At 68.5% G+C, this 111883-nt stretch carries 107 protein-coding genes, 1 tRNA gene and 5 pseudogenes (1 of these 113 only partly in view); 60 read left to right on the top strand and 53 right to left on the bottom strand.

Features of this window, described 5'->3' with window-relative positions; all coding sequences use genetic code 11:
* Positions 1 to 1275 carry the 3' portion of a replicative DNA helicase gene (dnaB, locus tag NVV57_05830; GenBank protein MCR6712229.1) on the top strand. Its footprint begins 93 nt before the window's first position, so the window shows 1275 of its 1368 coding nt (coding positions 94-1368); the start codon falls outside the window, past its left edge; it ends in the stop codon at positions 1273 to 1275.
* Between the two features lie 39 nt (positions 1276 to 1314).
* On the opposite strand, the gene NVV57_05835 is transcribed toward dnaB, so the two are convergent.
* Both NVV57_05835 and NVV57_05840 read right to left on the bottom strand, forming a co-directional pair.
* Positions 1315 to 3816, bottom strand: a complete 2502-nt coding sequence (locus NVV57_05835) for a flippase-like domain-containing protein (GenBank protein ID MCR6712230.1) — start codon at positions 3814 to 3816, stop codon at positions 1315 to 1317.
* A gap of 23 nt (positions 3817 to 3839) precedes the next feature.
* On the bottom strand, positions 3840 to 4607 hold the full coding sequence (locus tag NVV57_05840; GenBank protein MCR6712231.1) for a CPBP family intramembrane metalloprotease: 768 nt from the start codon (positions 4605 to 4607) through the stop codon (positions 3840 to 3842).
* Between the two features lie 152 nt (positions 4608 to 4759).
* On the opposite strand from NVV57_05840, the gene NVV57_05845 reads away from it, so the two are divergent.
* The 4 genes from NVV57_05845 to NVV57_05860 all read left to right on the top strand — a co-directional run bounded on the left by NVV57_05845 (position 4760) and on the right by NVV57_05860 (position 9003).
* Positions 4760 to 5314 (top strand): SigE family RNA polymerase sigma factor, encoded by a 555-nt coding sequence (locus NVV57_05845; protein ID MCR6712232.1) that lies wholly within the window; start codon positions 4760 to 4762, stop codon positions 5312 to 5314.
* The gene (locus NVV57_05850; protein MCR6712233.1) at positions 5311 to 6903 is read left to right on the top strand and encodes a hypothetical protein; all 1593 of its coding nucleotides are present in this window, start codon (positions 5311 to 5313) and stop codon (positions 6901 to 6903) included. Before NVV57_05845 ends, NVV57_05850 begins: the two co-directional genes overlap by 4 nt.
* Positions 6904 to 6977: 74 nt before the next feature.
* Entirely contained in the window at positions 6978 to 7520 is a 543-nt protein-coding gene (locus NVV57_05855; protein MCR6712234.1) for a sigma-70 family RNA polymerase sigma factor, read from the top strand.
* 1 nt (position 7521) lies between these two features.
* The gene (locus tag NVV57_05860) at positions 7522 to 9003 is read left to right on the top strand and encodes a hypothetical protein (protein ID MCR6712235.1); all 1482 of its coding nucleotides are present in this window, start codon (positions 7522 to 7524) and stop codon (positions 9001 to 9003) included.
* Here NVV57_05860 and purB read toward each other — a convergent pair whose 3' ends face one another.
* Positions 9004 to 10413, bottom strand: coding sequence for an adenylosuccinate lyase (gene purB, locus NVV57_05865; GenBank protein ID MCR6712236.1), 1410 nt, complete (start codon positions 10411 to 10413; stop codon positions 9004 to 9006). It lies immediately after the preceding gene.
* 89 nt (positions 10414 to 10502) lie between these two features.
* On the opposite strand from purB, the gene NVV57_05870 reads away from it, so the two are divergent.
* Positions 10503 to 10706 (top strand): hypothetical protein, encoded by a 204-nt coding sequence (locus NVV57_05870; protein ID MCR6712237.1) that lies wholly within the window; start codon positions 10503 to 10505, stop codon positions 10704 to 10706.
* Complete coding sequence (locus NVV57_05875) at positions 10703 to 12037, top strand: lipase family protein (GenBank protein ID MCR6712238.1); 1335 nt, start codon at positions 10703 to 10705, stop codon at positions 12035 to 12037. The genes NVV57_05870 and NVV57_05875 overlap by 4 nt, the downstream gene beginning before the upstream one ends.
* On the opposite strand, the gene NVV57_05880 is transcribed toward NVV57_05875, so the two are convergent.
* Positions 12034 to 12441, bottom strand: a complete 408-nt coding sequence (locus tag NVV57_05880; GenBank protein ID MCR6712239.1) for a phage holin family protein — start codon at positions 12439 to 12441, stop codon at positions 12034 to 12036. The genes NVV57_05875 and NVV57_05880 overlap by 4 nt on opposite strands.
* Before the next feature lie 43 nt (positions 12442 to 12484).
* Between NVV57_05880 and hisC the strand changes: the two are divergent.
* The 4 genes and pseudogenes from hisC to NVV57_05900 all read left to right on the top strand — a co-directional run bounded on the left by hisC (position 12485) and on the right by NVV57_05900 (position 17431).
* Positions 12485 to 13557: pseudogene (gene hisC, locus NVV57_05885) on the top strand (histidinol-phosphate transaminase).
* 236 nt (positions 13558 to 13793) lie between these two features.
* Positions 13794 to 14915 (top strand): thiamine pyrophosphate-dependent dehydrogenase E1 component subunit alpha, encoded by a 1122-nt coding sequence (locus NVV57_05890; protein MCR6712240.1) that lies wholly within the window; start codon positions 13794 to 13796, stop codon positions 14913 to 14915.
* Positions 14915 to 15950 (top strand): annotated as a pseudogene (locus NVV57_05895) (alpha-ketoacid dehydrogenase subunit beta). The gene NVV57_05890 and the pseudogene NVV57_05895 overlap by 1 nt, the downstream one beginning before the upstream one ends.
* 11 nt (positions 15951 to 15961) lie before the next feature.
* The gene (locus tag NVV57_05900; GenBank protein MCR6712241.1) at positions 15962 to 17431 is read left to right on the top strand and encodes a 2-oxo acid dehydrogenase subunit E2; all 1470 of its coding nucleotides are present in this window, start codon (positions 15962 to 15964) and stop codon (positions 17429 to 17431) included.
* 30 nt (positions 17432 to 17461) lie between these two features.
* Here NVV57_05900 and NVV57_05905 read toward each other — a convergent pair whose 3' ends face one another.
* The 4 genes from NVV57_05905 to NVV57_05920 all read right to left on the bottom strand — a co-directional run bounded on the left by NVV57_05905 (position 17462) and on the right by NVV57_05920 (position 21704).
* Positions 17462 to 18832 carry a hypothetical protein gene (locus NVV57_05905; protein MCR6712242.1) on the bottom strand — a complete coding sequence of 457 codons (1371 nt, stop codon included), beginning with the start codon at positions 18830 to 18832 and terminating at the stop codon, positions 17462 to 17464.
* Positions 18781 to 19887, bottom strand: a complete 1107-nt coding sequence (locus NVV57_05910) for a hypothetical protein (protein ID MCR6712243.1) — start codon at positions 19885 to 19887, stop codon at positions 18781 to 18783. Before NVV57_05910 ends, NVV57_05905 begins: the two co-directional genes overlap by 52 nt.
* A 335-nt stretch (positions 19888 to 20222) precedes the next feature.
* Positions 20223 to 20504, bottom strand: a complete 282-nt coding sequence (locus NVV57_05915) for a hypothetical protein (protein MCR6712244.1) — start codon at positions 20502 to 20504, stop codon at positions 20223 to 20225.
* 96 nt (positions 20505 to 20600) lie between these two features.
* Positions 20601 to 21704 (bottom strand): winged helix DNA-binding domain-containing protein, encoded by a 1104-nt coding sequence (locus NVV57_05920; GenBank protein MCR6712245.1) that lies wholly within the window; start codon positions 21702 to 21704, stop codon positions 20601 to 20603.
* A gap of 46 nt (positions 21705 to 21750) precedes the next feature.
* Here NVV57_05920 and NVV57_05925 point away from each other — a divergent pair, with 46 nt between their 5' ends.
* Positions 21751 to 22755 carry a DUF2332 domain-containing protein gene (locus NVV57_05925; protein MCR6712246.1) on the top strand — a complete coding sequence of 335 codons (1005 nt, stop codon included), beginning with the start codon at positions 21751 to 21753 and terminating at the stop codon, positions 22753 to 22755.
* Positions 22756 to 23078: 323 nt separating this feature from the next.
* Here NVV57_05925 and NVV57_05930 read toward each other — a convergent pair whose 3' ends face one another.
* Positions 23079 to 24788: an MFS transporter gene (locus tag NVV57_05930; protein ID MCR6712247.1), complete on the bottom strand. Its 1710-nt coding sequence runs from the start codon at positions 24786 to 24788 to the stop codon at positions 23079 to 23081.
* A gap of 89 nt (positions 24789 to 24877) precedes the next feature.
* On the opposite strand from NVV57_05930, the gene NVV57_05935 reads away from it, so the two are divergent.
* Positions 24878 to 26728 carry a bifunctional copper resistance protein CopD/cytochrome c oxidase assembly protein gene (locus NVV57_05935; protein MCR6712248.1) on the top strand — a complete coding sequence of 617 codons (1851 nt, stop codon included), beginning with the start codon at positions 24878 to 24880 and terminating at the stop codon, positions 26726 to 26728.
* 1339 nt (positions 26729 to 28067) lie between these two features.
* Here NVV57_05935 and NVV57_05940 read toward each other — a convergent pair.
* A complete protein-coding gene (locus NVV57_05940; GenBank protein ID MCR6712249.1) occupies positions 28068 to 29450 on the bottom strand; it encodes a UTP--glucose-1-phosphate uridylyltransferase in 1383 nt (460 codons plus the stop codon).
* Positions 29451 to 31111: 1661 nt separating this feature from the next.
* On the opposite strand from NVV57_05940, the gene NVV57_05945 reads away from it, so the two are divergent.
* Both NVV57_05945 and NVV57_05950 read left to right on the top strand, forming a co-directional pair.
* Entirely contained in the window at positions 31112 to 33133 is a 2022-nt protein-coding gene (locus tag NVV57_05945; GenBank protein MCR6712250.1) for an EAL domain-containing protein, read from the top strand.
* A gap of 3 nt (positions 33134 to 33136) precedes the next feature.
* Positions 33137 to 33685 (top strand): DUF5317 domain-containing protein, encoded by a 549-nt coding sequence (locus NVV57_05950; GenBank protein ID MCR6712251.1) that lies wholly within the window; start codon positions 33137 to 33139, stop codon positions 33683 to 33685.
* A gap of 1 nt (position 33686) precedes the next feature.
* On the opposite strand, the gene NVV57_05955 is transcribed toward NVV57_05950, so the two are convergent.
* The 4 genes from NVV57_05955 to NVV57_05970 all read right to left on the bottom strand — a co-directional run bounded on the left by NVV57_05955 (position 33687) and on the right by NVV57_05970 (position 36680).
* A tRNA-Gly gene (locus tag NVV57_05955) sits at positions 33687 to 33757 on the bottom strand.
* The gene (locus NVV57_05960; GenBank protein ID MCR6712252.1) at positions 33748 to 35118 is read right to left on the bottom strand and encodes an alkaline phosphatase family protein; all 1371 of its coding nucleotides are present in this window, start codon (positions 35116 to 35118) and stop codon (positions 33748 to 33750) included. Before NVV57_05960 ends, NVV57_05955 begins: the two co-directional genes overlap by 10 nt.
* The gene (locus NVV57_05965; protein MCR6712253.1) at positions 35082 to 35762 is read right to left on the bottom strand and encodes a phage holin family protein; all 681 of its coding nucleotides are present in this window, start codon (positions 35760 to 35762) and stop codon (positions 35082 to 35084) included. The genes NVV57_05960 and NVV57_05965 overlap by 37 nt, the downstream gene beginning before the upstream one ends.
* A 3-nt stretch (positions 35763 to 35765) precedes the next feature.
* The gene (locus NVV57_05970) at positions 35766 to 36680 is read right to left on the bottom strand and encodes a hypothetical protein (GenBank protein MCR6712254.1); all 915 of its coding nucleotides are present in this window, start codon (positions 36678 to 36680) and stop codon (positions 35766 to 35768) included.
* A 58-nt stretch (positions 36681 to 36738) separates the two neighbouring features.
* Between NVV57_05970 and NVV57_05975 the strand changes: the two genes are divergently transcribed.
* Complete coding sequence (locus tag NVV57_05975) at positions 36739 to 37605, top strand: hypothetical protein (GenBank protein MCR6712255.1); 867 nt, start codon at positions 36739 to 36741, stop codon at positions 37603 to 37605.
* Between the two features lie 12 nt (positions 37606 to 37617).
* Here the strand turns inward: NVV57_05975 and NVV57_05980 are convergent, their stop codons facing one another.
* Both NVV57_05980 and NVV57_05985 read right to left on the bottom strand, forming a co-directional pair.
* Positions 37618 to 38073 carry an SRPBCC domain-containing protein gene (locus tag NVV57_05980; protein MCR6712256.1) on the bottom strand — a complete coding sequence of 152 codons (456 nt, stop codon included), beginning with the start codon at positions 38071 to 38073 and terminating at the stop codon, positions 37618 to 37620.
* A gap of 1 nt (position 38074) precedes the next feature.
* A complete protein-coding gene (locus NVV57_05985) occupies positions 38075 to 38407 on the bottom strand; it encodes a metalloregulator ArsR/SmtB family transcription factor (protein ID MCR6712257.1) in 333 nt (110 codons plus the stop codon).
* A gap of 96 nt (positions 38408 to 38503) precedes the next feature.
* Here NVV57_05985 and NVV57_05990 point away from each other — a divergent pair, with 96 nt between their 5' ends.
* Positions 38504 to 39349, top strand: coding sequence for a MerR family transcriptional regulator (locus NVV57_05990; GenBank protein ID MCR6712258.1), 846 nt, complete (start codon positions 38504 to 38506; stop codon positions 39347 to 39349).
* 176 nt (positions 39350 to 39525) lie between these two features.
* The gene (locus tag NVV57_05995) at positions 39526 to 39756 is read left to right on the top strand and encodes a DUF6458 family protein (GenBank protein MCR6712259.1); all 231 of its coding nucleotides are present in this window, start codon (positions 39526 to 39528) and stop codon (positions 39754 to 39756) included.
* A gap of 6 nt (positions 39757 to 39762) precedes the next feature.
* Here NVV57_05995 and NVV57_06000 read toward each other — a convergent pair whose 3' ends face one another.
* Together NVV57_06000 and NVV57_06005 are read right to left on the bottom strand one after the other, a co-directional pair.
* Positions 39763 to 41103 carry an MFS transporter gene (locus NVV57_06000; protein MCR6712260.1) on the bottom strand — a complete coding sequence of 447 codons (1341 nt, stop codon included), beginning with the start codon at positions 41101 to 41103 and terminating at the stop codon, positions 39763 to 39765.
* A 166-nt stretch (positions 41104 to 41269) separates the two neighbouring features.
* The gene (locus NVV57_06005; GenBank protein MCR6712261.1) at positions 41270 to 42127 is read right to left on the bottom strand and encodes a TetR/AcrR family transcriptional regulator; all 858 of its coding nucleotides are present in this window, start codon (positions 42125 to 42127) and stop codon (positions 41270 to 41272) included.
* 134 nt (positions 42128 to 42261) lie between these two features.
* Between NVV57_06005 and NVV57_06010 the strand changes: the two genes are divergently transcribed.
* The 4 genes from NVV57_06010 to NVV57_06025 all read left to right on the top strand — a co-directional run bounded on the left by NVV57_06010 (position 42262) and on the right by NVV57_06025 (position 46299).
* Complete coding sequence (locus NVV57_06010) at positions 42262 to 43239, top strand: ATP-binding cassette domain-containing protein (GenBank protein ID MCR6712262.1); 978 nt, start codon at positions 42262 to 42264, stop codon at positions 43237 to 43239.
* On the top strand, positions 43236 to 44045 hold the full coding sequence (locus tag NVV57_06015; protein MCR6712263.1) for an ABC transporter permease: 810 nt from the start codon (positions 43236 to 43238) through the stop codon (positions 44043 to 44045). Before NVV57_06010 ends, NVV57_06015 begins: the two co-directional genes overlap by 4 nt.
* A gap of 187 nt (positions 44046 to 44232) precedes the next feature.
* On the top strand, positions 44233 to 45858 hold the full coding sequence (locus NVV57_06020) for an ATP-binding cassette domain-containing protein (protein MCR6712264.1): 1626 nt from the start codon (positions 44233 to 44235) through the stop codon (positions 45856 to 45858).
* A gap of 54 nt (positions 45859 to 45912) precedes the next feature.
* Entirely contained in the window at positions 45913 to 46299 is a 387-nt protein-coding gene (locus NVV57_06025; GenBank protein MCR6712265.1) for a hypothetical protein, read from the top strand.
* Here the strand turns inward: NVV57_06025 and NVV57_06030 are convergent.
* The 6 genes from NVV57_06030 to NVV57_06055 all read right to left on the bottom strand — a co-directional run bounded on the left by NVV57_06030 (position 46296) and on the right by NVV57_06055 (position 50891).
* Positions 46296 to 46958, bottom strand: coding sequence for a DUF6518 family protein (locus tag NVV57_06030; protein MCR6712266.1), 663 nt, complete (start codon positions 46956 to 46958; stop codon positions 46296 to 46298). The genes NVV57_06025 and NVV57_06030 overlap by 4 nt on opposite strands.
* The gene (locus tag NVV57_06035) at positions 46885 to 47202 is read right to left on the bottom strand and encodes an antibiotic biosynthesis monooxygenase (GenBank protein ID MCR6712267.1); all 318 of its coding nucleotides are present in this window, start codon (positions 47200 to 47202) and stop codon (positions 46885 to 46887) included. Before NVV57_06035 ends, NVV57_06030 begins: the two co-directional genes overlap by 74 nt.
* Before the next feature lie 9 nt (positions 47203 to 47211).
* Complete coding sequence (locus tag NVV57_06040) at positions 47212 to 48138, bottom strand: NAD-dependent epimerase/dehydratase family protein (protein ID MCR6712268.1); 927 nt, start codon at positions 48136 to 48138, stop codon at positions 47212 to 47214.
* A gap of 75 nt (positions 48139 to 48213) precedes the next feature.
* Positions 48214 to 48810: a TetR/AcrR family transcriptional regulator gene (locus tag NVV57_06045; GenBank protein ID MCR6712269.1), complete on the bottom strand. Its 597-nt coding sequence runs from the start codon at positions 48808 to 48810 to the stop codon at positions 48214 to 48216.
* Between the two features lie 96 nt (positions 48811 to 48906).
* Positions 48907 to 49851: an aldo/keto reductase gene (locus tag NVV57_06050; protein ID MCR6712270.1), complete on the bottom strand. Its 945-nt coding sequence runs from the start codon at positions 49849 to 49851 to the stop codon at positions 48907 to 48909.
* On the bottom strand, positions 49851 to 50891 hold the full coding sequence (locus tag NVV57_06055) for an aldo/keto reductase (protein MCR6712271.1): 1041 nt from the start codon (positions 50889 to 50891) through the stop codon (positions 49851 to 49853). The genes NVV57_06050 and NVV57_06055 overlap by 1 nt, the downstream gene beginning before the upstream one ends.
* Before the next feature lie 55 nt (positions 50892 to 50946).
* Between NVV57_06055 and NVV57_06060 the strand changes: the two genes are divergently transcribed.
* On the top strand, positions 50947 to 51357 hold the full coding sequence (locus tag NVV57_06060) for a MerR family transcriptional regulator (GenBank protein MCR6712272.1): 411 nt from the start codon (positions 50947 to 50949) through the stop codon (positions 51355 to 51357).
* Here the strand turns inward: NVV57_06060 and NVV57_06065 are convergent.
* Genes NVV57_06065 through NVV57_06075 form a run of 3 tightly spaced genes read right to left on the bottom strand, consistent with a single transcriptional unit; the run spans position 51347 to position 53298 of the window.
* Positions 51347 to 52105, bottom strand: coding sequence for a hypothetical protein (locus NVV57_06065; GenBank protein ID MCR6712273.1), 759 nt, complete (start codon positions 52103 to 52105; stop codon positions 51347 to 51349). The two genes, NVV57_06060 and NVV57_06065, sit on opposite strands and share 11 nt — an antisense overlap.
* Before the next feature lie 53 nt (positions 52106 to 52158).
* Positions 52159 to 52899: a hypothetical protein gene (locus NVV57_06070; protein ID MCR6712274.1), complete on the bottom strand. Its 741-nt coding sequence runs from the start codon at positions 52897 to 52899 to the stop codon at positions 52159 to 52161.
* A 45-nt stretch (positions 52900 to 52944) separates the two neighbouring features.
* Positions 52945 to 53298: a YciI family protein gene (locus NVV57_06075; protein MCR6712275.1), complete on the bottom strand. Its 354-nt coding sequence runs from the start codon at positions 53296 to 53298 to the stop codon at positions 52945 to 52947.
* A gap of 85 nt (positions 53299 to 53383) precedes the next feature.
* On the opposite strand from NVV57_06075, the gene NVV57_06080 reads away from it, so the two are divergent.
* The 5 genes from NVV57_06080 (at position 53384) to NVV57_06100 (ending at position 56185) form a co-directional block, all read left to right on the top strand.
* Positions 53384 to 54028 carry a DsbA family oxidoreductase gene (locus tag NVV57_06080; protein ID MCR6712276.1) on the top strand — a complete coding sequence of 215 codons (645 nt, stop codon included), beginning with the start codon at positions 53384 to 53386 and terminating at the stop codon, positions 54026 to 54028.
* Between the two features lie 86 nt (positions 54029 to 54114).
* Positions 54115 to 54453 (top strand): YciI family protein, encoded by a 339-nt coding sequence (locus NVV57_06085; protein ID MCR6712277.1) that lies wholly within the window; start codon positions 54115 to 54117, stop codon positions 54451 to 54453.
* Positions 54447 to 54698: a DUF4287 domain-containing protein gene (locus NVV57_06090; protein ID MCR6712278.1), complete on the top strand. Its 252-nt coding sequence runs from the start codon at positions 54447 to 54449 to the stop codon at positions 54696 to 54698. Before NVV57_06085 ends, NVV57_06090 begins: the two co-directional genes overlap by 7 nt.
* Positions 54699 to 54860: 162 nt before the next feature.
* The gene (locus NVV57_06095; GenBank protein MCR6712279.1) at positions 54861 to 55202 is read left to right on the top strand and encodes a metalloregulator ArsR/SmtB family transcription factor; all 342 of its coding nucleotides are present in this window, start codon (positions 54861 to 54863) and stop codon (positions 55200 to 55202) included.
* 11 nt (positions 55203 to 55213) lie between these two features.
* Positions 55214 to 56185 carry an SRPBCC family protein gene (locus NVV57_06100; GenBank protein ID MCR6712280.1) on the top strand — a complete coding sequence of 324 codons (972 nt, stop codon included), beginning with the start codon at positions 55214 to 55216 and terminating at the stop codon, positions 56183 to 56185.
* Here the strand turns inward: NVV57_06100 and NVV57_06105 are convergent.
* Positions 56182 to 56505 carry a TfoX/Sxy family protein gene (locus NVV57_06105; GenBank protein MCR6712281.1) on the bottom strand — a complete coding sequence of 108 codons (324 nt, stop codon included), beginning with the start codon at positions 56503 to 56505 and terminating at the stop codon, positions 56182 to 56184. The two genes, NVV57_06100 and NVV57_06105, sit on opposite strands and share 4 nt — an antisense overlap.
* A gap of 10 nt (positions 56506 to 56515) precedes the next feature.
* Positions 56516 to 57262 (bottom strand): methyltransferase, encoded by a 747-nt coding sequence (locus NVV57_06110; GenBank protein MCR6712282.1) that lies wholly within the window; start codon positions 57260 to 57262, stop codon positions 56516 to 56518.
* 22 nt (positions 57263 to 57284) lie between these two features.
* Between NVV57_06110 and NVV57_06115 the strand changes: the two genes are divergently transcribed.
* Together NVV57_06115 and NVV57_06120 are read left to right on the top strand one after the other, a co-directional pair.
* A complete protein-coding gene (locus NVV57_06115) occupies positions 57285 to 57713 on the top strand; it encodes a cupin domain-containing protein (protein MCR6712283.1) in 429 nt (142 codons plus the stop codon).
* Between the two features lie 3 nt (positions 57714 to 57716).
* The gene (locus tag NVV57_06120; protein ID MCR6712284.1) at positions 57717 to 57929 is read left to right on the top strand and encodes a hypothetical protein; all 213 of its coding nucleotides are present in this window, start codon (positions 57717 to 57719) and stop codon (positions 57927 to 57929) included.
* Between the two features lie 268 nt (positions 57930 to 58197).
* Here the strand turns inward: NVV57_06120 and NVV57_06125 are convergent, their stop codons facing one another.
* Positions 58198 to 59625 (bottom strand): DHA2 family efflux MFS transporter permease subunit, encoded by a 1428-nt coding sequence (locus tag NVV57_06125; protein MCR6712285.1) that lies wholly within the window; start codon positions 59623 to 59625, stop codon positions 58198 to 58200.
* 80 nt (positions 59626 to 59705) lie between these two features.
* Here NVV57_06125 and NVV57_06130 point away from each other — a divergent pair, with 80 nt between their 5' ends.
* The 7 genes and pseudogenes from NVV57_06130 to NVV57_06160 all read left to right on the top strand — a co-directional run bounded on the left by NVV57_06130 (position 59706) and on the right by NVV57_06160 (position 63797).
* Entirely contained in the window at positions 59706 to 60326 is a 621-nt protein-coding gene (locus tag NVV57_06130) for a TetR/AcrR family transcriptional regulator (GenBank protein MCR6712286.1), read from the top strand.
* A 9-nt stretch (positions 60327 to 60335) separates the two neighbouring features.
* Positions 60336 to 60662, top strand: a complete 327-nt coding sequence (locus NVV57_06135; protein ID MCR6712287.1) for a YciI family protein — start codon at positions 60336 to 60338, stop codon at positions 60660 to 60662.
* Between the two features lie 39 nt (positions 60663 to 60701).
* Positions 60702 to 61508 (top strand): hypothetical protein, encoded by an 807-nt coding sequence (locus tag NVV57_06140; GenBank protein ID MCR6712288.1) that lies wholly within the window; start codon positions 60702 to 60704, stop codon positions 61506 to 61508.
* A gap of 67 nt (positions 61509 to 61575) precedes the next feature.
* Positions 61576 to 61881, top strand: a complete 306-nt coding sequence (locus tag NVV57_06145; GenBank protein MCR6712289.1) for a PadR family transcriptional regulator — start codon at positions 61576 to 61578, stop codon at positions 61879 to 61881.
* A 5-nt stretch (positions 61882 to 61886) separates the two neighbouring features.
* The gene (locus tag NVV57_06150) at positions 61887 to 62252 is read left to right on the top strand and encodes a DUF1048 domain-containing protein (protein ID MCR6712290.1); all 366 of its coding nucleotides are present in this window, start codon (positions 61887 to 61889) and stop codon (positions 62250 to 62252) included.
* On the top strand, positions 62249 to 63016 hold the full coding sequence (locus tag NVV57_06155) for an ATP-binding cassette domain-containing protein (GenBank protein MCR6712291.1): 768 nt from the start codon (positions 62249 to 62251) through the stop codon (positions 63014 to 63016). Before NVV57_06150 ends, NVV57_06155 begins: the two co-directional genes overlap by 4 nt.
* Positions 63013 to 63797 (top strand): annotated as a pseudogene (locus tag NVV57_06160) (ABC transporter permease). Before NVV57_06155 ends, NVV57_06160 begins: the two are co-directional and overlap by 4 nt.
* Positions 63798 to 63836: 39 nt before the next feature.
* Here NVV57_06160 and NVV57_06165 read toward each other — a convergent pair.
* Positions 63837 to 65246: a HAMP domain-containing histidine kinase gene (locus tag NVV57_06165; protein MCR6712292.1), complete on the bottom strand. Its 1410-nt coding sequence runs from the start codon at positions 65244 to 65246 to the stop codon at positions 63837 to 63839.
* On the bottom strand, positions 65243 to 65926 hold the full coding sequence (locus NVV57_06170) for a response regulator transcription factor (protein ID MCR6712293.1): 684 nt from the start codon (positions 65924 to 65926) through the stop codon (positions 65243 to 65245). The genes NVV57_06165 and NVV57_06170 overlap by 4 nt, the downstream gene beginning before the upstream one ends.
* Positions 65927 to 66094: 168 nt before the next feature.
* Between NVV57_06170 and NVV57_06175 the strand changes: the two genes are divergently transcribed.
* Genes NVV57_06175 through NVV57_06185 form a run of 3 tightly spaced genes read left to right on the top strand, consistent with a single transcriptional unit; the run spans position 66095 to position 69161 of the window.
* Positions 66095 to 66694 carry a DUF4956 domain-containing protein gene (locus NVV57_06175; GenBank protein ID MCR6712294.1) on the top strand — a complete coding sequence of 200 codons (600 nt, stop codon included), beginning with the start codon at positions 66095 to 66097 and terminating at the stop codon, positions 66692 to 66694.
* Positions 66691 to 67458 (top strand): VTC domain-containing protein, encoded by a 768-nt coding sequence (locus NVV57_06180; GenBank protein MCR6712295.1) that lies wholly within the window; start codon positions 66691 to 66693, stop codon positions 67456 to 67458. Before NVV57_06175 ends, NVV57_06180 begins: the two co-directional genes overlap by 4 nt.
* A 17-nt stretch (positions 67459 to 67475) precedes the next feature.
* Positions 67476 to 69161 (top strand): carbohydrate-binding domain-containing protein, encoded by a 1686-nt coding sequence (locus NVV57_06185; GenBank protein ID MCR6712296.1) that lies wholly within the window; start codon positions 67476 to 67478, stop codon positions 69159 to 69161.
* A gap of 99 nt (positions 69162 to 69260) precedes the next feature.
* On the opposite strand, the gene NVV57_06190 is transcribed toward NVV57_06185, so the two are convergent.
* Positions 69261 to 69731 (bottom strand): Lrp/AsnC family transcriptional regulator, encoded by a 471-nt coding sequence (locus NVV57_06190; GenBank protein MCR6712297.1) that lies wholly within the window; start codon positions 69729 to 69731, stop codon positions 69261 to 69263.
* A gap of 141 nt (positions 69732 to 69872) precedes the next feature.
* Here NVV57_06190 and NVV57_06195 point away from each other — a divergent pair, with 141 nt between their 5' ends.
* Genes NVV57_06195 through NVV57_06205 form a run of 3 tightly spaced genes read left to right on the top strand, consistent with a single transcriptional unit; the run spans position 69873 to position 72996 of the window.
* Complete coding sequence (locus tag NVV57_06195; protein MCR6712298.1) at positions 69873 to 71264, top strand: DUF6421 family protein; 1392 nt, start codon at positions 69873 to 69875, stop codon at positions 71262 to 71264.
* Positions 71261 to 71929, top strand: a complete 669-nt coding sequence (locus tag NVV57_06200; GenBank protein ID MCR6712299.1) for an SDR family oxidoreductase — start codon at positions 71261 to 71263, stop codon at positions 71927 to 71929. Before NVV57_06195 ends, NVV57_06200 begins: the two co-directional genes overlap by 4 nt.
* Positions 71926 to 72996: a low specificity L-threonine aldolase gene (locus NVV57_06205; GenBank protein ID MCR6712300.1), complete on the top strand. Its 1071-nt coding sequence runs from the start codon at positions 71926 to 71928 to the stop codon at positions 72994 to 72996. Before NVV57_06200 ends, NVV57_06205 begins: the two co-directional genes overlap by 4 nt.
* 36 nt (positions 72997 to 73032) lie before the next feature.
* Here the strand turns inward: NVV57_06205 and NVV57_06210 are convergent, their stop codons facing one another.
* Positions 73033 to 74823: a sodium:proton antiporter gene (locus NVV57_06210; protein MCR6712301.1), complete on the bottom strand. Its 1791-nt coding sequence runs from the start codon at positions 74821 to 74823 to the stop codon at positions 73033 to 73035.
* Positions 74824 to 74874: 51 nt separating this feature from the next.
* Here NVV57_06210 and NVV57_06215 point away from each other — a divergent pair, with 51 nt between their 5' ends.
* Together NVV57_06215 and NVV57_06220 are read left to right on the top strand one after the other, a co-directional pair.
* Positions 74875 to 75681, top strand: a complete 807-nt coding sequence (locus NVV57_06215; GenBank protein ID MCR6712302.1) for a Cof-type HAD-IIB family hydrolase — start codon at positions 74875 to 74877, stop codon at positions 75679 to 75681.
* An 11-nt stretch (positions 75682 to 75692) separates the two neighbouring features.
* Entirely contained in the window at positions 75693 to 76148 is a 456-nt protein-coding gene (locus tag NVV57_06220; GenBank protein MCR6712303.1) for a YdeI/OmpD-associated family protein, read from the top strand.
* Here the strand turns inward: NVV57_06220 and NVV57_06225 are convergent.
* Positions 76145 to 77041 carry a LysR family transcriptional regulator gene (locus tag NVV57_06225; GenBank protein MCR6712304.1) on the bottom strand — a complete coding sequence of 299 codons (897 nt, stop codon included), beginning with the start codon at positions 77039 to 77041 and terminating at the stop codon, positions 76145 to 76147. The two genes, NVV57_06220 and NVV57_06225, sit on opposite strands and share 4 nt — an antisense overlap.
* Positions 77042 to 77119: 78 nt before the next feature.
* Between NVV57_06225 and NVV57_06230 the strand changes: the two genes are divergently transcribed.
* A complete protein-coding gene (locus NVV57_06230) occupies positions 77120 to 78157 on the top strand; it encodes an aminotransferase class V-fold PLP-dependent enzyme (GenBank protein MCR6712305.1) in 1038 nt (345 codons plus the stop codon).
* On the opposite strand, the gene NVV57_06235 is transcribed toward NVV57_06230, so the two are convergent.
* A complete protein-coding gene (locus tag NVV57_06235) occupies positions 78150 to 78632 on the bottom strand; it encodes a zinc-binding dehydrogenase (protein ID MCR6712306.1) in 483 nt (160 codons plus the stop codon). The genes NVV57_06230 and NVV57_06235 overlap by 8 nt on opposite strands.
* Positions 78568 to 79152: an alcohol dehydrogenase catalytic domain-containing protein gene (locus NVV57_06240; protein ID MCR6712307.1), complete on the bottom strand. Its 585-nt coding sequence runs from the start codon at positions 79150 to 79152 to the stop codon at positions 78568 to 78570. The genes NVV57_06235 and NVV57_06240 overlap by 65 nt, the downstream gene beginning before the upstream one ends.
* A 69-nt stretch (positions 79153 to 79221) precedes the next feature.
* On the opposite strand from NVV57_06240, the gene NVV57_06245 reads away from it, so the two are divergent.
* Positions 79222 to 80343 carry a methylated-DNA--[protein]-cysteine S-methyltransferase gene (locus NVV57_06245; protein ID MCR6712308.1) on the top strand — a complete coding sequence of 374 codons (1122 nt, stop codon included), beginning with the start codon at positions 79222 to 79224 and terminating at the stop codon, positions 80341 to 80343.
* Positions 80336 to 80587, top strand: coding sequence for a DUF1905 domain-containing protein (locus NVV57_06250; GenBank protein MCR6712309.1), 252 nt, complete (start codon positions 80336 to 80338; stop codon positions 80585 to 80587). Before NVV57_06245 ends, NVV57_06250 begins: the two co-directional genes overlap by 8 nt.
* Here NVV57_06250 and NVV57_06255 read toward each other — a convergent pair.
* The gene (locus tag NVV57_06255) at positions 80584 to 81213 is read right to left on the bottom strand and encodes a LysE family translocator (protein MCR6712310.1); all 630 of its coding nucleotides are present in this window, start codon (positions 81211 to 81213) and stop codon (positions 80584 to 80586) included. The two genes, NVV57_06250 and NVV57_06255, sit on opposite strands and share 4 nt — an antisense overlap.
* A 130-nt stretch (positions 81214 to 81343) precedes the next feature.
* Between NVV57_06255 and NVV57_06260 the strand changes: the two genes are divergently transcribed.
* The 4 genes from NVV57_06260 to NVV57_06275 all read left to right on the top strand — a co-directional run bounded on the left by NVV57_06260 (position 81344) and on the right by NVV57_06275 (position 84864).
* On the top strand, positions 81344 to 82507 hold the full coding sequence (locus tag NVV57_06260) for a DUF1611 domain-containing protein (GenBank protein ID MCR6712311.1): 1164 nt from the start codon (positions 81344 to 81346) through the stop codon (positions 82505 to 82507).
* A complete protein-coding gene (locus tag NVV57_06265) occupies positions 82504 to 83577 on the top strand; it encodes an alanine/ornithine racemase family PLP-dependent enzyme (protein ID MCR6712312.1) in 1074 nt (357 codons plus the stop codon). Before NVV57_06260 ends, NVV57_06265 begins: the two co-directional genes overlap by 4 nt.
* Before the next feature lie 9 nt (positions 83578 to 83586).
* A complete protein-coding gene (locus NVV57_06270) occupies positions 83587 to 83988 on the top strand; it encodes an FKBP-type peptidyl-prolyl cis-trans isomerase (GenBank protein ID MCR6712313.1) in 402 nt (133 codons plus the stop codon).
* A gap of 180 nt (positions 83989 to 84168) precedes the next feature.
* On the top strand, positions 84169 to 84864 hold the full coding sequence (locus NVV57_06275; protein ID MCR6712314.1) for a hypothetical protein: 696 nt from the start codon (positions 84169 to 84171) through the stop codon (positions 84862 to 84864).
* A gap of 12 nt (positions 84865 to 84876) precedes the next feature.
* On the opposite strand, the gene NVV57_06280 is transcribed toward NVV57_06275, so the two are convergent.
* The 7 genes from NVV57_06280 to NVV57_06310 are packed head-to-tail and all read right to left on the bottom strand — an operon-like array spanning position 84877 to position 92402.
* Entirely contained in the window at positions 84877 to 87315 is a 2439-nt protein-coding gene (locus tag NVV57_06280) for a N,N'-diacetylchitobiose phosphorylase (protein MCR6712315.1), read from the bottom strand.
* A gap of 30 nt (positions 87316 to 87345) precedes the next feature.
* Positions 87346 to 88425, bottom strand: coding sequence for a glycosyltransferase family 4 protein (locus NVV57_06285; protein MCR6712316.1), 1080 nt, complete (start codon positions 88423 to 88425; stop codon positions 87346 to 87348).
* A 2-nt stretch (positions 88426 to 88427) separates the two neighbouring features.
* Positions 88428 to 89195, bottom strand: a complete 768-nt coding sequence (locus NVV57_06290; GenBank protein MCR6712317.1) for an ABC transporter ATP-binding protein — start codon at positions 89193 to 89195, stop codon at positions 88428 to 88430.
* Positions 89188 to 90066: an ABC transporter permease gene (locus tag NVV57_06295; GenBank protein MCR6712318.1), complete on the bottom strand. Its 879-nt coding sequence runs from the start codon at positions 90064 to 90066 to the stop codon at positions 89188 to 89190. The genes NVV57_06290 and NVV57_06295 overlap by 8 nt, the downstream gene beginning before the upstream one ends.
* Positions 90063 to 91325 (bottom strand): nucleotide sugar dehydrogenase, encoded by a 1263-nt coding sequence (locus tag NVV57_06300; protein ID MCR6712319.1) that lies wholly within the window; start codon positions 91323 to 91325, stop codon positions 90063 to 90065. The genes NVV57_06295 and NVV57_06300 overlap by 4 nt, the downstream gene beginning before the upstream one ends.
* A 43-nt stretch (positions 91326 to 91368) precedes the next feature.
* On the bottom strand, positions 91369 to 92022 hold the full coding sequence (locus tag NVV57_06305) for a glycosyltransferase family 4 protein (GenBank protein MCR6712320.1): 654 nt from the start codon (positions 92020 to 92022) through the stop codon (positions 91369 to 91371).
* Complete coding sequence (locus tag NVV57_06310) at positions 91968 to 92402, bottom strand: glycosyltransferase (GenBank protein MCR6712321.1); 435 nt, start codon at positions 92400 to 92402, stop codon at positions 91968 to 91970. Before NVV57_06310 ends, NVV57_06305 begins: the two co-directional genes overlap by 55 nt.
* 131 nt (positions 92403 to 92533) lie before the next feature.
* On the opposite strand from NVV57_06310, the gene NVV57_06315 reads away from it, so the two are divergent.
* The 5 genes from NVV57_06315 to NVV57_06335 all read left to right on the top strand — a co-directional run bounded on the left by NVV57_06315 (position 92534) and on the right by NVV57_06335 (position 99517).
* Positions 92534 to 92914: a hypothetical protein gene (locus tag NVV57_06315; GenBank protein MCR6712322.1), complete on the top strand. Its 381-nt coding sequence runs from the start codon at positions 92534 to 92536 to the stop codon at positions 92912 to 92914.
* 194 nt (positions 92915 to 93108) lie between these two features.
* Positions 93109 to 94188 (top strand): UDP-N-acetylglucosamine 2-epimerase (non-hydrolyzing), encoded by a 1080-nt coding sequence (wecB, locus tag NVV57_06320; GenBank protein ID MCR6712323.1) that lies wholly within the window; start codon positions 93109 to 93111, stop codon positions 94186 to 94188.
* A complete protein-coding gene (locus NVV57_06325; protein MCR6712324.1) occupies positions 94173 to 96260 on the top strand; it encodes an acyltransferase in 2088 nt (695 codons plus the stop codon). Before wecB ends, NVV57_06325 begins: the two co-directional genes overlap by 16 nt.
* Before the next feature lie 202 nt (positions 96261 to 96462).
* Positions 96463 to 97542, top strand: coding sequence for a glycosyltransferase family 2 protein (locus NVV57_06330; GenBank protein MCR6712325.1), 1080 nt, complete (start codon positions 96463 to 96465; stop codon positions 97540 to 97542).
* Positions 97543 to 97546: 4 nt separating this feature from the next.
* Complete coding sequence (locus NVV57_06335; protein MCR6712326.1) at positions 97547 to 99517, top strand: glycosyltransferase family 4 protein; 1971 nt, start codon at positions 97547 to 97549, stop codon at positions 99515 to 99517.
* Here NVV57_06335 and proC read toward each other — a convergent pair.
* Positions 99481 to 100341, bottom strand: coding sequence for a pyrroline-5-carboxylate reductase (proC, locus tag NVV57_06340; protein MCR6712327.1), 861 nt, complete (start codon positions 100339 to 100341; stop codon positions 99481 to 99483). The genes NVV57_06335 and proC overlap by 37 nt on opposite strands.
* An 11-nt stretch (positions 100342 to 100352) precedes the next feature.
* The gene (locus NVV57_06345) at positions 100353 to 101567 is read right to left on the bottom strand and encodes a hypothetical protein (protein MCR6712328.1); all 1215 of its coding nucleotides are present in this window, start codon (positions 101565 to 101567) and stop codon (positions 100353 to 100355) included.
* A 77-nt stretch (positions 101568 to 101644) separates the two neighbouring features.
* On the opposite strand from NVV57_06345, the gene radA reads away from it, so the two are divergent.
* Positions 101645 to 103036, top strand: coding sequence for a DNA repair protein RadA (radA, locus tag NVV57_06350; protein MCR6712329.1), 1392 nt, complete (start codon positions 101645 to 101647; stop codon positions 103034 to 103036).
* Here the strand turns inward: radA and NVV57_06355 are convergent.
* Positions 103033 to 103653 carry a hypothetical protein gene (locus NVV57_06355; protein MCR6712330.1) on the bottom strand — a complete coding sequence of 207 codons (621 nt, stop codon included), beginning with the start codon at positions 103651 to 103653 and terminating at the stop codon, positions 103033 to 103035. The two genes, radA and NVV57_06355, sit on opposite strands and share 4 nt — an antisense overlap.
* A 45-nt stretch (positions 103654 to 103698) precedes the next feature.
* Between NVV57_06355 and NVV57_06360 the strand changes: the two genes are divergently transcribed.
* Positions 103699 to 104574, top strand: a complete 876-nt coding sequence (locus tag NVV57_06360; GenBank protein ID MCR6712331.1) for an A/G-specific adenine glycosylase — start codon at positions 103699 to 103701, stop codon at positions 104572 to 104574.
* Between the two features lie 3 nt (positions 104575 to 104577).
* Here NVV57_06360 and NVV57_06365 read toward each other — a convergent pair.
* Both NVV57_06365 and NVV57_06370 read right to left on the bottom strand, forming a co-directional pair.
* Positions 104578 to 105236 (bottom strand): annotated as a pseudogene (locus NVV57_06365) (response regulator transcription factor).
* Positions 105237 to 105256: 20 nt separating this feature from the next.
* Positions 105257 to 106633 (bottom strand): sensor domain-containing protein, encoded by a 1377-nt coding sequence (locus tag NVV57_06370; protein ID MCR6712332.1) that lies wholly within the window; start codon positions 106631 to 106633, stop codon positions 105257 to 105259.
* Between the two features lie 98 nt (positions 106634 to 106731).
* On the opposite strand from NVV57_06370, the gene NVV57_06375 reads away from it, so the two are divergent.
* Positions 106732 to 106872, top strand: coding sequence for a hypothetical protein (locus NVV57_06375; GenBank protein ID MCR6712333.1), 141 nt, complete (start codon positions 106732 to 106734; stop codon positions 106870 to 106872).
* Positions 106873 to 106885: 13 nt separating this feature from the next.
* Here NVV57_06375 and NVV57_06380 read toward each other — a convergent pair whose 3' ends face one another.
* From NVV57_06380 to NVV57_06390, 3 genes and pseudogenes are all read right to left on the bottom strand, one after another.
* Entirely contained in the window at positions 106886 to 107899 is a 1014-nt protein-coding gene (locus NVV57_06380; protein ID MCR6712334.1) for an aldo/keto reductase, read from the bottom strand.
* Positions 107900 to 107926: 27 nt separating this feature from the next.
* Positions 107927 to 109114, bottom strand: coding sequence for a hypothetical protein (locus NVV57_06385; protein ID MCR6712335.1), 1188 nt, complete (start codon positions 109112 to 109114; stop codon positions 107927 to 107929).
* A gap of 90 nt (positions 109115 to 109204) precedes the next feature.
* A pseudogene (locus tag NVV57_06390) lies at positions 109205 to 111756 on the bottom strand (ATP-dependent Clp protease ATP-binding subunit).
* Between the last annotated feature and the right edge of the window lie 127 nt (positions 111757 to 111883).

The following is a 111883-nucleotide window of genomic DNA, read 5'->3' on the forward strand; positions in this document are numbered from 1 at the left end:
CTTGGCGCGATGATGCTGTCCAAGGACGCCATGGCCGACGTCGTCGAGGTGGTCCGCGGTGATGACTTCTACCGTCCGGCGCACGAGACCATCTTCGACACCGCGGTCAAGCTCTACAACTCTGGCGACCCAGTGGACGCCCTCACCGTTGGCGCCGAGCTGCAGAAGGCCGGCCAGATCTCGCGCATCGGCGGCGCCGAATATCTCCACACGCTCATCGCCGCGGTCCCGTCCGCCGCGTCGGCCGGTTACTACGCCCGGCTGGTGCGCGAGCAGTCCATCCTGCGCCGCCTGGTCGAGGCCGGCACCCGCATCGCCAACATGGGATATGACGCCGACGGCACCGAGGTTGACGACGTCGTCGACGGCGCCCAGGCCGAGATCTTCGCGGTCACCGAGCGCCGCAACTCCGAGGACTACCTCCCTGTGGGCGATCTCATCGAGACCACCCTCAACGAGATCGACGCGGCCTCCAAGCACGATGGCAGCCTGCGCGGCGTGCCCACGGGCTTCCGCGAGCTCAACGACCTGACGGGAGGTCTGCAGGGTGGCCAGATGATCGTCATCGCGGCCCGTCCCGCAATCGGCAAGTCCACGCTCGGCCTGGACATCGCGCGCGCCGCGGCAATCGGAGCCGGCAAGGCGTCAGTGATCTTCTCGCTCGAGATGAGCCGCGAGGAGATCACCAAGCGCATGCTCTCGGCCGAGTCCAAGGTGAAGCTCACCAAGCTCACCAAGGGACCCATGGGCCCCAGCGATTGGGGGGCGCTCGCGGAGACGGCGGCGCGCGTGGCGAAGGCCCCGCTGTTCATCGACGACAGCCCCAACATGTCGCTCATGGAGATCCGCGCCAAGTGCCGCCGCCTCAAGCAGCAGCACGACCTTCAACTGGTGGTCATCGACTACCTGCAGCTCATGAGCTCCGGCAAGAAGGTCGAGTCCCGCCAGCAGGAGGTCAGCGAGTTCTCGCGCGCCCTCAAGCTGTTGGCCAAAGAGATCAACGTGCCCGTCATCGCGATCTCACAGCTCAACCGCGGCCCCGAGCAGCGCGGCGACAAGCGCCCCATGCTCTCCGACATGCGCGAGTCCGGCTCCATCGAGCAGGACGCGGACATAGTGATCCTCCTCCACCGCGAGGACGCCTACGACTACGAGGCGCGCCCCGGCGAGGCCGACTTCATCATCGCCAAGCACCGCGGCGGCCCCACAGCGACCATCGCGGTCGCCTTCCGCAAGGATGTGGCGCACTTCGCGGACATGGCGCCGGATCTGTAGTCACCCAGGCAGCGGCCCGACGCTGTGGTTGGGTCTCGCCTACACGTCGCCCTTGCGCTCCAGGAACTTCATGGCGCCAAAGCCGAGCGGGATGTTCATGAAGTGCGTGATGAACCGGTAGACGAGCACCGCGGACAGTGCCACGCCTCGGGGAACGCCGACGCTCGTGAGCGCCGCAGTCAGCGCCAGCTCGATAGGTCCAACGCCTCCCGGGGTGGGCACGATCGCCCCCACTGTGTTGCCGATGAAGAACACGATCGCCAGATCCACGATGGCGATGGTCTGGCCGAACGCCTCAAGAGACGCCCAGAACGCCCCGATGTAGCCCACGGTCATGAGCAGGTTGCCGCCGAGGCCAAGACCAAGGCGCCACGGCTTGCTGAGCACCTGCGAGAGGCGGGGCCATGACTGGCGCATGACCGGCATCGCCTTCTGCACCGCGAACTTGCGCACGCGAGGCACCAAGAGCGCCAGCGCCAGCACGACGATCGAGACCCCAACGCCGATGAGGATGCCCGTGGACGGCAGGGCAGCGAGAGTGTCCTGAGAGCCAGTGGTCAGGGTCAGAGTCACAAGACCGGTGACGGTGACGACCACCGAGCTCACCTGAATGAGCGCCACCGTGGCCACGCCAAGGGGTGCGGAAACCCCACGCCGCGACAGCATGCGCATGTTCAGCGCGGCAGGCCCCACCCCGGCCGGCGCCGCGATGGCCACGTAGGTCGCCGCCACCTGGGCGAGGAACGCGCGCATGAACGGCAGCTTCACCGGACTGAACGCCATGAGTGTCAGCGCGGCCCCCACATAGGTCAGGATGCTCCAGATCAGCGCGACGAGCAGCCACCAGTAGTTGGCTTCGCGTAGCGCGTTGACGAGCTCCTGCGTGTTGAAGCCCGCGATGACGATGATCGCGGCAATTGCAAGCACGGCGGTGATGATGGTGCGCCCGCCAAAACGGGTGATGTTCTGGGTCTCGACGTCGGCGTCGGGCAGCTTGGACAGGATGCCTTCGCGCAACACCTCCAACACCTTGACGGGCTTGGCGGCCTTCAGCTCGGCGCGCGTGGCGGGGGGCAGCGCCACCGACTGCAGCAGCGGCGCGAACTGCTCCACCTGCTCGTTGGTCAGGTTGCGAAACGCAGAGTCCAGGGCGCGCTCCGCGCCCACCTTGGCGGCGATCATCGTGAGCACCTGGGCGCGGTCGATGCGGATGGCGAGGTCCGACGCCGCCACCTCGCCCAGTTCCCACGTGGTCAACCAGACCCCGGGGTCCTCGCCGTCGGCAGCGTCGGCCACGAGGACGGTCTCTGCGGAGAGGTTTCGATGCGCGATGTTTGCGGCATGGGCGCGCTCCACGTCGGTCCAGAGGGCGTCCAGGAGCGCGTCGGTGATCGCCTCATCCGGAGCCTCGCCGAACGAGCCGACGGCAGGCGGCCGCTGGTAGATCGTGATGAACGTGTCGCGCGCCTGCGCCATCCCAAGCACGCGTGATGTGCGCACGCCCGCGGTGCGCGCCGCATGAGATACCAGGGCCGTCGCCTCGGCACCGTGCCTGAGACTCACGTCCGCGCGGGTGTTGATGCCGCGCAGGCGCAGCGTGTTCCACAGCTTGGACAGGAAGCCGGCGGCATGCTGATCGCCGTCGATCGCCACGGCCACGAGGTGGTGGTTCTCGCGCGTGGTGAGCGCGTAGACGCGAGCCGATCTCGTCCGTGCCAAAGCCTGTGTGACGCCGTCCAGGGCCTGCGGCTCGTAGTCGTGTGTAGCGTCGGCCCTCACCAGCCGGCGAGGCGTGAAGCCAGCCCGCGTAATCCCCTCGACGAGCGCGTCGCCATAGGCGCGGTCGGCGTTGGAGCCAACCGCGTAGCGCACGGCGAGGCCCGCGAGGCGACCGATGAGGATCGTGAGAATCGCGGCCGGCGCGGTCACGATCCCGGTCACCACGCCCAGCGCCGCGCCCACCCACAGGAGCGTCCACGACAGCGACGTGGAGCGACTGCCCAGCCTGCTTCCGGACGCGGTCACCATGGCGGCCACCGCGGAGATATAGGCGGGCAGCTGCAGCGACGTGGTGCCGTCCGCGTTGGGGATCGAGAGCGACGCGAGCAGGTGATCGTGGCCAAAGGTGAGCAGCAGCAGCGCGGCGACGCCCGTGAGGATGAACCCCACGACCGACGCGCCGATGACCTCGAGGATGCGGCGCGGCTCCTTGCGCACGGCGAGCGAAATAATGACGTAACCAGGGATGACGATCGTGATGATGCCGCTCAGGATGTTGACCGGCGCCACAAGCAGCCGCTGCACGGCTTGCGAGATCCCCTGGATGTCCTCGGTGACGCCCGCCGCCGTCGCCTGCGCGTACGCGGAGATCAACAAGGTCAGCGCGATGCCGAGGGCGCAAGCGATCATCGAGATCAGATCGGTGAAACGGTGAATGCGCGTGAGCGGTGAGTCGATGACCTGCACCGCCGGTTTCTCAGCCTGCATGCCCGACGCTGGGGTCGCCTCTGCGGGCGCAGTTGCGTCAGCGTCGGCGGCCATGTGCCGAGTCTATGCGGCGGGCTCTAGGCCAGGCCGAGTGCCACGAGCCAGTCGTGGGGGATGACGGTGGGGCCTACGAAGCTCACGAAGTCGAGGAGGAAGTGCGCCACCATCAGCGGTAGCAGGCGCCGGCGCTTGATGAAGACGAACGCGAACACCAGTCCCATCACCACATTGCCGAGCGCCATGGGCCAGCCCTGGTACAGGTGGTACGAGCCCCTCAGAAGGGCAGACGCGATCAAGATGGCGGGGATGCCCCACTTGAGCTGCTCGAGCCGGGTCACGAGGTAGCCCACCACGATCGTTTCCTCGAGGATCGCGGCGGCGGCAGCGGCCGTGAGCAGCACGGTCGACGCCCACCAGGAGTCCGGCAGGCCGGAGGTGTCGATGTGGACGTTCTGGCCGATCGCGCGGCCGAAGTAGTACATGCCGAGCCCCGGGATGCCGATGCACGCGGCGAGGGTCGCGCCGAGGCCGATGTCCTTCCACCACGCCCGCGCGGGACCGACGAGGCCGAGGATGCGTTTGGCGGAGTTGCCGTTGGAGCTCAGCAGATACAGCGCGAGCGCTACGGGAACAAGCGCGAAGGTGATGGAAAGGACCTGGTAGATCAGGTCAAAGATGTCGATCGAGGACTGTGAAGGGTTGATGGTGGTGCCCTGATCCTTGACCGGGGTCTCGGCCGCGTAGCGCTCCGCGAGCTTCACGATCGCGTAGATGCCGCTCTTGCCAAGCGACAGGCCAAGCACGATGAGGATCTCCGCGCGCAGGCGGCGACGGCTCGGCAGCACTTGGGGGCTTCGACGGCGGTGTCCATGGTCACGGACACACTAACGACTGAGTGACTGGTCTTGTCGCCGCGGGGCGCAACTAGGCCCCCGACCCAACGTTTCGCCGCATCCGCTGCGTTCTTCAATCACACTGATGTGAATGTGGAGGGTGGATGTCGCGCTGGGAGCCGGTGCTCGATGAGGTGATGCGTGAGCGTGCGCCGCGCCTGCTCGCCTACGCGGCCCTCCTCACGGGCGACAGTGCCGAGGCCCAGGACGTGCTGCAAGACGCCCTTGTCCGCACCTTCTCCCGCGGAAGGGCGTTCGACAACGCGAATCTCGCCGAGTCCTACGTGCGCCGCGCAATACCTAGCGTGTTCATCGACCGGCTGCGCAAGCGTCGGGCCGCGGAACGCGCGCATGAACGGGACGTCGCGATCGGGGGGCGCGACGTACCGACTACGGACCGTGACGTCGTCATGGATGTCCGCGCCGCGCTTGCCGCCCTGCCGCCACAGGAGCGGGCTTGCGTCGTGCTGCGCTTCTATGACGACCTCACGGTGCCGCAGATTTCCGCCCAACTCGGCATCGCCGAGGGGACGGTCAAGCGCTACTTGAGCGACGCGTCGGGCCGCCTGGCCGCGATGTTGGGAGAAGACGTCGACGCCTCAGCCGAGGCGGAGGGGGTGCCGGTCATCACGCCGGCGATGAAGGGAGCAGGGCCATGAATGCACTGCAGGAGCGGCTTGGTGCCGCGGTAGAGATGGACGCGCTTGACTACGACGGGGCCGTGTTCGCCCGGGACCGATACGGTGCCGTTCGCGGGCGCATTGCCCGACGCCGTGCCGCCCGATCCGCCGGCATCGGTGGCGCGTCGGTGTTGGGCGTGGGGGCCGTCGCCTTCGGCGCGGGCCAGGTGCCGTGGAGCGGGTTCGTGCTGGGCGCCACTCCCGCCGGGTCGGGTTCGGTGGTGTGTACCACCAGCGGGCCCGACGCTGTGGCCGGCTCTGATGAGGACGCACCTGACTTCGCGGTTGCCTGGGCAACGGTGGGCGGAGCATCGCTGTGGACGTTCGCAGGGAAGGACGGCGACACCCTGGCGACCGCGCACTTGGAGGGCGACGTTCTGCGGGTCACCGACTTCGACGGCACGTCCTCGGACGTGGAGGCTGGCGCGGATGGCGCGTACACGTTCACCGTTGGCGGGTACCAGGTGTCGTCCACGTTCGCGGAGGGCGAGGACGCCAAGGTGACGATCACCAAACTCTCAGGTGACTCGAGGCCGGAGGCGCCGGACATCGAGGTCTTGGCTGGTGCGCCAGACAACGCGGTATTCGTGGTCCTCGACAAGGAGAGTGGGGCCAGCTACTTCGTGGGTGCGTCATACGTCGACACGAACGATCCGTCGACGGGAACGCCGTTGGCATGGAACGTTGACGGCTCGGAGGTGCAGATGACCGCAGTCGATGCCCACATTGGGACGCTCACCCTTCCGTCGGGCGCGACCGTCGAAGTAAACACGCTGACGGGCGGAGTGACCCCGTCGGATCCTGACGCTGTCCTGATCACTCCTGCGAAGGACTACCAAGGCACCGAAGCATCGCCTTCGCCGTCGGTCACCTGCATGACGGTGACCCTGGAGCCAACCGCAAGTGCCTCGCCGAGTGCGTCGCCGAGCCCCTCGGTGAGCGCTTCACCAAGCATCTCGGCCACGCCGACCTCCGAACCAGCCGCAGCACTTGACTCGCCGTTCTACTGCGGCTTCCCCATTTCCGGCAAGGAGTACGGCTCATACGACTTCGGGATCTTTGACATCACCACGGTTCCCGCGGACGAGATCAACGCGACGCTCGATCGTCAGGTCGAGATCATCGGGGAGGAGTGGTGGGATCGCGGTACCGGCGATGTACTGAGGGTCTCGCTCAACACCACCGACCAGCCCGCGCACGGCGGGCTCTCGGGGGCCGGCAGCACCATTGCGGGTGATCCATCGGAGATTGTGAAGGCCGGCTACCTTGACCTGTCCGGCCAGGGCGCCGCCTTCGCACGTGGCCTCAGTTTCGTGGCCGTGCGTGATGGAGTGGTCGTTGGCACGCTGCCGAATTCGCCTCAGTCCGACGGACACACCTACAACGACGGGGATGACCCCGATCCCTCGACGTACTTCCTCACGCCGGACGGAGCGTTCACCGCATGCCCAGGCGTCGAGCTGGGTGACGACTGGGATCTCTATGCCGTTGGCGGCGAGACCTTCGTGTACGCAGATGGCACCACGGACCCCACCCACTACACCTGGAAGAAGGTCGAGCTTCCGTAGCCCCAACCATTTGGCCCCCCAGCTCGCGTTGTCTGGATGAGATGCTCAACTAGCAACGGTGAGATGGGGGCCGAGTGGCGCATTGGGAGCCGATCCTCGACGAGGTGATGCGGGAGCGCGCGCCGCGCCTACTTGCCTACGCCGCGATGGTGACCGGCGACGACGCCGAAGCCCACGACGTGCTCCAGGAGGCGCTCGTACGGAGCTTCTCCAAGCGTCGGGCCTTCACGCACGTGAACGCCGCCGAGGCCTACGTGCGCCGCGCGATCCCCACGGTGTACCTCGACGGGTTGCGCAAGCGCCGCAGCCGCGAGCGCAGCCACACGCGGGCGTTTGCGCGGGACATCGCCGCGGCGCCGGACGTCGATGCGCAGGTGGACGTGCAGCGCGCGCTCGCGACCCTGTCCCCGCGCGAGCGCGCGTGCGTGGTGCTGCGTTACTTCGACGACTGCACGGTCCAACAGGCCGCCGCGCAACTGGGGATCGCGGAGGGAACGGTGAAGCGGTATCTCGCGGACGCGTCGGCGAAGCTCGCCGTGCAGTTGCGGACCGCGGAGGGTGAAGCGACGGAGGCCGACATCGTGCCGGTGCTCCCTACAGGAAAGGCGGGTCTGTGACATGACCGGCGAACTGAAGGACGTGCTGCTGGGCGGCATGGAGGCCAAGCGGAAGTTGTTCGCGAGCGAGGACTTCGCGGCGGGGTACGGCGGACGCGTGGTGGGCCGCGTGAAGCGCCGCCGCGCGGTCTCGGCGACCGCAGTGGGCGGCGGCACGGTGGTGGCGGTCGGGGCCGTGGCCGTCGGGGCCTGGCAGCTGCCATGGGGAGGGATGGTCTTTGGCGGGCCCGGATCGTCGCCGTCGGTGGTGTGCACCACAACTACGCCCGACGCTGTGGCCGGGTCGGAGCCGTTCGCCAATTTTGCCTACGAATGGACCGAGGAACCGGGCGCGCCGAAGTGGCAGTTTTACTCAAAGGACCACACGGACACGATCGGGTTCGCCGCGTGGGACGGCAACACTCTCGTTGTGACGCCCGCGTACGGCGAAGTGCAGCGAGTCGACCCCGACGAGAACGGCATCTACACATTCGTGCTCGGCGGCGACATCACGGTCACGTCGGACTTCGCGGACGGGCCTGATTCGGTGATGACCGCGACGATCGCGGTGGACCCGAATCTCGATGTAACGGCGTCCAGCGTCAACGTGATCGCCGAAGACGGCACCGTGCTCGGACAGGCCGTCCACATGTCGGATGGAACGCTCGCACTCGTTGTGGACAACCGGTTCTACCCGCTTGTCGATCCCGGCGGCATGACCTACACCTACGTCGATGACGCGGGACAGCGCAACAAGGTCACGCTCATTGACTTCAACCCCTCCGTCGGCACCGCCCAGCCCGCGCCTTCGCCGTCGCCGTCGGTGACGTGCGTGACGAGCACGCCAGAGCCAAGCGCGAGCACGTCGCCCAGCGCGACTTTGGCCCCAACGCCGGGTCCGTCGTGGTCCACGTGGCCTCCCGCCGATTTCGCAGCGTCGCCCTTCCAATGCGGCTTTGAGTTCACGAGTGACAGCTCGGGAAACTCGAGCGTGTCGATCCCGGACTTGACATGGATGTCTTCCGCCGAGGCCGAGGCAACGATTTCGGAACTGTTCTCAAACGCGTCGAACGTGGACTTTGATTACAGCGGCTCGGACGTGCCGGCGGCGCAGATCATGTTTGATCCGTCGCTCATCGTGACCGCTGGAGGCAGCAACACCACGGGTCCTGCGACCCAAGAATTCACCACCACAGGCAACGCGGAAGAGGGAAGTGGCTTCATCATCGGTGCGCAGTACGTGGTGGTTGCCGATGGCGAGGTGGTGGCGACGATGAAGTCCGGGACCATCGCCGCCGCCCCCTTCTACTGGGACGCGCTGAGCTCTGACTTCAGCCCGCTCTACCTGCTCAACGCCGGAACGGCGTTCGATGCATGCGACGGCGTCAATCAGAGCACCATCGCGGAGGGAGCGCTCTACGCCGTCGCCGGGATCAAGACACTCAACAACGGTGACCTGTTTGGGCCCGTGTACGCGTGGAAGAAGATCCAGCCGGAGGGGTGATTAGTCGAGGTAGTCCTCGACCAGCTTCTGCGCCAAACCCACGTACGTGCCGGGGGTGAGGTTGGAGAGCCGCTCGGCCACAGCGTCGGGCAGGCCGAGGGTGGCGACGAACGCGCGGATCGAGGCCGAGTCAATCGCCTGGCCGCGCGTGAGTTCCTTGAGCCGCTCGTAAGGGTTCTCCATCCCGGCGACGCCCGCGATGGAGGCGGCGCGCATGGCTGACTGGATGGGCTCGGCGAGCACCTCCCAGCTCGCGTCGAGGTCAGCGGCGAGCGCGGCCTCGTTCACGGACAGGGTCTTCAGTCCGCGCGCGACGTTGTCGATCGCGAGCAGCGAGTGGCCGAACGCGACGCCGATGTTGCGCTGCGTGGTCGAGTCGGTGAGGTCGCGCTGGAGGCGCGAGGTCACCAGCGTGGAGCCGAGCGAATCGAGCAGCGCGGCGCTGATCTCGAGGTTCGCCTCGGCGTTCTCGAAGCGGATGGGGTTGATCTTGTGCGGCATCGCGGACGACCCAATGGACCCAGGTGCCGCCGCCTGCGCAAAGTAGCCGAGCGAGATGTAGGTCCACACGTCCGTGGCGAGGTTGTGCAGGATGCGGCCAAAGCGCGCGACGTCCGCGTACAGCTCGGCCTGCCAGTCGTGGCTCTCGATCTGCGTGGTCAGCGGGTTCCACGTGAGGCCAAGGCCCTCGACGAACGTGCGCGACACGGCGATCCAGTCCGTGCCTGGCACCGCCGCGGTGTGGGCCCCGAACGTGCCCGTGGCGCCGTTGATCTTGCCCAGGTACTCGGCGCCGTCGACGCGGCGCAGCTGGCGGCGCAGCCGGTGCGCTAGCACCGCGAGCTCCTTGCCCAGCGTGGTGGGCGTCGCCGTTTGCCCATGCGTGCGCGAGAGCATCGGCACACCGGCCGACGCTGTTGCCAGGTCCGCGATCTGCGTCGCCAGGTCTGTGGCCGCGGGGAGCCACACCTCGGTCACGGCGCCCTTGACCATGAGCGCGTAGGAGAGGTTGTTGATGTCCTCGCTCGTGCAGGCAAAGTGAGTTAACTCACTCAACCCTTCAAGGGACGTGCCGGTGAGGCGGCGCTTAATGAAGTACTCGATCGCCTTGACGTCGTGAATGGTCTCGCGCTCGATCTCGGCGTGCTCGGCAATGCCGTCCGCGTCAAAGTCAGCGGGGATCGCGCGCAGCAGCGCCACCTCGTCTGCGGTGAGCGCGCGCGTGCCGGGGACAGCATTCGTGGCGCACAGGTGGATGAACCACTCGACCTCCACATGGAGGCGCTGACGGTTGAGCGCGGGCTCGCTCAGGTAGTCGACGAGGGGCGCGACGGTGCGACGGTACCGGCCGTCGAGCGGGCCCAGAGCGATGGGCGGGGAGATCTCGGCGAGCGGCGTCCAGTCAGTCACGTCCCCATTCTTCCATGTGGCGCCATTTCTCCACAGGCGCCCCCGGGTGGCCACTCTGGTGCGGCCGCCGCGCTCGTAAGTTGCCTTGCATGGATGACGCAGCGGCAGTGCGAGCGGCGCTCGAGCGCGCCTTCGACGACGTGCAGCGCGCAGTGCTGAGGATTCGGGCCGCGCAAGGAGTGGATTGGGTGTCCGTTTTCGCCTCGCGCTATCGCGAGGAGCTGTACCGAACCATCCGAGAACTCGCTGCACTCGGCGAGCGGCTCGACGACGCACGAAGGGCGGCGCTGTGAGCGAGCCGATCTGGTCCACGGGAGGAACCGGTGGCGAGCGGGCCATCGTCGAGGATCTCGAGTGGGCGGTTGGGGCGCTGCGCGCCGCGGCCGATGACGTTGGCACTGCTCAACGGGAGCTCGCGAGAACGCGAGCCGCGCTGGAACTTGGCGGCAGCGTCGGGCATAGCGGCGGCCTTGCCACGCTGAGCTACGCGGCGCGAAATGCCGAGGAGGACGTCAGCGACACGGCCCGGCGGCTTGCCGCGGTCGCCGAGGCGTACCTCGAGGCCGAGAGAGCGGCGCGGCATCGAATGGGGCTGCTGGAGCGTGGACGCGAGGTCGTGGAGGACGACGCTGGCGCGCTCGTCTGGAGCGCTCGGCTCACGGCCTCCGCGGGTGCGTTGCTGACGCCGGTGGGGCTCGGGCTGTTGGCGACCGGACACGCGGACGAGGTCCTCGCCGGACTGCCCCACGACGCGCCCCCGACCACCGCGATACTCAACCGGGACTCCGTGGAGGGCGCTCTCGACACGCCCATCTATGAGGCGCTGGTCGCGATGATCAGCGCGCTGACCCTCATGCCGATCCTGTCGTTGCTGACCGGTTGGCGCGGGAGCCTCACCGCCGCGACGGTGGCGACCGAGCCGGCGCGATCGCTCGAGGACGTGATGCGGCGCCTGTACGACACCGAGCAGTCTGGAGGAGGGGCGGTGCGCATCGAGCGCTGGACCGGCGCCGACGGCGTCACGCGGCGCGTGGTCTTCATCCCGGGAACCGAGGACTGGCTGGGCGTCACCGGCAACCCATTCAGCGCGCGGGCGGACCTCGAGGTGATGCTGGGAGAGACGCCGGACGCGGCCCGGCTCGTGGCGGAGGCGCTCGCGGCCGATGGCGCGGCGCCCGGAGACCCGGTGATGCTCACCGGTCACTCGCTCGGCGGCATGGTGGCGACGGGACTCGCGGCGAACCCGCAGTTCACCAAGAGGTTCAACGTGACCGCCCTCGTCACGGCCGGCTCGCCGGTAGGCCGGATCGCGCTGCCTGCAACTGTCAGCGCCCTCCACCTCGAGGGCACCCGCGACATCGTCCCTGGCCTGGATGGCGCCCCCAATCCGGACACCCCAACGCGGGTCACCGTGCACCATGACGCGCGCGACTCGGGGCTGCCGGAGCTCGAGGGCGCCGCGCACAGCATCGGCTCGGCACACGAGCTGGACACCTACGCGCAGACGGCTCGACTTGTGGACGAGGGCCTGGGTGCCTCGACCGACGCTTGGCTCAGCGACGCGAGTGGCTTCCTGGATCCTCAGGGAGCGGTGACGGTGACGGAGTATCGGCCGGGAGGCTAGATGCCGTCCGTCTGGCCGCGTCCGGCGCCCGGAACGATCGCCTGCAGGATCGCGGTGGTAATCGCGAGCACGAGCGCGGCCCAGAACGTGTCCCAGAAGCTGCCGAGCTCGAGCGTGATGCCGCCGTTCACCCACGTCGTGATCCAGTGCGCGAGCCACAGGATCGCCCACGAGATCACCAGTGAGAACAGCCCAAGGGTGAGGATCAAGCACGGCAGCGCCAGGAACGAGAGCACGGGCCTGACGATCGCGTTGAGCCCGGCGATCAGCGCGCCGATGAGCACGAAGACCAGGATCCTCAGCCACCATTCGGACTCCCCGCCCTCGACCGCGACGTCGAAGGGCAGGATCGTCACGAACCACACGGCCACGGCGGTCACGATAGAATTGAGCAGGAAGCGCATGCCTCGCATTCTGTCACGCGCCCGCGCCTGAGACACTGAGCGCATGACTCACCCCGCCCCACGCCCGGCCGTCGCCGCGCTGCCCGCCTACGTTCCTGGCGCGCGCGGTGGAGACGGCCCCGCGCCCATCAAGCTGTCCTCGAACGAGAGCCCATACGGCCCGCTGCCGTCGGTCCTCGCCGCGATTGCAGACGGGGCCGCGGCGCCCCACCGCTACCCCGACATGGCTGCCACCGCGCTCCACGCCCGCTTGGCGGAGGTATGCGGCACTACGCCCGACGGCGTGGTTGCGGGGGCGGCTCCGTCGCCGTCCTCGCGCACATCCTGCACGCGTACGCGGGAGCGGGCGACGAGGTCATCTTCGCGTGGCGCAGCTTCGAGGCGTACCCGATCCTCTCGGCGATCGCCGGCGCGCAAGCGGTGAGGGTGCCGCTCGATGCCGACGCGCGTCACGACCTCGACGCCATGGCCGCCGCGGTCACCGACCGCACCAAGGTCATTCTTGTGTGTTCGCCGAACAACCCCACGGGGCCCGCGGTTCACACCGGCGAGTTCGCGGACTTCATGTCACGCGTTCCGTCCCACGTGGTCGTGGTGCTCGACGAGGCGTACGGCGAGTACTCGCGGGACCCCCAGGCTGTCCGCGGCGCGGAGCTGCTGGCGCAGCACCCCAACCTGCTCGTGCTCCGCACGTTCTCCAAGGCCTACGGCCTCGCGGGGATGCGCGTGGGATACGCGGTCGGCGCGCCCGCGTTGCTGGCGCCGATCCGTGCCGTCGTCACGCCGTTCTCGATCACTGAGCCCGCGCAGTCCGCCGCGATCGCCTCGCTCGACGCGGTGGACGAACTGCTCGACCGGGTGGACGTCACCGCGCGCGAGCGGGAGCGGGTGCTCGCGGGCGTGCGGGAGTTGGGGTGGCGCGCGCCAGACAGCGACGGCAATTTCGTGTGGCTCCCTGCCGGCGATCAGACGGCCGACGTTGTGGCCGCCTTGGGCGCGCTGTCCACGCCGATCCTCGTGCGGCCCTTCGTGGGGGAGGGCGTGCGGATCACGATCGGCACACCGGACGAGAACGGCGCCCTGCTCGCAGCGCTGCCAAAGCCAGCCGACGCCTAACCGCCTCGTGGTCGCCTGACTGAAGGCGCCGTCGGGCCCCTGTGCCTGAAATGGTGTGTGGGTATCGCCAGACTGCGATTTGGCGACACTGAGACCCCATTTCAGACGGGGATGGGGCGGTTACGCACACGGCCCGCGGCACGCCGTCGAGCACCTGCGCTTGCAACCTACGGTTCCGTAGCCTACGCTTGCGTAAGTTAGCAATCCCGGGGCTACTCCCCCTCAAGGAGGAATCCATGGACGCAGTTGGTCCGCTCTCAGATGATGGCCTCGTTCGCCTGCTGAACCACGCCGGCGAGCGCGAGGAACACGACTTCTTCTCGCCGTACGCCGCCGACCTCACCCCCCAGAGGCTGCGCGAGTTCTATCGCACCATGACGCTCACGCGCGCCTTCGACATGGAGGCCACGAGCCTGCAGCGTCAGGGCGAGCTGGGCCTGTGGGTGCAGTCGTGGGGCCAGGAGGCCGCGCAGGTGGGCTCGGGCGCGGTGGTGCGCGGCGACGACTACGTCTTCCCCAGCTACCGCGAGCACGCGGTGGCCCTGCAGCGCGGCGTTGACCTGCCGCAGATGCTCACGATCTTTCGAGGACTCAAGCACGGAGCGTGGAACCCCGCGGACCACAACTTCCACCTCTACACGCTTGTCATAGGCGCCCACACCCTCCATGCAACCGGCTATGCGATGGGTCTGGACAAGGACGGCCTCGTCGCCAGCGGCGACCCTGCTCGCGACGCGGCCGTCATCACCTACTTTGGCGACGGTGCCACCGCGCAGGGCGACGTCAACGAGGCGCTCGTGTTCGCGAGCGTCTACAACGCCCCGGTGGTGTTCTTCTGCCAGAACAACCAGTTCGCGATCTCGGAGCCGACGACGCGGCAGGCCCGCGTCCCGCTCGCCGACCGCGGCAAGGGCGTTGGCATCCCCTCTGTGAGGGTCGACGGCAACGACGTCATCGCGTCCTACGCGGTCACGAACTGGGCCATGCAGTACGCGCGCTCGGGCGCCGGGCCCGTGTTCATCGAGGCGTTCACGTACCGCATGGGCGCCCACACCACCTCCGACGACCCCACCCGCTACCGCTCCAAGGCCGACGAGGCGTACTGGGCGGAGCGCGACCCCATTTCGCGGCTCGCGGGATACCTGCAGTCGATCGGTGAGCTCCCAGACGAGTTCGTCGACGAGGTCGCGGCCGAGGGCAAGGAGCTCGCCCGCCGCACCCGCGAGACCGTGCGGTCGTGGGAACCCGGCCCCACCGTCGGGATCTTCGAGAACGTCTATGCCGCCCCCCACGCCACCGTGGAGGCGGAACGTGCCTGGTACGAGCGCTTTGAGCGCTCGTTCGTTGAGGTTCACTGATGGCAGACACCGCCACCACAACGGCGACGATGACGCTCGCCGGAGCCATCAACGCGGGCCTGCGCGCCGCCATGGAGCGCGACCCCAAGGTGCTGCTCATGGGCGAGGACATCGGCGCGCTCGGCGGCGTGTTCCGCGTGACTGACGGCCTGCACAAGGACTTCGGCGGCGACCGCGTCATGGACACGCCGCTCGCGGAGAGCGGGATCGTGGGCACGGCAATCGGCCTCGCGATGCGCGGCTACCGCCCCGTTGTCGAGATTCAGTTCGATGGCTTCATCTTCCCCGCCTACGACCAGATCACGACGTCGCTCGCGAAGCTCCACGCGCGCTCGGGCGGCCAGTTGACCGTGCCCGTCGTCATCCGCGTGCCGTACGCGGGCGGCATCGGCGCCATCGAGCACCACTCCGAGAGCCCCGAGGCACTCTTCGCCCACGTCCCCGGCCTGCGCGTCTGCACCCCCGCCACGCCCCAGGACGGCTTCGACATGATCCAGCAGGCCATCGCCTCGCCGGACCCCGTCCTCTTCTTTGAGCCCAAGGCCCGTTATTGGGACAAGGGCGAGGTGGGCGTCGAGCGCGTTGCGCGCCAGCTCGCCGAGCCCGACGGCGCGATCGCCGGCACCGTCGAGATGGGGCACGCGCGCGTGGCCCGCGAGGGCGCTGACGTCACCTTGGTCTCCTACGGCCCGACGGTGCGGCTGGCTCTGCAGGCCGCCGCACTTGCCGAGGAGTCGGGTGTTTCTGCCGAGGTGATCGACCTGCGGTCGCTCTCGCCCCTGGACTCCGACGCCGTGGTGCACTCCGCCAAGAAGACCGGCCGCGTGGTGGTAATTCACGAGGCGCCCACCGCATACGGGGCCGGCGCCGAGATCTCCGCGCGCGTATCCGAACAGGCTTTTTTTCCACCTGCACGCGCCCGTGCTCCGCGTTGGAGGCTTCCACGCCCCCTACCCTGGAGCCAAGTACGAACACGAGTACCTGCCGAACATCGACCGGGTGCTCGACGCCGTGGATCGCGTCATCGCTCACTAAGGAGGCTGGGGATGCCCAAGTCCGAGATCTTCAACCTCCCAGATGCAGGCGAAGGCCTCACCGAGGCCGACATCATCACGTGGCTCGTCAAGGCCGGCGACACCGTTGAGGTCAACCAGCCCATCTGCGAGATCGAGACCGCGAAGTCCCTCGTAGAGCTGCCTTCGCCGTACGACGGTGTGGTGGCGGAGTTGCTCGTGGCCGAGGGCGAGACCGTTGACGTTGGCGCGCCGATCGTGCGGTTTGAGGTTGAGGGCGAGGACGTGGCTCCGGCGACCGACAGCGAAGTATCCGTTTCGGTCCAGTCTGCTCCCTCCGCCTCCGGCTTCGGTCGCGAGGACCTCACAGACACTTCGCTGTCTGTCGCCTCTACCTCCGCCGCACCGGCGAGCGAAAGCCCGGCGCCCGCCGTCGGGGCTTCTGCTGAGCCAGCCACTTCCCCAGCGGCGCCTGCGAGCGAAGGCGAGTCAGCGTCGGGCGCCGTGCTTGTTGGCTACGGAGTGAAGCCCGGGAGCGCAAAGCGGCGCGAGCGCGTCGCTGGGTTGCTCGAGCCGATCGGGGGCGAGGACGACGCGTTCCCCGTGCTCGCGAAGCCGCCCGTGCGCAAGCTCGCCGCCGATCTCGGCGTGGAGCTGACGACCGTGACGCCGTCGGGGCCCGGCGGGCTCGTGACGCGCGAGGACGTGGAGCAGCAGGCGAAGGCCTCGAGCGCGAAGTCGCTCGCGACGTATCCGGCGGACGACCAGCCGTGGCTCGAGTCCGGCTACGACGCGCCAGACGGCAGGTCCACGCGCGTGCCCGTGAAGTCGGTGCGCAAGCGCACGGCGGAGGCGATGGTGAACTCGGCGTTCACGGCGCCTCACGTCACCGAGTTCCTCACGGTGGACGTGACAGAGACCATGAACCTGGTCGCGAAGCTCAAGAGCGACCGCGACTTCGCGGATGTGCGCGTCACGCCGCTGCTGGTGGTGGCGAAGGCGCTGCTGCTCTCGGTGCGTCGCCACCCCGAGGTCAACGCCTCCTGGGATGAGGAAGCGCAGGAGATCGTCTACAAGCACTACGTGAATCTCGGCATCGCGGCGTCGACCCCGCGCGGCCTGGTGGTGCCGAACATCAAGGACGCGCACCGGCTTCCGCTGCACCAGCTGGCCATTGAGCTGCAGACGCTCACGAACGAGGCGCGGTCTGGCAAGGTCACCCCGCGCGCGATGGCCGACGGCACGATCACCATCACCAACGTCGGCGCCTTGGGCATCGACACGGGTACGCCTATCCTCAACCCGGGTGAGGCGGCGATTCTCGCCTTTGGCGCGATCCGGCAGCAGCCGTGGGTGCACGAGGGCGCGATTCAGATCCGCCACGTGACTCAGCTGGCGCTGTCCTTTGACCACCGGCTCGTTGACGGCGAGTTGGGCGCGCGCGTGCTTGCCGACGTTGGCCGCGTCATGAACGACCCCGGGCAGGGGCTGGTCTGGGGCTAGGTGCCCGCGGCCGTTGCCGCTAGGCAGCCGCTACGGAACCGAGCTCTTCACCTCGCAGGAACTGGCTTTGTCTGTGCCGGTGCCGCCGTAGCAGGTGTCCTTCCCCGTGCCGCCGGTGATGGTGTCGTTGCCCGCATCGCCGTACAGCTTGTCGTTGCCCGCGTCACCGTAGAGCTTGTCGTTGCCGGAGGCACCCTTGATGGTGTCGTTTCCGGACCCGCCGCGCAGCACGTTCACGCCCGACGTCCCGTAGATCGTGTCCGCGCCGCTTCCGCCCGTGGCATTCTCGATGGACATCAGGGCGTCGCTGCCCGCGCCGCCGGTCACCTTTTTCTTGGCGAGGTCGATCTTCACGGCCTTGGTGAACCCCACGTAGGACACGGTGTCCGTGCCCGAGCCGCCGTTCAGCACGTTCGCGCCGGACGTGCCGACGAGCGTGTCGGGGCCGCTGCCGCCCGTCGCGTTCTCGAAGCCGATCAGCGTGTCCGTGCCACCACCACCGGTTGCCTTCCCTGTCTTCAGGTTCACCGTCACGGCCTTGGTGACGCCCGCGTACGAGACGGTGTCCACGCCCGCACCAGCTTCCACGCGGTCGTTGCCAAGGCCGGGGCGAATGGTGTTGTCGCGGGCGTCGCCCAAGATCAGGTCGGCGTACTTGGAGCCGATGATGTTCTGTGGGGGCAGAACCGGGCTGCTGCCGGTGAGGCCCAGTCCCAGGAGGTCCATGCCCGCCTGGGCGCCGCTGCCGAACGAGGCCCGCATGGAGCCGCCGCTGTCGAGCAGCTCGAACTTCACGCCCTTGTAGGTGGCGTCCGCGGACTGGGTGTTGAGCCACGAGTAGTCGATCGTGTCCGCGCCGCCGTTGCCGTTGATGTAGTTGGTGCCGCCGAGCCCCCGGAACGTGTTGGCGCCGGTGGTCCCCTTGAGGGTGTCGTTCCACTGCGAGCCCACCACGCTCTCCACGTTGGTGATGGTGTCCCTGCCCGCGTTGGCCGTGTTCTGCTGGGTGGTGACGCTGAGGTCCACGAGCACGCCGATGCCGGAGCCGTCGTCCTGACCCTGGGCCGCGTAGCTCACGGTGTCCGTGCCGGCGCCGCCATCCACGATGTCGTTCCCGTAGGTGGTGCCGCCCACCCTCCAGCTGGATTGAGGTTCCGAGGCCTCGAGGGTGTCGTTCCCATCGCCGCCAAAGAGCTGGTCGCTGCCGGCGCCCCCGATGAGCCGGTCGTTGCCGCCGAGCCCGCAGATAATGTCGTTTCCGCCAAGGCCGTCGATGATGTCGTCGCCCGGCGTTCCGAGGATGACGTCGTCGCCGGGGGTCGCCACCTCGCCAGCCGCGAGCGACACGGTTACCCCTTGGCCGCCGCACGTGGCGGCGTACAGGCCGGTGAAGGTCTGCACCGAGCCCCAGATGACGGCCGACGCTCCCGTGGGTTTGAAGCCGATCTTCCAGTAGTACTTCTGGCGGCTTTGATCGCCGAGTAGGCGGCCACGTCCCAGTCGGTGGCGAACGTGAGCGCGTCGGAGCCCGACGGCAGGGCGCCCGTGGACTGTTGGTACGCGCCGCTGGTGTCCAGACCGGCCGACGTCGTGGCTCGCCTCACGTAGTACGTGCCGGCGCTGCCGTTCGTGTACAGATAGGCGAGCGACAGCAGGCCGTACTTGGCGGTGTACGTATCGCCGAACCACTCGAACTGGTCCACGGCCGTGGTGGACGGCTGCGGGTAGCCCACGCGGTACGCGTTGGGAGAGTTGGCGCCCGTGTTCGTGGGGGTGGAGCCGTTGCCCACGTTGGACGCGGTGCCGAACACGTTGATGGGCGCCCACGGCTTGAGCAGGTACGTCCCCGATCCGGATGCCACCTGGATCCACGCCTCGAACTTGGTCATGTTCTGAGGGGTGGTGGCCTTGAGCGGGATGAGCCACTCCCACTTGTTGCCGCTCACGGCGGACCACAGCGGCGCGTCGACGGTGTTGGAGGCGATGCAGTAGACCCCGGTGGTGCCCGCGCAATTCTGCTGGACGTAGCTCGCGGCCAGTGGCGTGCCGTTGACCGCTAGCGGGGTCGACGCCGTGATGCTGAGTTCTACGCCGGCGGGGAGCTTGAAGCCCGGCACCACTCCTTGGCCCCCGCATGGCATCGCGGCGGCGCCAACGGAGATCGAGGCGTAGAACGTGTCGCCCTGAGCGGGCTTGGACGCCGCCATGTCCACCTCGATGCTCGTGTACGCCATGACCGCGGGGCCGATGTAGGGGCTGCCCCAGATCACACTGGAGCAGTCGATCTCTCGCGTGTTCTGCATGGCGCCCGAGTACCACGAGCCGTTGGCGAGCGTGACGGTGGCAGCGTCGGCCGTCGGGGCCTGCACCACGGCGATCGCGCCTCCGAGCATGAGCGCTGCCGCGATTCCGGCGACAATAGCGCGAATACGAGGCCTGATATCAAGAATGGACATGGTTCTACCTCCCCAGCAGTGCTCGCACATTACTGCTTGGGGGTGCCTCAGCGCCGCCCGCGGAGAGGTATCTGAGACCAGGTTGAGACTCGCTGCTACGTGGCTTGGTCTCGTGTCTCCAGCCCTAACCAGCCTGGGCGAAGGTATCCGCGCCCGAGCGTACCTTCGCCAAGCGCCACGGCCGCGACGTCGTCGAGCGCACAGCGAGTTCACGTTCGTCCAGGTCGGAGTCCTCAAACAACGTGTGTGTAACTCGCTTTGTATCGCTCATGATGTCGATTAATAAACAACATATGCGCATGCGGAGCTCGTTGGCTTGCCGTGTGGCTTGAGCCTCATCTGTGAGCCTCTTCCCAGTAGTCGAATGTGACGTCGTCATCGGGAAGCGCCTCGCGAAGGGCCGCGAGCAACCGCTCGCCCTCGGCTCGGTGGGCGCGTTCCATCGCCGCCGACGGCCAGCCCTCCTCCCAACTGAAGTGGGCGTTGAAGTTTGTGGCCCATGCGCGCAGAGCGGCCTCGAGTTCGTCCGGGAGAGGTGGCTGGCCATCGTCGGCGAGCCCTTCCTCGTTCCACAGCGGGCGGGCCGCGCCGTAATCGTTCATCAGGCGGATGGGCATCAGTGTTCCTTGGTGGGTGCCGGCGCAGAGCTTGTGTCGCTGCGGACTACGCTAACGAGGTTGTTGCCGAGCGGGGGGCGCGATTTGTGAACCAGTTCAGTTCCACGCCACCCGCGCCTCCCGCCCCACGAACCTCGCGTACGTCGCGAACTCGCGCTCGAACGCCTTTCTGTCCGACGCTGTGGTCGCCGTGAACTCGGTGGTCACCACATCTACGGTCTTGGGTTTGAGCGTGCGCTTCCAGATGCCCACGGCTTGCCCGTCCTTCACGAGCGTCGACTGGAAGACCCCGTTGTTGCCAGGCACGACGGCGCCGAAGTGCGCCGGGTCGACCAACAGCGAGCGGTCCGCGTAGCCCAGCATGAACTCGTCGAAGCCGGGCAGCACCACGTGCCGCCGTGTCGCCTCGTCCGAGTCCAGCACGGCCCCCGCCGCGAGCATCGGCCCGCCGCTCGTTTCCACCTTCACCAGTTCGTCGCCGATCCCGGCGATCCCCTCGCGGCACTCCCGCAGCCCCATCCCGGTCCACCGCGCAAAGTCCTTCTCCGAGGCCGGCCCATGCGACTGGAAGTACCGTCTCGCCATGATCGCGAGCCCCTCCTCGCGCGACGGTGTGTTCGGCGTCGGCACCCACTCGCTGAGAAGCACGAACGTGTGGTCCTTGCCCCGCGGCGGCCCCTGCGCCAGCACGCCCAGTTGGCACGCGTACCAGAGCCAGTGGTAACTCCGCTGGCCTTCGGTCGGCAGGCCGTCGGCCGCAAGGACGGCCACGCATTCGTCGCGAGTCAGCACGCGGCCGCCGGCCAGAGCGTCGGCCAACACCACCACCGCCCGATCCACTTGCGCCAGCGTGATCCCCAGGTACTCGCGCCGCGCGGCCCCTCCCGCGAGCGGCTTCTTGTCCATGAGCGCCACCATCCACGCGGCGTCGCGAGCCGGTACAAAATGCACGGTGCCGCGCATGGGCCATGTGCGGAGCACCTCGCGATTCTCTTGAGCGGCCTGCACGTCCGCCTCGGAGAGCCCTGGAACCCGAGCGCCAAACGACCACGCCCCACTCGCCAGGTCCTGCGCCTGCATCGCGCCGAACCATTCCGCGACGTCCAACACGGAGCGTTGCCCACCCGACGCCAGCAGAAGCGAGCGCAACCGCGCCCTGCGCACGTCAGCGTCGGACAACAAAGCGGTGCCACTTGCCATGCCCGCGACCCTACGCCGCGCCGCCCACACGCAATAGCCTCACCCCATGAGCGACTGGGCGCACTCGAGCGCGGACCGCGGCACGCGCGAAGGAGTCGTCGCCGAGATTCGCGGCTGGATGCGCGCGGCCACGGACTCGCCGCTGTACTCGCGCCTGGCCGCGGAGATCACCGAGGACCCGGCGCTCCTCAACGTGGTCGTCCGCATCGACAACGTGCCGCCCATGAACCTGCTCTTCGGCGCGGTGCAGCTGCTGCGCGGCTGCCCGCTTCCGGATCTCCCCTTTCGCGACTTCCGGGCCTTCGTGCTCGCGCACCAAGAAGAGATCGTGGAGATCGGCTGCACCCGCCGCACCCAAACCAACGAGGCCCGACGCTGTGCCGTCATCCTCCCCTTCGTCGCCAAGGCGGTGGCCGGATTTGGCGACGGTGTGGTGCACGCGATCGACATCGGCACTTCGGCGGGGCTGAATCTGTGCCTGGATCGGTACGCGTACGACTACGGGGGTGGTGTGATCGGTTCCAGCGCGGTCACCCTCGCCTGCGAGAACCGCGGCGGCTTCTCGTTGCCCGCGCGGGTGCCCGAGTTCGCGACGCGGACCGGGCTTGACCTCGCGCCGGTGGACGTGGCGGATCCGGACGCTGTTGCATGGCTGGAGGCCTTGGTGTGGCCCGAACATGCGGAGCGGCTGGCGCGGTTGCGTGCCGCGATCGCGATTCGGCGCGAGACGCCGGTGACCATGGTCGCGGGCGATGCGCTGGAGACGCTGCCGGGCGTGGTGCGCTCCCTCCCGGCCGGCGAGCCTGTGCTGATCTTCCACACGATCGCGCTGTACCAACTCCCGCAGGACGCGCAGGACCGCTTGGACTCCATCGTGGTGGACCTCGCGCACGAGCGTCCGCTCGCGCGCATCTCCTTCGAGCCGCGGCCCGGCAGCGTCAGCCCGCTCGTTTACGTGGGTGCGCGGCCTTATGCGAACCCGCCCGTGGCGCAGGGCCATCACCATGGGGCATGGCTGGACCGTTTTCCAGCGTCGACCGCAGCGGTTTAGGCAGCTCAGTCCTGGTTCCTCGGCGCTCGGCTCGAGGTTTAGGCAGCTCAGTCCTGTTTCCAAGGCGCAAGCCACATGGCCTGGGCAAGGTGCGCCCGAGACCTTCCTGGACCGAAACCAGGACTCAGGTGCCTAAACCGAGGCGATGGCGGGCAAACAGCAGGACTGGTGTGCCTAAACCAGGGTGCGCGCGGGGGCAAGGTATGCGGGGGCAAGGTATGCGGGGGCAAGGTATGCGTGGTGTGCCTAAACCGGGGCGCGTCGCGCGCTTTGGTATGCGCAGTGTGCCTAAACCGTGGCGGGTGGAGGGGGATGGGCCCTTGCTAGAACCCAGGTTCGCTCACGGGCGCGCCGCGCGGGTCGGCATCGCGCTCGTCCGCGTCCGGGATGCCGTCGCCGACCTGGTCCTCGGGGGTGAGCTCGCGATCGTCGTCCCGCAGAGTCTCAAGCCCCGACTTCTCGCGCAGCGGTAGCTGCGGGACGAAGAACGACAGCACAAACGCGATGAGCGTGATCAGCGACGAGATGAAGATCACGCCCATGATCGCGTCCGCGAACCCCTCCTTGAACGGTGAGGCGAGCACGGGGTCCAGCTCGTTGATGAAGGAGGTGTCGTCGAGCGAGATGCCGGCGTCGCCCGCCGCATCGAGCGAGCCCGTCTTGATGACCTCGATCACCGCGGCGTTCGCCGGGTTCGCGAGCACGTCGGGATCCTGGACCGCCTGCTGGAACTCGGGCGTCGCGGCCGCGGTCTGGAACTGGTCGGCGATGGCGCCGGGGACTGCGGAGAACATGAGCGTCAGGAACACGGCGGTGCCGATGGAGCCGCCGATCTGCCGGAAGAACATGACGGAAGCAGAGCCGACGCCCATGTCTCGAGGCTCCACCGCGTTCTGCACCGCAAGCATGTTGGGCTGCATCACGCCGCCGAGGCCCATGCCGAAAGCCACCGCACCCAGACTCATGGCCCAAAGGGAAGACGTGGCGGTCAGAGTGGACAGGTACAGCCCGGCCAGCACGAGCAGACCGGTGCCCACGATGGGGAAGATCTTGTACTTGCCCGTCTGGTGGATCACGCGCGCGGACAGCGTGGCCATCACCAGGATGCCCACCGTGAACGGGAGCATCGCGAGCCCGGCGGCCGTGGGCGACATGCCCTTCGCGATCTGGAGGTACAGGGGCAGGCCGGCGAGGCCGCCGAACATCGCGAACCCCATGACGAAGTTCAGGCCCGTGGATACCCCGACGGTGCGGTTGCGGAACATTCGGGGCGGCAGCAGGGCGTCGTCCCCGGCCTTGAGCTCGGACGCGATGAAGCCGACGACGCCGAGGAACGCGACGACGGAGAGCCCGATCACCTTGCCGGACGACCAGCCCCACACGCGGCCTTGCTCCAGCACGATGAGCAGCGGGACGAGCGCCACGATGAGCGTCGCCACGCCCCACCAGTCGATCGCCACCTTCTTGTGCATCGCCGGCAGGTGCAGCACGCGCAGGATCACGATCAGGGTCGCCGCGCCAAAGGGGACGTTGATGAGGAAGGTCCAGCGCCACCCCGCGAGCCCCAGAATCTGGTCGGCGCCGGCGAAGAAGCCGCCGATCACGGGACCAAGCACGGAGGCGATGCCCCACACGCCAAAGAAGAGCGCCTGGTACTTGGTGCGCTCGCGGGGGCTGAGGATGTCGCCGAGGATGATCAGCGCGAGCGCCATCAGGCCGCCGGCGCCGAGTCCCTGGATGCCGCGGTAGGCCGCGAGCTGGTACATGTTCGTGGCCGTGCCGCACAGCAGCGAGCCCAGCACGAACGCCGAGATGGAGATCACGTACAGCGGCTTGCGCCCGTAGATATCGGAGAGCTTGCCGTACAGCGGAGTCGAGATGGTGGCCGCGATGAGATAAGCCGTGGTGACCCACGCCTGGAGCGTGAGGCCGTTGAGGTCGTCGCCGATGGTGCGAATGGCGGTGGAGACCACCATCTGGTCCAGCGCGGACATGAACATGCCGATGAGCAGGCCGGTGACGATCAGGTTGATCTGGCGGCGCGCAAGAAGGGGGACTCGGTAGACACCAGGAGAGTCTAGGTCTGCCCGGTGACACGTGAAAGGGGCCGTACCCTTTTGGCATGAGTGCCGACACGATCGTGGCCGTGTCAGGCGCAATTCGCGACCTGTCGATGGCAGGCGTCGTCGGCGCTTTGCTGCTCATCGCCACGAGCATCCCCAAAGACAGCAAGGCCGCCGACCGCGCCGCCCTGATCGGCCGCCTCGCGAGCATCGCATGGGTCGCCTCCGCGCTCACCTACAGCCTCGCCACCTACGCGTACATCAGGGACTCCGGCGTCGACGTCAACCGCTTCCTGCAGGAGTGGTGGAGCTACTCCAACTCGGTGGAACTGCTCCAGGCGCACCGCCAGGTGATCGTGGGCGCGCTCGTCACGTCCATCATGATGGCCCTGGTACGCGGCCCGTTGCTCGCGGGCTGGAGCCTCATGCCGGTCGCGTGGGCGATCGCCTGGCTCGCGCAGACCGGCCACGCCGCCGGCTCCGCCGACCATCACCTCGCCACCAGCTCGATGTTCCTCCACCTCATGGGCGCGACCATCTGGGTGGGCGTCATCGGCGTGGTCGCCGCCCTGCGCAAGCCCCTGGGCGATCATGCCAAGGACGTCATGATCCGCGCCTCTCGCATCGCCATCTGGGGCGCGATCCTCGTCACGGTCTCCGGCGTCGCGAACGCCTGGCTGCGTCTCGACTCGCTGAGCGAGTTCTTCACCACCAGTTACGGCCGCGTCCTCGCGAGCAAGATCGCGCTGATGGCCCTCGCCATCGCGCTCGCGGCCTGGCATCGAGCACGCACCTTCCCGCGCCTCAGCAGGGCCGACGTTGCGGCCAGGTTCTGGCGCGTCCTCTCCGTGGATGTGGTCGCCTTGGTCGCGATTATGGGGATCGCGGGCGTCCTCAGCACCATGGCCCCGCCATTGCAGGCGCTTCCCGTCATCGATCCCAGCCCCGCGTACTACCTGACGGGCTATGACCTGCCGCCCCAGCCGTCGGCCTGGAACTGGATTGGGCTGTGGCGGCTGGAGATCATCGCCGCCTTCGTGTTCGTGGTGGCCGGCGTGCAGTACCTGCGCTGGTCGGCGCGTCTCAGGCGGCGCGGCGACACGTGGCCGGTCTATCGCGATGTGCTGTGGGTCGTCGGCATCCTGTCGCTGCTGTGGGTGAGCCAGGGCGCGCCCGCCATCTACGGCATGACGATCTTCTCCGGCCACATGGTGGAGCACATGGTGCTCGTCACCGTCTCGCCGATCTTCCTCGCGCTCGCGGCGCCCGTCACGCTCGCGCTGCGCGCGCTGCCCGTGCGCCACGACCACTCCCGCGGCTCCCGCGAGTGGCTTCGCGGGCTCGTGGAGTCGCGCTTCATGAAGTTCGTCTCGCACCCTGTCATCGCCGCCGCGAGCTTCGCCTCGGCGCTGATCGTCTTCTACTACTCGCCGCTGTTCGAGTTCTCGCTCCGCAATCACGCGGGGCACCTGTGGATGCTGTTCCACTTCGCGATCGTCGGGTACCTCTTCGTCAACGCGCTCATCGGCATCGACCCAGGCCCCAGCCGCCCGCGCTTCCCCATGCGCATCGTGCTGTTGTTCGCCACCATGGCGGCCCACGCGTTCTTCGGCGTCACCATGACCTCGTCCATGGTGCTGCTCGCGCCAACCTGGTTTGGGCTCATGGGCCGCACCTGGGGGCCCGACGCTATTACCGACCAGCAATATGGCGGCCAGTTGGCATGGGGCATGGGTGAGCTGCCCGTGGTGCTGCTCGCGATCCTGGTGGTCACGGCGTGGCGCCAATCGGACGCCCGCGAGACGGTCCGCCTCGACCGCAAGGCCGAGCGCGATCACGACGCCGACCTCACCGCCTATAACGAAATGCTTGCCAAGGTGGCCCAAGACGACCGCAACCGCGGCGCCTGAGCCGGCCCCAGCGTCGGGCCAAATGACGTGACGGACGCCACTCTCACCCGCCCTCTCATCCACAGATTTCGTCCACAGGCATGTGAACTTCTGGTGACGCGTGTGTGAATTCGGTGGACAACCGTGTGAGGAAAAAGTGGATGAAAAAAAGGGTCGATTTCGAGTTGCAAGTCCCGGATGGACGCGAGTAGACCTATCCCCATCGAGAGGGACATTCACCAATCGATGAGGAACCGGAATTACCGGAACCGGCGGCCGCTAGGCAGCTGGGGAGGGTCACCGTGATCAGGGTCTTCGGACTCGGGTAACGGTCCTCACCAGGGGCTTTGAGGCAGTTGGGGAAGGTGCCGGAACCGAGGGCCGCAAGGTTGTCGGGGAAGGTTTTTTGGAGTTCTTGGAGGTCAGGGGCGCAAGCCACTGGTTCACCGAGACGACAATCCGCGGGAAGCGGCACCTTCGGGTGTTGCGGAAGGCGGGACGGCTCCTCAGGTCGCCACCTAGGAAGGCGGCCAAAGCCCACGCGAGGCTCGCGGGGTCCGGGTGACCGGGTCCGGCGGGTTGTTCCGGGTGACGGGAGACCGTGACCTGGAGCGGGCCAGGGTTCAGTGGGGTTTCCCACGGAGCTCGGCACTCGGGTGGTTCGGCGCGGGATGGCCGGAAGAGTGCGGCCCCTTCTGGGGGTTGCGATCGGATGGCGATCCCTCGGGATGCCGGAAGCCGTAGCCCTTCGGGGTTCGTGCGGATGGCGGACCGGTCGCTGTGAAGTTGCGGGGCTCGCGCCTTGCAGGTGATCGGCAGCCGAGCCGAGCGGGATCGACCGGGGCCCCTTTGGGGCCACGGCCGGATCTCGACCGGGTCTCAGGCTCTCCTTGTGAGGGCGCGGTGAATGATCTGATCGGACGCTTCGGACAACGTTGGTCCACTTCAAGGCGGCTGCTCGCAAGGCGGTCGACGCGAACTGTGGGTGACGGCACAGGGACTCACGGCCCGTAGCGTCGGCCAGGAGGTCACCCCCACGGGGGTGAAGCCGCATCGTCAATCGCGGCCGTCGCTTCTTGCGGGTCAAACCGCACGTGGGCGAGAACTCATTGGTCATGGCAAGGCCCCCCGGACTCCTATTCCGGGGGGCCTTCGCCTTGCCAGCTGGCTGTGAGAAAACTCCAAGCCGCTGATGCAACGCTAGGAGCGTCCGGGATGGTTCCCGCGGAGGCGCGCCGGGTGCGCCGGGGTTCCCGCGCAGGCGCGCCGCCCCTCCCGAATGGGCTCTGAGGGTCACGAAAACGCGATTTCGTGACCCTCAGAGGCCATTCCAGGGCGGCGGGGGTGCTGGGGTTGCCCGCTAACTGCCCAGGCGAGAACCGTCGGGCACGAGCTGAGGTGAGCCGGCGTCGGCCAGTGTGACCGCGCCAGTGACGGAGACGTCCGCGCCGAAGGTCCAGTCCCCGTTGACAGTGAGGCTCGTGGCCTCGCGCAGCGAGGGTGCTCCGTACGGGAAGCGCTCGTCGAACTTCTGCACCGTCTTGAAGTGCTTCGAGTCGAGGTCAACGAGCGGGGCGGCGTCCACGGCGAGGCGCAGCGCGCCGTCGTCGGCGAGCTCGTAGGCGTCGCTGCGGAGCAGAAGCAGGTCGTTCGTGGTCTTCACGGGCAGGAAGCGGTCGCGGCCAACGACGATCGCGGTGGCACCCTCGAACACCTCGATCGCGGCGCCCATCGCGGTCTCGATCTGGAACACCTCGGGACTGCTGGAGTCCGTGGGATCCACGGTCTTGACGTTGCGAATGAGCGGCAGTCCAAGCACCGCGCCGCGCTCGGTGAGCGCCGCGTGTAGCTTCTCGAGGTCGAACCACAGGTTGTTCGTGTGGAAGAACGGGTGGCGGAACTCGTCGGTGAAGTAGTCCATCTCCTCCGGCGCGGTTTGGGCGGTGTCGCGGAGGATGAGCCGGCCGTCGGCCTTGCGAATGGCGAGGTGGCCGCCCTTCTTGTCCGCAAGGGTTCGCGGGCACAGTTCAGCCGCGTACGGGGCGCCCGACGCTGCAAACCAGCCGGCGATACGCGGGCTTGGCACGGCGCCCAGATTGTCCGAGTTGGACGCGGACGCGTACTTGAAGCCGGCGTCAAGGAGCTGCTGCAGAACGCCGGAACCGAGCAGCGCCGTGTAGATATCGCCGTGGCCCGGAGGGCACCACTCAAGCGTGGGATCCGCGGGCCAGCTCACGGGGGTGAGGTCGTCGACGCGGATCTTCGGCTCCGCATTCTGGAGGAAGTCGAGGGGCAGGCCTGGAACCGCGATGTCCGGATGCGCGGCGAGGGCTGCGAGGGAGTCGTCCCTGGTACGGAACGAGTTCATGAGCAGCAGCGGTAGCGGAGCACCCGTGGCTGCGCGGGCGTGGCGCACCTGCTCGACGATGAGGTCGAGGAACGACTTGCCGTCGCGGACGGGCAGCAGCGACTTGGCGCGGTCCATGCCCATCGAGGTGCCGAGCCCGCCGTTGAGCTTGATGATGACCGTCTTCGCGAAGGCATCATTGGCGTCGGCCTCGCTGATCTCCACGCCGGCCAATCTGTCCGGGTCCGTGAGGGGCTCGATCGAGTCCTCGAGGATAAGCCCGGTGGCGCCCGCCTCGAGCTGGCCGTAGTAGTGGGTGAAGACGTCGATCGCGGCCTGGCTCACGCCCGCTTGACGCATCTTTTCCTGTGCCTGAGTGAGTCCAGCTGCGCTCATGGTGTCGAGCCTAGTGGCTCCGGTCCTGGGACCGGTCCCAGCCGCTTTGGGAGAAATGCCCCAAATATGGGTGGCACCGAGCGCGTTTGGGCGCGATGATTAGTCCAGGTTGCGCCCTGCATCCCAATACAAGTAGTTGACGATGGTTGCAGTTCAGTGATCTCGAGATCCCTCAGTTCGCGAGATCACCGCAGGGGCGGCTTGCGTCAGTGCCATCGTCGCCACCGACAGGAGATCACCGTGGACAAGTGGACCATCCTCACCAATTCCAAGACCGTTCGCGTCGCCGCATCGGCGACCACGCTCGTCGCCGTCGCGACGATCGCAGGCGCCGGCTGGAAGTGGAACTAGGCAGCAATCACCTCCGTGGGGGAACCGCCTGCTCGCTGCGGGCACCAACAACTCAACCTTTGAAAGAAATGGACTAACTCAAATGGACAAGTGGACCGTTATCGCCAGCTCCAAAGTCGTGCGTGTCGCGGCCTCCGCCACCACCCTCGTCGCCGTCGCGACGATCGCAGGCGCCGGCTGGAAGTGGAACTAGGCCTCGGCGCCTACTCCGAACCCCCTCATCAACTCTTCAACTGACAAAGGACTGACTCTCATGGACAAGTGGACTCTCAACAACGACAAGCTCTCGAACGTGGCTTCAACTGGCTGGAAGTGGAACTAGGCGAACGCCTGGTCCGAAACCCCTCATCAACTCTTCAACTGACAAAGGACTGACTCTCATGGACAAGTGGACCCTCAACAACGACAAGCTCTCGAACGCGGCTTCAACTGGCTGGAAGTGGAACTAGGCGAACGCCTGGTCCGAACCCCCTCATCAACTCTTCAACTGACAAAGGACTGACTCTCATGGACAAGTGGACGATCACCTCGGACAGCAAGCTCGCCAACGATGCCTCGACCGGCTGGAAGTGGAACTAGGCCCCGGCGCCTGGACCACACCCCTCATCAACTCTTCAAATCACAAAGGACTAACTCTCATGGACAAGTGGACTCTCACCAACGACAAGCTCGCGAACGTTGCTTCGACTGGCTGGAAGTGGAACTAGGCCTCAGCGCCTAGCCCAATCCCCTCATCAACTCTTCTGAAGTCAAAGGACCAATTCTCATGGACAAGTGGACTCTCACCAACGACAAGCTCGCGAACGTTGCTTCGACCGGCTGGAAGTGGAACTAGGCCTCAGCGCCTAGCCCAATCCCCTCATCAACTCTTCTGAACTCAAAGGACTGACTCTCATGGACAAGTGGACTCTCACCAACGACAAGCTCTCGAACGTTGCCTCGACTGGCTGGAAGTGGAACTAGGCGAACGCCTGGTCCGAACCCCCTCATCAACTCTTCAACTGACAAAGGACTAACTCTCATGGACAAGTGGACGATCACCTCCGACAGCAAGCTCGCCAATGTTGCCTCGACCGGCTGGAAGTGGAACTGAGCACGAACCTGCCCGAAGTACCGCGCGGGTGAGCAATCTCACGGCGCGCATCTGATCGCGACTACCCAATAGGACCCATCATGGACAAGTGGACCATCCTGATCAGCAGCAGGCTCGTACGGATAACCTCCTCGGCGACGACTCTCGTGGTGGCGGCCACGATCGCGGGCGCCGGGTGGAAGTGGAACTAGAACCCTCGACGCCTAGCGGCGGTGCGGTGCGGCGAGCACGCTCGTCATCCGCGCGACTCGACGCTTATGTCGCCGCGGTCATCACTCTCGGCGTAATCGCGCTCGCCTTCATCCTTCTGTCAACCGACTGGGATGAGCTCATCCACGGCATCCCGGTATGGCCGACGCTGTTGCTGGCTTTCGCCGCGATCGCGGGTGAGGTGAAGCCGATCGTCCTTCCCCGGGCGGGCAGATCCGACCGCACCCTTTCGACCTCGGCCCCCTTCGTGCTCGCCCTCGTGGGCGTGGCTGGGTTGACCGTCGGCGTCGTTGTCCAGGTCCTCGCCAGTCTCACGGACGACGCGCTGCAGCACCGCGCACCCAAGAAGTCACTCTTCAACACCGCCCAGTACACGCTCAGTGTGGCCAGCGCGGGCCTCGTCTACGCGGCGCTGACCGGCTATTCGCCGCTGTCGGCGCCCATGGCCGTGGAACCCCGCGACATCCTCGCGCTCATGGCGGGCGGTCTAGTCATGTTCGCTGTGAACTGGGTGTTGGTAGCGGGGATCGTCTCGCGCGTCACTGATCAGCGTCTATTCGCCGTTCTGCGGAGCGACGTGCGTGACTTCTTTGTGAGCAACCTCGTCCTCCTCAGCATCGGCGGAATCGCGGCACTCATCGCCGCCGAGGGCGCATGGGCTCTGATTCTGCTCGCCGCCCCCGTCATCGCGGCGCACCTGTTCACGCAGTCCGCCGCGCGCCACGCGCATGACGCCACCCACGACCAGCTCACGGGTCTTGGCAACAGAGCGCAACTGCACTACGAGATCGTCAAGGGACTCGCGAACGCGCAACGGTCCAAGACCGACGGCCCCGGCCTCGTCCTACTCGACCTTGACCACTTCAAGGACATCAACGACACGCTCGGCCACCCCTTCGGCGACCTCATCCTGCGCAAGGTCGCCGATGAGCTCACGGCGGCCGCGCCGGAGAACGCGACCGTCCACCGCCTCGGCGGCGACGAGTTCGCGGTCGTGGTGTTCGGCGACATGCTGGACACGGCAACCGCCGCGCGCAACCTCCTCGGCGCGCTTGACACTCCCGTCCACATCGAGGGGCTCGAACTGCTCGTGAGGGCGAGCGCGGGCGTCGCCGTCGCCCCACACCACGGTGACGACTCCGACACCCTCATGAAGAACGTGGACATCGCGCTGTATCACGCGAAGCTCGAGCGCGACCGCATCAGCCTGTACTCCTCGGAGTTCGACATCAACACTCTTGAGCGGCTGCAGCTCCTCGCGGATCTCCGCACGGCCATTCACTCCAACGAACTGCACGTGGTCTACCAGCCACAGCTCGATCTCAGCGACGGCAAGCTGGTGGGCGTTGAGGCGCTCGTGCGTTGGCGCCACCCGCGGCGCGGCGAGGTCACCGCCGAGGAGTTCATTGCCCTCGCGGAGAGTTCCGGCCTTGTGGTCCCGCTCACCGCCTACGTCATGAACGCGGCTCTCGCCGAACTCGCCGAGTGGCGCGCGCAGGGCCACGAGCTCCGCATGGCCGTGAACCTCTCCGCGCGCCTGCTCTCCGACCTCGCCCTCCCCGATCAGGTGCGTGATGCCCTGCTTCGCCACGACGTCCCGGCGAGCTCGTTGGTCCTCGAGGTGACGGAGACCGGCATTCTGGCCGACGCCGTGCGCGCCGACACCGTGGTCCACGCTTTGCGCGGGCTTGGCGTGGCAATCGCGATCGATGACTACGGCACCGGCAACGCATCCCTCAATTACCTCAAGCGACTCGAGATCGACGAGCTCAAGATCGACCGCTCGTTCGTGAGCAATATCGGCACCGAGAACCACGACCTGATCATCGTCCGCTCGACGATCTCGCTGGCACGTGCCCTCGGCCTCAGGGTGGTCGCCGAAGGCATCGAGGACGAGGCGACCGCGGTCGCTTTGCGCGAACTCGGCTGCCCCATTGGCCAGGGCTTCCATCTGGGAATCCCCGTTCCAGCGTCGGAAATCTCGCCGTTCTTCAAGGGCGGCAGCCGCGCTGGCGCGCAACCCGCCTAGCCGATGCTTGTCCTCGCCGCCTGCGTGCTCGCGCTCGCGTCGCCTCTCGTCGCGGGGCGCTGGCCGGCCGGCCTGCTGCTGAACAAGTGGAAGTGGCCACTGCTGATCTGGGCCACGCTGATCTTCCAGACCGTGGTGCTCATGGTGGACATGCCCCACAACCTGGCGGCAGGACTGCACGTGGCCTCGTATGCGGCCGCGATCGGCTTCCTGTGGCTCAACCGCCACTTCCCAGGCGTCTACTTCGTCGGCGCGGGAGCACTCTCGAACGGCGTCGCCATCGCGCTGAACGGCGGCACCCTGCCTGCCTCCGCGGATGCCGTGGCGCGGGCGGGACTCGATGAGACGGGCGGCTTCAACAACACCGCCGTGCTTGAGGACCCCAAGCTGCCATGGCTCGGGGACGTCTTCGCATGGCCCGCGCCCTTGCCGCTTGCCAACACCTTCAGCGTTGGCGATGTGCTCATCGTGATTGGCGCGTTCGTGGCGGCGTGGAGCGGCGCGCGTCGTATCGGCCAACCCGTGGAGGACGCGCAACCAGTGCCGGAGTGAGAGCGGGTGACGGGAATCGAACCCGCGCTATCAGCTTGGGAAGCTGAAGTTCTGCCATTGAACTACACCCGCGGTGTGGGCTCCATGATAGCCAAGTCCGCGCGGTGCCCAAGCCCCTCGAGCCAGCGCACCAGTTGCCGGTGCACGGTCTCGGCCCCTTCAAGCAGGCCCGACGCTCCACTTAGGGAAGCGTCTACGGTCCAGTCCGCGGGGTGCACCAGGAGCGGCCGAGTCTGCCAGCCGCCGAGCCCGCCGTGGCAGCCGACGAGCTCCTCGAACGCCGCCACCTCGCCGAGCGACGCGTCGTAGAGCGAGTTCACGTAGATGTCCGGTGCGGAGGCGAACGCGGACACGCGCGCAAAGTCCGCCCTGGCCGCGGGGAACGCCTCGAGCGGATCCTCGCCCGTCACGGCTCCGGTCTCGAGGTGCATCGCGCCGTGTGCGCCTACCGCTACCGGCCCCGTGGCTCCCTGCACCACCACGAACCCGACCGCCGGGTGCGTCGCGAGCGCCTCGATGAGGCCGGGATGCGCGGCCTCGAGCTGCGCAAGGGTGAGCCGCTCCTGAGAGTCCGTGAACCAGATCGCGCCCAGGTTGCCAGAGCCGACCACCGCGATGCCGGGCTCCGGTGCATCCCCGGCAGCAGCGTCGGGCACCGCAGTATTGGGCACGGCGCGGGAGATCACGCGAGCGGGAAGCGATTCGCCGAGCCCCTCGATGAGCGCACGAACGCGACCGCGCGCCTCGCCCTCCTCCTCGCCAACGGCCGCAGCACCCGCGGCATGCGAGGACACGAAGTCGGCGAGCGACTCGCCCGTCCGCTGCAGGAACGTGGCGCCCTGGGACTGGCCGTGGTCGCTCACGAGCACGATCCGGTAGCGCCGCGGCGCGGCCCCGGACCGCGCCAGCCTCTCGAGCGAGCCCACCACGCGATCGAGCCCGTAGAGGGACGCGAGCGACTCGGGCCGGGTGACGCCGGCGTGGTGCGCGATCTCGTCGTAGTCGACGAAGTCCGCGTAGATGGCCTTGCGGCCGCTCAGCATCGCGTCCGCGACGAGCGCCACGTTGAGATCCCGCAGCAGCACATTGGTGACGCCGCGCAGCGCCACGTAGGCGCCCCCACGGTGTATGCGGGGCGTGACGTCGTGCCGCCGCTGCCGCCGCGCCTGGAACACCTCCTTGACCATCTCGCCAATGGTGAGGGTCACGCCTCGCGCAAGCCCGGTCGGGTGCGTGAGGAAGGCCGCATAGCTGCCCGACGCCCCCAAGGCTTTGCCCTTGTTCTCCAGCGAGCTCATGGTCAGTTGGGCAGTGGCAGCGTCGCCGCTGAAGAGGTTGGAGATAGAGACGCCGTCGTCCGCAAGCAGTCCCGCGCCGTCGCTGATCCTGGCTTCGATCACGGCGGCATCGGCAGGCTTGTTGGCGACGAGCATGCGTCCAAGCTCGCGGTCGTACCACCGGAAGGCGGCAGGTTCTCCGTTGTGCCGTGCAGGATCCCCGCCTGGCTCACGGGCGTGGTGGAGGGGACGCGGGCCGTCCACTCGGTCCAGGTGTGGGTGCCATCTCGCAGCCAGCGTGCGATGGTGGGGAGGTTCCCGGCCCGCACCTCATAGTCCAGCACCGGCGCAGGGACCCCATCCAGTTGGAGGAACAGCACGCCCTCGGCGTCGTCCACCTCCGGGGCCGGGCGCCGGCGCGCGAGCCGGATCGCGTAGTCGATGAGGTAGTCGTCGCCGCTCGCGCCGAACAGCCAGAACAGGATCGCCGCTACGGCGCCGTAGATCCACGACGCGAGCACGAGGTGCCACAGCGTGTCCATGTGCATGCCGGGCGTCAGCGCGAGCGCAAGCCCAAGCACCACCGCTTGGGCGAAGAGCGCGGTGAGTGCGGCGCCCGGCCAGCCAAAGCGTCGGGCACACCAGGCGAGCGCGGGCCGGAGCGCCCAGGACACCCCGGCCACAAGGACGGCCGCGATCACGAGGGACCACCAGTGGTCCGCGCTCACGCCCGGCGTCAGCCACACCGTGATGGCGATGGCGAGCAGTTGCGCGATCGCCTCTGCTATGCGGCGGCGCATGGCCTAGGCCAGCGGCCTGGCGACGAGGGAGAAGCTTGCCTCTACCGTTTGGCCCGGCTGCACCAGCAGCAGGTTCGCGGAGTGAATCCCCCGCTCTGCCAGGTTGAATGCGTCGTTGGCGTTGCTCACGGGCTCCACCGCGAAGAAGGGCTTTCCCTCGGGGATGTAGACGACGGCGTGGCTCAGGAGGTCGTCTGCCTCCACGTCGAGGTCCAGAACGCCCGGCCACGTGATGGTGGCGAGCGTGGGGGAGGTGCGCGCCGTGTAGCAGTCGTCAACGAACGCCCCGCCGATCTCGCGAGAGGCCCGGAAGTCGGCGTCGGGCCGTATTGTGCCCGCCTCACCGAAGGGGATGCAGTCCTGGGCCTCGTAGGCGGCGTCGACGTTGAGCTGCAGGTGAGCCGTGCGCGATCCCGCGACCGAGCGCTCGAAGTATGGGTGATGGCCAAAGCCGGCGGGGAAGGTCTCGTGGTCCGAGTTGGTGATGCTGTACGTCCACGTGAAGCGGTCGCCATCGAGGCGATACGTGAACTGCGCCGTGAAGGTCCAGGGGAAGTTCACGCCGTAGACCTCGCGGGACTGGAACTCGAGCACGGCATGGGTGGCATCGGCCTCCACCACGGCCCACGGGTACTCCGACGCGGTGCCGTGGATCGCGGTGCCGTCGCCGTGGTTGACCCGAAGCTGATACGTCTTGCCCGCCCACCGCAGCTTGCCGCCAGCGATCCGATTGGACCACGGAACCAGGGGATAGGAGGCGGTGTCCGGCACGGAGGTCAGCACGGCGTCCGGCGTTGGCCGCAAGACGTCGTGCCAGGTACCGCCGATATTCACGCGGCCATAGGCGACGGAGCCGCCCGTGGTTGGGAGCAGGCCTACCTGCCAGTGCTCGTTGGCGAGTTCAAGGATCTGGGTCATGCCGCCATTGTGTCGCACGTGATGCCGCGCGCGGGTGACGCGCGCGTAGCCTGGCGGCATGAGCCGCTTGGGCGTGATTGCCGTCGCCTGCGCGGTGTTGCTCGCCGGCTGCACTGGCGCCGACGCTGGGGCGAGCCACTCCCCAAACCCGGCCGCAGCGTCGGGCAGGGTAACGGTGCCCGACGCCGTGGTTGAGTTCCCGCGCACGCTCCAGGCGGCGCGGATGGTCGAGGCGCTCGTCACCACCAACGGGGACGCCGGCGCGCTCGTGACCTCCGCGCGGCTTGACTCGCCGCTGTTCGCGGACTCGCCGGCGCGCGACGGCGAGATCCGGCTGTTCCCGGACTGGACCAACCACGTGCGCATGTTCCTCGGCACCGCCGTGTGCCCCGCGCCGGCCGGCCCCTCGCATGCAGTGCTGACGATGACGGTCGACGGCCGCGAGACCACCGAGACGCTCACGGTGACCGACACGGCCCTGCGCGAGATCAACGCGGACGAGTGCGCGCAGAAGGCGATCCTTGACGTGGCGGCGCCTTCCTTCGGCGTCATCGAGACCCACACGGACGCCGAGCTGCTCACCTCGATCGTGCTGACCCGCGGCGGCTCGCGGCCGGAGGAGCCGGTGACGCTCACGTCGATGACGGGGAACATCGTGTTCATCGTCTCGCTCGCGGACGAGCCGCGGACCCTCTTCACGGGCCAGGCCGGCGTGCAGGTGCCCGCCGTCATCAAGGTGGGGCGCTGCGACCCCCACGTGTTCGCGGACGGCAAGAAGAACTTCGTCTTTCCCCTGTACCTCGCGATCGGCGACGACGAGCCCGCGTACCTGGAGATCCAGCCGTACCCGGACATGAAGGCGGCGCTGCAGAACCTGATGTCGAAGTGCGGGGATGTGCAGCGTGAGGACGGCGGCGCCGCGTAGGCGCCGGCGTGCTCAAGCGAGCGAGTCGAGCGCCTCGCCGAGCAGGCGCAGCAGGTCGGTGGTGCCCTCCTCGCGCCCCTCGGCCCCGTGCTCTCCGTCCAGGTAGATGCCATGTTCGGTGTGGGTGAGGAGGGTGCCGCCCTCGACCGGCTCCAGGGTGATCGAGGTGGCCGACGCCGAGAGCGGATCACCGTTCAGCGTCATCCGGTAGGTGAACACGATGCGCTCTCCGGGCACGATGTCCACATACTCGGCGTCGAACGTCGTGCTGAATCCGCCGGGGTGGTCGGACGCTGCGCTCTCCGTTCCGCCGATGCGGAAGTCGAAGGTTCCGAAGGACGACTCGAGGTCATCGTTCGCGCCGAACCAGAGCTGCTTCTTCTTGGGGTCCGCGAACATGTCGAAGACCTGCGCCGGCGAGTAGGCGTACGTGCGGCTGATGGTGAAGTCGTGGTGGGCGATGGTCATGTCAGTTCTCCTTGGGGTAGATCAGGTCCATGGCCGCTCCCAGGCGGTCAAAGCGCGCGTGCCACGCGGCCTCGTGCGCCGCGACCCAGTCGCGAACGTCGCGCAACCCGTCGAGGGACGGCTCGACGATGCGCGTGCGCCCCTCCTTGCGGGTGGTTACCAGGCCCGTGTCCTCGAGGTAGTTCACGTGCTGCAGCACGGCGCTCAGGGTCATGTGGAGTGGTTCCGCGAGCTCGGAGACGGTTGCCGGGCCGACGCCGAGGCGGGTGAGCATCGCGCGTCGCCCTGGGTCGGCGAGGGCTAGGAAGGTGCGGTCTAGCTGGGAGGTGGGCATGCCGCCATCCTGTACCCAGCGTCGGGCAATAGTCAAGTGAAAACTTAAGTATTGAGTGTTGACCCTCCCCTTGCGGGAGACTGCACTGTGGCTGCCATGGACGAGGAAGAGCTCATCAGCATCGGCGAGTTCGCCGCGCTGACGCGGCTGTCGATCAAGGCCCTGCGCCTGTACGACGAGAACGGTCTGCTCACCCCCGCCCACGTTGACCCGGTGTCTGGTTACCGCTACTACCGGCCAAACCAGCGCAACCGGGCCATCCTCATCGGAGACCTGCGGCGCGTGGATGTGCCGCTGAATCTCATCGCCCAGATCCTCGACGGCGACGCCGCGCTCGCGAGCTACCAGGACTGGTGGATCGCGCAAGAGGAGCGCCATGTGGAGCGCCGCGGACTGGGCCACTACATCAAGGCGCGACTGCGCAGAGAGGGGCAGCCCCCCATGGACATCAAGACCCGTTCAGTTCCCGAGCGGAAGCTCGCCGTCATCTCCAAGGAGCTGTTCCAGCCGCAGCTCACGGAGTTCATCATGAGCTCGTTCCACGAACTGTTCTCGTGGGCCGAGCGCAACCCGGGGCTACGGTCTTTGAACACGACCCCGGAGGACCCCACGTACGTGATCTTCCACGGCCCGGTGACGCCGGATGCGTCCGCCCTCGTCGAGGTCTGCATCATCATCGACGGGCCGGCAGAGCCGGAGGGCGCGATCGTGCTCAAGCGCGAGGCGGCGCACGAGGAGGCGTATACGACGCTGACGCGAGAGGGGATCGAGTTCCCCAACATCCTCGCCGCGTACGACGCGGTCGCCATGTGGGTGATCGAGAACGGTTCCATGATCGAGTCGCTGCCCTCGCGAGAGGTGTACTTCGCGGACGTGATTCAGATGCCGATGGACGCGCCCGTGTGCGACATCGCGTACCCGTATGCGCCAAAGTCCGCGTAGGCGTTAACCCGGCCCTAGCGTCGGGCCTGGTAGTTCGGTGACTTGCGTGGGAACCGGAATACCGCGGCCCGACGCTGGGGTTGCCTTCTCGACCGGCCGTTGCCTCTCCCGGGGGCACGCCCGCGCCACAGGCAAGGGTGCCCAAGGCCGGTGACAGTGGCTAGAAGGGAACCCTCATGGCTCTCGGAGGCGGCATTTTCCTCATCGTCGTTGGCGCGATCCTCGCGTTCGCGGTCAAGGACTCCTGGGATGCGGTTGACCTGACGATGGTCGGCTACATCTGCCTCGCGGTCGGCGTGTTGGCGATCATCATCTCGCTGGTCGTGAACGCGCAGAACCGCAACACCAAGCACACCGAGGTGGTCGACCAGCACGTGGACGAGCGCCGGATCGACCCCACGGCGTAGCGCCTACTAGCCCTGGCCGCGCGCGTTCTCCGCCTGCTGCTCGCTGATCTTGAGTTTGGCGTCCTCGCGCTGGGCCGCGTAGGCCTCGGAGGTGGTGCGGCCGTAGGCGACCCGCACGAAGGGCCGATGCATCGCGTAGCTGAGCTCGAGATTCCAGTAGCGCTTGGACCACCACGCCGCGGCCAGTGCCACGACGATCGCCGAGATCGCGCCAACGGCGATCGCCCAACGGGGGCCGATGGCCTCGCCGATCCACCCCACGACGGGCGATCCGATGGGCGTCGCGCCCATCAGCACCATCATGTAGAGGCTCATGACACGGCCGCGCATCGTGGGCGCCGTGGTCGTCTGCACCCACGCGTTGCACGTGGTGAGCAGCGTGATGGCGAAGAAGCCCGCGGGGATCGTGAGCAGCGCGTAGACGCCATAGGTGGGCGCGAGGGCCATGAGCCCCGTCGAGACGCCGAACAGCGCCGCGGCTCCGACGATGTAGCGAAGCCGCGGCCGACCGCGGCGGGCCGCGAGGAGCGCGCCGGCAAGCGAGCCGATCGCCATGATCGAGCCCAGGATCCCGTATTCGCCAGCGCCCTTGTCGAACTCCACGCGGGCCATGAGCGCGCTCGTCATTTGGAAGTTGAGGCCCAGCGCGCTGACCACAGCGACGATGATCATGATGACGACGATGTCCGCCCGACGTCGCACGTAGCGCACGCCCTCGCGCACTTGGCCCTTGCGTCGGGCAACCCGCTCGTGGGGGATGAGCTCGCGGATGCGCATCGCCAGCAGCGCGATGATCGTGGCGGCGAAGGTGAGGCCGTTGATCATGAACACCCACCCGGTGCCCACCGCCGCGATGAGCACGCCGGCGATGCCGGGGCCGATGAGCCGCGCGGCGTTGAAGCTCGCGGAGTTGAGGCCCACCGCGTTCGGAAGGTTCGGCGCCTCGACCAGCTGGGTCACGAAGGTCTGGCGGGCGGGATTGTCAAAGGCGGAGACCACGCCGAGCGCGAACGCGAACACGTACACGTGCCACAGCGCCACGGTGTCGGTGAGCACGAGCGTCCCGAGGCCGATGCCGAGCGCGCCAGCCACCCCCTGCGTGACCATGAGCAGCTTGCGGGAGTCGAAGCGGTCGACGATGACGCCCGCATACGGAGATAGGAGCAGGAACGGCAGGAACTGCAGGCCCGTCACGATGCCAACGGCGGTGCCCGAGTCGTGCGTGAGCGCCGTGAGGACCAGCCAGTCCTGGGCGACGCGCTGCATCCACGTCCCGATGTTCGACACCAGGCCGCCGGCGAGCCACAGGCGGAAGTTGAAGAACTTGAGGGAGGCGAAGGTCTGCATCCCTTCCATTTTCTCCCCTTGTGGCGAGCCGCGTGACCACGGCGCCGGTTGCGGCGCCGGCCCGGCCCCGTCGAGTCCTCAAATGGACGCTGAGGTCGTCCAACGCGCGAATTCGCGGTACTCAGCGTCCATCTGGGGGTGGGTCGCACGCGGCGGCTGTCCCCAGCTACACCGTGGGCGGATCGCTGGACGACGCGATGCCGGTGAGCAGCGCATCGACGCCCCACGCGAACCGCGTGGTCTCGCTGCCCATGAACAGCACGTCCTGAACCGCGGCGAGGTTGGGGTACTTCTCGCCGTCGCCCACGGCCTCGCGGAACGCCCTGATGGTTTCCGACGGCGTGGCTGGGTCCTGCGCGTCGGCCGCGTGTTCTGCGGCCCCGCCCATGGTCCACAGCAGGAGCAGGTCCATCCCTAGCGCGCGGCGCGAGGGCGTGATTCCGCCCTCCTCGAGCAGGCCGATGAGATGGTCCGCGAAACGCAGCGTGTTCTCGCCGAACGGGCGCACCTCGAGCGCGGATCTCGCGAGGTCCGGGTACTCGAGCAGCTCCTGGGAGAGGTCTCGCAGCAGAAGGGTGACGCGCTCGCGCCAGGTGCCCTCGGCAACCGTCAGGTCGATCTCGCCGACGATGCGATCGAGCATGTGTCCGTGCAGTTCTGCCATGGAACTGACGTGCGCATAGATGGACGCGGGTCCGGTGTTGAGATCGTGGGCGACCGCGCGCATCGTGACCTTGTCCAGGCCCCTGCGCTGCATGATGCGCATCGCCGTGTCCACCACGGCCTCTCGGGACAGGTTGCCGCGAGGGCGCCCCGGTCCGCGGCGGGGAGGGTTGCCGCGGCCCTGATGCCCCATGCCCGCCTCGCGCTCCTCGCGATTGGCACGCATCTGCTCCGCTTGCACCGCCATCTGGCGCATCCACTCCTCGCGGAGCTCGTCGCGAAGCCGCTTGCCCTCCTCGCGGAACTCACGACGCAGCTGCGCGGCTTCGGGGCCGTTTCGCCAGTCGTTTTTGTCCGCCATGCCCCCACAGTACGCGAAAAGTGAAAGAAAAGCGAACGCGTTCGGAAATGACTTGCATTTTGCGAACGTGTTCGCTTACGATCATGTTCGTGCCCGCGCAACCCCGGCGTCGGGCCGTATCGAAAGGAGCGCCCATGTCCAACGAATGGGCTATCGAGGCACACGGCCTCGTCAAAGACTTCGGCGAGCAGCGTGCTGTGGATCATGTGGATTTGCAAGTGGCGCCTGGCGTCGTCTACGGAGTGCTGGGGCCGAACGGCGCCGGCAAGACCACCACCATCCGCATGCTCGCCACCCTGCTTGGGCTGGACGGCGGAGAGGCCAAGATCTTTGGCTACGACGTGGTCAAGGACGCGCACCAGGTGCGGCAGCTCATCGGTGTGACGGGACAGTACGCGTCCGTCGACGAAACGCTCACCGCCCGCGAGAACCTCGACATCTTCTGCCGGCTGCAGGGCCTCAAGGGCGCGGCGATCAAGTCCAAGTCGGACGAGCTGCTCGAGAGCTTTGGCCTCACGGACGCCGCGAACAAGCCGCTAGAGAAGTTCTCCGGCGGCATGCGCCGCCGCCTCGACCTCGCCGCGAGCCTCATCTCAAGGCCGCCGCTGATCTTCCTGGACGAGCCGACGACGGGCCTTGACCCGCGCACGCGGTCGCAGATGTGGGACACCATTCGCGGCCTGGTCAACGACGGCTCGACCGTGCTGCTCACCACGCAGTACCTCGATGAGGCGGACCAACTCGCCTCGCGCATCGCGGTCATCGACACCGGTCGCGTGGTCGCCGAGGGCACCTCGGATGACCTCAAGGCGCTGGTCGGCTCGTCCGCGCTGCAGCTTACGCTCGACGAAACGGCCGACGCCGTGGGCGCGTTGTCCCTGGTAGAGGGCATTGTTGGGGCTAAGGGAACGCTGTCGCCAGAGTCTCGCCGTGTCAACGTGCCGCTCACCGACACCGCCGTGGTCACCGACGTGCTGCTCGCCCTGCGCGAGCGCGGGATCGCGGTCACCGAGCTCTCGCTGCAGAAGCCAAGCCTTGACGAGGTCTTCCTGTCCATCACCGGCCACCCGGCAGAGCCCGCGGCCGAACTCTCCGAGGAGGTCTCAGCATGACCGTCATCACTCCCGGCTTTGACCGGACCCTCCGCCGCCACGTCTCGCTCAACCAGACGCTGCGCGACTCCTGGATCATGGCGCGGCGCTCGCTCATCAAGATGCGCCGCACGCCCGAGCAGCTCATCGACGTGACGCTGCAGCCCATCATCTTCACGGTGATGTTCACGTACATCTTCGGCGGCGCCATCGCCGGCGGCGTGGCCGCCTACCTGCCGATCATCGTGCCCGGCATCCTCGTGCAGACCGTCCTGACGGGCGCTTCTGCCGCGGGCACCAACCTTCGCGATGACATGGACAAGGGCGTCTTCGATCGCTTCAAGTCCCTGCCCATGGCCCGCATCGCGCCACTCTCCGGCGCGCTGACCGGTGACCTCGTGCGCTACTTCATCGCGAGCGTCATCACGTTCGTGACGGCGTACGCGATGGGCTACCGGCCGGGCGGCGGCCTGGGCGGTGTCGCCGCGTGCATCCTGCTGGTCATGGCCTGCGCGTGGGCGCTGTCGTGGATCTTCGCCCTCGTGGGCGTGTCCATGAAGTCGTCCCGCGGAGTGCAGGGCATCGCGTTCCTGATCCTGTTCCCGCTGACGTTCCTCTCGAACGCGTTCGTCCCCGCCGAGACGATGCCGCACTGGCTGCAGACATTCGTCCGCTTCAACCCCGTGACGCACATCATCAACGCGGCGCGCAACCTGTGCAACGAGGGCACGTTCGGCTCCGATGGCTTCCTCGCGCTCGTGGGTGCCGCCGTGGTGATCGCGATCTTCGCGCCGCTCACGGTGCGCAAGTACCGCACTCACACGTAGCCAACCCCCCACAAGGCCCGACGCTCGCGCACCACCCGTGCCAGCGTCGGGCCTTGTTCGCGTCCGCTACCCTTGTCCCCAGAGGCGTGGCGAGTGTCCACGCAGGAGGCCACGCATGACAGAGCTCTAGGTCGCCAGACCTCGCGTCTGGCAACGGATCCCCCCGTCCAGACCCCTCGGAGCACTCATGCACGCCCTTTCCCTCTCTCACGTTTCCTTTTCCTGGCCCGACGGCCGCCCCGTCTTCCGCGACCTCACCTTCGCTCTGCCTCCCGGCCTGTCCGGGATCGTGGGCCGCAACGGCATCGGCAAGTCCACGCTGCTGCGCCTCGCCGTAGGCGAATACGGCCCGACGGCCGGGCACGTCGAGCGCCCGCCTCGTCTCGCGTACGTGCCCCAGTCGGTGACGCTCGCCGCTGTGCCACCCAAAACCACCGCGACCGTCGCCGAGGTGCTCGGCGTAGCGGACCGTTTGAGCGCGCTGCGCGCGATCGAGGCCGGCTCCGCTGACCCCGCGCACTTCGACGCGCTCGCCGACGACTGGCTAGTAGAGGACCGCGCGCTCGCGGTGCTCCGGTCGCTGGGCCTGTCCGGGCTGAGCCTGGACCGCACCGTGGGTGAGGTGAGCGGCGGCGAGGCCACGCTGCTTGCGATCGGCGCGGCGCTGCTGACCGAGCCCCAGGTGCTGCTGCTCGACGAGCCCACCAACAACCTGGATGCACACGCGCGCGACTTGCTCGCGAGCGCCCTCGGCTCGCGTGCGGGCGCCACCGCGGTGGTCACCCACGACCGCTCACTCCTCGCGGGCGTCGACCGGATCGGCGAGCTGCGAGAGCGAGACGACCGCACCACGGAGCTGCGCTGGTTCGGCGGTGCCATCGAAGCCTTCGAGGGCGCAATCGCGCGCGAGCGTGAGGCCGCCGCGCAGGCCGTGGACACCGCAAACGCAGACGTCGCTCGGCAGCATCGCGACCTTCGCTCGCGGGTGGAGGGCGACGGCAAGCGCCGACAGCGCGCGGCCAAGGCGCGCGCCAACCACGAGGTCACGCGCGGGGGCGTCAAGGCCAAGCAGGACCAGGCCGCGAAGACGGAGGCCAGGCTGTCGAAGGTGCACGAGGCCCGGCTTGCTCAGGCGCGCGAAGCGCTCGCGTCCGCCCGGGCGGCCATCCCACGGGACCGCAGCATCAAACTGGACCTGCCAGGCACGCTGGTGCCACAGCGTCGGGCGGTCGCAGACATCACAGGACTGGTGACGCGAGCCGGCACCGAACTCACCGCCGCCATCCAAGGCCCTGAGCGCATCCACCTCACGGGCCGCAATGGCAGCGGCAAGACCACTCTGATCGAGACGATCCTTGGGCTGATCCCGCCTGCGGCGGGCGAGGTCAGGTTGCTGGTGCCAGTTGGGTATCTGGCGCAGCGTCTCGACATCCTGGACGACGCGGCGACCGTGCTGGAGAACGTGGGCCATCGCGCCACAGGCGCCTCTCCCCAGGAGATCAGAGATCAGCTGGGGAGGTTCCAGTTCCGGGGTGCGGCGGTGGAAGCGCCGGCCGCGACCCTCAGCGGCGGTGAGCGGTTCCGAGCGGCGCTCGCGTGCGTGCTGCTCGCGCGGCCGGAGCCGCAGCTGCTCATCCTCGACGAGCCCACCAACAACCTCGACTTCGAATCGCAATCGCAACTGGTGCAGGCGCTCGAGGGGTACCGGGGTGCGCTGCTGGTGGTCAGCCACGACGACGCCTTCGTGGAGCGCATAGCGCCCACGCGCGTGTGGGCGCTCGAGGGGTCGACGGTCACCGACTGGGCCGCGTAGGGAATCGGTCCGACGCTGTGCGGCGTTTACCAGGGCAGTGGACTAGGAGATGCCATGAGCACTGCGCAGCGCAGCACGTACCAACCCGGGGTGTGCAACATCGGGCCGGCGGAGATTCGCCGCCGGCGAATGAGCGGCTGGGTGGGCACCGGGATCTCGGTGATCTTCCTCGCCGTGGCGTTCGCGCTGGACTGGGCGCCCGCGTGGCGGCTGCTGGTGTTCCTGCCCGCGTTCATGGCGGCGCAGGGCTTCCTCCAGGCGGCGTTCCACTTCTGCGTCGGCTTCGCCTCGCGAGGTCTGTTCAACTTTGGCGAACTCGGCCACGAGGAGTCTGTGGATCAGGCTGAGTTCCGCAAGGCGGATCAGCGCAAGGCACTCCAGATCTCGGCGTTGGCGTTCCTCGCGGCTGCGGTGGTCGCGGCGGTGGCGTTCCTTATCTAGACGAGCCCGTAGGCGACGTAGACGCCAAGGGCGATCACCGCGGCGAAGACAACCGCGAGCGTACGCCCGGCCCACGTGGGCAGGTGGTACCAGGCGATCGTGGCCAGGGCCGCAACTCCGACGGCGGCCTGCGCCCACCAGTAGCCGGCGGGCGTCGAGTCGGCGATTCGCGTGAGCCCGTGCCACGCCTCGCCAATCGCGATTCCGGGCCACAGCGCGGCCGCGGCGGCTTTCGCGAGCATCGGCGTGCGAGACCTCAGCACCCACACCGCGAGGCCCATGGCTCCGCCAACGACCACGCCGGCCGTGGACCACGTCGCCACCCACGTGGCGCTGCTCGCGAAGCCGCGAAGGTGAGCGGTCAGGTAGTAGCCGGCCACGAGCGCGGGGCCCGCGAGGGCGCCGATCAGTGCTGATGTCCACCAGCGTCGGGCCGCGAAGGCGGCCAGCCCCGCCACGGCGACCACGGGAGCGGCGGAGTTGAACATGGGGGCGAGCCAGTCCGGCCGTAGGTCTGGCCAAAGCTCATCGCGACGCCTGCGGCGAACGCGACCACGAGGGCGAAGACGCCCTTGAACACGCGCGTCACAGCGCGAGCCGGCCGGGGCCGAAGACCGAGGCGAGGCCACCGACAGCCTCGAGCTCGTGGCGCTGCTCATAGCCGACCATCCACGGGCGAATGCGCTCTACGAGGGCCTTTGTGGCGTCAGACTGGAGCCAGGCCTGGTGCGCCTCGTCGCTCGCCCAGGCCTCCGCGATCCACACGCCGGTCAGGTCGCCGGGCTTCACGGCAACGAGGTAGGTGAGGCATCCGGGCATCGAATCCACCTCGAGCACGAGCGCCTCGGCGAGGGCGTCACGGTTGCCGGGTGTGGCCTCGATGCGGCCGATCATCGCGTCCATGTGGCCAGGCTAGCGGCGTGCCGTCGCCACCGAGCCTTCGATTGCGTCGGCGAGCGGCGTGGCGCCCCAGCCGAACCGTCGCTGAAAGTCCTCGGCCTTCACGATGAAGGGCTCCTCGAACTCGTACATCATCTCGACACTCGCCCGCAGCGCGGGGTTGAAGAGCCCGATCGCCTTCATCGCGGTGCCACGGATTGCCTGGATCTTGGCCGCGCCCTCGTTGCCCGCAGCGGCCCAGATCCGGTCGCAGAGTTCTCGCTGGGTCACGGGGGACATCGCCGGCAGGATCCAAGGGCGGCCATAAGCGTCGTCGGCGAGGGCGATGTCGGCCATCGCGCGGGCCACATCCGGCACGTAGCTGAAGGAGTGCGGCTGGTCTGTGCCGCCCAGCACCTTGAGGGCCTTTCCAGCTTTCGCCGGCCCGGTGAGCAGGCTGCGCGTGAGCTCGTAGTCCGCGCCCACGTAGTTGCTTGGGCGGGTGAGGGCAATCTGGATGCGGCCCTCGGCGTGGGCCCTCAGGGCCTCGTGCGCCATCGACTTCCGCACCCGTCCCTTGGCGCTGCACGGGGCTTCTGGGGTGGTGTCCGTGATGGTGCCGTGGTCGCCGCGACCGTACATGTAGAGGTTGTCCGCGATCACGAGCTTCGCACTCGTGGCGGCCACGGCGTCGATGATGCCGCGCTGCAGTTCAGGAAACTCTTCGGCCCAGCGGTGGTAGGCCGGCTGCGCCGTGTGGATGACGATGTCGCTGCCTGCGATGACTTTGGCGAGGGCCTCGGGATCGCGGGCGTCGGTCCTGATGTGCCCGACGCTGCCCGGGAGCTCGCGGTGGGCATCGCCCCTGGAAATGACTTGGGTTTGGACATCGCGAGTGATCAGTTCGCGAGCGAGCGAGCTACCGAGGCTGCCCGCTCCGATGATGCTGATGGTGGTCATGGGTTTCTCCTTGTTGGTTATTTAACGCTGTTAAGTGACAGCTGCTCGTGGGTCGGTGGGTGGAGGGGATAGGGATCAGGACAGGGAGGCGAGAAGCGAATCGGTGAGGGCGCGCGCGCGAGAGAGCACAGCGTCGGGCTCAAAGCCGCTGAACTGGTCGCGGAAGCTGACGGCGAGTGAGACGTTGCCGTGCAGCCCGGCCCAGAGCAGGCGAGCGGCCTCCTCCGGGTCTCCCGCGCGCAACTGCCCCGCTTGCATGGCGGCTTCGACGAGCATCACGAGGCCACGGAACGATTCAGGGTCGCCTGGCGCGGGGAGTGCCCATTGCTTGGGACGGATGAACATGACGTCATAGAGCATCGGGTTGTCGAGGGCGAAGGTGACATACGCGTCGCCAGCCGCACGGATCCCGTCGACGGGGCTCGTCGCCTGCCGCGCGGCGCGCTCCAACGTTGCTCCAAACTCCTCGAAACCGGCGCCGCAGACGGCCAGCATCAGCGCGTCCTTGTCCTGGAAATGGAGGTAGATGGTGGTGGCGCTGTAGCCGATCTCGCCCGCGATCTGGCGCATGCTCAGGCCGTCGACGCCGCGCTCCTTGAACAGCTCTGTTGCTGCGCCGAGGATCGCGGCGCGCACATCCGTGGTGCCGGAGTCTGGGCGGCGTGGGACCATGGGAGTGACGCTACTTAACGCCGTTAAGTGTGTCAAGCCCCAACCCTGGCCGCGCGGCGCGCCGGAGCGCTGTTGGAGGGGGTTCGGCGGCCCCGGCTAGACGCGGCGCAGGTCCAGTTCGTCGATGGCGCGCACCTGCCCTGGGTCCAGCGGCCCGGCAGCCTCGAGCGCGATCGCGGCCCTCAACTCCTCGCGGTTCTTGACGCCAAGGATGAGCGTGTCCACGCCGTCCATGTGCAGCGCATAGCGGTGAGCGATGATCGCGGGATCCTCGCCCCACTCGGCGCACAGCGCCCGGAACGCGGCGGCCCGGTCGTAGTCGCGCATGTCGGGGTCGTCGCTCGGGAGGTCGCGGTCGAAGGCCGCGGTGAGCGCGCCCGCCTGCACCGCCCGGATGCCCATCACGCCAACGCCCGACGCTCCTGCCGCAGCAATGATGTCGCGTGGCCTTGGGCCGGACGCGCCTCCGGTGAGGGAGCCGGGAGAGTCAAGCAGATTGGCTACGGCTTGAATAGCGGCCGGCTTCTGTTCAGCTTCGACCGCCGCGATGATCGCTTCGGGAGTGTCCACACCGGTCAAGGCCCAGTGACGAGTCAGCCCGTCGGCCACCAGGGTCTGGAAGGCGGGGATCACCTCGTCCACGTAGATCTGCCAGGGGGTATAGCTCGCCGGATCCCGAACGCCAATGTGGCCGTGCAGGAAGAACGCGTCCACGTGGTCCACGCGCATGGCGGCCAGCGAGCGTTCGAGCGAGGCGCGGAAGGTCGCGAGCACAGAGCCCGGCTCCGGGTTGCCGATGCCGCACTTGGTGGTGAGCAGCACCCCTGCCGGCAGCGCGCCGTTGAACGCCTCGCCAATGAGCGCCTCGCACACGTTGTAGCCCGGTGCGGCGTCGAGCACCGTGATCCCGGAGTCCACCGCCTCGCGCAACGTGGCGATGCCCTCATCGCGCGTGGTCTCACCCCACAGCGCGCCGATCCCGCCCCCGCCGAGCGTCAGCGCGCTCACCGGGCCGAGTTCCCCCAGTGTCCTAGTCTCCATCAGGCACCCGCCCCATTCAGTTCCTCTAGTTCATCTGCGGTCAGTTCCACGTCGAGCGCCTCGATGCATTCGAGGTACTGGTCGAACGTGCGCGGCCCAATGAGCGGCAACACCTTGGGCGAGTCTTGCGCGAGCATCCACGCGAGCACCACCTGGTTCCCCGTGGCGCCCGCCGCTGCGGCCACCCGGTCCACCGCAGCCAGTTTCGCGTCGGCATCAGGTCCGGCGTACGGATCCATGGCCCAGAACGGGGGCTTGCGCTTCGCGGGGTCCGAGTAAAGCCCCTTGAGCACGGGCGAGTACGCGACGAGCTGCAGGTCGGGGTACTGACGCAGGTAGTCGAGCTGCTCCTCGGAGACGATTGAGTTGTGGCTGAGGCCGGCGCGTCGTACCAGGTAGGAATGCTGCTGCTGCAGAGCAGCGGGCTGCGGCCAGCCGTTGGCCTCGGCCACCGCGCGGATCTGCGCGAGCCTCCACGTGCTCACGTTGGACCAGCCATATGCCCCAACCCTGCCGTCGGCGACGAAGGAGGCGAAGGTGCCAACAGCGTTGGGCAGGGGGGTGCGGCGATCGTCAACGTGGTTGTAGTAGAGGTCGATGCGGTCGGTGTGGAGGCGTTCGAGCGAGCCGGCGAGCGAGGCCTTGAGCACCTCGGGGGCGGCGCCCACGTACTTGTGACGCGCGACGTCCCAGTCGGCACGGCCGTCATCGGTCCAGACGCCGTCGAGGCCGGTGAGCATGCCGGTTGCCTTGGTCGCGAGGAAGACCTTCTCGCGCACGCCGGTGTCCGCGAACCAGCGGCCGAGCAGCGACTCGCTGTGCCCACCCATCTCGCCGGGCGCCTCCCACCAGCAGTAGCAGTCGGCGGTGTCGATCATGCCTTTGGCCCCCGCGAATCTGGGTGTGACCTCGCCGATGAAGTGGTCGAGGATGCGTCGCGACTCGTCCTCCGGGGTGCGGGTGCCCATGATCATCGCGCCCAGCGCGATGGGGGTGAGGAGGGTGTTGGTGGTGCTGAATTGCGTTGCTTTGCGTGTCATGCGATTCACGCTAGGTGTTGGAGTGCACTCCAAGTCAAGGGGTATGTTGTGTGACATGGACGGAATCTCCATCGACGAGGCCGCGCAGCGCATGGGCGTGTCCAAGGACACCCTGCGCTACTACGAGCGAGAGGGGCTGCTGCCGCCGATCGCGAAGGCCGCAAACGGCCACCGCCGCTACACCGAGGACGACCTCGGGTGGGTGAAGTTCCTGCAGCTGCTGCGGGGAACGGGCATGCCGATTCGCGAGATGAAGTCGTTCGTGGCGCTCACATGGGCCGGGGATCACACGATCGCGGAGCGGGTGGAGGTGCTGTCGCGGTATCGCACGGCGCTGCTAGAGCGCATGGCCGCGGACCGCGAGCACCTGAAGTTCCTCGACTACAAGATCGACGTGTACTCGGACCTGCTGGCGGCGCAGACGGCGACGCCGGAGCAGATCGTTGGCGAACCGGTCAGTCGCTGAGCGACACCGTGAAGGCCCTCAGGCCGTCCGACTCGCCGAAGGTCAGGGTTGCCGTGCCGCCAGCGCTCGTGGGGACCGCGATGGCCATTTCCGTGAAGACGACGCCGTCAATGGGTTCAAAGAACTCGCGCCACTGCTCCTGCGTGAGGTCGGTGGCGTACTTGGTGACCTCAGGGGTGAGGGCCGCCGGTGACGAGCCGCTCGGAAACGGAATCGCCACGGCGTCGCCGCTCGCATCTGGGCGCGACACCCAAGCGACCTGGGTCGCGACGGTGAACGACCCGTCTCCAGCGTCGAACAGATCGAATCGCGTGCCGCTCAGATAGACGTGCCACGCCGAGGTGAGGTCGCCCTCGACGAACGGACCGGAGTCTGCGGCCACGCCGTCGAGGTGCTGCCGCTGGAACACGGCGCGAACCGAATCCAGGTCGCCGGCCTCTGCGAAGTTGTAGGTGGAGGAGTCCGCGTAGCCGGCCTGGTGACGGATGTCGACGGCGAACTCAGGGGCCCCCGTGGGGTCGAGCCCTTGCACGGAGACGGTGTGTTCCCAGCTCGCCCACTCCCGATAGGCGTTCCACGCGGCGGTGGCGCCCACGGGGACCACGACCATCAGGATTCCGCCGGCGAGCAGCCACGCTCCTTGGCGCTTGCGCCCGTTGCGCAACCCTGAGACACCAAACGAAACCAGCGTGATCGCGGCGATCACCGACAGGATCGCCACTGGCGCGACTAGGTAGTCCAGTGACACGTTGACCCCCTCGCAGATGGTGCATTGACACTAGCGGGTGTGCGTGCGCACCGTCAGTCGTTGATCGTGATCGTTGCGACCCCGTTACCGAGCGCGATAGTCGCCGGGGGTCCCTGGGCCGACGTCACGGTGATGGTGTCGCCGTTCACCTCCGCCGACGGGATGTCTCTGTAGAAGTCGTGCCACTGGTCCGCGGACCACGGGTTGATGTACTGCTGCCCCTCGGTCAACGCCGTGGTGTCAAGCGCCGTCCGCGGAAAGGGAATGCGCAGGTCTCGGCCCCCGCCTGCTGGGTGGAGCACCGCCACTTGCAGGGCAAGGTTGTACCAGTTCGAGTCGGCCGAGTACGTGAGGTCGTACCGCGCGGCGTCGGTGGACAGATGCCAGATGGAACTGTTGTCGCGGGGACCCGACGGAGGATCGCCAAGGGTGACCACGCCGTCGGGGTGCTGGTCCTCGAATACGCCTGCCACGCGCTCTGGACCGCCCGCGTTGCCGAAGTGGTACTCGGTGCCATCCTCGAAGTCCCGCGTGTGGCGCAGCTCCACGGTGAGCCCGGGATCCTTGGCCGGCTCGAACCCCTCCACCCAGATGGTCGTGGGATCGCTCAGCGGTGAGACCAGGTACAGAAGCCCCCAAAGGGGTGCGAGTGTCACGACCACGCCCGCCGCCACGAGACCCCAACCGGCACCCCGCCGCCCCTTGTGCCGGAGTTGCGTTCCCAGCGCGATGAGCACCACCGATAGCACCACCCACGCGATCACGAGCCACATCGTTCGTGAGCCGAGCGCCACTGATCCCCCTCGAGTCGATTGAGCAGAGGCTAGCCTGGTGCGCGGTCAGGTGCCGAGAATCGGCCCGCCGAACGAGTGCACCGGGCGCAGCTCCACGCGGCCCCAGTGGCTCGCGGGATTGCGGCGGGCAAGTTCCAGCGCGTCGTCGAACGTCGCTGCTTCGATGAGTGCGAATCCTGCGAGGGTCTCTCGCGTCTCGGCGAACGGGCCGTCGGTCACCAACAGCTTGCCGTCTCGCACCCGCACCGTTCGCGCCTCTTCGCGCTCCTGGAGGCGCACGCCGAGGTCGTACTCCCCGCGCTCGCGGGCGTAGTCGAACCACGCGTCCATGTCAGGAGCGTTGGCCTCGTCCTCTTCAGTGTGGTCTGGGTCAAGGACGATCATCATCACGTACTTCACGGTGTGCCTCCTTGGGGCGTCTGGTACCGACTCTACGAAGACCCTCGTGAGGAATCGACACGCACCCGCGAACGTTGCGCCATCCGTGACCCAAACCAAGACATCCCTTGCCATTGACGTGTGGGCGGACATCGTCTGCCCATGGTGCTACGTGGGCGAGGCGCGCCTCGAGAAGGCCGCCGCGTCGCTCGCGGAGGACGCCGACGTCACCATCACCCCCCACGCCTTCGAGCTTGACCCCAACCACGCGCACCCCGAGAAGATCCTCGACCACCTCGCGCGGAAGTACGGAAGGACGCCCGACGAGGTGGTTCAGATGGACTCGCGCGTCGCCACCATGGCGCTCGCCGAGGGCCTTCCTTACACCGCCGATCGCGTCACCGCCAATACGTTCGACGCTCACCGCCTGATCGCGGCGGCCGCCGAGTTCGGCGTGGCCCTGGACGTCTTGCGCGCGCTGCAGAAGGGGCACTTCTCCGGGGAACTGGACCTCAGCGACACCGAAGCGCTCGTTGCCGCTGTTGCCGGCGTCGGGCTGCCGGAGGCGAGGGCGCGAGAAGTGCTGGCCGGCGATGAGTTCGCCGACTCCGTGCGCGCCGACGAGGCCCAGGCACGCCAGTACGGCGTGACGGGCGTGCCGTTCACCGTGGTCGCGGGCCGCTATGCGATCCCTGGCGCGGGTGCGCAGGAGCACTACGAGAAGGTGCTGCGCACGGCGCTCGAGGACTGATTCGCGAGGAATTGTCGCGCGGAACGTGCGACGCTTCGTAGTGGGTCTGAGTGCGGCGAACGACCGCCTCGGATACGGAGCTGATCATGAAGTACCTGATGACCGTCCTCGTGGAGAAGGTGGACGAGCCCGCGGCGGGCGCCCCTGACATCGAGCGCTGGGTCGAGGAGCACGACGCGTCCGGTGAGCGGTTCTTCGGGGACCGCCTCGCCGAGGCGTCCCAGGCCAAGACCGTGCGCATCCGCAAGGGCGGAAGGCTCGTCACCGACGGCCCGTTCGCCGAGGCTCATGAGGCCATCGCGGGCTTCGACATCCTCGAGTGCGACTCGCTCGAGCAGGCGCTCGACATCGCGGCGGCGCACCCCATGGCCTGGGGCGGCGCCATCGAGGTGCGCCCCTTCTACGACTGGAGCAATGGATGGTGAATCCTGACGGAATCGTGGCGCCGGTGCTCGAGCCTGGCGTGAAGGTCTACGGGCCGCCCTCCTACTTCCCGTCGATCGAGAAGACGTACGGGCGACCCATGCAGGACTGGATCGACATCGCTGACGAGCGTCTCGCGGCCGGCGAAGCGCACATGAAGGTCGTCGAGTTCCTCAAGGCCGAGTACGCGATGGGCCACGGCCACGCGAACGCCGTGGTGGGCTGGGTCAAGCAGCAGCGGGGGTAAGCGGGCTCACCCCTCCCGAATGGGCTCTCAGGGTCACGAAATTGAACTTTGGTGACACTGAGGGCCCAATCGGGAACGTGGGGGTCGGGTGGCCCGACGCTGGGGCCGGGCCTCGTACGAAAGTCTTGACAGCGTCGGCCCGGCGGCGTAACGTACAACCAAATGGTTGTAGATAACGAACTCTCCGAAGCCGCCGTGGACCGCATCTTCCACGCCCTGGCCGACGCGACGCGCCGCGACATCGTGCGCCGCACCCTCACGCAAGAGGCGAGCGTCAGCGAGCTCGCCGCCGCGTACGTCATGTCCTTCGCTGCCGTGCAGAAGCACGTGGCCGTGCTGGAAGGAGCGGGCCTCGTGACCAAAGACAAGCGGGGCCGCGAGCGCATCGTCCGCGGCAACCCGGAGCAGATCCGGCGAGCGCAGGAGCTCCTGGATCAGTACGAGCAGCTGTGGCGAGCGCGCATCGGTCGCCTCGACGCGCTGCTGACTGAAGACCCCACCTGAAAGGCCCCATCATGCCCATCACCTCAGTCACCAAGGACCCGGAAGCACTCACGATGACCGTGGTCGCCGAGTTCCCCGTCCCCGTTGCGCGCCTATGGGACGCCTACGCAGACCCGCGTCAGCTCGAGAAGTTCTGGGGACCCGTCGAGTGGCCCGCGACCTTCGCCCGCCACGACTTCGCCACCGGCGGCCGCAGCGATTACTACATGACCGGTCCCGACGGCGAGCGCTCGGCCGGGTACTGGAAGTACCTCTCCGTTGACCCGGGCAAGAGCTTCGAGGTCGAGGACGGCTTCGCCTCCGAACCCGGCGTGGAGAACACCGACATGCCGAGCATGCGCATGGTCTTCACATTCGAGGCCACGGACACCGGCAGCCGCGTCTCAACCACCACCCACTTCCCGTCCGCCGAGGCGCTCGAGCAGCTGCTCGGCATGGGTATGGAGGAGGGCATGACCTCCGCCATGAGCCAGATGGATGCGGTCATCACGGACCTCGCGTCCTACGCGGCCGGCGTCGGCACCAACGCGCAGATCCTCAGCGACACCCAGGTCCGCGTCACGCGAATCATCCGCGGGACCGTGGAGCAGGTGTGGGAGGCCCACCAGAACGCGGATCTCATGCGTCGCTGGCTGCTGGGGCCCGACGGGTGGGCCATGCCGGTCTGCGACGTCGCCGTGAACGTGGGCGATCACTATCGCTACGAATGGGAGCAAGAGGGCGGCGGCAACCGGTTTGGCTTCGTTGGCGAGCTGCTTGAGACCGCGCCGCCATACCGCGCGGTGACGACCGAGGCCATGATCGGCATGGAGGGCGAGCCGGCAGTCAACGAGCTCACCCTCACGCCCGTCGACGGTGGCACGCTGCTCTCGCTCGTGATCACGTACCCCAGCTCCGAGATCCGCGACATGGCGCTCGCCACCGGCATGACAGACGGCATGGAGACCAGCTACAAGCGGCTCGAGGACGAGGTGCTCGTCTAGCGCTTCGGCCTCGGACTCGACTTCGGTTTGGGCGGCGGCAGCGAGTCTGCCGTCGCCCTCACCATGTCGCGGAGCGCCTCGGAATCCTCGAGCAGATCCGCGTCCACGATCGCGTAGTCCTTGGAGCCTGGGTAGGCGGGCCCCAGTGCCAAGCCGGCCGTGGCGTCGTTCACCTTGAGGAAGATGGTGTCGTCGCAGACGAACCCCACCACCTTGTCCTCGCAGTACAGGCCGTACTCCCCGAACATAGAGCGAGCCCGCACGGGCAATGGCTCCAGCTGTTCGAGGATGAAGGCCATCGTGTCCTTGCTTGTGCTCATGGGCCCGACGCTACGCCCGCCGTGCGACAACCACCGTGGCTCCCAGGTCTTCGTCATGCCCGACGGTCGGGTTGAGCCCCGCTTCCACGGCGCGTTGGGCGGTGAGTTCCGCGAGCGAGGCGCTGGTCTCGACGATCGCGACGCCGCCGGGCGAGAGCCGCCGCGCGGCCGCGGCGAAGACCGCCGCCTGCAGTGCCGTTCCGTCCGCGCCGCCGTCGAGGGCGGTGTGCGGCTCGAAGTCGCGCGCCTCGCTCGGCATGAACGGGATTTCGCCGGTTGGCACGTAGGGCGGGCACGCCGTGATCACGTCGACCGGCACCGAGATACTGGAGTCCATGTCGGATACCAGGGCCGTTGCGCCATAAGGCTCCAGGTTGCGCACGGCCACGGCCACCGCGCGGGGGTCGAAGTCCGCGGCGATCACACGCGCGTCCGGACGCTCGTGGGCGACCACGGCCGCGATTGCGCCAACGCCGCAGCACAGGTCCGCGAGCGTGCCGCCCTGCGGAAGCTCGGCGCTCGCGAGCCGCGCCACCAGCTCCGTCCGCCGCCGCGGCACGAACACCCCGGGCGCCACCGCCAACCGCAAGCCCCCAAACAGCACCCAACCGAGCACCGTCTCCAAAGGCTCGCCCGCCACGCGGCGAGCGACGAGCGCCTCGCGAGCCACAGCGTCGGGCTCATGGGCGATGAGCAGCGCGGCCTCGTCTTCGGCGAAGACGCAGCCGGCGGCTCGCAGGCGGCTGACCAGATCCACCCTGCGACGCTACCGTGGCGACATGAGCGACTACCAAGTAACCCAGATCGGCGCCCTCGACGAATGGCGCGACTTCTACGGCGGATTCCGGCCAGAGAGTTCCCGTGACGGGCGACGCGTCGTGGATCACGAGCTCACGATGCAGTTCATAGGGATGACCGCGAACGCCCTTGAGCCCGGCGAGGAGGCCGGCTACTGGCACGTGCATCACGCGATCGAGGAGGTCTACGTCTTCCTCGATGGCCAGGGGCAGATGGGACTGGATGACGAGGTCGTGGACGTGGGGCCGGGGTCGGTTGTGCGCGTTGGCCAGGAGGTGTGGCGCACGTGGCGCGCCCATCCGGACTCGCCGGGGCAGCTGCGGTGGCTCTGCATCCGCGCCGGCGGCCAGGAGCTGCCGCACTTCCCCGACGACGCCGAGCGGGGTCCCGAGCGGGCGATGCCCTGGTAGCCCATGCTCTTCGAGAACTTCCGGCCGGGAGCGCGCGTGGTGGTGCGCTACCTGCTGCCAACCGGTCAGGCGACCGACGCGCTCGGTGTGCTCGTCTCCGCCGATGCGGAGACGCTCGTTGTGGATGGCAAGCGCGGCGTCGAGACGATCGCGGTGGCCGACGTCATCGCGGCGAAGACCGTTCCGCCGCCGCCGGAAGCTCGCTCACGTGGCTGAAGGCTCTGGGTTCGTCCGGCCCCGCTCCAGCCGTATGTGTGCGTGGGCACCAGTTCTCGGGCCGCCACCGTCTCTGTGTGTGGCTGAGCGCCACTCCCGCTTCGACCCAGCCACGGCCTAGGCCAGTTGTCCACGGGGAGCGGCACCAGCGTCGGGCCGCACTGACGCACACACAGGAGTGGTGGGGGGCGGGAAGGTGGTGCCCACGCACACATACGAGGGTGGGGCGCCCCGTGCCCTGGTGAGGCAAGGGGCGCCCGATGCCCGTCTAGGCCGACGCTAGGGCCGGCTCGGGTACGGAACTCGCCACAGCGTCGGGCCGGGAGGCGCGACCCGACGGGAGAGCCAGCCCCACGAGTGACGCGGCCACGAGGAACGCGACGCCGGTCCAGATGGCCGGGATGGCGGCGTCCGTGTAGCCGGTGGGGGTGAGCTCGCCGCCGTTGCCGGTGAAGACCGCGGTGAGGATCGCGATGCCGAGCGCCACGCCGATCTCGCGCAGCGTGGAGTTGGTGCCCGACGCTTTGGCGTGGTCCTCGTCGCGCATATTGGCGAGGATGGCGGTGGCCGAAGGTGCGAATACCAGGCCCATTCCCACGCCGGCGAGGACGAAGGCCGGCACGAGGGTGGCGTAGGCGACATCCGGGGTCATGGTGAGCGCGATCCACGCGAGGCCGACCGCCTGCAACGAGGTTCCGGCCACGATGAGGACGCGGGTGCCCACCCGGGGCGCGATGGCGCCCGCGATCGGGGCGACGATGAGCGGCGCCATGGTCCACGGCATGGTCAGCACTCCCGCCTCGAGCGGGGAGCGGCCCTGCACCACCTGCATGAACTGGATGAGGATGAAGATCGCGCCGAAGATCCCGATCGAGAACAGCATGCCCGCGCCGTTCGCGGCCGTGAAGCTGCGATCGCGGAAGAGGCGAAGGGGGAGCATGGCGTCGGTGACGCGGTTCTCCCAGACCAGGAAGGCCGCGAGGAGTAGCGCGCCGCCGATCAAGGCGGTCAACACCTGAGGCGACGACCACCCCGCCTCGTTGCCACGGATGATGCCGAATACCAGGCCGAACACCGCGGTCGCGGCGAGCGCGAGGCCGGTCCAGTCGAGGCGGACCTTCTTCCCGAACGCCTCGCTGAGCGCGGCGTAGACGAGGACGACCGCCACCACTCCAACGGGCACGTTCAGCCAGAAGATCGCGTGCCACGTGAGGCCCTCGACCACGGCGCCGCCGATGACGGGACCGAGCGCAACGCCGAGTCCGGACACCCCGCCCCAGACTCCAATCGCGAGCGGCCGCATGGCCTTGGGCACCGCGCCGGCGAGCAGCGCCAGCGACAGCGGCATGACAGCAGCGGCGCCGGCCCCTTGGAGGGCGCGGGCGGCGATGAGCAGCTCCGGGTTGGGCGCCACCGCGGCAAGGGCCGACGCTGCCGTGAAGACCGCGATGCCCGTCACGAAGACGCGGCGGCGGCCAAGGCGGTCGCCGAGCGCGACGGCCATGAGGATGAGGCTCGCGAAGGCGAGCGAGTACGCGTTGACGATCCACTGCAGTTCCTCGAGCGAGGCGCCCAGGTCCTTGGCGATAACCGGCAGCGCGTTGGTGACGACGAGGTTGTCCAGCGTCGCCATGAAAGTTGGCACCGCCGCGGCGACGATGACGAGCCACAGCGGGCTCTTTCGTGTGGAGGTCATGATGTCCCTTCCCCTTGTTGTGGTAATCGGCTGATTACTTAGTGATCCCCACGATAGTAATCAACTGATAACATGTCAACATGAACGCTGCTCCCGATCGCATGAGCGCCGAGGACAGGCGCGAGCAGATCCTCTTGGCCGCGGCCGCGGTGTTCGGCGAGCGTGGCTACGTCGGGGGCACCACGGACGCGATCGCCAAGCAGGCCGGCATCTCTCAGGCCTACGTGGTGCGCATGTTCGGGACCAAGGAGAAGCTCTTCTCCGCCGTGGGTGACATGGCGAGCGAGCGCATCGTCGCCGCGTTCCGTGCGGCGATCGCGACCTTCCCCGAGGGTGCCGCCGACCTGGACAAGCAGCAGGCGATGGGCCAGGCATATGCCGACCTCATGGAGGACCGCGGGCTGCTGCTGTCCCTGCTGCAGCTGTTCTCGCAGGGCCACGATCTCGTGCTTGGGCCGCAGGCCCGCCAGTGCTTCCTCGACGTGTTCCGCGTGGTGCGCGACGAGGCGGGCCTCGGCCCCCAGGCGGCGGTGCAGTTCTTTGCGCAGGGCATGCTGATGATGATCCTGATGGCCATGCGCATGCAGGACGCCACCACGGACCTCGACGCGGCGCAGTTCCTCTCGATCGTCTTGGGACCGCTCGAGGATCAGGTGGTCCAGCTGCTCTCCCAGCCCCCGCTCGGCGACGCGCGGAGGTAGCGTGGCCGTATGACCCAGTACGCGATCACCTTCCCGGCGCGCACGATGGTGCTGACGCAGGAGGAGTTCCAGCAGGCCGGCGTCGATGCGAACGCGGTAGTCGAGGAGATGAAGGCCGCCGGCGTCTATGTGGCGGCGGGCGGCATCGATCCGGAGGCGGCTGTGGACCTGGTCGCGGCGGATGGCGGCGTCACTCCGGGGCCGTACCCGGACACCGCGGGGTTCAATGGTGGGCTCACGATCATCGACGTCGACACCCACGACGAGGCCGTGACGTGGGCCGCGAAGGTCGCGGGCGCATGCCGCTGCCCCCAGGAGCTGCGCCCGCTGTTCTAGGCGCCGATCCCGACCGCTACTCATGCCGAGAGCAAGAACGTGACCGCGCCGATCCTGTGGCGTCCCTCGCAGTACGTCGGCACACGCGCGGCAGTTGTGGCGGCAACGCAGCTCGAAGACAGGTTGCCGAGCGCGGCAGAGCGTCGCCGCATCCTCGTTGAGTGGATCGAGTTCCTCTCGGGCGCACCGACGCAGATTCGGGATCTCGAGTTCGTCTCGCGGGTGCCGCAGGACCTGCTCGACGCGGTAGCCGGCCAACCTCAGCTAGAGCGTCTCGTGGTCAAGTGGGGACCGTATCGCGACGCGAGTGCAGTCGGCGCCTTTGAGCACCTGGCGGAGCTTCGTCTTCGTGGCGCCACGGCGCTTGAGCGCCTCGATCCACTCTTGCGCTTGCCCAACCTGACGTCGCTCACCGTGAGTCAGGCGCACCGCCTGGACTCGATCGAACCCTTGGGCGAACTCGCGGGCCTCGAGCACCTGGTGTTCGGCAATGAGTATCCGGGCGACGACAGAAGCGTCGCGGTTCACGACCTGCGCTGGGTTGGGTCGTTGCCCAAGCTGCGCACGCTCGCGTTGCCGGGCATCCGGCTGCTCGATCCGGACCTCACGCCAATTCTCGCCTTGCCCCAACTGGAGGAACTCCACCTGCCGCTGAGACGGGGGGTATCGCAAGCAGGTATTCGAGTTTGCCGCCGCGAGCCCCGTGTTCGCCGGAGTCGCACGCGACTACGAGAAGTACGAGGCGTGGAGGGCCACGCTCTAGAGCCGGCCCGACGCTCCGCTCACCTTTCGCTCCCAGCCTGGCCCCAGCGTCGGGCCGCTACCCCTTGCGCCGCTGGTACTTAGTGCTACTATCTACTAGTACCTAGTAACACCGAGTAGGAGGCTTGCGGTGCCCAAGCAGATCACCGAGATGCTCAAGGGAACCCTTGAGGGGATCGTCCTCGCGATCCTCGCGCAGCGCCCCATGTACGGCTACGAGATCACCTCGTGGCTGCGCGACAACGGCTTCACCGACATCGCGGAGGGCACGGTCTACGCGCTGCTCATCCGCATCGAGCAGCGCGGCCTCGTGGACATCGAGAAGGTGCCCTCGGAGAAGGGTCCGCCGCGCAAGGTCTACTCGCTCAACGCGGCGGGAACTGAATACCTCAACGAGTTCTGGAGGAACTGGACGTTCCTCTCGGAACGCCTGGAATCTCTCCACGAAGGGAAGTAATCATCATGTCCGAAGACCAGAACTGGCTGGCCGCGAAGATCATCGGCCCCAAGAGGGAGTGGAGGGCCTACAAGGCCCGCGTCAAGGCCCTGCCCGCCCCGTACGCCGAGGCCGTCGCCGGCGTCGAGCGCTACGTGATGCACTTTGGCGGCGTCAACGACGCGACCCAGGCGCAGAGCCTCTTCAACGACGTCATCGACATCTTCGAGCGCGCCGCCGCGGACAGCACGCCCATCCGCGACGTCGTCGGCGACGACCCCGTCGAGTTCGCCGACGCCCTCATCCGCAACTACCAGCAGACCGGCTACGTCGCCAAGGAGCAGCAGCGCCTGCGCGATTCCATCTCCAGGGCAGCGGGCGAGCAGTCGTGACCGCGGCTGCCGTGCGCGTGGCCGGAGTGCGCAAGGCCTTCGGCGACCTTGAGGTGCTCAAGGGCGTCGATCTCGACGTCGCGCCCGGCAGCATCCACGCCCTGCTCGGCTCCAACGGCGCGGGCAAGACCACGCTCATCCGCATCCTCGCGACGCTGCTCCGGCCCGACGCTGGGGCGGCTTCCGTAGCGGGCCACGACGTTGCCCTGTCCCCGGCTTCGGTGCGTGGCGCCCTGTCGTTGACCGGCCAGTTTGCGGCCGTCGACGGGGTGCTCACCGGCCGCGAGAACCTCGAACTGGTGGGGAGATTGCGGCACGTCAAGGACCGCGCGACCACAGCGTCGGGCCTGCTTGAGAGGTTTGGGCTCACCGAGGCGGCCGACCGCCGCGTGGGCGAGTACTCCGGCGGCATGGCGCGCCGGCTCGACATCGCGATGAGCCTCGTAGGCGCGCCGGAGGTCGTGTTCCTCGACGAGCCGACCACCGGCCTGGACCCCGAGGCGCGGCTTGAGGTGTGGGCTGCCATTCGAGAGCTCGCCGCCGGCGGCACCACGGTGTTCCTCACCACTCAGTACCTGGACGAGGCCGAGCAGCTCGCGGACCGGATCTCGATCCTCCACGAGGGCCGCATCATCGTCGACGGCACGCTCGCAGAGCTCAAGGCGCTGCTGCCCCCGGCGCAGCTCGAGTACGTCGAGAAGCAACCCACCCTGGAAGAGGTGTTCCTGGCCGTCATCGGCCACAACCGAAGGGACGCGGCATGACGTCGCTCGCACAGCGCCCAACAACTGGGCATGCAATCGCAGACACGGCCGCCCTCACCGGCCGCTCGCTCAAGCACATCACCCGCAGCCTCGACACGATCATCACGACCACGATCATGCCCATCGCATTTCTGCTGCTCTTCGTGTTCGTCTTCGGCGGCGCGATCGACGTCGGCACGGCGCAGTACGTGGACTACCTCGTGCCTGGCATTCTCGTGATCACGGTGGCTTCCGGGGTGTCCTACACCGCGTATCGCCTGTTCGCGGACCTCAAGGGCGGAATGGTGGAGCGCTTCCAGTCGATGCCGATCGCGAGGTCCGCGGTGTTGTGGGCGCACGTGCTGACCTCGATGGTCGCGCTTGCGATCTCGCTTGGTGTGGTGCTGGCGGCGGCCTTTGCGATGGGATTCCGGCCGCACGCGAGCCTTCTCGGTTGGCTCGGTGTGCTCGGAATTCTCGCGGTGTTCTCCCTGGCAATGACCTGGCTCGCGATCATCCCCGGCCTGCTTGCCTCGACTCCGGACGGGGCGGCGCCTTCGCCTACCCGCTGATCCTGTTGCCGTTCATCAGCTCGGCCTTCGTGCCCACGGAGTCCATGCCCACCGCCGTGCGGGTGTTCGCGGAGAACCAGCCGGTGACGTCGATCGTGGACGCGCTGCGGAACCTGCTCGCGGGTCAGCCGGTCGGCGGCGACATCTGGGTGGCGCTCGCGTGGTGCGTCGGCCTGCTCGCGATCGCCTACGCGGTTGCGACGGCCGCGTACCGGCGCAAGCTCAGCTAGAGCGTCGGGTCAGCGCGCGGAGGCGCGGACGGCCCGACGCTAGCTCGCCGGCAGCTCCAGCGTCACCGTGGTGCCGCTTCCCTCCGTGGACTCAACGGTGATGACTCCGCGGTGCGCGTCGATGATGGCCGCGGTGATCGCGAGTCCGAGGCCCGCGCCTCCATGAGCGCGCGAGCGGGACTGGTCACCGCGAACGAAGCGCTCCGTGGCACGTGCAGCGATCTCCGGAGGCATGCCCGGTCCGTCGTCGTGGATGGTGATGGTCGCGCGGCCGTCACCGCCAGCGACCGCGATAGATACGGAATCATCCCCATGTACCAGGGCATTCATGACCACATTGATCACGGCCTGGCGCAGCTTGTCTGGGTCGCCGGTCACGGTGACCGGGTCGCCCGTGACTTCCACTGAAGCGCCGGCGTGCGACGCCTGCGCGTCGCCCGCGATCTCCTCGCAAAGCGAGCGCAGCTCCACGTCAACGGAAGCGAGCACCGGCTCCGCGTCGTACTTGGCGAGTTCGAGCATGTCGTCCACGAGCCGGCGCATCCGCGAGGCCTCGGCCTCCGTTCGCCGCCACGCGTCGGCCGCCTCCGCCTTCCGCGACAGTGCGCCGCGGCGGTACAGCTCGGCGTAACCCAAGACCGTGGTGAGAGGGGTGCGGAGCTCGTGGGAAGCGTCGGCCACAAATTCGCGAAGCCGCGCCTCCGAGCGCTCCCGCTCGCGGAGCGCGTCCGTGAGCTTCTCAATCATGGTGTTGAGCGACACGGCGAGGTCGGCGCTTTCTGAGCCGCTGCCCGCGCCCTCGAGGCGAACGGTGAGGTCGCCGTCGGCGATCTTCGTCGAGGCGTCGACCATGCGCCGCATGGGGTTCACGCCGAGCCGGATCACCCACAGCGCGACCAGGCTCAAGCCGATCAACAGCAGGGCGATGCCGAGCGCCTCGATCGCGATCAGGCGCTGCGTGGTGGCCTGGACGTCGTCGAGAGGAAGGGCGGTGATGTCCCAGCCCCGGTGCGTTGCGCGCGCGTAGACGCGGAACCCGGCTCCCCCGGAAGAGGACTCCGTGGAGAACGTGGCGCTTCCCTCTTCGGGGAGCTGGTCGAGCGTGAGTACGGGTACGGCCTGCTTGTCGCCTACATTCGGGGCGAAGATCACTCCCAAGGTGCCGTCAGCGTTGACGAACCCCCGCAAGACGTCCGACGGGCGGTCGCCCCATGGCTGAAGGCCGCCGTCGGGATCGGAGGGGAGGTTGTCGGGGCGCTGCATGTCCGGGTCGAAGGGGGCGCTTCCAGCGAATTGGGTGAGGCGGGCGTCGAGTTGAGCCACGAGGTACGAGTGCGTGGTCACCACCACGACCACGGCGATGGCGATGGCCACGGTGGCGATCGCCGCGAACGCCACGAGCACGCGGTCCCGGAGCGACATCCCGCGCGTGGCGCGCTTGCCGGTCACGGCAGCCTCAGCGTGTAGCCGACGCCGCGGATCGTGTGGATGAGCTTGGGCTCCACGTTGTCGATCTTGCGGCGCACGTAGCCGATGTAGGTCTCCACCACCCCTGAGTCGTCTTCCGGCGAGTAGCCCCAGACGTTCTCGAGAAGTTGGCCGCGGCTCATGACGCGGCCGGTGTTCCGCATGAGGTAGCGCAGCAGGTTGTACTCGGTCGGCGACAGTTGCACGTCAACCGCATCGCGGGTCACGCGGTGCGCAACGTCGTCCATCACCAGGTCCGCGACCGTGTAGGTCTCGCGCGCCGAGGGCTCGCGCTCGTAGCGTCGGGACACGGCTTCCACGCGGGCGACGAGCTCCTCAAGCGAGAACGGCTTGGGCAGGTAGTCGTCGCCGCCGAGGTTGAGGCCGGTCACGCGGTCCTCCGACGCATCGCGCGCGGTGAGGAAGATGACGGGCGTGCGGTCTCCGGCCTCGCGCAGGCGCTTCACAACACCGAAGCCGTCCAGTTGCGGCATCATCACGTCAAGCACGATGAGGTCGGGCTTGGTCTCGCGAGCGGCGCGCAGGCCGGCCGCGCCATCGGACGCCTGCACCACGTCGTAGCCCTCGTACTTGAGGGCGGCGACGAGCATGGAACGAAGGTTGTCTTCGTCGTCCACAACAAGGATTCGGCGTTCGGGCATGCGTCAACTGTCCCAAACAATCCTGTGTGTTTCCTGAGAGCGCACCGCGAAACCTCTGAGCCAAGTCCCCGCCGTTTGTGCCTCCGCTCCCAGCCCATTCACAGAATGCTCCGGTGTCATGGACCTATCGACGGCTCACCCGGAGTCGCACTGAAGAAGCAGGAAGCCATGTCCGTCTACGCATTCATCGCCGCAGACCTGATCGCGATCGCGGTGCTCGTCTTTGGCCTGTACTTCCCCCGCCATCGTCGCCGCGACATGATCGTCGCGTTCCTGTCCGTCAACGTCGGCGTCATGGGCGTCACCTACGCGATGACGAACGCGGACATCTCGCTGGGCTTCGGCCTTGGCATCTTCGCCGTCCTGTCGATCATTCGCCTGCGCTCCACCGAGTTGGATCAGGCGGAGATCGCCTACTACTTCACGGCCATCGCGCTGGGCCTCCTCGGCGGCTTCCCCGCGATGTCCCCCACGATCTCCTTCACACTCATGGCCGTCCTGCTCGGGGTCATCGCGATAGGGGACAGCCCGCGCCTCTTGGGACGCGCGAGGCAGCAGACCGTCAACCTCGACCAGGCGGTCCCGTCCGAAGAGGACGCGAAGGCCCTCGTCGAGGTGCTCCTGCACGCGCAGGTCACGCGCCTCACCATCCGCAAGGTGGACTTCGTCAACGACACGACGCTCTGCGACGTCCGCTTCACGCTGCTCGACAAGCCGGCCACCGTGCAGGGCCCCAGCGATCTCGAGATGATCGAGGTGACGCGATGAGCGCCTTGTGGCGATCCCAGTTGGGCGACTGGCGGGGCATCACGCTCGATCAGCTCGACGAGTCCCAAGAACTCCAGACGCGCACGGACCGCAAGTACATCGTGGACGCGCTGAGCCTCGCGACCGCGCTCTCGACCCTCACGCCGGGAGCCGTGCTCGAGATCGGCGGCGCCCGGGAACAGTCCTACGCCTCGACCTACTTCGACACCCCTGACCTCGCGAGCTACCGCGCGGCCGCCCATCGCCGGCCACGCCGGTTCAAGGTCCGCACCCGCAGCTACCTCGACAGCGACCAGCACGCGGTGGAGCTCAAGCTCCGCTCCGCGCGCGGCACTACGGTCAAGCACCGTGAGTGGCTGGCTCAGGCGGTCACGGACACCCTTGGTGAGGATGCCCGACGCTTCCTCGCCGAGTTTCCCGACGTCGCCGGCACGGTGGACGAGTTGGCTCCCGCCCTCACGACCACCTACCGGCGCACCACCCTTGTGACTCCGAGCGGTCGCGTGACCATCGACGCCGATGTCGAGGCTTGCATCGGGGATGCGCGCGTCTCGTTTGCACCCCAGTTCATCGTCGAGACCAAGTGCGAGCACCACGCGGGCGAGATGGACCGGGCGCTGTGGGCGCTCGGCGTGCGGCCATCGCGAGTGAGCAAGTACTGCACGTCGCTCGCCGCTCTCAACCCCGATCTTCCCTCCAACAGGTGGGCGCGCACCCTGCGCCGTCACCTCGACTCCCCAATCGAGGCCGCTCTCGCGGCCTGACCGAAAGGACCCCGATCATGAGCTCGAACCGCAAGCCCACGGCCGTCTTCTTCGCCGGGCTCACCCTCGGCGCGCTAGCGCTCGCGGGTTGCACGCCCTCCACGGCGACCACCGCGGCCGGTGACGCGGCAACTCAAGCCCAGGCGGCGTCGGACGGCACGAGTGGCTACGCCGCGCTGACCTACGACGACCTCGGAATCGACGAGGCCGCCGCCGTTGACGACTCGTCCGCGGTGGACATGCAGCTGACCGGCTCGGTGACGATCACCGAGGCGGGGACCTACCGCCTGAGCGGCACGATCGCGTCCGGAGCGGTGACGGTTGACGTCGCCGACGGTGAGGTCACGCTGATCCTCGACGGCGTGAACATCACCTCTGACGAGACGGCGGCGATCAACGTCGTGAGCGCGGACTCGGTCGTGATCTCGCTTGCCGCGGGTTCCACGAACACGCTGAGCGATGCGGCCACGACCGCCGCCTCGACAGACGAGGACGCCCCCACGGCGGTGCTGTATTCGAAGGCCGACCTCTACATAGAGGGCCCCGGGTCACTGACGGTTTCCGCGTCGATCAACGACGGCATCACATCCAAGGACTCGCTCATCATTGAGGGCGGGACCATCTCGGTGGATGCCGCGGACGACGGCGTGAACGGCAAGGACCACATCGTGGTGCTCGACGGCACGCTCACCATCAACGCGGGCGGCGACGGCATCAAGTCCGGCAACGAGGACGTGCTCACGGACGCCACCTCCACGAAGGGCGTGGCGTGGTTCTCCGGCGGTACCGTCTCGATCACGGCCGGCGACGAGGGCGTGCAGGCCGAGCGGCAGGTGACCGTCGACGGCGGATCCGTGACCATCGCGGCCGCCGACCACGGACTCGACTCCGAGGGTGTGGTGTCCGTCGACGACGGGGTGGTGGACGTGACTCAGTCCTACGAGGCGATCCAAGGCGCCGTGGTGCTGCTGAGCGGAGGCACGGGCACGCTCGTGGCGAGCGACGACGGAGTCAACGTGGCCGGCGGCTATCTCGACGCCTCGGCCGCTACCACTGCCGAGGACGACGAGGGCGGGCAGATGCCCGGCGGCGACCAGGGCGGCCCCGCCGGTGACATGGGCGGCGGTCCTGGTGGCGGTTCTGGTGACCGTCCTGGTGGCGGCGACGGCGGCATGGGTGGCGACACGAGCGCAACCGATCCGTCCGAGCTCACGGTGAGTGGAGCGTCGGGCGGCGGTATGGGAGCGATGCCAGGAGAGAGCAACGACGGCTCGGGGCGCTACCTCGAGATCTCCGGCGGCACGTGGACCGTGGACGCTCAAGGCGACGGGCTGGACGCCAACGGCACCATCTCGGTGACCGGCGGCACGACCACGGTGTTCGGGCCGTCGTCGAACGGCAACGCGCCCGTGGATGCGGACTCGTACACGGTGACGGGCGGCACGCTGACCGCGGTGGGCTCGAGCGGAATGCTCGTGACGCCGGCGGACGGTTCGCAGGGCTCGGTGGTCGCCGTGTTCAGCGGTGGCGTTGCCGCTGGCTCCGAGGTGACGTTGACCGACGCTTCCGGCACCGTGGTCGCTTCCGTCACCACCGAACGGGTCTCGCAGGCGCTCATCTTCTCGTCGGCGGACATCACCGCCGGGGCCGCCTACACCGTGACTGTGGCGGGAACGGTCGTGGGAACCGTCACGGCGAGCTGAGGTCGCGCGCCGCGGCTGTGAACCGCGTGGCGGCCGAAACCGCGGAGTCATGCCTGGATTTCGCCTGGAATCCGGTTCGCAGCCGCGCCGGAACGCGCGTCACGCGGGGAGGATCGGCCGGTTCTCGTAGAAGGTCTGCAGCACCACCGTCGTGCGCGTGTTGACCTGGGCGGCGGCGCGGATGTCGCGGATGAGGGCCTCGAGGTGGCGCGGCGTCGCGACCCGCACGAACAGCATGTAGCTGGCCTGGCCCGCGATCGAGTGGCACGCCTCGATTTCCGTGAGGTGCTCGAGGAGCTCCGGGGCGTTGTCCGGCTGGGCAGGGTCCAGCGGAGTGATCTCCACGAACGCCGCGAGCGGCTTCCCAACCGCCTCGGCGTCCACGAGCGCCCTATAACCTGTTATGACTCCGCGCGTCTCGAGCCTCCGGAGCCGCGTCTGCACGGCGGATACGGACAGCCCGACGGCCGCGGAGAGGTCGGCGAGCGTCGCCCTGGCGTCATTCGACACCGCGCGGACGATGCCCGCGTCGATCTCGTCATCGAGGGTCGAGGTCGGCAAGTCGCTCATGGGCCGAGACTAGCAGGCGCCTCGTGCACAAACAGGAAAGTTTCCGGTGCATGTGGTGACGCGCCGGAACATCTCCCGTAGACTTGGGCTTCAGGTCACTGTCGACGATAGGAGGTCCCCATGTCCCCGCAGACCCACTCCATGCTCGAGTTTGAGGCCGTCACCGACGCCGGTGTCGCCGAGACCAGCGCCGCCTGGCTGGCCCTCAAGGCCGCGGCCACCGCGATTCAGAGTCTCCAGCTCCAGGATGGCTCCATCCCCGAGCGCAAGGACGAGGCCACGGGCCTCGTCGCCGAGATCACGGCGGCCATCCGCGCCCTCGCCCCAGCCTTCCCCCACGACGCCGAGTACCTCGCCGCGAGCGTTCGCGACTTCGAGCGCTGGGAGCGCGACGGCTTCCAGGTCCCCGACTTCCTCGACTCCCTTAAGGAGTTCCAGCCGCAACAGCACCGCGTAGACGGCATCCGCCACCTCGTGGTGTTCCCCATGTACACGCAGAACGGCTCCCGCGACCGGCACGTCGAGGCCGTGCTCGTCGAGGTCATCTGGCCCGAGTTCATCGGGCGCCTCGAGGCCGGCGACTACGGCAACAAGTTGTTCGTGTCGCTCCGCTTCGTCGACTTCACCCCGGGTTACGACACCAACTCTGCGGTGCTGTTCCCCGAGACCATCGCCATGCGCGAGATCCCAACGTTCACGTGGGGCGCGATCTTCGAGGACCGCGAGGCCGCGCGCTACCGCAGGGTGGTGCGCGCAGCGTCGGACATCACCAAACTGGACCTCCCCGAAGATGCCGCACGCATGCTCGACGATCAGCGGCTCACCGAGAAGACCTTCGTGATGTGGGACATGATCCACGACCGCACCCACATGCGCGGCGACCTCCCCTTCGACCCGTTCATGATCAAGCAGCGCATGCCGTACTTCCTGTACTCGCTCGAGGAGCTGCGCTGCGACCTCACCGCGTTCCGCGAATGCGTGGGCCTCGAGCAGCGCCTCACCGCTCGCCGCGACGCCGGCGAAGACCTGGACGCGGCCGAGACCGAGATGCTCGAGCACGCCAAGCTCGTCCAGTACGCGGTGATCTTCGACCGCATCTTCCGCTTCCCCATCACGGGCTCCCGCGTGCGCAACTACGACGGGCTCGGCGGCCAGCTGCTCTTTGCGTGGCTGCACCAGCGCGGGGTGCTGCACTGGACGGACACGGCGCTCGCCTTCGACTGGGAGCACGTCCCGGCCGCGGTCGTCGCGCTCAGCGACGAGATCAACGCGCTCTACTGGCGCTCGATCGACCGACCCAAGACCGCCCACTGGCTGGCCGCATATGACCTGGTACGCGCCACACTCGCGCCGAATCCTGCCTCGCAGTGGGCGCGCGGGCTCCCGGACGAGGTCCTCGCCGGCATCCCCAAGGGCTACACAGATGCGGTCCTCGACGACGAGTTCCCGCTGTCGATGTTCTTCGAGGCGCTCGACAAGAAGATGAAGCCGGTCATCGAGTCCACCGCGGGCATCACCGGCCGGGATTCGTGAGCGTCGCCGGCAGGCTGGTTGTCATAGCGGGTGCCACGAGCGCCACAGGCTCCGCAGCGGCGCGGGCGCTGATTGAGGGCGGTGCCCGCGTCGTTGCGGTTGGCAGGGACGCGGCAAAGTTGGGTCAGCTGCCCGACGCTGTGGTTACCGAGGTCTGCGACCTCACCGACGAGGCGGCCGTCTCTGCGTTCACGGACCACATCCACGAGGCGCACGGCAGGGTCGACGGAGTGCTCCACTTGGTGGGCGGCTGGCGCGGGGGTGGGGGACTCGCGGGGCAGAGCGACGAGGACTTCCGCTTCCTCGAAGGCTCGCTCACGGCGCTGCGTCACGTCAGCCGCGCGTTCTACGAAGACCTGGGCGCGTCGGAAGCGGGACGCCTCGCAGTCGTCTCCTCAACCGCGGTCCTGCGACCGCTCGCGGGCGGCGCCAACTACGCCGCGGTGAAGGCGGCCACCGAAGCGTGGGCGCGCGCGGTCGCCCAAGGGTTCTCCAAAGATGCCAGGGACGCCGCGCGAGAACTGACGGCAGCGTCGGTCATCTTTCGCGTGAACAGCCTCGCCGGGCACGAGGACGAACTGGCCGCGCGCTTAGTGGGTCTGTGGAGCGAACCGGCGGTGAATCTCAACGACACGGCCGTGGACCTAACAGAATGGACACCATGACCACGATTCACGACCCCAGCGTGCGCGGCTTCGCCTCGGACAACTACTCCGGCATCCACCCCGAGGTGCTCGCGGCGATCGCCGCCGCGAACGGCGGCCACCAGGTCGCGTATGGCGAAGACGAGTACACGGCGCGGCTCCAGGACGTCATGGCGCGCCACTTTGGCGATGGCGTGGAGGCATTCCCGGTGTTCAACGGCACGGGGGCGAACGTGATCGGGCTGCAGTCGATGCTTCCGCGCTGGGGCGCGGTGATCGCCGCGGGGACGGCGCACATCAACGTCGACGAGGGCGGCGCCCCCGAACGTGTGGCCGGGATCAAGCTGCTCACCGTGCCCACGGACGACGGCAAGCTCACCCCGGAGCTCATCGACAGGGAGGCCTGGGGCTGGGGCGACGAGCACCGCGCGCAGCCGCTCGTGGTCTCGATCACGCAGTCGACGGAGCTCGGCACGCTGTACTCGGTGGAGGAGGTCGCGACGATCGCGGCGCATGTTCACGAGCGGGGCATGCACCTGCACATGGACGGCGCCCGCGTCTCGAATGCGGCGGCGTCCCTGGGCGTGCCGCTGCAGGCGTTCACGCGCGACGCCGGCGTGGACGTGCTGAGCTTTGGCGGCACCAAGAACGGCGCGATGCTTGGGGAGGCCGTGGTGGTGCTCAACCCCGACGCCGCGGAGGGGCTGATCTTCCTGCGCAAGCTCAACATGCAGCTCGCGTCCAAGATGCGCTTCGTCTCCGCTCAGCTGCTCGCACTGCTGGAGGGCGACCTGTACCTGCGCAACGCTTCCCACTCCAACGCGATGGCGCAGCGCCTGCGTGCGGGCATCGAGGCCGGGCTCGCCGACGGCTCCATCCGCGGCGTCGCATTCACGCAGCCCACCCAGGCGAACGGCGTATTCGCCACGGTTCCCGACGGGGTCGCCGCCCGCCTGCGCGAGAGTTTCCGCTTCTACGACTGGGACGCCGCCAAGAACGAGGTGCGCTGGATGTGCAGCTTCGACACCTCGGAGGAGGACATCGACGCGTTTCTCGCGGCGATCGCGCGCGAGACCTCCCGCGGCTGATCCAGGCCCGACGCTGGCTTCAGTAGGCGGCGCCCCTCACGCGAGCGCTACATGGCCGGGCGCGAAGTAGATCACCCGCGAGTCGCGGCGCGGGCGGAAGGGCTGATCTGGTGCCCAGATGCGCAGCAGGCCCTGGTCGTCGATCGCGCCGATCGGAACGGCGCCCGCCTCGGCGAGCGCCCGCTCGAAGCTCTCTCGGGGGAAGTCCTTGCCCGCCTTGGTGACGTGAAAGCGCCAACCCTCGTCATAGCGTCGGGCCATCGAGGGGAAGTCGGCGAGGCCGTCGAAAGCGAAGGAGCCGCGGCTGCCAAAGCCAAGGCGACGGCCGCGATGCTCTGACTCCGCGTGGGTCGCGAGCTGGAACGTGCGGTGGTACTCGAACTCGCGGCCGAGCTCCCTGGCGACGAGCGCGTTGTAGTAGTCGTTGTCGGACGCGGCGAGGATGAAGGACAGTTGCGAGAGGTCCATGTCCTCCTCCGCGGCGTCGGACAGCACCTCGCCAAAGTACGTGGGGACGCCGTCCATGCGTGCGGGCTGCAGCTTCTCGTAGGCGCTGTCGGCGATGAGCGCCGCGACCTTGTTCTCGCGCAGCTTCGCCCCAAGACTCGCCGCCCAGGCAGAGCCGCCGACGACGAGCAGCCCGTTCTTGACTCCGGCGAGGAGGCCAAGGCGGCGCGCCCACGGCTTCAGGGTGAGGCTGTGGACCAGAACCGTCACGAGGATCACGAAGAAGACGGTGGGCAGCAGCATGCGGCCGTCCTCGAAGCCCGCGTCCACGAGCGCGGGGCCGAACACCCCGGCCGTTGCCGCGGCGACGATGCCGCGTGGGGCGATCCACGCCATCAGGAGGCGGTCCGAGCGCGCCATTCCCGAGCCGATGGTCACGAGCAGCACGGTCACGGGCCTCACCACGAACATGAGCACGAGCACGAAGACGAGCACCCGCCAGTCCAGCAGCCGGATGTCGTCCACCGAGAGCTCCGCGGGAATGATGATGAACAGCGCGGAGAGCAGCACCACCGTGAGGTTCTCCTTGAAGCTGAGGAGCGCCTCCTTGTCCGAGAGCGCGGCGTTGCCAACGACGATGCCCATGGCCGTGACGACGAGCAGCCCGGCCTCGTCCTGCACGGTGTTGGTGAGCGTGTAGGTGACGAGCACGAGGGCGAGCAGCGTTGGCGCCTTGAGGTGCGAGGGGATCCAGCCGCGCTGGAAGGTCTTCGCCGTGAGCCAGCCCACCCCGCCGCCGATCACGATCGCCATCGCGATCGCAAGCCCAAAGCCGCGCGCGATGTCGCCGTTCCCCGCATCGCTGAGCGACACGATCTGGAACATGATCGTCGCGAGCAGCACGCCGATGGGGTCGTTGACGATGCCCTCCCACCTGAGCAGCGATGCCGTGTCGCGCTTGAGGTTCGCCTGGCGCAGCATGGGAACGATGACGGTGGGGCCGGTCACCACGAGGATCGCGCCCAGCAGCAGCGATGTCTCGAGCGAGAACCCGCCGGCGTATCGCGCGGCTGCGGTGCCGAGCACGAAAGCGACGGGCGGCCCAAAGATCGTCAGCCTGCGAACGCCGGGTCCCACGCGGCGCAGCTCGGGGAGCTTGAGGCCCATCGCGCCCTCGAAGAGGATGACGGCGACGCCAAGGCCCACCACCTCGGAGACCACATCCGGCGCGACCGGGATGGTGATGATTCCCGTGACCGGGCCAAGGATCAGCCCCACGGCGATGAGCATCACGATCGCGGGGATTCGCAGCCGTGCGGCGAGCACTTGGCTCGCGATTCCGGCGGCGAGGATGACGACGAGGGCGGTGGCCAAGGTCATGGACTGAGCGTAGATGACCAGGGCCCCCGTTCCTGGCCCTACGCTACGGACGTGACCGACCTCAACCCGCCGAGTGGCCTGCGACTCGTGGCACTGGACATCGACGACACCCTGATCCCGTGGCGGGGCGGCTTGGCCACGGAGACCATCGCAGCGGTGCAAGCGGTGCGCGCCGCCGGCATCGAGGTGGTGCTCGCGAGCGGCCGCGGCATCACGGACGTTGCCCATCTCAGCCACGAGTTGGGCATCGACGAGTTCTGGGCGCTGTGCTCGAACGGCTCGGTGACGGCGCGCGTGACCCGCGGCGATTTCGAGATCGTCAAGCGCGTCACCTTTGATCCGCGCGGCATCGTCGCCGCGCTGCGCGAGCTGGATCCCACCGCGCCCGTCGCCATCGAGAGCTCGGGGATCGGCTTCCTCGTGGACGGCGACCCGTTCGACGGCCAGGCGCCCCACGTGGCCGGTCCGCTGGGGCCGATGCCGGAACAGGTGACGTTCCTCTCGATCGCCTCGGCCGCACTCTCGGAGGCGCAGCTGTTCGAGACCACGCTCGCGGCACCCGTGCGCGCCGTTCCCTATCCCCACGACGGCTGGGTGACGATAGACATCGTCGCCGTCGACGCGGGCAAGGGAGCCGCGCTCGCGGCGCTCGCGCTGGAGCACGGCTTTGAGCCCCAGCACTGCGCGGCCGTTGGCGACTACCTCAACGACATTCCGATGCTCGAGTGGGCGGGCTGGGCGGTGGCCATGGGCCAGGCTCCCGCCGAAGTCCGGGCGGTGGCCGACGCCGTGGTCGCCCCCGTGACGGAGCACGGCGCCGCGCAGGCTCTCCTCGCCATCGTCGCGAACCCGGCGTAGCGTCGGACCGCATGGGAGCAAAGGCGACATATACGACAACGATTCAGGGCATCGGCAACAACGCGGGAATCCCCGTGCCGCCCGAGGTGCTGGAGAGCCTTGGCGCGGGCAAGCGCCCCGGGGTGGACATCGACGTCAACGGCTACCGGTACCAGAACACGGTGGGGAGCATGGGCGGTCACGCGCTGCTTCCCTTGAGCGCGGCGCACCGCAAGGCGTCGGGTCTCGGCGCGGGCGATGAGGTGACGGTGACGCTCACGGTGGCCGACGCTCCGCGCGCCGTTGACGTGCTCCCCGACTTTGGCGCCGCGATGGACGGCGCGGACGTGCGCAGCTTCTTCGACGGCCTCTCGAACTCGCTGCAGCGCATGCACGTGGACCTGGTGAACGGCGCGAAGACACCTGAGACGCGCCAGCGGCGCATCGAGAAGGCGGTTGGGCTCTTCGCGGAGGGCAAGCAGCGCTAGGCGCGCGCCCCGGTGCCCGACGCTGGGGTGAGCAGGCCCGCGAACGTGCGGGCCGCGGGGGCCGGCTGGGGCGGAAGGGCGAGGAAGACGTCGCGGTGCGAGCGCGGCTTGGTGCGCACGGTCACGGTGCCGCTGACATGGGGGCTTGCGTCGATCGCCATTCGGGGCAGGATCGCCACGCCGAGGTGCTCCGCGACGAGCTTGAGCACCGTCACGTAGTCCTCGGTGAGGAAGGCGATCTCCGGGGTGAAGCCCGCGTCGGACGCGAGGGCGACGAGGTGGTTGCGGCAGCGCGCGCAGCCGCTGATCCAGCGCTCGCCCGCGAGATCCGCGAAGGAGACGGCCTTGCCGCGAGCGAGCGGATGGTTCTCCGGCAGCACCAGCAGATACTCGTCGCGCGCGAGGGCGCTGACCGGCTGGTCCAGCGGCACGGGGGTGGCGTCATCGGCGAAGCCGATGACGAGATCGGCCTCGCCCGCATTGAGCAGCGCCAGGGAGTCGTCGGTCTCGGCCTCGATGAGGCCCACCTCGATGCCGGGGTAGTCGCGCGCGAACTGGGCGAGCGGGGCGGCCAGCTGCGCCGCGCAGAACGACTGGAACGACGCGATGCGGAGGCGGCCAACCTGGAGGTCCGCGTGGTGGTGGAGGGTGCGCTCCGCGGACTCGAGGCTCGCGGCGATGACGTCCGCATGCTCAACGAGCGCCTCGCCGGCCGGGGTCAGCCGCGTGACGCGGCCCGCCCTCGCGGTGAGCGCCACACCCGCGCCGCGCTCGAGCGCGGCGAGGTGGTGGGCGACGGTGGGTTCGCTGAGCCGCAGCGAGCGCGCGGCGGCCGCCTTGGAGCCGCTGCGCGCCACCTCTCGCAGGATCATGAGCCGGTCGACGTCGATCACCAGACCATGATGACATCGAGGTGTCACATAAGAAAGTGCAATATTGTGCGTGTCCGCGAGTGACCGCACCATGGACGCATGGCCAGTCCCCTGCCTGCTGATGCGTTTCCGAGCGCCGCGTTCCACCTGAACACGGCCTCCGTCGGCATCCCCCCGCTCGCGAGCATTGCGGCCCTGCACCGCTACGCCGACGCGATGGCGAGCGGGATCTGCGACACCGCCACCTATGCCGCGCACGTGGAGCGCTGCCGCGCCGCCTTCGCATCGCTCGTTGGGGTGCGCTCGCGGGACGTCGCGATCGCCGGAACCGTCGCCCACGTGATGGGCATGGCCGCCGCTTCGCTTCCCGCCGGTTCCCACGTGCTGTGCGTGGCCGACGACTTCACCTCCGTGACCTATCCGTTCCTGAGCGATCCGCGGCTGGACGTGACCCTGGTTCCCTTCGAGGAGCTGCTGGACTCCGTCCGCCCTGGTATCGACCTCGTTGCGGTCTCCGCCGTGCGCTCGAACGACGGCCGTGTGCTCGATCTCGCCGGGCTCTCCGCCGCCGCGCAGGCCGTTGGCGCTCTCACCGTGGTGGACGCGACGCACGGCGTCGGCTGGCTTCCCGTGGACGCCGCCGCCTTCGACGTGGTGGTCTGCGCCGGCTACAAGTGGCTCCTCACCCCGCGCGGCATCACCTTCGCCGCAATCAACCCCAGCGCAACGTGGTTGCGCCCCGTCTACGCGAACTGGTCCGCCACGGACGACCCCTGGAACTCGCTGTACGGCCCCGAGCTGCGCCTCAGCGCGGACGCCCGTCGCTTCGACTCCTCGCCGCCGTGGCCGCTGCTGGAGGCCGCCGCGATCTCGCTCGAGACCGTGGCGAGCGCGCGGGGCCTTGGTGAGCACAGCGTCGGGCTGGCGAACGCCTTCCGCGCGGAGGTGGGCCTCGCGCCAAGCAACTCGGCGATCGTGTCGATCCCCGGCGACCCGGCGCCGCTGGCCGACGCTGGGGTTGCGGTAGCCGCGCGCGCCGGCCGGGTGCGCCTCTCGTTCTATGGCTACAACGACGAGGAGTCGGTGGCGCGTGCCGCGCGTGCGGTGCGGGCGCGAGTTCTCGCGCTCGCTAGCTGATCGTCAGCACCAGCTTTCCCGCCACGTGTCCCTCCTCGAGGACGCGGCACGCCTCGCGGACCTCGTCGAGCGCGTAGGCGCGCTGGATCACGGGGGTGAGGGAGCCGTCGGCCAGGTGGGCAGCGAGCCACGCGAGGTCCGCCGCGTTGATGTTGGCGAGCACCTTCTCGTGGCGTACGCCGAGGAGCTTCGCCGCGAGCATGCGCCCCAGGATGTCGCGGCCCGGGCCCAGGATCCGGCCGTTCGCGAGGCCGCCGAGCGTCACCACGCGACCGGAGTCGCTGAGCAGCGGCTTGAGCTGCCGCAGGCTGCGCGTGCTGACGGTGTCGATGATCACGTCGTAGGGGCCACTGGGGAGGTCGCTGCCGGCGTAGTCGAACGCCGCGTCCGCGCCGATCCCCCGCAGCATTTCAGCGTTCCGCGCGGAGGCGACTGCATCGACTCGGGCGGCGCCGAGGATGCGGGCGATCTGCACGACGAGGTGGCCAACCCCCTCCGGAGGCTCCCCAGACGAGCACGCGCTCGCCGGGCTCGAGCGCTGCGAAGTCGCGCAGCGCCTGCAGGGCCGTGAGACCGGCCATCGGCACGGCGGCGGCGGCTACCGCATCCACCTCCTCGGCGATTGCGGCGCACGTGGTGGTGGGGACGATCGCGAGCTCGGCGAACGCGCCCCGGCTGATCTCGGCGAGGACCCGGTCGCCGGGGACGTAGCCGGTGATGCCCGGGCCCACCGCGTCGACTACCCCGGCGAGGTCGGCGCCGAGGATCCGAGGCTCGCGCACGCGCCAGCCCTCACGGGTGCGCACGAGGTAGGGGAGGCCCTGGTACTGGTGCCAGTCGAAGGCGTTGAGGCTCGCGGCCGCGACGCGGACGCGCAACTCGTTGGGCCCGGGCTCTGGGACCGGCACATCGGTGACCCGGAGGCCGTCGGGACCCCCGTATTGCTCAAACGTGACCGCCTTCATGATTCCCTTCCAGTGGGCTTGCCTTGCCATTACTTACGGCGTAAGGTTTGGAGTGACCGTACACTTACGCTGTAAGTCCAGTCAAGCATTGGAGACAGAATGGCCCGCGGCACCCTCACCCGAGAGGCGATCCTCGACGCGGCCGTCGCGATCGCGGACGCCGACGGCCTCGAGGCGCTGTCCATGCGGCGCCTCGGCTCGGGCCTCGGGGTCGAGGCCATGAGCCTGTACAACCACGTGGCCAAGAAAGAGGACCTCCTGCGCGGGATCGTCGACCGCGTCTGGGACGAGCTGGACCTGGCGCTCGATGAACGCGACTGGCGCGCGGCGCTCCATCGTCTGTGCGGCTCGGCGCACCGCGCGATGCTCGCCCACCGGTGGTTCTTCCAACTCCCCGTCGCGTACGGCGGCCCCGCCCGCATGCGCGTCATCGACGCCACGCTCGCCCATCTCGACGCCGGCGGCGTGGCGCCGGAGCTCGCCTTCCACGCGCTCCACGTGCTCGACGGGCACGTATACGGCTACTCCTGGCAGGACATTGGCTTCGCCGACGTCCCCACCTCTGGAGACGAGGCTGCGCGGGCGCTCTCTGCACTCGACCTTGGCGGCCTCCCGCACCTCATGGCACACGCCCTGCAGCACCTTCAGGACGTGCCGCCGGGCGACGGCTTCACCGTTGGCCTCGACCTCATCCTCGACGGGCTCGCCCGCGACACCGAAAGGACCGTCATGTTCACCTCCCAGACCCTCACCACGCCCGATGGCCCCTTCACCATCATCGAGAGAGGCGGCGTTGTCGTCGGCTCCGGCTGGACCCCCTCGGTGACAGAAGTCGCCACCCGCTCCGGTATCCGGCCCGACGCCGTTGTCGCCGGATCCTGCGCCGCGGCCGACGCTGTGCTCGCGTACTACGAGGGCGACGCCGCCGCGGTGACGACCGTTCCGGTGGAGCCGCACGGCACCGAGTTCCGCGAGCGCGTGTGGGACGTGCTCCGCACGATTCCCGCAGGCGAGACGCGCACCTATGGCGAGGTGGCAGCGGCCCTGGGAACGCCGTCGGCCTCCCGCGCGGTTGGCGCCGCGTGCGGGGCAAATGTGGTCGCGCTGTTTGTGCCGTGCCACCGGGTGGTGGGGGCGTCCGGCACGCTCACGGGCTTCGCGTGGGGAGTCGAGACCAAGAAGGCGCTGCTGGGCCGCGAGGGTTCGCTCGCCCGTGTCTGAGTCCTATTCAACCGTCATGTGGGGAAACGCGAGCAACGCCGCCATCCCGGTGCCGCGCGAGGTGGTGACGGCGCTCGGGGGCGGTGGTAGGGCGCGGCTGCTGGTGAACGTGAACGGGTTCGAGTTCACTCGCGCGCTGGGAGCCAACGCGGGCGAGCCCGCGATCGGCTTCAGCCAGGCGCGGCGACGCGAATCCGGGATCGAACCGGGCGACGCCCTCGAGGTCACGCTGCGGCTCGCTTAGCGGGTGAGCGCGAGCTTCACTCCGAACGCCGTGATCACGGCACCAACCCCGGCGTCGATGCCGCGGGTCACCCGCGGCCGCTGAAGCCAGGGGCGGATACGGCCCGCGAACAGCGCGAGGGTGCCAAGCCAGATGACGCCGAGCACCGCGTGCACACCCGCGAGCGCTATGCCCCACGTGAGGTGCGGCGCGCTCGCCGGGATGAACTGGGGCAGCAGCGCCACGTAGAACGCGCCCACCTTGGGGTTGAGCAGATTGGTCAGGAACCCTTGCCACGCCCCGGCGAGGAAGGTATTGCCAGGTGTGGCAGCGTCGGGCAGCGCGACGTGACCCTTGGCGGCGGCGACTATCAGCCGCACCCCCATCCACACCATGTACGCGGCGCCCGCGAGCTTGAGGACAGTGAATGCGGTGGCGGACGCGGCGAGCACGGCGGCAACGCCGACTGCCGCGAGGACGCCCCACACGAGGGTGCCGGAGATGATGCCGATGATCGCGCCCCACGCCCTGCGCTGCCCGGCAACCGCCGCGGACCTGAGCACGAGCGCGGTGTCCAGACCAGGGGTGATGGTGAGCAGGGCGACGACGAGGCCGAACGCCCACAGCACGTGCACCGACGGGAACATGCGCCGATGCTACGGCGCACTGGCGTAGACTGGCCATCCACCACTTCTTAGTGGGGACCTCTCGTTGACACTGGCGTAGCCGCCGGAACGATCCTGGCGCCTCCTCTGAGCACTGACTCGAGGACGCCCAATGCACGCATATTCCCCGCCCGTACCCGCGCTCGCGAAGCCCGGCCTGCGCCGGCGCGCGGCCGTCATCTACTGCGAGGGCAACTTCGGTCGCATCGACGGCAAGACGGCCAACGGGCTGGTGCGCTCGTCTGAGCGCTACCGCATTGTCGCCGTCATCGACAGCACCCGCGCGGGGTCCGACGCTGGGGTCGCCTTGGGCGGCGAGGCGATCGGGATTCCTGTGGTCGCGTCGCTCGACGAGGCGTTCGCGGCGGCCGGTCGCCATCCCGGTGGCATCGCGTCGGCGCCCGGCTCGCTCGAGGTGCTGCTGTTTGGGCTCGCGCCGCTCTCCGGCTTGATGTCCGCGGACGATCGCGACGTGGTGCTGGACGCGATCATGAGTGGGCTCGACATCGTCTCCGGGCTGCACGAGTTCCTCAACGACGACGCCGAGATGGTGGCCGCCGCGACCCTCTCCGGCACCGAGATGCTGGACGTGCGCCGCCCGCGAGCCACGAAGGACCTGAGGATGTTCGACGGCTCGATCGACGAGGTCGACTGCGTCCGCATCGCGGTGCTGGGCACCGATGGCGCGATCGGCAAGCGCACCACGTCCACTCTTCTCACCGCGGCGCTCAACGAGGCCGGTATTCACACCGTGATGGTCGGCACCGGGCAGACGGGGATGATGCAGGGCGCTGCCTATGCCGTCGCGCTCGACGCCATTCCCGCGCAGTTCGGGGTGGGCGAGCTTGAGGGCGCCGTTGTTGCTGCGTGGGAGGCCGAGCATCCGGCGGTGATCGTGATCGAGGGGCAGGGAGCTCTCAGCCACCCCGCGTACCTGAGCTCCACCGTGGTGCTGCGAGCCAGCCGCCCGCAGGGCGTGATCATGCAGCACGCACCCGCACGGCGTGTGCTGTCCGACTACCCATCGGTGCCGATGCCGACCGCAGCGTCCGAGTTGGCGCTCATCGAGACCTTCGGCAAGACCCGCGTCATCGGGATCACCATCAACCACGAGGACATGACGATGGCGGAGGTTGACGCCGAGGCCATCGTGACCGAGGCGCTGCTCGGAGTCCCGGTCGCGGACGCGCTCTGGCACGAACCCGCCGCACTCGTGGAGATGGTGACCGGAGCGTTCCCCGAACTGCTCGATCTCGTCCCCGCCGCGACCGCATGATCACACCCCGCATCGAGGTGGACCTCGCGGCCATCGAACAGAACGCGCGCACGCTGGTCTCGCGGCTGGCTCGGCGCGGGATTGCCGTGACCGGGGTGACCAAGGCCACGCTCGGGTCGCCGGACATCGCCAAGGCCATGATCCGTGGCGGCGTGAAGCGCCTGGGCGACTCCCGCGTGGAGAACCTTGAGGCGCTCCGGGAGGCGGGTGTGCGGGTGCCGCTCGTGCTGCTGCGCTCGCCCGCGCCCGAGTGGGCGGATCGCGCGGTGAGCAGCGCGGACTTTTCTCTAGTGAGCGACCTCGATGTCGTCACCGCCCTGTCGGTGGCCGCCGGGAAGCGGGCGCTCACGCACGGCATCGTGCTGATGGTGGAACTCGGCGATCTTCGTGAGGGCGTCATGGTTGCGGACGCGCTCGACGCCGCGCGCACCATCTCCCGTACGCGGCACCTTAAGCTCGCCGGGCTCGGCACCAACCTCGCGTGCCTGTCCGGAGTCATTCCGGGCGACGATCAGATGCAGCAGCTGGGGGCCGTCGCGGGGACCATGCGGTCGCTGTTCGGAACCTCAACGCCCCTGTTCAGCGGGGGAAACTCGGCGAACCTTGGCTGGGCACTTGGGCGCGGACGCGTTGGCGCGATCAACGATCTGAGGCTCGGGGAATCCATCCTCCTCGGGCTCGATCCGTTGACGCGCACGCCCATCCCTGGACTGCGGACGGACGCGTTCGCGGTGGTCGGGTCGGTCATCGAGTCGCTGTCGAAGCCCGCGGCGCCGTGGGGCCATCGTGCGCAGAGCGCGTTCGGCGCGGTCGCGGCGCCCACCGCGCGCGGCTCCATCATCCAGACCGTCGTCGCACTCGGCCGGCAGGACATCGATCCGGATGGCCTCACGCCGCCCCCGGGTTTCCGCGTGCTTGGAGCGAGCAGCGACCACCTCGTGCTCGAGACGCCGACGCGGTTGCCCGCAGGCACCGAGATTCGGTTTGGCGTGGACTACTCGGCGCTCATGCGTGCCATGACGTCGCCGTTTGTGGCAGAGCGCCTGATCCCCGTGGCCGTGACCGCGTAGGCTCGCGGCATGAGCGAATCGAACCTTCCCCAGATCACCCGCGATGCCGTTGGCGCACCCGTCCCCGACTTCGCCGGCGTGGAGCTGCCCAGCGACTTGCACGTCGAGGTGCTCGAGGCCGGCGACGGCGCTCCCGTCGCCGAGGGCCAGTCCATCACCGTGCACTACTCGGGGTGGCTGCCGGACGGCAGCACCTTCGACTCGTCGTGGGGTCGGGGCGAGCCGATTTCGTTCGTCATCGCGCGAGGTTCGCTCATCGCCGGGTGGGTCGAGGGCATCGTCGGCCAGCCCGTCGGCTCCAAGCTGCTGCTCGTGGTGCCCCCGGAGAAGGGCTACGGCGCGCGGGCGGTCGGCCCCATCCCGCCCAACTCGACGCTCGTGTTCGCGGTGGACGTCCTCGACGCGCGCTAATCCCATCAGCGGGTCTTGTGTCGCGCGGGTGGCGCCAATACGATGCGCACCATGCGGGGATCGGGGAGTCGCCTTGTCGGTGCGGTAGCACTAGTCGCGGCCGCGGCGATCACCCTGACCGGATGCAGCGCCAAAGGGGAACGCACACCGACTCCGAGCCCAAGCCCCAGCCACGCATCGTTGAGTCCTTCACCATCGGCTTCAGTCAGTCCTGACGAGGCGTTTGCAAAGATCGATCTGGGATTCCTGTTCTCGAACTTTGTGCTGTTCACCGGCGACGTCACCGGCGTCATGCCAGTGATCGCCGCCAAGGATGGCCTGCTGCTGGTCAACGACACCACTACGTCTCCCCAAATCGCGGACGGTGTCATCACGGTGTGGGGCGCCGACGTCGATCATGCGTGCCTCGAATACGGGAACTCAACAGTGACCGTGAGCCAGTCAGTGGGAGAACAGCAGCCAGTTTCAGGCCCGTGTGCGGGTGACTTTCACGCCGTTGGGCAACTAGAGAGCCCCAAGCACTCACTGCCGGGCACATATCGCGCCTATCAGGTCGCGCCAGCAGCCGGACCATGCTTCAGCGAGACCGACGCAATCTTCCCTGGCACAGGGAAGAGACCCGCCTGGAAGATCGTGGACTGCTCGCCGAAGAAGTGGACCTGGAAGATCGTGGCCGCGACGATCGCGACTCAAGCCGACTTCGACGCTGGCTTTGGGAAGGGATACCAGGAAGAGGTCTGTGGAAAGGCGTGGGACAAGGCGGAAACCTCGGGAGCGAGGAGCTTCTACATCACGTTCCCCACAGACTACGAGTGGGCCCACGGACAGCCGGGGGTCCTTTGTCTGGCCTCGTGGAAGAACGCCGAACTCAACTAGCGCGCTTGAGCGTCACCCCATCGTGACCGTGAGCACGGCGCCGTCGGCGAGCTCGGCCACCGCCACCAGCGCCCCACGCTTCGAGTCGCCCGCCAGATCCACCTCGCGCTTGCCGATCATCACAGACGCCACGCCCGTCGCCACCCCGAGCGGGTTGACCACGTTGATCGTCAGCGACATGCCGCGGAACTGACGCGTCACCTGGAAGCCGTCCCAGCCCTCCGGGAGGCACGGGTCAATGCGCAGCCCCGCGAGCTCCGGCCGGATCCCGAGGATGTGCTGCGTGACCCCGACGTAAGACCACGACGCCGTTCCCGTCAGCCACGGGTTGCGCGCCTGCCCAAACCGGGGGCTCTCTGGCCCGTGCGTGAATTGGCAGTACACGTACGGCTCCACCTGGTGGACTTCCGCGGAATCGTTGTAGCGCGCGGGCAGGTACGAGCGGTAGTAGTCATACGCGCGGTCTCCCCGGCCCAGGATGCCCTCGGCCACGATGGTCCACGAGTTCGCGTGGCAGAAGATGCCGCCGTTCTCCTTGTGACCGACGGGGAATACCAGGAGCGATAGCCCAACCCCCGGCACCTCTTTGGTGTGAGCGGGCGCGCACAGCGCCACTCCGTGCTCGGTAGAGAGCCGACGCTGCACCGAGTCCATCGCCCCGATCGCCCTGTCCTCTGGCACGGTTTGGGAGATGGCGGCCCACACGTTGGGCTCGAGGTAGATCTTTCCCTCGTCGAGCGCGTCCGAACCCAGCTTGGCCCCGGTGGCGGAGATGCCGCGGATGTACCAGTCGCCGTCCCACGCGCCTTCAAGAACCGGGGCCAGCGACTCAAGCACCCCCCGCGCCCACGCAGCATCGCCATCCCGCCCCGTGAGCTCGGCGAGTTCAGCCACCACGCGCGCGCCGTTCGCCATGAGGAACGTCGAGAACATCGACTCACCGGTGGTCCCGAACTGGATGCAGTCGTTCCAGTCCGCCTGCAGACCCTGAACCAGCCCATTCGCCCCGCGGTGGTCCAGCGAGAACTGGATGGCCTGCTTGAGGTGCTCGAACACGGTGGCCGAGCCGTGGTCGGCGTAGGGCAGGTCAAGGTCAAGGTACGAGACATCGCCGGTCTCGTACACGAAGTTCGCCACCGTGATCGGGAGCCACAGGGGGTCGTCGGAGCGGTACTTCTCGAGCGACGGCGTGGGCTCGTGCCCCGGGTTGTGGGTGAACGGCTTCACCAGGGGCAGCGCACCGCCCTCGGCCGTCTGCCCCGTGAGGATCATCGACAGCCGCTCGCGCACCGCCTCCGGAATCGCATGCGTCACGGCGAGCATGTCCTGCACCGTGTCGCGGTACCCGAGCCCGTCGCGATCGCCAGCCTCGATGAGGGATACCCCGCGGGACCAGTTGAACGTCATGTGCGTCTGGTACGCGTGCCACACGTTGATCATCGAGTTCATCTCGTGATCCGGCGTGGCCACCTGCAGCGGCGCCAGGAAGTCGCGCCACTCCTCGCGGATCGCGGCAAGCTCCTGGTCCACTCGCGAGGGCGTCCCAAACTCCGCAATGATCTCGCGGCCCGGGCGGTGGACCAGCCCGTCGCCGTCGGACCACGGCGCATCGGGCGAGCCCATGCCGAGCATGAAGATCACCTGCCGCGTCTCGCCGGGCGCGAGCGACAGGACAGAGTGCAGCGACGCGCACGAGTTATCGCCAACCGTCTGCGAACCGCTCAGCGTCCCCCGCTCCACGCCAAGAGGCGCGGCCTGCGTCCGGTACGGCCCAAGGAACAGGTCGCGGTCCGTGTCGAACGAGGCCACGTCCGCCCCGGCCTGCCCAAACCACAGCTCGGAGAAGGCGGTCCGCGTGGAGTTCTTCCGCGAGATCATCCCGTCCGCGTACTTCGCCACCACCACGTACTGGGAGTACTGGAGGTTCTCGAGGTCCTGGCGGTAATTCCACTCATTGGCGAGCTCGGCGTAACTGAAAAGCGAGACCTGCCGCGGCGTCGGGCCGTCATTGGTGACCTTCACCGACCAGTACTCGAATGCCTGGTCCTTGGGAATGAAGAAGGTGGCCTCCGAGCGGATGCCGCGATACTCGCTTTCGAAGATCGAGTAGCCAAGGCCATGGCGCACGGCTGACGCTTGGGTTTCGTCTCCCTCTCCGTCCCGCCCGCGCAGCGGCTTGCCGACGGGCTGCCAGCTTGCGCTCCAGAAGTCGCCGTCCGCGTCGTCGCGGAGGTAGATGAAGCGCCCTGGCTCGTCCTGGGGCACGCCGTTGAAGCGGAACCGCAGCACGCGCCCCGTGCCGCCGGACTTATAGAACGAGTACCCGCCCGCGCCCTGCGTGATGATGCCGCCGTAGAGGCGGGAGCCAAGGTAGTTGGACCACGACCGGGGCGTGTCTGGGCGGGTGATGACGTATTCGCGCGCTTCATCGTTGAAGTGGCCGTACTGCATGGGGCGTCCTCTCAGCTGAGAGCCACGAGCCTACCGACCCGCGACCGCGCTGCGAAACGTTTCGGAGGCGATGGCCCAGTTGAAGAGCGTCGACGCGGTCTCTCGCCCCGCCGCGGCGAGCGTCGCCGCCTCCTCCGGATGCTCAATCAGCCGTGAGATGACCTCGGCGACGGCCTCGACATCGGCGAATGGCACTACAACCCCTGCACCCGAGTGCTCCACAAAATCGACGGAGCTCGGGTTGGGCGTGGTGATGATGGGGACGCCGTGCGCGCCGTATTCCGCGAGTTTCGTGGGCAGCGAGTGCCGGTAGTTCGGCACGTCGTGGAGCAGCGACAGCCCGGCAATGGCCCCCTCGATGAGCGGCAGCGCCTCCCTGTTCGGCACGAACCCGCGCCAGTCCAGCTCGCCACGCTCCGTGGCGGAGGTGAGGCGCTCGGCCAGCCCAGCATCCGCGGGGCCCATCACCAGGAGCTCGGCGGTCCCCGCCAGGAGCGCGCCAAGAGCGAGCAGCTCCTCGCCGCCGCGTTGAGCGGTCACGCGACCCACGTACACAACCCGGTTGCCCGACGGCGGGGGCACCTGAGCGGGGATCGTCACCGCATTCGTGACGACCGGATGGGGGTCGCGGAAGTTCTTGAGGTACGACTCCTCGGCCACGATGAGTTCGAGGTGGCGCTCCGCCCACAGCAGGAGGCGGCGCAGGCCCCAGCGGATGGGCGCGGCCGCCCACCGCGGCAGCCACGCGCGCGAGTCGACGAGGGTGGGTACGTCCTCATGGACGTCCCACATGATGCGCGCGCCGCGCAGGCGTCGACGCTGCCCCATGACAGAGAGCAGCAGCTCTGGGTCATGAAGGAGGATCAGGTCCGCTTGCGCAGCGGCCTCGCGGAGCGTGGCGCGAGCGGCGCGAACGGCGCGAAGGCGGTGACGCCCTGCCGAGCGCGGCACGTCCAGGCCAGCCACACCGTCGGGCACTGGCCTGCCGTAAGCGCTGAAGGAGGCGACGAACGTGACCTCGTGGCCGTCCTCGAGAAGCGTCCCCAACTCGCGGACCGCGATGCGCGCGTCTTGAGGGTCGTGCACGACCGTCACGATCCACACTCGCATGGCTACTCCATGGAGGCCGTGTAGCGCGGCAGGACTTCGCTCACCGGGCCGTCCTCGACCACGCGGCCCTGCTCGAGCCAGATGGCGCGGTCGCAGAACTGCTCGACGGTCTGCGCGTTGTGGCTAACGAGGAACACCGTTCCCGCGTGGTCGCGCACCTCCTCCATCTTCTCGGTGGAGCGCTTGCGGAAGCGCGCATCGCCCGTGGAGAGCGCCTCGTCGATCATGAGGATGTCGGGGATCTTCGCGGTCGAGATCGCGAAGCGGAGACGAGCGGCCATTCCCGAGGAGTACGCGCGCATGGGCAAGTTGATGAACTCGCCCAGGCCGGAGAACTCGACAATGTCGTCGAACTTGTCCTTCACCTCTTGCGGGCTGAGGCCAAGGGCGAGGCCGCCGAGGGTGACGTTCTGGGCGCCGGTAAGCGACGTGGACAGCGCCGCGTTGACGCCCAGCAGCGACGTCTCACCACCCGCGTACACGGCACCGCCGCTCAGGGGCATCAGGCCGGCAAGCGCCCGCAGCAGCGTTGACTTGCCTGCACCGTTGTGGCCTATCAGTGCGATCCGCTCTCCGTGGTTGGCGACGAAACTCACGCCCTTGACCGCCTGGACCGCGCGTCGACCGCTTGCCCCGAGGCCGGTGCCGAGGATCTTGGACAGAGTGCCGCGCTCGCCGCTGCTCGTGGACCGCTTGCCGCCGTGCACGTAGTACGTGACGTGGACGTCATCGGCAATGAGGACGGGCTCATCGATCGGGAGGTCAGTCAACGCCGTACTTCCCCTCTCCCCGCCAGAAGTACACAATTCCCACCACGAGGGCGATGACCGCCCAGCCCGTCATCGCCAGCACGTGACCCCACATGATGGGGAACTCGGAGAGCAGGGGAGCGCGGATGACGTCGAGCGCGAGTGCATACGGCTGGTACTGCAGGATGAGCGCGCCAATGCTCTCGTTGGTGTAGTAGCTGATCGGGTAGAAGACGCCAGACATGTAGCGCAGCACGCGCGAGATGAGGGGCGTGATGTTCTTGAGGTCGCGGGAGTGGTTCGTGAGGCGCGACATGAACAGCGCAACGCCCACATTGAAGATGGTGATGATGAAGAACATCGGCACCGCCATCAGCCACTCCCACGATGGCCTCTCTTTGAAGCTCACGAGCACGAACATCACCACGATCGCGGGCAGCAGGGTGAGGAACTCCGTGAGGACGACGGAGATGGGGAGCGCGGCCCGAGGAAAGCGCAGAGACCGGATCATCGACGTATTGGAGACGATCGCCGACGCCCCGCTGGACAGCGCCGCAGACAGGAACTGGAACACGAACACGCCGATGACGAGGAAGCCGACGAAGTTGTCGACATTGCCCCGGGTGTCGAGGACCACGCCGAAGACGAGGTAGTAGACGCCCGCGAAGAACAGCGGATTGAGGATCGCCCAGAGCTGACCGAGGTACGTGTTCTCGTTCGCCGAGTAGGTGCGCGTCCGCGCGAGCTCCCAGATGAAGTTCCGGCTGCGCCAGATGTCGCGCAGATAGGCACCGAACGGCCCGCGCACGCCCTGCTGGACGAGCCCGTGCTTGGCGGCGAGCTCCGCGTAGGCGGACGTTGGCTCGCCCGCCGACGAGGAGCCTCGGGTCACAGGTGCTCCGCGAGTCCGGGGCTCGTGACTCCGCGAGTGTCGAGCAGCCTGCTGCTCGCGCGCGCGATGGCGTCGACGTCGTACTCATGGTGGTTCTGCAGCAGCACCACGATGTCGGCCGCGGCGATCGCCGCATCGAGGTCCGCGACGCGCTCAAGCGACTCCCCCTCGACGTTCCACACCGCAACCCGCGGGTCGTGGAAGCTCACGTCGGCGCCCAGCTTCTCGAGCGCCACGGCCACGTCGACACTCGGCGACTCGCGCTCGTCGGCGATGTTGGCCTTGTAGGTCACGCCGAGCAGCAGCACCTTGGCGCCCTTGACGTCCACGCCGTCGGCCTGGAGCGCGTCTGCCGCCCGCTGCGCGACGTATCCGGGCGCGGTGATATTGATCTCTTGCGCCAGCTCGATGAGGCGGAAAGGCTCACCGAGCCGCTCACGCACGTGGTGGCTGAGGTAGTTGGGGTCGATGGGGATGCAGTGCCCGCCGACGCCGGGGCCGGGGTAGAAGGCCTGGAAGCCGAAGGGCTTGGTCGCGGCAAGACGGACGACGTCCCACACGTCGATGTCGAGCTTGTGGAACACCCGCGCCATCTCGTTCACGAGCGCGATGTTGAGGTGGCGGTACGTGTTCTCGAGCAGCTTCGCGGACTCGGCCTCACGGGTTCCTCGCGCGCGGACCACGGTGTCGACGACCTTGCCGTAGAACTCGGCAGCGCGATCGGTCGAGGCCGCGTCGACCCCGCCGACGATCTTTGGCGTGTTGCGCAGGCCATACGTGGGGTTACCTGGATCGATGCGCTCAGGCGAGAAGGCGAGCGCGAAGTCTGCGCCGGCCTTGAGGCCCGACGCTGCCTCCAGGATGGGCTGGAAGACCTCCTCCGTTGTTCCCGGGTAGGTGGTCGACTCCAGCACGATCAGCTGGCCACGGGAGACGTGGGGGGCGATCGCGCGCGCGGCGGACTCGACGGGGCCCAGGTCGGGGCCGCCCTGCTCGGAGAGCGGGGTGGGGACGCACACCACGATGGTCCGGGCGTCGTCGAAGACGGCCGTGTCGGACGTGGCGTAGAAGCCCGTCGCGTTGATCTTCGCGATGTCGTCGTCGCTCAGGTCGTCGACGTGCGAGCGGCCGGCGTTGAGCCCCTCGATCACCCGGTTTGAGATGTCGTAACCGGCCACGGACAGGCCCACCTTGGTGGCCTCATGGACCAGTGGGAGGCCCACATACCCGAGCCCGACTACAACCAGATCGACAGCCACTTCAGTTCCCTTCATGTGCCCCGGTGAACCCGGCACAACCTGCCTAGTTTAGCCGTCGACGTGCGGCGGCGTACACCTCGTCGTATCTGTCGACGAGTGCCTCCCAGGTACGATTCTCCTCCACCCAACGTCTCCCGGCGGCGCCCCGTTCCGCGATCTCTCCCGCCGCCAAGACGCGTGCGATGGCGTCGGCCCACGCGCTCGCGTCACGGGTCACCACGAGCCCCCCTGAGGCATCCGGAACGGTCTCCAACAGCGCCGGCAGGTCGGAGGCGATCACCAGCGACCCGGTCGCCATGGCCTCGAGCGGCTTGATGGGGGTCACGACGCGCGTCACGCTCGTGTCCAGCCGCGGCACCGCGAACACATCGATGGCCCGGTGCCACTGCATCGCGGACTCCCGGTTCACCCTTCCGGTGAAGGTGACATGCTCGGCACCCGGGGCAACGCGCAACTCGTCGAGCGCCGGCCCGTCGCCCACCACCACGCCGCGCGCCTTCACTCCTCGCGCGAGAAGCTCCGCCACCACCTCGCCGATCAGTTCGAGGCCCTCGTAGCCGTTGATCGATGACACCGTCCCCACGAGGAGCGAGTCGTCGATGCCCAGCCGCTCGCGAGCCGCCGCGTGGTCGTCGTCCCCGCTCAGCCACTCCGAGCCGACGGCGTTCGGCACCACGGTGATCCGGTCCGCCGCCACCCCCTGCGAACCACCTCGTCCCTCATGCCCTCGGACAGGGTCACCACGTGGTCTGCGGCGAGCATCACGCGCGTCTCGGCGGCTCGGGCCAGCCTCACGAACTCCGCCTCCGGATCGCCTCCGCGCGCCACCCATGTCTCCTCGAGGAAGCCCCGCACCTCGTACACCATGGGCAATCCCAGCGCCTTCGCCGCGACCTGCGCCACCGTGCCGTTCACGTGATGCGAGTGGGCGTGCAGCACGCGGGCATCGCTTGCGGTCTCCACGAGGCGCGCGGCCTCCGCCGTGGCCGCGACGTCGACGCGCCCCTGCTGCCCGCGTCGCGGCAGCCGCCTCTCGTAGACCACTCCATCGACGGTGACCCTGAGCGGCGCGCGCACGCGCCCCCGGCCACGGGGAAGCCAAGACGAGTGGCCACGCTCACGGGACCCCGCGCCGCCTGTGCCGACGCAATTCCGTGCGTCCGCGTGGTGTAGCCGGCCACAACGTCCGGCAGCGCGTTGGTGACCACATGAACGGTGCGGCTTCCGCCCGACGGCGGGGCGGCCGGGGCGCCGATCTCGCCTTGGAGCAGGGCCAGTTCGCCGTCGACGACGTCGCCGAAGCTCTCGAGCGCGCGCGAGCCGGTGGCGAGTGCGCGGGCGGCCGACAGGGCGCCGCGCTCGCGCAGGACGAGTGCGACGGCGTGCCGCTGGCGCGGGCCGTCGCCGCGAGGCAAGGCAGATGGCGCGAGGCCTGGCTCGTGAAGCGCGGCCGTTGCGGCGAGGGCGCTCGACGTGCGGCGCGATGTGGTGCCGGCTGCGGTGGCCCTGAGTACCGCCTCCGCGCGCTCGCGGTCACCGGCCAACCACGCGGACGCGGCGCCGGTAGGGGAGTTGCGTGGCAGGACTGAGGCGACCGCGCGCCGCGCAGAACTCGGCACACTTCGCAGGATTCGAACCCGCATCACCATGGGATGGATGCGGCGGTGATGCCACACGGCAGCGACAGCGACGACGCTGTTGCGCACGATTCCCACGGTCAAAGCATGGCACGATAGACCCTCGAGATGGTGCGCCGGCGGAAGGCGCCGCCGAAGGAGTGCCCATGCCAACGGCCGTTCTGCACGTCACCGGTGCGCGACCGAACTTTCCCAAGCTGGCCCCGGTTCAGGCCGCGCTCGCGGAGCGTGGCGTGGAACAGCGCATTGTGCACACCGGGCAGCACTACGACGACCGCATGTCTGACATCTTCTTCCGCGAACTGGACCTGCCGCGGCCGGACGTCAATCTGGGGATCGGCTCCGGCTCCCACGCGGAGCAGACCGCGCGGACGATGATCGCGCTTGAGGGCGCGTTCCTCGGGGCCGCGCCCCAGCTTGTGCTCGTGTATGGCGACATCAACTCGACTCTCGCCGCCGCCGTCGTCGCCGCGAAGCTCGGGATCCCACTCGGCCACGTCGAGGCGGGCCTGCGGAGCTTCGACATGACCATGCCGGAGGAGATCAACCGGCTCGTGACCGACCGGCTGTCCAACGTGCTCTTTGCCACGAGCGAGGATGCCATCGAGCACCTCGTTCGCGAAGGGACGGACCCGGACGCAATCCACTTCGTCGGGAACCCCATGATCGACACGCTCCTCAGGGCCAAGCCGCGGCTCGACTCTGCCCGCGCCAAGGCCGAGCATGGCGTGGAGGGCGCGTACATCGTCGGGACCCTGCACCGGCCCAGCAACGTCGACGACCCCGACGACGTCGCCGAGCTCGTTCGCGTCATCCACGCCTTCGCGGACCTCGCGACGTTCGTCATGCCGGTGCACCCGCGCGGCCGCGCGCGCCTCGTCGACGCCGGGCTGACGCGCCACCCCCGCGTGATCGCCACGGATCCGCTCGGCTACCTCGACTTCATCTCGCTCGTCTCCGGGTCCGACGCTGTGGTCACCGACAGCGGTGGCGTCCAGGAGGAGACGACCATCCTGGGCGTGCCGTGCTTCACCATGCGGCCCAACACCGAGCGTCCCGTGACGATCACCAACGGCACCAACCAACTGGTGACGCGAGAGAGCGTCGTGCCAGCGGTTGCGGCGGCCCTCGCTGCCGGTCGGCCTGCGCAGTGGCCCACGCCGCCGCTGTGGGACGGGCACGCCGGCGAGCGGATAGCGGACGTGGTGCAGTGCCAGCTCGCGTAAACGAACCGCATTCGAAGGCGTTCCGCCCCGATATCGAGGGCCTTCGAGCCGTCGCCATCCTCTTGGTGCTGCTGTACCACGCGAGCCTCCCGTTCCTTCCCGGCGGGTTCATCGGCGTCGACGTCTTCTTCGTGATTTCTGGCTTCCTCATCACCTCGTTGCTCGTGCGGGAGGCGGAGCGCACCGGGAAGGTCTCCCTTCGCCGTTTCTACGCGCGCCGCGCCAAGCGGCTGCTGCCAGCGTCGGCCCTTGTGCTCGTGGTGACCTCCGCGCTCACGGTGTGGCTCATCAACGGCTCCGACCGCAGGGCGTTCGGGCTGGACATCTCGGCCGCCGCTGGGTACGTGGTGAACTGGCGACTCGCCGCGCGGGCGGTCGACTACCTCGCGGAGGGGACTGGGCAGTCGCCGGTGCTGCACTTCTGGTCGCTCGCGGTGGAGGAGCAGTTCTACTTCGTGTGGCCGTTCCTCATCATCGTGGCGCTCTTCGTGGCGCATCGGTTGCGGTGGAGCATGCGGCGGACGATGACGGTGGCGCTGTCGGTGGTGGCGATCCCTTCATTCATTGCATCCATTCTGCAGACGGCGAGCAACCCCGCTACCGCGTTCTTCGTCACGACCACGCGCCTGTGGGAGCTCGCCGTTGGCGCCTTCGTCGCGATAGCGGCGACCAGGTTTGCTCGTCTTCCTGAGCGCGCGGCGAGCGCGATCTCGGTGACCGGGCTCGTCGTGATCCTCGCCTCCGCCGTGCTGCTCACGGACACCGCGGCGTGGCCGGGCTATCTCGCTGCTATCCCAGTGCTTGGCGCGGCTGCGGTGATCGCGGGCGGCATCGCCCACCCCCACGCGGTCGCCGCGCGCGTCCTTGCGCTCCGGCCTATGGTGTGGATCGGCGGGCTGTCCTATTCGCTCTACCTGTGGCACTGGCCGATGCTGATCTTTGGGCAGGCGGCCTTTGGGCCGCTGCGGGTGCGAGAGCAGATGGCGCTGGCGGTGCTGTCGATAGTGCCCGCGTATCTCAGCATGCGGTTCATCGAGAATCCCGCGCGGTACTCGAAGCGACTCGCGCGCGGCTCCGCGCTCGCGCTCGCCACCGGTGCCGCACTCACCCTCGCTGGGGTCGCCGCCGGCTTCGCGGTGGCGCTCACCGCTCCGTCCCCGTCCTCGAACCAGACCATCGTCATCGAGGTGCCGGAGGGAACGGCAACGGGCGAGGGCTCCGGCATGGGCGCGCAGGCGCTCGGCAACGATCCCACCAGCTCACCGGCGGGAATCCCCCAGGACTCCTACGAGACGATCGTGCCGGAGCCGGCGTCCGCCGCCGACGATGTGCCCGCCAGTTACGACCTTGGCTGCCAGGCGGCGCAGGACTCAACCGAGATCGTCACGTGCCCCGTGGGCGCGCTCGACAGCAAGATCGTGGTCGCGGCCGTCGGGGACTCGAAGATGCTGCAGTGGTACACGGCTCTCGACATCGCGGGTCGCAACCTGGGTGTGCGCTTCGAGTTCATGACGAAGTCGTCGTGCGAGTCAACGGACGCGATCACGTCCATCAGTGGGGCCGCCTACACCACGTGCAAGGAGTTCAACGAGGCGGTGGATCGCAAGATCCTCGACGGCGGATACGCGGGGGTCCTGACCTCGGGCGGGGTCCCGCACGTCACCGAGTCCTCGCCTCTCGACGCCGTGGAGGGGTACACCCAGCGGTGGGAGCGCTGGCAGCAGGCGGGCATCCCGGTGACCGTGGTCCTCGACAACCCGCACCCGCCTGGTGACGTCTACCCGTGCATGGAGAAGAACGCCGACTCCGCGCTCACGTGCGCCTTCGAGCGCGCCCACGGCATCGAGTCCGGAGGAGCTCCAGGCCAGACCGCAGCCGCCGAGGCGTCCGGAGCCGCGGTCATCGACCTCACCGACTTCATCTGTCCACAGGAGCAGTGCGCGCCCGTCATCGGCAACGTGCTGATCCTCAGGCAGGGCAGCCACCTGACGAACACGTACGTCATCACCCTGGCGCCTCAGCTCATAAGGGAGCTGGCGCCGCGCATGGCGGCGCTCGGCGCCACCGGCTAAGGACCCGGGGCCGCGCGCGCGGCCGCGGTAAAATCACCTGGTTGCGCAGGCCACAGCGTGCCCAAGCGCCCGGAAAGGGAGTGTCCATGGCTCAGGTGACCGGCGGCAGAAGACCTCGTCGCGGCCTGCCCGACGCCGTGGCGGCTCCGCGCGCAGGCTCGCCAGGTCGGTGAACCGCCGGGGCGCGGCACCGACCGTTCTCGTGACGGGCAGCACTCAGGCCGCGGTCGCGGAGGCGGCGGCCGCCGTGGCGACCTCGTCATGGATCAAGGTGCGGCAAGCGGCGGAGCCTCCAACGGCGTCGGGCGAGAGGGCACGGGGCGTTGGTCGCGGGCCGGTGACGCCAGTGGCCGTGGTGCCGGCGCAGGATGGCGATGTCGCCGACTCTCTCGCGCTGAGCGGGACCGCGGTGCTCCTGTATGGGGAGCCGAGGCGGGACCGCGACGACGCCGTGTGGCCCGCGGTCGCCGACGCTGCAGCGGCCTCGCCCGAGGCGACCGCGCTCGCGGCCCAGGCCGAGTTGCGCGACCGCGTGGCCCTGCGGCAGCGCCGCGACGTCCTCGACCGTGGTGCGGACTCTCCCGCGCTCGGCGCGGTCTCGATCGTGTGTGCCACCAACCGGCCTGACGAGCTCGGCAACGTCCTTGACAACGCGGCCCGCCAGCGCGGCGTGGCGGTCCAGTTGGTGCTCGTGACCCACGGCTTCACTGCCGACGCGGCTGCGCTCGCGGCCTTCCGGACGGACCACCCCGCGGTGGAGGTCGTGCCCGTGGAGGCGGACCGCTCGCTGACGCTCGGCAGCTGCCTGAATCTTGGAATCGCCGCCGCCGACGGCGACGACATCGTCAAGATGGATGACGACAACTTCTACGGACCCGCGTTCCTCCTTGACCTTGCCCGCGATCTGCGCCTGAGCGGCGCAGGGCTCACGGGAAAGCGCGCACACCTTGTCCATCTCAGCGCGAGCGGTGCCCTGGTGCTGCGGTTCGCGGACGCGGAGAACTCGTGGGCGAAGATGGTTCAGGGGGGCACCATGTACTTCCAGGGTGACCTCATCCGCGATCTCCGCTTCTCCGACATCCCGCGCGCGGTCGACACGGACGTGCTCAATCGGCTCAACGCCGACGGGGTCGGGGTGTACTCCTCGGACCGCTTCAACTTCGTGAGCGTTCGCGCGGCGGATCCGCACTCGCACACGTGGAAGGTCACCGACGCCACGATGCTCACTCCCACGGGGCGCCTCATCACGTTCGGCGACCCGCGCGCCCACGCCGAGGTCTGACCCCATGTCCCTTGCCGCACGCGCCCGCGCGACCGCCGGTGCCGTCGCCGCAGCCTGGCCCTGGGGCCTCACGCCCCAGCCCTGGCGCGGTGCTGCGCTTCGGCAACGCTCGCGCAGGGCAACGGCTTCGCACCTGGCGACCCTCGGGGACCTGCCAACGCCCACCCTTCTCGCTGTCCTGTGCGAGCCCATCTCTGAGAACCAGGCACGCCTCGCCGAGCCCATCGCGCGCGAGCTCGCGTCGCGCCGCCTGAGCGCCGCGCAGCTGGACCTCGCGGCGCGTGCGGCCGTCAGGGCCGGCGCTGTGGAGGCTGCGGTCTGGGTGATGGAGAACGCGACCGGAGTGTGGGCGTCAGTGGACGCGGAGGCGGCCGCCCGCATAGCGACCGTCATTGGCTCGCCGGACCGGGCGGCCACCGCGGGCGAACTGAGCGCGGCGCTCCCCGCGGCGGACGCCACGCTCCTCGCGTCCGTCGCCGCCGCGGACAGCGCCTGGGACGCGGTCGCCGAGTTCGTTCTCGCGGGGGGCGGGGCGCCCGCGGATCAACGGGCGACATGGGCGCTCGCGGCCGCCAGGGATGGCAACCTGAGCGCGGCGGTCACGCTGGCCGCGGGCGTGCGGACGCGGCTGCGCTCCAAGGACGCAAGGCGCCAACTCGCGCTAGCCCGCGACCACCTGGAGCTGCTCGCTCAGGGCGCGCCCGAGGTGGGGGAAGCGCGCGAGCCAATCGAGCGTCGGGCCGGCGCGGCGCTGTATGTGGTGTCGCAATCCCTGCCGCACCGCAGCGGCGGCTACGCGACCCGTACGCACGGCATCGCCAAGGCGCTGCGCGAGCGCGGCTGGGACGAGCGGGTGCTCACCAGGCTGGGCTTCCCATACACGCGGTGGCGCCCGGACGACCGCCGGGTGGCCGCCCCTGTGGACGTCGTCGACGGCGTCGAGTACCACCGCGCGTTGCGCGAGGGCGTGCGGTCGTACCCAGACGTGCCGCTCGCGCCGTATGTGCGGGACTTTGCCGAGGACGTGGAGCGCGAGGCGAGACGACACGGCGCGGAGGTCATTCACGCGGCGTCGTTCTTCCAGACCGCTCTGGGCGCCGGGATCGCCGCCAAGCGACTCGGGCTCCCGTTCGTGTACGAGCTCCGAGGGCTCGAGGACATCTACCGCACCTCACGGGATCCGCGCTTTGCCGCTACGGAGGAGTACCGCTTTGAGCGCTCCATGGAACTCGCTGTGTGCGCCATGGCGGACCGCGTGCTGTGCATCACGCGGGCGCTGCGGGGCGAGCTCATAGCGGACGGAGTGCCCGCGGAGAAGATTTCGGTGCTTGGCAACGGCGTTGAGGCGGCGGACTTCGCCCCCGCCACCCCTGACCTGGAACTCAAGGCGGCCCTTGGGCTCGAGGGCAAGACCGTGCTCGGCTACGCGGGCTCCACCGTGGATTACGAGGGTCTTGAGCTGCTGATCGACGCGCTTGAGGAGCTCGCGGACCCTTCCGTCGCGCTCGTCGTGGTTGGCGATGGCGCGCACTACAGCGCGGTGGTCGACAGGGCGAACGCGAGCGCCGTAAGGGACTCGATCGTGTTCGTTGGGCGGGTGCCCTACGCCGAGGTTCCCCGCTACCTGTCGTTCTTCGACGTGCTGCCGTTCCCGCGCCTGCCGCTGCCGGTGACAGAGATGGTGTCGCCCATGAAGCCCTTTGAGGCGATGGCCATGGGCAAGGCGGTGGTGGTCTCCGACGTTGCGGCGCTCGCGGAGATCGTCGAGGACGGCGTCACGGGACTGACCTTCCGCAAGGGAGACTCGAGCGACCTCGCGCGGGCCCTGCGCGCCCTGGTGAAGGACCCCGCGCTGAGGGATCGCCTCGGCGCGGCCGCGCGCACCGACATCCTCGCCACGGCCACGTGGCAGCACCGTGTCGAAGCGGCCGACGCCGCCTACAGGGAGCTGGGAGCCTCGCCGGCGAGTTCCTGACCGAGCTCCTTCGCGCGCGTAACGGCCGCGTTGACTCCGGCCGCGACCACGCCCTGCAGCCCCGCGTGGTCCATCGCCGCGAGCGCCGCGAGCGTGGTGCCGCCCTTGGAGCTCACGCTCTGGCGCAGGTGCTGCGGCGATTCGCCAGACGTCTGCAGCAGGTGCGCGGCGCCAACGAGCGTCTGCGCGGCGAGCTGCGTCGCGAGAATCCGGTCAAGACCCTGGGCGACGCCCGCCTCGGTGAGCGCCTCGACGAACGCGTAGAAGTACGCGGGCCCTGATCCGGACACCGCGGCGACGGCGTCGATCTGCGCCTCGTCGACCGCCACCACCAGTCCCGTTGCCCGCAACATGCCGGCGGCAAGCTGCAGATGGCTTGGGGTGGCGTTGGCACCGGCGGCGATCCCTGTGGCGCCGCGCGCGATGACCGACGGCGTGTTCGGCATCGCGCGCACCACCGGTGTGCCTGCGGGGAGCCGGGCCTCGTAGAACGAGGTGGGCAGCGCGGCGGCCACCGTGATGACGAGCACGCCCTCCTTGAGCGACCCGGCGATCTGGTCCAGGGCCGCGGCCATGTCCTGCGGCTTCACCGCGAGCATGACGGCGTCGGCGTCCTTGACCGCCTCCGCGGCGTCGAGCTCGACGACGACGCCGTGGCTGTCGCGAACCGATTTGGCGCTGCCCTCGGTGCGGGAGGCCGCGGTGATGCGGTCTTGGGGCCATCCGGCAACGCGCAGCGCCGTGATGAGCGTGCCGCCCATGACGCCGGTGCCGATGACAGCGATGCGTGGTGCGTCTGGGAGCGGTGTGGGGGCGGTCGTCATGAGGCCTAACGCTACAGCCCGAACTGCTCGTAGAAGTCGGTCAACTGCAGCGCCGGACCCGTGAGGATGAACACCGATGTCCCGTTGCGCCACACGATTCCCGGCTTCGGCGACGTGATGATCGCCTTCTCGCCAACGGTGGTGCCACCCGCCTCGACGGGCTCCGTGGCCGCGTCCTCGCCGGCGAACTGCGTGAACATCGCCTTGGCATCGTCCTCGTTGAAGTACTGGAGGGCGCGCACCTTCATCGTGTCGTCGCCGGAGCGGTAGGTGAGGTCAACCCCGTCGGCCACCCTGCCGGCGGTGAGGGCCACGTCGGCGGGATCCAGAACCTCGGCGCCTACCAGGGAGTATGTGCCGACCGTGGCCGGCATGGCCGCCTGGAAGTCGCTGCCGGTGGGCGCGGGGCTGGGCACGATCGTCGGCGAGGGCGCCGGCTCGGTCACGGTGACGCCGGGGATCACGGCCGGGTCGGGCTTGTTGAGGACCGCGTACCCGATCCCAACGAGCGCGAGCACCACCACGGCGAGCAGGATCCACAGCCACAGGAGCGATCCCTTGCGGCCCGACGGCGGCTCGGCTTGGGCGGGGGCAGCTGCCGGGGGTTCGGGCTGGGTGTCGATGGGGGCCGACACGGCTGCGCCGTCACTGAACGCGCGCGGCGTGTACACGGCGCCGCCGTCGAGGGGCGGCCTCGAGGCGAGCTGCTCTTGCTCCTGCGCGACGATCCCTGCGGCGAGAGCGTCGGCCTTCACGTGCGAGGGCGTGTGCTCGGGCTCGGTCTCGGTCGGCTCGCCGTCGAAGGCGGGAACGAAGCTCACGGGCTCGCCGAAGTCGGGGGGCGTGACGGAACTGTCTACGGGCGCGATGGGAACGCCGCCGAGCGGCGTAGGGGCACCAGCGGCGGAGAGGGCGGCGCTCGCGACAGCCGACTCGCCGAGCAGCTGCACGGCGTCGGGTTGCGCGTGGCGGGCGGGAGGATCCTCAAGGGCGGCGGGGGCGGTTCCCGGATCGGGGAGCACCTCGGCGGCCGACGGCGGCGGCAGCGGGTTGGGAGGCTCCTCCTCCGCTTGCGGCTCCTGGGCGGGCGCTTCGCGCTGAATCCACGAGGGGACGACGGGAGGGAAGGAGGAGAAGTCTTCCTCTTCTTCGGGTGCGGCCGGCTCCGTCCCCTCGCTTACCGGGAGCCAGGGGACGCGCGGCGTTGGCTCGCTGTCTGGCGCCATGGTGTCAAGACTAGGCCCGGCCGCTGCGAATCCCCAGCCTCTCGTTGCGTGTCCGACGCTGCGGCTACGGTGGTCGCATGGCAACAGCTGTTCGTCGCACCAGTCCCGGCTATCGCTGCACCGAGTGTGGCTGGACGGCCGTGAAGTGGGTGGGCCGCTGCGGCGAGTGCCAGGCGTGGGGAACCGTCGTGGAGGCGAACGCGACCGCCGGTCCCGCCACGCGGGCCACGGCAGCGAGCGCGCCCGCAGTGCCGCTGCCGGAGGTCTCGGCCACGGCGTCGGCCAGGAGGTCGACCGGCGTCGACGAGTTCGACCGCGTGCTCGGCGGGGGCATCGTGGCCGGTGCCGCCGTGCTGCTTGCCGGGGAGCCAGGGGTGGGGAAGTCCACGCTGCTGCTCGACGTCGCCGCGCGCAGCGCCCGCGCGGGCGCGCGAGTGCTGTACGTGTCTGGCGAGGAGTCCGCAGGCCAGATCCGGCTCAGGGCGGAGCGAATCGGCGCGCTCGAGCCCGGGGTGCTGCTGGCCGCGGAGACGGACCTCGGGGCCGTGCTCGCGCACGTCGAGGCGAGCGATCCACACCTGGTGATCGTCGACTCCATCCAGACCATCGCGTCAGCCGAGGTGGAGGGCACGCCCGGCGGTGTGAGCCAGGTGCGAGAGGTGGCCCAGGCGCTCATCCAGGCCGCGAAGAGGGGCGGGGTGCCCATGGTGCTCGTTGGGCACGTGACCAAGGACGGCTCCGTTGCGGGCCCGCGCATCGTGGAGCACCTCGTGGACGTGGTGTGTCAGTTCGAGGGCGACCCGCACTCCCAGCTGCGGCTGCTGCGCGCCGTCAAGAACCGGTTCGGCTCCGTGGACGAGGTGGGCTGCTTCCAACTCGTCGACGCGGGCATCGAGTCCGTGGCGGATCCTTCCGGGCTGTTTCTCTCACGCGAGGGAGGCCATGTTGCGGGCACGTGCGCCACGATCACCGTGGACGGCAAGCGGCCCCTGCCCGCGGAGATTCAGGCGCTCGTAGCCCCAAGCGTCCTTAGCAATCCCCGGCGAGCCACGTCGGGCATCGACTCCGCGCGCGTGGCGATGATCCTTGCGGTGCTGCATAGACGCGTCGGCGTGGCCGTTGCCGCCGACGACGTCTACGTCGCCACCATCGGCGGCGCCAGGGTGCTGGAGCCGGCGGCCGACGTCGCGCTCGCGCTCGCCCTCGCGTCCGCGCGCGCCGACCGTCCCGTGCGCGATCGCTGGTGCGCCGTTGGGGAGGTGGCGCTCTCGGGAGCGGTCCGGCCCGTGACGGCGCTGGCACAGCGCGTTGCCGAGGCGGCACGGCTTGGCTTCACCGATGTGGTGGTGCCCTCTGCTGGCAAGGGGATCACCGCTCCCGCTGGGGTGACGCTGCACCCGGTGGACCAGCTCGCGGATGCGGCGCGCATCGCGCTCGTCGCGCGCGCGGAGGCCGAGCCGGACTTCTAGGAGACGGCGAACGTGGCCTCTTCGGCCTTGACGCCCGCCACGGTGACGGTGGCCTTGTACGTGCCCGACTTCGCTGCCTGCAGCTTGTCGAGGCAGCCCTGGTCGTCGCGGCCGTAGTTCCAGCTGGTCTTGAGGTCGTGGGTCTTGCCGGCCTCGATCAGGAACGCCTCGGCGTCGAACAGCGCGAAGTCGGCAGGGCAGTCGGACGAGTCAAACCACGCATCGCTGCCGGAGCGCACCGTGAGCTTCGAGTCCTTGGTCGGGTCGATAATGCACGGCGAGTCCGCGGTGGAAGTGACGGTGACCGTGAACGTGACTTTCTTGCTCGCCGAGACCTCCGCGGGCACGTCCGTCGCGACCGTGTAGTCGTCGCCCGTGCACGTGCGGCCCGGGTCCGCCGCGGCGGACGAGGTGGGGCTTGTTGACACCGAATTGGTGGGATCGGGGGTGGTTGTTGGCGTCTTCGCGCCGGAGCTCGACGAGAGCGCGCTGATGGCCCACCACAGGAACAGGGCCACCACCACGATGGCGATGATCACGAACAGACGACGTCGCCAGTAGATGTTGGCGGGCTGTTCGCCCACCGGGTGCTTGAGTCCGTCCATCGTCACCTCCATGGGACCTCTCCACGGTAGCCACCCTCGCGCTGGAACAATGGGCAGATGCCCCGCGAGTCGCCAGATGACGCCATCGTCGCGGCGGTGCTGCACTGGTACGCGCGCGAGGGCCGGGACCTGCCGTGGCGCGGCGGCCGGGCCTCGGCGTGGGGGGTGCTCGTGAGCGAGGTCATGCTGCAGCAGACCCCGGTCGCGCGCGTGGAGCCCGTGTGGCGCGAGTGGATGGACCGCTGGCCCAGCGCCGCGGCCCTCGCCTCCGCCAGCCAGGCCGACGCTGTTCGCGCCTGGGGGCGCTTGGGTTACCCCCGCCGCGCGGCCAGGCTCTGGGAGTGCGCGCGCATGCTCGTGGCGCGGCACGGCGGGGAGGTGCCGACGTCGCGAGAGGAGTTGCTCGCCCTGCCGGGAGTTGGCGACTACACGGCCGCGGCCGTCACGTCCTTCGCGCACGGGGGTCGCGCGGCGGTGCTGGACACGAACGTCAAGCGCATCTTCGCGCGGATCTGGGGCGGCGAGCAGTTTCCGCCGCCGGGCGTCACCGCTGCGGAGCGGGCGCTCGCGGACCGCATCCTGCCTGATGATCCGGCCCTCGCCGCCGAGTGGGCGGTCGCGTCAATGGAGCTCGGCGCGCTTGTCTGCACCGCGCGCTCGCCCCGGTGCGATGCCTGCCCGGTGAGCGAAAACTGTGCGTGGCGAGCGGCGGGCTACCCAGCGTCGGGCCGCGTAGCGACCACCACCCAGGCCTGGCATGGCACCGATCGCCAGGTGCGCGGCCGCATCCTCGCCGTGCTGCGCGAGTCCAGTGAGCCGGTTCCGGTGACCGGTGTTGACGGCGTGCCAGCAGAGCAGTTTGGGCGCGCCCTCGCGTCGCTTCTGGCCGACGGACTGGTCACCGATCGCGGTGACGGCACCTTCTCGCTGTAGCGCCTAAACACCCAGGTAGCGCAGCACCGCGAGCACGCGGCGGTGGTCGGCGTCGTGGATCTCGAGGCCGAGCTTGGCGAAGATCGACGCGATGTTCTTCTCGACCGTGCGGCGGAGACAAAGAGCCGCTCGGAGATGGCCTTGTTTGAACGTCCCTCGGCCATGAGTTCGAGCACCTCGCGCTCCCGATCGGTCAGTCTCGCGAGGGTCGCGTGGCGGCCCGAGGTGGCGCCCATGAGTTGGGCGACCACCTCGGGATCGAGCACGGTGTGCCCGCGGGCTACGCGGCCCACGGCGTCCATGAACTCGTCGACGTCCGCGACCCTGTCCTTGAGCAGGTAGCCAACGCCGCGAGCGTCCCCTGCAAGCAGCTGAGAGGCGTAGCGCGTCTCCACGTACTGCGAGAACACGAGCACGGGCAGCTGTGGGTGCGCCGCGCGGAGCGCGAGGGCGGCACGCAGGCCCTCATCCGTGAACGACGGCGGCATGCGGATGTCCGTGACGACGACGTCCGTGGCCTCGCCCGCTGCCGCGCGCCGCTCGACCTCGGCGACGAGGGCCTCGCCGTCACTCACCCCGGTGACCTCGTGACCGCGGCGAGAGAGCAGCGCGACCAGTCCGTCGCGGAGCAGCGCGAGGTCCTCGGCGACGACGACGCGCAGGCCGGCCGGGGCGTCGGACGTCACCGCCCTGGACCCGTCGGCACTGTCTGGGTGGGCACTGTCACGGTCACCACAGTAGGGCCGCCCGTCGGGCTTGAGACGTCGAGAGAGCCATCGACGGCGGCCACGCGCTCGGCGAGGCCAGCGAGGCCGGTGTGCAGGCCGGTGCCGTCGGCGGGGAAGACTGCCGCCCCGCCGCGGCCATCATCGGTGACGGTGACGACCACCGCATTCGCGCCGTGCCGCGCCACGGAGAGCGCGGCGCTCGAGGCGCCGGAGTGCTTGGCGACGTTCGCGAGCAGCTCGGCCACGGCGTAGTACACGAGCGACTGCAGGACCGGCTCAAGCGGCCTGGTGGCCTCCAGCGTCGGGTCTATCGCCACCGAGACGGGAAGCGGGGAGCGGGCGGCAAGAGTCTCGAGGGCCACGGGCAGCCCGGCGTCGAGGGCCGGTGGGTGGATGCCGCGAACGATCTCGCGGAGCTCGACCAGGGTCTCCTTCGTGGCCGCGTGGGCGCTGTCTACCAGCGATGTTGCCTGCTCCAGCTCGGTGCCGGCCGCGAGGTGCGAGCGCGCCTCGCCCAACTGCATCGCGACCGCGACGAGCCTGGCCTGGGGGCCGTCATGCAGGTCGCGCTCGATGGCGCGGAGGCGAGCGTCGGCGCTAGTGACCGCGGCGGCGCGGGTGGCCCTGAGCGCGGCCACGCGCTGCCCGGTCTGCGTGGGGCCGAGGAGGGCGCGGGTCAGCACGCTGGACAGCAGCGCGAACGCGCGAACGGCCCACGGGAACACGAGCAAGAGCGCGACGCCAACGAGCGCCTGCACAGCTATGCGGAAAGGGGTGTCGATGTAGAAGTTCGTGCCCAACTGCGAGCCATGGTGCCAGGTGCCGTCCTCGGCCTGCTGGGATGTGAACCGGTACCAGACGGGGTAGGTGATGGCGCCGAGACCGGTTCCGAGGATGGTCGTCGTGACGATGGTCGAGAGCAGCGACAGCGGAAAGGTGAGGAACGTGAACAGCAGGGCGCGCCACGCGTCACCGTCCACGAAGAGGGCCCCCAGCTTTCGCCAGAATCCCTTGGGCCACACGAACTGTGCGGGGGCGGCGACGTGGGTGCCGAGGATGGTCCTGGCCATGCCCCGGTACATCGATCCCCATCCGCGGGCGCCCAACAGCACCACGCCGCCAACATAGAGGCCAACGACGGTCCACACGAGGCTCACGGACAGCGTGAGGAACCCGATCACGTACGCGAGCGCGAACGGCGAGAGCAGCAGGGTGAGCCACAGGTAGCTGAACTCGAGCCACGTGCGGCGAGAGAACAGCGCGGTCAGGAAGGGGACGCGGGTGGGGGCCTTTGCCTCGAAGTCCACGGGCGCTGCGGTCATGGTTGTCATGGTTCCAGGGTCTCGCCGGCGGCGCTCGCGCGGAATGGGGATGACCGCCGTGCGCTAGGGGGTTAACCCCCGTCTCCGTCTGGTGGCAGGATCGGCGCATGGAAAACAGCACCATTCGTCGAGGGCTCGTGGTGCTCGTGCTCGCGACCTGCACGATGCTGGGGCTGTGGTGGCTGGCCGATCACCTCAAGGGCGACGCGGAGCCGACGCCGAGCGCGACTCTCACCGCCGTGTCCTAGGGGCTGTCTCACCCTAGGAGTGGTGCGTGCCCTCCACGGCGTGGGGCTCGATGGCGGCGATGTCGTCGTCGGTGAGCTCGGGGTAGTACAGCGCGCCTACGGTGTCCTTGAGCTGGGCGACCGAACTCGCCCCCACGATCGCCGACGTGGTGCGGCCCTTGCGCAGCACCCACTGAACGGCGAGCTGGGCCAGGCTCTGGCCGCGGCCCTCGGCGATCGCGTTGAGGGCTCGCGTGCGCTCGAGGTAGGTCTCCGTGATCTGCTTCGTGTTGAGGAAGGGTGAGTGGGTAGCGCGGCTGCCCTCGGGCACGCCGTTGAGGTAGCGCGCGGTGAGCATGCCCTGTGCGAGCGGGGAGAACACCGTGGAGCCGACGCCGAACTCGTCGAGGGTGTCCAGCAGCCCCTGTTCCGGCGAGCGCTGGTACATGTTGTACGGGAACTGGTGCACCAGCAGAGGCGTGCCGAGATCGCGGAGGATCTGCGCGGCCTCGCGGGTAGCGTCGGGCCCGTAGTTGGAGATGCCGGCGTACAGCGCGCGCCCCGAGCGAACCGCCTGGTCCAGCGCCATCATCGACTCCTCGATGGGCGTGTCAGGGTCCGGGCGGTGGTGGTAGAAGATGTCCACATACTCGAGGCCCATGCGCTTGAGTGATGCGTCGAGGGAGCTCAGCAGGTACTTGCGCGAGCCCCACTCGCCGTACGGCCCGGGGTGCATGTAGTAGCCGGCCTTGGTCGCGATGACGATCTCGTCGCGGTAGGGCGCAAGGTCGCTGCTAAGGATGCGGCCGAAGTTCTCCTCGGCGCTGCCCGCGGGCGGGCCGTAGTTGTTCGCGAGGTCAAAGTGCGTGACGCCCATGTCGAAGGCCGCGCGGATGATGTCGCGCTGGGTGTCCAGCGGGTTGGCGCCGCCGAAGTTCTGCCACAGACCAAGGCTCACCCCGGGAAGCCTCAGGCCGCTGCGGCCCAGGCGGCGGTACTGCATCTCGTCGTACCGGGCTTCGTTGGCGAGGTAGGGGTCGTTAACCATGTGGTCAGCCTATGCCCGACGCGGTTCCTAGTTGTTGCCGAAGAGGTCGTCTACGGGGGTCACGTAGAACGCGCACTCGTTGATGTCTCCGGTGCCAATTGCCACCAAGTTCCCGCGCGCGAGCATGTTCCAGCAGCTGTATACGCCGGTAGTGGCGACGCCGTCCGCCTGACGGACCGCGTAGACACCGCCTGAACCGCCCTTGTAGGGGTGGGTCTGCACGAGCAGGAATCCGTCCGGCATGAACAGTTGTGCTGCGGGATTGTCGGTGGGCAACTCCGTCTGGTGGTCCTCTCCACCTGCCCGCCAGACGACGGTAGTCGGCCGAGTCGCGCTCAGCACGTCAGCGACTGAATCGCCGCACGACACCGCGAAGATGTCCGAGGCGTCTCCGCTCGCGGGCGCGAGCCGAGTGGTCGCGACCGTGCCACCGCCTCCCCACCTCGCGGTCCACTGGCCCCGTGGTGCCGCCGTGTCCAGGCCAACGTATCCGGAATAGCCGATGATGTCTTCGCCGTCGTCGGCGCACAGGTCGCGATACGTGGTCGGCACGGAGACCTCGTCCGGGCCCACGAGCGCGCCCTTGCCGGTCGCTGGGTCGATTTCGTAGACGCCCGCATACTGTCCAGAAACGACGATCCCTGAGGCCACCGCATGGATAGGTCCCAGGCCCAAGTAGGGTGCCTCGCCGTCTACCGTTACCGCGGGCAGCGGCTTCAGTTCGCCAGACCGGCTCCCAAAGTAGAAGGATCCTGCGGGGACACCCTCGGTCGCGCTGTCGAGGGTCACGCTTGCGATGCGCACCGCTATCTTGTCGCCATTGAGATCGGCCCACGCCGCGCTCTCGAGGTTCGAAGACACTTTCTTTGGCGCGAGCAGCGACGTGCGTTCGCCCGTTGGACTCACCAAAGCTACGCCGGGCTCCTCGCCCGCCCAGATCGTCCAGCCTTCGCGCGTTCCCGTGCCGACAACTTCCTTCGCATGGAGGTGATACGAAATGAGGGCAGCGCCGTCGCCATCGATTGCGAGCACCTCCTCGCCCCGCGACCGCTGCGCGATCAGCCGCGCGTCAGCGGGTAGCCCTGACGCCGCTGGTGGCGGCGATGGGGTAAGGCTCGGCACGGCATCGCCGTCATTTGGACCGAGGCTGCAGGCAGTGAGCACTGTCACCGCGACGAACCCCACCGCCATGGCCGTCAGCTGCCAACGGATCATGGGTTGACTGTAGCGATATGAGCATGCGAAAGGGCCCCCGGAACGTTCCAGGGGCCCTTTCGTGAGCGTCGGGCATGCCCGACGACGTTGCTAGCTTTCGCTTCCAGCCGCCTCTGCGGCGGGAGCCTTCTCGGCAGCAGAGGGGGCAACCCCTGCGGCGACCGGCTCCTCGACGACGTCGTCCTTGTCCACGCCCTCGAACGTGAACTCGGCGGCCTCGCCCTCACCCTCCGCGTCCACGCGGATGATCTGGCCAGCGTTGAGCTCGCCGAACAGGATCTTCTCGGACAACGGGTCCTCGATCTCGCGCTGCAGGGCGCGGCGCAGCGGCCGCGCGCCCAGCACGGGGTCGTAGCCCTTGTCCGCGAGCGCGCGCTTGGCGGCAAGGGTGAGTTCGATGCCCATGTCCTTGTCCTTCATGCGCTCGTCGAGGCGGGCAACCATGAGGTCCACGATCTGAACGATCTCCTCCTGCGTGAGCTGCGGGAAGACCACGACGTTGTCGACGCGGTTGAGGAACTCCGGCTTGAAGTGCTCCTTCAGCTTCGTGTTCACCAGCTTGACCATCTCGTCGTAGCTCTGCGCGAGCTCCGACGTGAGCGCGAAGCCCGTGGCCTGGCGACGCGAGATCGCGTCGGCGCCCAGGTTGGTGGTCATGATGATGATGGTGTTCTTGAAGTTCACCTCACGGCCCTGAGCATCGGTGAGCTTGCCGTCCTCGAGGATCTGCAGCAGCGAGTTGAAGATGTCCGGGTGGGCCTTCTCCACCTCGTCGAAGAGGACAACGGAGAACGGCTTGCGGCGCACCTTCTCGGTGAGCTGGCCGCCCTCCTCGAAGCCCACGTAGCCGGGAGGGGCGCCGAAGAGGCGAGCAACGGTGTGCTTCTCGCCGTACTCGGACATGTCCAGGCTGATGAGCGCGTCTTCGTCGCCGAAGAGGAACTCTGCCAGGGCCTTCGCGAGCTCGGTCTTTCCGACGCCGGTGGGGCCGGCGAAGATGAACGAGCCGCCGGGGCGCTTGGGGTCCTTGAGGCCGGCACGCGTGCGGCGGATCGCCTGGGACAGCACCTTGATGGCCTGCTCCTGGCCGATGATCCGCTTGTGCAACTCGGACTCCATCGACAGCAGTCGCGCGGACTCGTCGCTCGAGACGCGGGCAACCGGCACGCCGGTGGACATCGACAGCACCTCGGCGATGAGCTCCTCATCGACAACGGCCGCAACGTCGAGGTCACCGGACTTCCACGCCTCCTCGGCCTTGGAGCGCTCGTCGCTGAGGCGGCGCTCGACGTCCCGCAGGGACGCGGCCTTCTCGAAGTCCTGACCGTCGATCGCGGACTCCTTCTCGCGGCGGACGGACGAGATCTTGTCGTCGAGGTCACGCAGCTCGGGAGGCGACGTCATGCGGCGGATGCGCAGGCGCGCTCCCGCCTCGTCGATGAGGTCAATCGCCTTGTCCGGCAGGAAGCGGTCGCTGATGTAGCGGTCCGCCATCTGGGCGGCGGCCACGATGGCCTCGTCCGTGATGGTGACGCGGTGGAACGCTTCGTAGCGGTCGCGGAGACCCTTGAGGATCTCAATGGTGTGGCTCAGTTCCGGCTCCGGCACCTGGATGGGCTGGAAGCGGCGCTCGAGCGCGGGGTCCTTCTCGACGTGCTTGCGGTACTCATCGAGCGTCGTGGCGCCGATGGTCTGCAGCTCTCCGCGAGCCAGCATGGGCTTGAGGATGCTCGCAGCATCAATGGCGCCCTCGGCGGCACCCGCACCCACAAGGGTGTGGATCTCGTCGATGAACAGGATGATGTCGCCGCGCGTGCGGATCTCCTTGAGCACCTTCTTGAGGCGCTCCTCGAAGTCACCGCGGTAGCGGGAGCCGGCGACCAGCGAGCCGAGGTCAAGCGTGTAGAGGTGCTTGTCCTTGAGCGTCTCCGGCACGTCGCCGCGCACGATCGCCTGGGCGAGTCCCTCGACCACGGCGGTCTTGCCCACGCCGGGCTCGCCGATCAGCACCGGGTTGTTCTTGGTGCGGCGGCTGAGCACCTGCATCACGCGCTCCATGATGAGCTCGCGGCCCACAACGGGGTCGAGCTTTCCTCGCGCGCGGCCTGCGTGTAGTTGCGGCCGAACTGGTCCAGCACGGTCGATCCAGCGGGCGTGCCCTCCTGGGGTCCGCCACCGCCGCCACCGCCGGACGGCTCCTTGTTCTCGTAGCCACTCAGCAGCTGGATGACCTGCTGGCGCACGGAACTCAGGTCCGCACCGAGCTTGCCGAGAACCTGCGCGGCAACGCCCTCGCCCTCGCGGATGAGGCCGAGCAGGATGTGCTCGGTTCCGATGTAGTTGTGGCCAAGCTGCAGCGCCTCGCGCAGCGACAGCTCAAGAACCTTCTTGGCGCGCGGCGTGAACGGGATGTGGCCTGACGGGGCGTGCGAGCCCTCGCCGATGATCTCCTGCACCTGCTCGCGAACGGCGTTGAGGGAGATGTCCATCGACTCGAGAGCCTTGGCGGCAACGCCTTCGCCCTCACGCACTAGGCCCAGCAGGATGTGCTCCGTGCCGATGTAGTTGTGGTTGAGCATGCGCGCCTCTTCCTGCGCGAGCACCACAACACGACGGGCCCTGTCGGTGAACCGTTCGAACATCTCAAACCTCCATACGTCGCCGACGCAGAGTCCGGCGATTGCACCCAGGCTAACCAGGGCTCACCAGCCCTCATGCCCGTGTTCGCCGCAGGCGTGACAACTGTTACAAGCCCGACACCTCCTTGTT

This window comes from Demequina sp. (genome assembly GCA_024707205.1).
Lineage (GTDB): Bacteria > Actinomycetota > Actinomycetes > Actinomycetales > Demequinaceae > Demequina.

Excerpts from the sequence above, each read along its gene's own strand:
- NVV57_05835 (MCR6712230.1), bottom strand. The coding sequence starts at position 3,816 with ATGGCCGCCGACGCTGACGCAACTGCGCCCGCAGAGGCGACCCCAGCG.
- NVV57_05845 (MCR6712232.1), top strand. The coding sequence starts at position 4,760 with ATGTCGCGCTGGGAGCCGGTGCTCGATGAGGTGATGCGTGAGCGTGCG.
- NVV57_05850 (MCR6712233.1), top strand. The coding sequence starts at position 5,311 with ATGAATGCACTGCAGGAGCGGCTTGGTGCCGCGGTAGAGATGGACGCG.
- NVV57_05860 (MCR6712235.1), top strand. The coding sequence starts at position 7,522 with ATGACCGGCGAACTGAAGGACGTGCTGCTGGGCGGCATGGAGGCCAAG.
- NVV57_05870 (MCR6712237.1), top strand. The coding sequence starts at position 10,503 with ATGGATGACGCAGCGGCAGTGCGAGCGGCGCTCGAGCGCGCCTTCGAC.
- NVV57_05880 (MCR6712239.1), bottom strand. The coding sequence starts at position 12,441 with ATGCGCTTCCTGCTCAATTCTATCGTGACCGCCGTGGCCGTGTGGTTC.
- NVV57_05890 (MCR6712240.1), top strand. The coding sequence starts at position 13,794 with ATGGACGCAGTTGGTCCGCTCTCAGATGATGGCCTCGTTCGCCTGCTG.
- NVV57_05900 (MCR6712241.1), top strand. The coding sequence starts at position 15,962 with ATGCCCAAGTCCGAGATCTTCAACCTCCCAGATGCAGGCGAAGGCCTC.
- NVV57_05910 (MCR6712243.1), bottom strand. The coding sequence starts at position 19,887 with ATGTCCATTCTTGATATCAGGCCTCGTATTCGCGCTATTGTCGCCGGA.
- NVV57_05915 (MCR6712244.1), bottom strand. The coding sequence starts at position 20,504 with ATGCCCATCCGCCTGATGAACGATTACGGCGCGGCCCGCCCGCTGTGG.
- NVV57_05920 (MCR6712245.1), bottom strand. The coding sequence starts at position 21,704 with ATGGCAAGTGGCACCGCTTTGTTGTCCGACGCTGACGTGCGCAGGGCG.
- NVV57_05925 (MCR6712246.1), top strand. The coding sequence starts at position 21,751 with ATGAGCGACTGGGCGCACTCGAGCGCGGACCGCGGCACGCGCGAAGGA.
- NVV57_05935 (MCR6712248.1), top strand. The coding sequence starts at position 24,878 with ATGAGTGCCGACACGATCGTGGCCGTGTCAGGCGCAATTCGCGACCTG.
- NVV57_05940 (MCR6712249.1), bottom strand. The coding sequence starts at position 29,450 with ATGAGCGCAGCTGGACTCACTCAGGCACAGGAAAAGATGCGTCAAGCG.
- NVV57_05950 (MCR6712251.1), top strand. The coding sequence starts at position 33,137 with ATGCTTGTCCTCGCCGCCTGCGTGCTCGCGCTCGCGTCGCCTCTCGTC.
- NVV57_05960 (MCR6712252.1), bottom strand. The coding sequence starts at position 35,118 with ATGCTCGTCGCCAACAAGCCTGCCGATGCCGCCGTGATCGAAGCCAGG.
- NVV57_05965 (MCR6712253.1), bottom strand. The coding sequence starts at position 35,762 with ATGCGCCGCCGCATAGCAGAGGCGATCGCGCAACTGCTCGCCATCGCC.
- NVV57_05970 (MCR6712254.1), bottom strand. The coding sequence starts at position 36,680 with ATGACCCAGATCCTTGAACTCGCCAACGAGCACTGGCAGGTAGGCCTG.
- NVV57_05975 (MCR6712255.1), top strand. The coding sequence starts at position 36,739 with ATGAGCCGCTTGGGCGTGATTGCCGTCGCCTGCGCGGTGTTGCTCGCC.
- NVV57_05980 (MCR6712256.1), bottom strand. The coding sequence starts at position 38,073 with ATGACCATCGCCCACCACGACTTCACCATCAGCCGCACGTACGCCTAC.
- NVV57_05985 (MCR6712257.1), bottom strand. The coding sequence starts at position 38,407 with ATGCCCACCTCCCAGCTAGACCGCACCTTCCTAGCCCTCGCCGACCCA.
- NVV57_05990 (MCR6712258.1), top strand. The coding sequence starts at position 38,504 with ATGGACGAGGAAGAGCTCATCAGCATCGGCGAGTTCGCCGCGCTGACG.
- NVV57_05995 (MCR6712259.1), top strand. The coding sequence starts at position 39,526 with ATGGCTCTCGGAGGCGGCATTTTCCTCATCGTCGTTGGCGCGATCCTC.
- NVV57_06000 (MCR6712260.1), bottom strand. The coding sequence starts at position 41,103 with ATGCAGACCTTCGCCTCCCTCAAGTTCTTCAACTTCCGCCTGTGGCTC.
- NVV57_06005 (MCR6712261.1), bottom strand. The coding sequence starts at position 42,127 with ATGGCGGACAAAAACGACTGGCGAAACGGCCCCGAAGCCGCGCAGCTG.
- NVV57_06010 (MCR6712262.1), top strand. The coding sequence starts at position 42,262 with ATGTCCAACGAATGGGCTATCGAGGCACACGGCCTCGTCAAAGACTTC.
- NVV57_06015 (MCR6712263.1), top strand. The coding sequence starts at position 43,236 with ATGACCGTCATCACTCCCGGCTTTGACCGGACCCTCCGCCGCCACGTC.
- NVV57_06020 (MCR6712264.1), top strand. The coding sequence starts at position 44,233 with ATGCACGCCCTTTCCCTCTCTCACGTTTCCTTTTCCTGGCCCGACGGC.
- NVV57_06025 (MCR6712265.1), top strand. The coding sequence starts at position 45,913 with ATGAGCACTGCGCAGCGCAGCACGTACCAACCCGGGGTGTGCAACATC.
- NVV57_06030 (MCR6712266.1), bottom strand. The coding sequence starts at position 46,958 with ATGAGCAGCGCCACGAGCTCGAGGCTGTCGGTGGCCTCGCCTCGGTCT.
- NVV57_06035 (MCR6712267.1), bottom strand. The coding sequence starts at position 47,202 with ATGGACGCGATGATCGGCCGCATCGAGGCCACACCCGGCAACCGTGAC.
- NVV57_06040 (MCR6712268.1), bottom strand. The coding sequence starts at position 48,138 with ATGACCACCATCAGCATCATCGGAGCGGGCAGCCTCGGTAGCTCGCTC.
- NVV57_06045 (MCR6712269.1), bottom strand. The coding sequence starts at position 48,810 with ATGGTCCCACGCCGCCCAGACTCCGGCACCACGGATGTGCGCGCCGCG.
- NVV57_06050 (MCR6712270.1), bottom strand. The coding sequence starts at position 49,851 with ATGGAGACTAGGACACTGGGGGAACTCGGCCCGGTGAGCGCGCTGACG.
- NVV57_06055 (MCR6712271.1), bottom strand. The coding sequence starts at position 50,891 with ATGACACGCAAAGCAACGCAATTCAGCACCACCAACACCCTCCTCACC.
- NVV57_06060 (MCR6712272.1), top strand. The coding sequence starts at position 50,947 with ATGGACGGAATCTCCATCGACGAGGCCGCGCAGCGCATGGGCGTGTCC.
- NVV57_06085 (MCR6712277.1), top strand. The coding sequence starts at position 54,115 with ATGAAGTACCTGATGACCGTCCTCGTGGAGAAGGTGGACGAGCCCGCG.
- NVV57_06090 (MCR6712278.1), top strand. The coding sequence starts at position 54,447 with ATGGTGAATCCTGACGGAATCGTGGCGCCGGTGCTCGAGCCTGGCGTG.
- NVV57_06095 (MCR6712279.1), top strand. The coding sequence starts at position 54,861 with ATGGTTGTAGATAACGAACTCTCCGAAGCCGCCGTGGACCGCATCTTC.
- NVV57_06100 (MCR6712280.1), top strand. The coding sequence starts at position 55,214 with ATGCCCATCACCTCAGTCACCAAGGACCCGGAAGCACTCACGATGACC.
- NVV57_06105 (MCR6712281.1), bottom strand. The coding sequence starts at position 56,505 with ATGAGCACAAGCAAGGACACGATGGCCTTCATCCTCGAACAGCTGGAG.
- NVV57_06115 (MCR6712283.1), top strand. The coding sequence starts at position 57,285 with ATGAGCGACTACCAAGTAACCCAGATCGGCGCCCTCGACGAATGGCGC.
- NVV57_06120 (MCR6712284.1), top strand. The coding sequence starts at position 57,717 with ATGCTCTTCGAGAACTTCCGGCCGGGAGCGCGCGTGGTGGTGCGCTAC.
- NVV57_06125 (MCR6712285.1), bottom strand. The coding sequence starts at position 59,625 with ATGACCTCCACACGAAAGAGCCCGCTGTGGCTCGTCATCGTCGCCGCG.
- NVV57_06130 (MCR6712286.1), top strand. The coding sequence starts at position 59,706 with ATGAACGCTGCTCCCGATCGCATGAGCGCCGAGGACAGGCGCGAGCAG.
- NVV57_06135 (MCR6712287.1), top strand. The coding sequence starts at position 60,336 with ATGACCCAGTACGCGATCACCTTCCCGGCGCGCACGATGGTGCTGACG.
- NVV57_06145 (MCR6712289.1), top strand. The coding sequence starts at position 61,576 with ATGCTCAAGGGAACCCTTGAGGGGATCGTCCTCGCGATCCTCGCGCAG.
- NVV57_06150 (MCR6712290.1), top strand. The coding sequence starts at position 61,887 with ATGTCCGAAGACCAGAACTGGCTGGCCGCGAAGATCATCGGCCCCAAG.
- NVV57_06170 (MCR6712293.1), bottom strand. The coding sequence starts at position 65,926 with ATGCCCGAACGCCGAATCCTTGTTGTGGACGACGAAGACAACCTTCGT.
- NVV57_06175 (MCR6712294.1), top strand. The coding sequence starts at position 66,095 with ATGTCCGTCTACGCATTCATCGCCGCAGACCTGATCGCGATCGCGGTG.
- NVV57_06180 (MCR6712295.1), top strand. The coding sequence starts at position 66,691 with ATGAGCGCCTTGTGGCGATCCCAGTTGGGCGACTGGCGGGGCATCACG.
- NVV57_06185 (MCR6712296.1), top strand. The coding sequence starts at position 67,476 with ATGAGCTCGAACCGCAAGCCCACGGCCGTCTTCTTCGCCGGGCTCACC.
- NVV57_06190 (MCR6712297.1), bottom strand. The coding sequence starts at position 69,731 with ATGAGCGACTTGCCGACCTCGACCCTCGATGACGAGATCGACGCGGGC.
- NVV57_06195 (MCR6712298.1), top strand. The coding sequence starts at position 69,873 with ATGCTCGAGTTTGAGGCCGTCACCGACGCCGGTGTCGCCGAGACCAGC.
- NVV57_06205 (MCR6712300.1), top strand. The coding sequence starts at position 71,926 with ATGACCACGATTCACGACCCCAGCGTGCGCGGCTTCGCCTCGGACAAC.
- NVV57_06210 (MCR6712301.1), bottom strand. The coding sequence starts at position 74,823 with ATGACCTTGGCCACCGCCCTCGTCGTCATCCTCGCCGCCGGAATCGCG.
- NVV57_06220 (MCR6712303.1), top strand. The coding sequence starts at position 75,693 with ATGGGAGCAAAGGCGACATATACGACAACGATTCAGGGCATCGGCAAC.
- NVV57_06230 (MCR6712305.1), top strand. The coding sequence starts at position 77,120 with ATGGCCAGTCCCCTGCCTGCTGATGCGTTTCCGAGCGCCGCGTTCCAC.
- NVV57_06240 (MCR6712307.1), bottom strand. The coding sequence starts at position 79,152 with ATGGCAAGGCAAGCCCACTGGAAGGGAATCATGAAGGCGGTCACGTTT.
- NVV57_06245 (MCR6712308.1), top strand. The coding sequence starts at position 79,222 with ATGGCCCGCGGCACCCTCACCCGAGAGGCGATCCTCGACGCGGCCGTC.
- NVV57_06255 (MCR6712310.1), bottom strand. The coding sequence starts at position 81,213 with ATGTTCCCGTCGGTGCACGTGCTGTGGGCGTTCGGCCTCGTCGTCGCC.
- NVV57_06260 (MCR6712311.1), top strand. The coding sequence starts at position 81,344 with ATGCACGCATATTCCCCGCCCGTACCCGCGCTCGCGAAGCCCGGCCTG.
- NVV57_06265 (MCR6712312.1), top strand. The coding sequence starts at position 82,504 with ATGATCACACCCCGCATCGAGGTGGACCTCGCGGCCATCGAACAGAAC.
- NVV57_06270 (MCR6712313.1), top strand. The coding sequence starts at position 83,587 with ATGAGCGAATCGAACCTTCCCCAGATCACCCGCGATGCCGTTGGCGCA.
- NVV57_06280 (MCR6712315.1), bottom strand. The coding sequence starts at position 87,315 with ATGCAGTACGGCCACTTCAACGATGAAGCGCGCGAATACGTCATCACC.
- NVV57_06285 (MCR6712316.1), bottom strand. The coding sequence starts at position 88,425 with ATGCGAGTGTGGATCGTGACGGTCGTGCACGACCCTCAAGACGCGCGC.
- NVV57_06315 (MCR6712322.1), top strand. The coding sequence starts at position 92,534 with ATGAACGGTGCGGCTTCCGCCCGACGGCGGGGCGGCCGGGGCGCCGAT.
- wecB (MCR6712323.1), top strand. The coding sequence starts at position 93,109 with ATGCCAACGGCCGTTCTGCACGTCACCGGTGCGCGACCGAACTTTCCC.
- NVV57_06335 (MCR6712326.1), top strand. The coding sequence starts at position 97,547 with ATGTCCCTTGCCGCACGCGCCCGCGCGACCGCCGGTGCCGTCGCCGCA.
- proC (MCR6712327.1), bottom strand. The coding sequence starts at position 100,341 with ATGACGACCGCCCCCACACCGCTCCCAGACGCACCACGCATCGCTGTC.
- NVV57_06345 (MCR6712328.1), bottom strand. The coding sequence starts at position 101,567 with ATGGCGCCAGACAGCGAGCCAACGCCGCGCGTCCCCTGGCTCCCGGTA.
- radA (MCR6712329.1), top strand. The coding sequence starts at position 101,645 with ATGGCAACAGCTGTTCGTCGCACCAGTCCCGGCTATCGCTGCACCGAG.
- NVV57_06355 (MCR6712330.1), bottom strand. The coding sequence starts at position 103,653 with ATGGAGGTGACGATGGACGGACTCAAGCACCCGGTGGGCGAACAGCCC.
- NVV57_06360 (MCR6712331.1), top strand. The coding sequence starts at position 103,699 with ATGCCCCGCGAGTCGCCAGATGACGCCATCGTCGCGGCGGTGCTGCAC.
- NVV57_06370 (MCR6712332.1), bottom strand. The coding sequence starts at position 106,633 with ATGACAACCATGACCGCAGCGCCCGTGGACTTCGAGGCAAAGGCCCCC.
- NVV57_06375 (MCR6712333.1), top strand. The coding sequence starts at position 106,732 with ATGGAAAACAGCACCATTCGTCGAGGGCTCGTGGTGCTCGTGCTCGCG.
- NVV57_06380 (MCR6712334.1), bottom strand. The coding sequence starts at position 107,899 with ATGGTTAACGACCCCTACCTCGCCAACGAAGCCCGGTACGACGAGATG.
- NVV57_06385 (MCR6712335.1), bottom strand. The coding sequence starts at position 109,114 with ATGATCCGTTGGCAGCTGACGGCCATGGCGGTGGGGTTCGTCGCGGTG.